An 86,544-nucleotide genomic window follows, 5' to 3' on the forward strand; every position below is an offset into this window, starting at 1 on the left:
TTACGACGGCCAGGGCTTCATGGTCCGCAAGAAGCTCGGCGTCACCTCGGCTCTTCAGCTCTCCGGCGCGTCGGTCTGCACCCAGCAGGGCACCACGACCGAACTCAACCTCGCGGACTTCTTCCGCGCCAACAACCTGAAGTATGAAGTCGTCGCCTTCGCCTCCTCGGACGAGACGGTCAAGGCCTATGACGCTGGCCGCTGCGATGCGTTCACCACGGATGCGTCGGGCCTCTATGCCGAGCGCCTGAAGCTGACTGCGCCCGATGATCACATGGTTCTGCCTGAGATCATCTCCAAGGAGCCGCTTGGACCGGCAACCCGCAACACCGACGCCCAATGGTTCAATCTGGTGAAGTGGGTGCATTTCGCCATGCTGAACGCGGAAGAGCTCGGCGTGACCAAGGCGAATGTCGACGAGATGCTGAAGTCCTCCAACCCGGAGATCAAGCGTCTGCTCGGAACCGAGGGCAAGTTCGGCGAAGGCATCGGCCTGACCCCCGACTGGGCCTACCGGATCGTCAAGCAGGTCGGCAATTACGGCGAATCCTTCGAGAAGAACGTCGGCCAGGGTTCGCTCCTCAAGATCGCCCGCGGCCAGAACGGTCTCTGGACCAAGGGCGGCCTGCAATACGCTCCGCCGGTTCGCTGAACGCAGCTAGACATGTGGGCCTCGGCATCAGCCGAGGCCCCCTCTAAACCGCCGTCCATGCCATGAAGCCTGCGACAAACGGCATAATATCTGGCTCCCAGCCGACAAGATGATCGAGAGCGGGACGAACCTGCTTCGGAACTTGGGAGTACACAGATGAAACGGACCGTAACTGCGGTTGTAGCCACAGGCCTCATGCTCTGCGCGGCGGGCGCCGCCCAGGCGCAAACCACCACCTTGGCGCAGGTCAAGGACCGCGGGCAGCTGAATTGCGGCGTCAGCCCGGGCTTGGCTGGTTTCGGTGTCCCGGACGCTCAGGGGAAATGGACAGGCCTGGACGTCGATCTGTGCCGGGCGATCGCCGCGGCGATCTTCAACGATCCGAGCAAAGTCAAATACGTGCCGCTCTCGTCAAAGGACCGGTTCACGGCCCTGCAGGCAGGCGAGGTTGACCTGCTTTCACGGACCAGCACCTGGACGATGTCTCGGGATACCGCGCTTGGCCTGAGCTTTTCGACGGTGAACTACTATGACGGACAGGCTTTCATGGTCCGCAAGAAGCTCGGCGTCGATTCGGCGCTGAAGCTGGGCGGCGCCTCGATCTGCACCCAGCAGGGCACCACGACCGAACTGAATCTGGCGGATTTCTTTCGCATCAACAACATGAAGTACGAGGTGGTGGCCTTCAACACAGGGGATGAGACGATCAAGGCCTACGAGGCCGGTCGCTGCGACGCTTTCAGCGACGATTCCTCGGCTCTCTATGCGCAACGGCTGAAATTCGAGGCGCCGGATGACCATATCGTGCTTCCGGAGATCATCTCGAAGGAGCCATTGGGCCCGGTCGTTCGGAGCAGCGACACGCAATGGTTCAACCTGGTGAAATGGAGTCATTTCGCCATGCTCAATGCGGAGGAACTCGGTATCACCAAAGCCAATGCCGATGAGCAGCTGAAATCGACCAATCCGGAGGTTCGGCGGTTGCTCGGTGTCGAGGGCAAGTTTGGAGAAGCGATCGGCCTCAGCCCGGATTGGGCCTATCGGATCGTCAAGCAGGTCGGCAACTATGGCGAGTCCTTTGAGGCGAATGTCGGATCAGGATCGATCCTGAAAATCGCCCGCGGAAAGAATGCGTTGTGGACCAAGGGCGGACTGCAATACGCTCCTCCGGTGCGTTGAACAAAAGACTAGGCGGGGGCATTCTTGCCTCCGCTTCATTGACCGATGCCGAAGACGGAGGCGCGCTGAAAGGACGTACGGTCGGGCCCAAAAATCTGGTCCGAGACTTGCAAGGTTCGAGAACGGGAAAAACCCGTTCCGGCAACAGGGGAAATAAGAATGAACAGGTTTGTCAGTGCAGCGCTCGCCGTTGCAGCAACCGGTGCTTTCGCGGGCGGAGCGCAGGCCCAAACGGGGCTGCTGGCTCAGGTGAAGAGCCGGGGGCAATTGATCTGCGGTGTCGGCCCGGGCCTTGCGGGTTTCGGTATCCCCGATGCTCAGGGCAATTGGAGCGGCCTCGACGTCGATCTCTGTCGCGCCATTTCGGCTGCGGTCTTCAATGATCCGGCCAAGGTCAAATTCATCCCGCTTTCGTCGAAGGACCGCTTCACTGCCCTGCAGTCCGGCGAGGTCGACCTGCTCTCGCGCAACACGACCTGGACCATGTCGCGCGACACGTCGCTCGGCCTGAACTTCGCTGGCGTGAACTACTATGACGGGCAGGGCTTCATGGTCCGCAAGAAGCTCGGGATCGATTCAGCCCTGAAGTTGGCGGGCGCCTCCGTCTGCACCCAGCAGGGCACGACGACGGAACTCAATCTCGCGGACTTCTTCCGCGCCAACAAACTGAAATACGAAGTCGTCGCCTTTGCGAGCGCCGACGAGACGATCAAGGCCTATGAATCGGGTCGCTGCGACGCCTTCACGACCGATGCGTCCGGGCTCTATGCCGAGCGCCTGAAGCTCGGCGTCCCGACCGACCATATCGTCCTGCCGGAGATCATCTCCAAGGAACCGCTCGGTCCCGTCGTGCGCCACGGCGACGACGCCTGGCTCGATATCGTCAAATGGACCCATTTCGCCATGCTGAACGCCGAGGAACTCGGTGTGACCAAGTCCAATCTCGATGAGATGCTGAAATCCGAGAACCCGGAGATCAAGCGCCTGCTCGGCACCGAGGGCAAATTCGGGGAGGCTGTCGGCCTGAGCAACGACTGGGTCGTCCGCATCGTCAAGCACGTCGGAAATTACGGTGAGTCCTTCGAACGGAACGTCGGCGCCAACTCGCTGTTGAAGATCGCTCGCGGCCAGAACGCGCTCTGGACCAAGGGCGGCCTGCAATACGCGCCGCCGATCCGCTGATATTCGCGCTGCGCGGCGACCGCCGCGCAGCGCTCGCTACCGCCGAACGGCACGGACAAAAAGACGGCTGGCGATGCTCGATGCGGGCATTGCCGGACCACCGGCCGCCACCCAAGAACAAGAAGGGCGTGACACGTGACGACCATACCGACGGAGCCGGTCCAACCGGGCAAGGCCTCACTGCTCTACGATCCGAAGATTCGAGGCTATGTCTATCAGCTTGCCCTCTTGGCCGTCGTCGGGTTCCTCATCTACTCGGCCGCCTCCAATGCCATCGAGAACCTCCGGGCGCAGAAGATCGCCTCGGGCTTCGGCTTCTGGCACAATGCCGCCGGCTTCGACGTCAACCAGAAGCTGATCCCGTTCAGCGCCTCGGGCTCGACCTATGGCCAGGCCTTCTGGGTCGGCCTGCTGAACACCTTGCTCGTCGCCTCGATCGGTATCGTGCTGGCGACCTTCCTCGGCTTCTTCGTCGGTGTGGCGCGCCTGTCCAGCAACTGGATCCTCGCCAAGATCGCCATGGTCTATGTCGAGGTCATCCGGAACCTGCCGCTGCTGCTGCAGCTGTTCTTCTGGTACAACGCAGTGCTCAAGCCGCTGCCGAACCCACGCCAGTCGATCGCGCTTCCGGCCGGCATCCTGCTGAATAACCGCGGCCTCTATCTGCCCGATCCGCAACTCGAGCCTGGCGGCAGCCTGATCGTCCTGACCTTCCTGCTCGGGATCGTGGCGGCGATCACCTTCCGTTACTGGGCCCGCAAGCAGCAGACGGCAACCGGCAAGCAGTATCCGATCGGCTGGGTCGCTCTCGGCCTCGTCGTTGTGCTGCCCTTCTTCGTCTATCTGCTGATGGGCCGGCCGATCACCTTCATCTATCCCGAGCTCGCCGGTTTCAACCTGCGCGGCGGCATCCAGATCTTCCCGGAATTCGTGGCCTTGCTGATCGGCCTCACCACTTATACCGCGGGCTTCATCGCCGAAGTCGTGCGCGCGGGTATTCTCGCCGTCTCCAAGGGACAGTCGGAAGCAGCCCATGCGCTCGGCCTGCGGCCTGGGCCGACGCTGAAGCTCGTCGTGATCCCGCAGGCGATGCGCGTGATCATTCCGCCGCTGACCTCGAACTACCTGAATCTGACGAAGAATTCTTCGCTGGCGGTCGCCATCGGCTATCCCGATCTCGTCCAGGTCTTCACCGGCACGGTGCTGAACCAGACGGGGCAGGCGGTCGAGGTCGTCGCCATCACCATGGCGGTTTATTTGACGATCTCTCTCGTCACCTCGCTGTTCATGAATATCTACAACAAGCGCATGGCGCTGGTGGAACGGTGAGGGCGCCCCGATGACCGATGCAACCACCGAGAACTCCGCCTTCTTCATCCGTCGCGAAACCTTGCCGCAGGAAGCAGCTCCGCTATCCGTGGCAGGCCCGCTTGCCTGGGTCCGGGCCAACCTCTTCTCCGGACCCGTCAACACGATTCTGACGCTGGTCTGTGCCTATATCGTCGTCACGAGCCTGCCGGAGATTATCCGTTTCTACTTCCTCGATGCGGTCTGGACGGGCTCAAACCGCGATGCCTGCCTTGCCGAGAAGGTCGGCCGGCCGGTCGGCGCCTGCTGGGCCTATGTGGCCGACCGCTTCCAGTATTTCGTCTACGGCTCCTATCCGGTCAGCCAGCGCTGGCGCGTCAACATCGTCTTTGCGATGTTCGCGCTCGGCGTCGTCTGGCTGCTCTGGAACAACGCCCCCCTGAAGAAGCTCGGCGCCTTCTTCTTCTTCGTGCTGTTGCCGATCAGTGCCTATGTCTTGCTGCTCGGCGGTCCCGGTGCGCTCAATTTATTGCGCTACCTGATCATCGCCACGGTCGCGCTGGCGGCGGTGTACATGGTGTTGTCCTTCGTGCCTTCGCTGGCGCGCTTCCACACCGGAGCCGGACAGCTCGCAGTCGAACATGAGCTGCCGCCCTGGAAGCGTTTCTATCGGCCCAAGCGCCTGATCCTGATGGCTCTTGTCGCCTTTGGCCTGATCGCCATTCTGGACCAGAGCGTCGGCCTGCCTCGGGTCGATACCGGCCTCTGGGGCGGGATGACGGTGACCTTCCTGATCGCGGCGGTCGGCATCGTCTTTTCGCTGCCGCTCGGTGTCGTGCTGGCGCTCGGACGGCGCTCCCGCCTGCCGATCATCCAGCTGCTCTCGGTGATCTTCATCGAGTTCGTGCGCGGCGTGCCGTTGATCACGGTGCTGTTCATGGCCAACACGATGCTGCCGCTCTTCGTGCCGCAGGAATGGTCGCCCGACCGCTTGCTGCGCCCGCTGGTCGGTGTTGCCCTCTTTGCGGCGGCCTATATGGCCGAAGTCATTCGCGGCGGCCTGCAGGCCATCCCGAAGGGCCAGTACGAAGGGGCGATGTCGCTCGGCCTCGGCTACTGGAACATGATGCGCCTGATCATCCTGCCGCAGGCGTTGCGCATCGTGATTCCAGGCATCGTCAACACCTTCATCGGGCTGTTCAAGGATACGACGCTGGTCACCATCGTCGGCATCTTCGACTTCCTGCGGACCATCGAGGCGACCCTGGTCGATCCGACCTGGGCGACGCCGACGACACGCGCGACGGGCTATGCTTTCGCCGCGATTTTCTATTTCCTGTGCTGCTGGGGCATGTCGCGCTATTCGATCTCGGTCGAACGCCGTCTTGCTGCCGGCCAAAGACGTTGAGGGAGACCAAGAACATGGCAATGGCAGAGAGCAACATCTCGATGCGTCCGGCGGCGCTGAAGCAGACCTCCCTGAACACGGATACGGCCGTGGAGATGATCGGGGTCAACAAGTGGTATGGCGAGTTCCATGTGCTGCGCGACATCAACCTGAAGGTGGCGCGCGGCGAGAAGCTGGTGATCTGCGGCCCCTCAGGCTCGGGCAAGTCGACGATGATCCGTTGCATCAACCGGCTCGAGGAACACCAGAAGGGCCAGATCATCGTCGATGGCACCGAGCTGACCAATGATCTGAAGAAGATCGACGAGATCCGCCGCGATGTCGGCATGGTCTTCCAGCACTTCAACCTGTTYCCRCATCTGACGATCCTGGAGAACCTGACGCTCGCSCCGATCTGGGTGCGCAAGATGCCGAAGAAGGATGCCGAGGAGATCGGCATGCACTATCTCAAGCGCGTGAAGATCCCGGAGCAGGCGCTGAAATATCCGGGCCAGCTCTCGGGCGGCCAGCAGCAGCGCGTCGCRATCGCGCGCTCGCTCTGCATGAGCCCGAAGATCATGCTGTTCGACGAGCCGACCTCGGCGCTCGACCCCGAGATGGTCAAGGAGGTGCTCGACACCATGGTGAGCCTGGCMGARGAGGGCATGACCATGCTCTGCGTCACCCACGAGATGGGCTTTGCCCGCCAGGTCGCCGACCGCGTCATCTTCATGGATGCCGGCCAGGTCGTCGAGATGAACGAGCCCAACGCGTTCTTCAAGAACCCGCAGCACGAACGCACCAGGCTCTTCCTGTCGCAGATTCTCCATTGAGGGCGCGCAGCCTTGCATCCACCGGAGGCCCGGCGCGTTCGAACGCGCCTCGCCATGGGGCGCGGCCGGTGTAATCTGCCGGCCCCCTGCCGAGGTGCCATGACTTGAATCACCGCCAGCTTGAGACGTTTGCCGCAGTGATGAAGTCCGGCACCGTCTCGCGCGCAGCCGAGTTGCTCGGCATCACGCAGCCGGCGGTCAGCCGCACCATCGCCGAACTGGAGCGCTCGGTCGGTTTCCTGCTGTTCGACCGGGTGCGCAACCGCATCATCCCGACGCCCGAGGCCAAGCTATTCTATGCGCAGGTCGAGGCCTCGTTTCGCGGCATGGACACGCTCCGGGCCACGGCTGCCCGCATCCGCGACCATGGCTCGGGACAATTGCGGATCGGCTCGCTCTCGGCGCTTGGCTCGTCGCTGGTGCCCCGCGCCGTCCGGCGCTTCCGCGAGGGCCATCCCGATACCGGCGTCACCCTGATGGTGCTGCCCTCGCGCGACGTGCGTGACGGCGTCGTCTCCGGCCAGTTCGATATCGGGCTCGCCGCCGACGAGATCGATGTCAGCGGCGTGCTGCACCAGCCCTTCGTCTCGCCGCGCGTGCTCTGCGCGATCCCGCGCGAGCATCCGCTGGCCGAGCGCGACCTGATCACGCCGCATGACCTGCACCGCCAGCCCTTCGTCGCCTATGTGCCGGAGGACCGGACCCGCCAGCGGCTCGACCTGGTCTTTCACCAGGCCGAAGTCAGCCCGCATGTCGTGGTCGAGACGATCTATGCCGCAACCGTCTGTGCGCTCGTCGCCGAAGGCGTCGGCATCGGCCTGGTCAGCCCCTATGCGGTCGCCGGCGCCGATATGAGCCGGATCGTGCTGAAGCCGTTCGAACCGGCAGTGCACAGCAAGAGCCTGCTGATCCTGCCGCTCGACCGGCCAAAATCGCAGCTGGTGCGCGATTTCATCGACTGCCTGCTCGCCTCGCGCTAGTTCGCCGTGCGTCCGTTCGGACGCAAGATGGGCGATCTAGCCCATTGTTTAAGCGTCGGATTTTCCGAAAACCGGATTCCACTTTTCGGTCCGATGCTCCAGGTCGCATCGAGCATGCTCTGAACGACGTGACCTGAGCCTGGGAGACATGAGGCCGGGATTGCGGCATCAAGCCGGTCAATCGCCTGCCTGAACCCGATAGGGATGAGAGATCACCGGATGCCTGCGATACCATTGCCCTTCGTGGTGGCACTGTTGCTGACGATCCTGCTCATCCCGGTCTTCCTTCAGGACAGGACCCTCCTCAAACCGGTCACTCTCTTCATCGGCACCTGCATTCTGCTGGTGGTCACGGTCGGCTTGCGCTGGACGATCGATGCCCCCTGGGTCCGGTTCCTGCAGCCCGTCATGGCGGCATTGCTGCCGCCCATCGCCTGGCTCTGCTTTGCAAGGCTGCGGCAGCCTCCCGCACTGCGATCCTGGCCGCATGTTCTGGCCCCGGTCGCGATCCTCATCCTGTCCTGCCTGTGGCAGCGCTGGCAGGCGCCGATCGACCTCATTCTCGCCCTGCTCTTTTTCGGCTATGGCGCGGCCCTGGTTCGCCACGGCCATGCCGGGCCCGATCAGTTCGAGAGCGTGCGTCTCTCCGATGCCCAGGGCGCGCGCAGGGCGGTTTCCGTCATAGGCCTGCTGCTGATCTGCTCAGGGATCATCGATCTTCTGATCGCCGCGGATTTCGGGTCCCATCAGGGCAGCCACGCGGCCGTGATCGTGGCAGTCGGCAACCTCCTCCTCCTTCCCGTCATCGCCTATGCAATCGCGGTGATCGGCCGCAGCGTCCCGGACGACGAGCCCCTCGATCGATCCGGCCCGGCCCGCACCGAGGAGCCCGAGCATCGGCCGAACGAGGCGGCGTCGGCCTCCGCGACGGAGGAGGACGTCGGGATCATGGCGATGGTCGAGACCGCGATGCGCCAGAAGACGATCTATCGCGATCCGGACCTGACCCTGAACCGCCTTGCGCGCCGCCTCGGGCTGCCTTCAAGATCCGTGTCGAACGCGATCAACCGCACGCTTGGCCGCAATTTGCCGCAACTCGTCAATGAATATCGGGTTCGCGAAGCCATGCGCTTGCTCGGAGAAACCGACCTGCCGGTCACGGAGGTGATGTTCGAATGCGGTTTCCAGACGAAATCGAATTTCAATCGGGAATTCGCGCGCGTGACCGGCACGACCCCGAGCGAGTATCGCCGCGCGGGCGGTGCGCCTGCCGGCGAGACCAGCGGTTCTACGGCCTGACCGGAATGGACCTGGCGAGAAAGCCGATCACGAGAAAGGCGATCTCGCGGTGGATCTCGTCGCGGCCGCGCGGTCCGTCATCCCTGCAGATGATGCCGCTGCCGGGCTCGACCTTTTCGATGAGGGCGACGGCATCCGGCTTGCAGAGCCCGACAAAGGCGAAATGCGTCGCGTCCGGAATGGTGACCGAGGTCGCGGACGGCTTCGGCAGATGCTCCGCGAGATAGCCGGATTCAAACTTCGCGGGTAACCCGTCGATATCGATCCCCGCGCCGATCACAAGCGCCGGCATGTCGAGGCTCGCCAGGCTTTCGGGCGTAAAGCCTCTTGCAAGGCCGAGGTCGAGGGACACGAACGCCTTGAGGCGCGGGTCGGCCAGGTTGCCTTCGAGTTCGCGCTTGTCCAGGCCGAGCTCACCCCTGAGGACACAGACACGCGGGCTGGTATTGGCCTTGCAATCGGTCTCGAAGCGTTTCGTGTCGAAGCGTGCGCCGGCCAGTTCCGCAACCGTCCAGCCTCCCAGGGAGTGGCCGATCGCAGCGACCCGGCTGATATCGACCTTGCCCGCGAGCGTCGGATCGCGCTCCACGGCGTCGATGACCCGGCTCAGATCACGCGGGCGCTCCCACAGCATCGCCGCCTGCGCGGGCGGCATGTCGAATGTCGTCGTGCCCGGATGGTCCGGAGCCGCGACGATGTTGCCGCGTGCGGCCAGTTCCACAGCGAGCCAGGAGAGATTGCGCCAGCTCCCGCCATAGCCATGCGACAGGACGACAAGCGGCAGATGACCCGAGAGCGGCGCGGCGCCGCGAATGACGGGAACCCCATGGAAGGCGGGATTGTCTCCGACGATCTCGGTCCTGCCCTCCTGTTTCGTCGGATACCAGAGGCTGACCTGAAGCGGCCGCTTGCCCGCCATGTCGAGCGTCGTCTGCTGAAACCCAATGGCGTCGGAGGAATGGGCCAAGACCGTGGTCAGCAGCCATAATCCGGCCGCCAAGGATGGTCGTTGGAACAGTGATCGTTGAAACATGGCAGTCTCCGATGGAATGAGCGGCCGACATGTTTCAAAATCCGCTGCCCCGAGACCTCGAACGCGATCGAGAACGCCGCTTTCCGCCAGGTTCCGCCTTCGCCCCGCCCCTCGCCCGTGCGGGCAGCCACGCGGAACCCGGGAGCGCTCGCGGATGCCTCCGGCATGGAAGGGTCCAACAGGTATAAGATTTAGGCATCAAGCTATTTCCCCAGCCTGATTGTCGCGAACCGACCCGCCGTTATCGTGCCTCGGAGCAGGCTCGGCCTGCAGGGATGACCGGGGCCGCGCTGCAGACGGCCGCAGAGCGTGGCGCAGCCTCAGCCAATGACAGGGGATTTACCGATGAGCTTTCCTTCCCGGCGCCTGGCGCTCGGTGTCGCCGCCCTCGGACTGGCTGCGTTGAGCGGCTGGACCGCGCAGGCCCAGCAGCCGGATCTCAAGACTCTCTCGGGCAAGACCATCACCATCGGCATCCATAACCGCTCACCCTGGGGCTATCGTGACAAGGACGGCAATGTCGTCGGCTATCACCCCGACCTCGTGCGCGCCGCGCTTGCCCCGCTCGGCGTCAAGGCGATCGAGTTCACCGTTGCCGATTTCGGCGCGCTGATCCCCGGCCTGCTAGCCAGCCGCTTCGACATCATCGCGTCGGGCGTCGCGATCACCCCGGCGCGCTGCCAGCAGGTGCTGTTCAGCGAGCCCGACCTCTCGGCCGGCGACGGCCTGCTCGTGCTCAAGGGCAACCCGCTCAAGCTGCACAGCTACGAGGACATCGTGAAGAACCCGAACGTCAAGCTCGGCGGCGGGCGCGGCACGGAGAATGCGAAGAACGCGTTGGCCGCCGGCGTCCCCGAAGACCGGCTGCTGCTCTTTCCGAACAACGAGGCCGTGGTCAGCGCCATGCTGGCCGGGCGCGTCGATGCCGCGACACTGTCGGCGCCGAGCGTCGCCGGGCTGATGGAAGCCGGCGGCATGAACGCGATCGAGCGCGCCCTGCCCTTCAAGGGTTATGTCAAGCCGGGCGGGCAGGAATACATGATGGCGACCGCCGTCGTCTTCGCGCCGAAGGACAAGGAACTGCAGGCGCTCTACAACGCCAGGCTCGCGACGCTGAAGACCGACGGCACCATGAAGACGATCATGGCGAAATACGGCTTCACCGATGCCGAGATGCCGCCGGAGGCCTCGACCGCCGATCTCTGCGCGGCAAAGCCGTGAGCACCGGCCCAAAAACGCCAGGCCGATCATGAGCTTCGCCGACGTCCTTGCCGGGATCTATCAGGGCTTTGGCGTCACCGCCTCGGTGACGCTGCTCGGCATGGCCTATGCCGTGCCCTTTGCCTTCATAGCCGGCGTGCTGCAGTTCAGCACGCGCGGCTGGCCCCATGCCGCGATCACCGCGGTGATCGAGTTCTGGCGCTCGTCGCCGGTGATCATTCTGCTCTACGCGTTCTACTACACGCTGCCGGGCTTCGGCATCCGGCTTTCCGGCCTCGCGGTCGGGGGGCTGGTGCTCGGCCTCAATATCGGCGGCTATGGCAGCCAGGCGGTGCGCGCCGCCCTGCAGTCGCTCGACCGCGGCCAGGCCGAGGCCGGACGCTCGCTCGGCTTCCGGCGCTGGCAGATCCTGCTCTTGATCGAGCTGCCGCAGGCGCTGCTGGCGATGATGCCGACCTTCGTCAACCAGTTCATCCAGCTGGTGAAGAGCACGGCGCTGGTCTCGCTGATCACGCTCAGCGACATGACCTTTCGGGCCAAGGAAATCTCGCAGCTCCATTACGACCCGGTGAAGGTCTATACCGGCCTTCTCGTCGCCTATTTCGTGCTCTGCTATCCCGCGACGATCGTCGGGCGCTGGCTCGAGCGCAAGGTCGGCGCCGGGCGGAAATTCGCCCATGACGTTTGATCCCGCCTTCGCCCTCTCGATCGTGCCGCCGATCGCGCGTGCGCTGACCACCACGCTCGCTGTCACGCTGCTGAGCTGCGTATTTGCGGCCCTGCTCGGCTTCGGGCTGGAAATCACCAGGCGCTCCAGCAAGCCCATGCGCTACGCGATGCGCTTCGTCATCGACTTCATCCGCTCCACGCCGGTGCTGGTGCAGCTCTACTTTCTCTACTATGTGCTGCCGGTCTACGGCATCAAGCTGCCCGCCCTCGTCGTCGGCGTCGCCGCGCTCAGCCTGTATTACTGTGGCTATCTCGCCGAGGTGTTCAAGGCCGGGATCGACGGGATTCCCAAGGGGCAGTTCGAGGCCGCCAAGGCGCTCGGGCTCAACCGGTTGAAGACCGTGCTGCTGGTGATCGCGCCCCAGATGCTGCGCAACATCGCCGCGCCGATGGGCAACTACTTCATCTCGATCTTCAAATCGACGCCCTATCTCGCGGTCATCGCCGTGCCGGAATCCTTCGGTTCGGCCCTCGACATCGCCTCCGACACCTTCCGCTACGGCGAACCGATGGCTGTCGTCGGCGCGCTCTTCCTCGCTATCGCCGTCACGCTCTCCTTCCTCATCCGCAAATTCGAGGCGCGTCTCGCGCTCTCGGCCCAGCGCTGAGTTCCGTCCAGGCCAAGAATCCTGCCCGAGCGTTGAAGCCTGCCCGGGTGTTGAATCCCGCCCGGGCGCCGCGTTCTGCCCGGGCATCGCCGCAACCCGCATCATCCGAGACCGATCATGGACCAGGCCTTTCTCGACCAGCTCACGCAATGGCGCCGCCAGCTGCATGCGCAGCCTGAGCTCTCCGAGCACGAGCATGCCACCTCCCGCTTCGTGCAGGAGAAACTCGCCGAACTGGGCATTCCCTTCGTCGCGGGCGTCGGCGGCACCGGTGTCGTCGCGACGTTGTCCCGGTCGGGCTCGAACCGGACCGTCGGCTTACGCGCCGATATGGATGCGCTGCCGATCCAGGAGCTGAGCACGGCGCCCTACGCCTCGCAGACGCAGGGAGCGATGCATGCCTGCGGCCATGACGGACATACGGTCGCCCTGCTCGGCACGGCCGCTATGCTCGCCGCCGACGAGAGCTGGAAGGGGCAGGTCCAGTTCATCTTCCAGCCGGCCGAGGAAAACGGCGTCGGCGCCAAGGCGATGATCCAGGACGGGCTGTTCGAGCGCTTTCCGATGGAGCGTGTCTTCTCCTTCCATAACTGGCCGGGGCTTGAGGCCGGCACCATCGCGGTGCATGACGGGCCGGTCATGGCGGCGGGCGGGCGCTGGAGCGTCACCCTGCACGGGCTTGCCGGTCATGCCGCGATCCCGCACCAGACCCGCGACCCGATCGTCGCCGCCGGGCACCTGATCGTCGCGCTCCAGACCATCGTCGCGCGCAATGTCGACCCGGTCGACGCGGTCGTGCTCTCGATCGGCCAGATCAGCGGCGGCGTCGTCAGCAACCAGATCCCGGAAAGCGTGACGCTGCTCGGCACCTTGCGGACCTACCGGCCCGAGGTGCGCGAGGCGGTGATCAAGCGGATGGAGAGCATCATCGCCGGCATCTGCGAGGCCTATGGCATGCAGGCCGATGTCGAGATCCTGTCGACCGGCAGGCCGATCATCAACACTCCGGCGGAAGCCGCGCTCTCGGTGCAGGCGGGACAGGCGATCGGGGCGCCGGTCCGGCGCGACGTGCGGCCGAGCACCACCGGCGACGATTTCTCCTTCCTGATCAAGGAGCGGCCGGGCGCCTATGTCTGGATCGGCAACGGCCCGGCCGCTCCGGAGGGCGAGCTCCACAATGCCCGCTACGATTTCAACGACGCCATCCTGCCGGTCTGCGTCGGCTGGATGAGCGAGGTCGCCAGGCGCGCGCTCGCGGATGCCGCGTAAGCCATAAGGGCCAGGCATCGTCTCATGCCCGCAGCCTGATTGTCTCGCTTTGCCAGCCGCTTACACCTTGTCCCTCGAAAGGGATCAGCCATGCACGACCTTACCCGCTGCGTTCACCACCCGGCCGTTAACGAGGAGGGCTATGCCAGCCTCGCCGTGCCGACGCATCGCGCCTCGACCATCGTCTACAAGGATGCCGCGAGCTTCGCGGCCCGCAAATATCGCGGCTTCGACGGCTATACCTACGGGCTGCACGGCACGCCGACGACGCGCACATTGGAGGCGCAGCTCACCGCCCTGCATGGCGGGGTCCGCACCGTGCTGGTGCCTTCGGGGCAGGCCGCGGTCACCATCGTCATGCTCTCGGTGCTGCTGCCCGGCGACAAGGTGCTGATCCCCGACCATGTCTACCCGCCGGTGCGCAGCTTCTGCGAGGAATACCTGAAGCCGCGCGGCATCGATTACGGCGTCTACGACCCGCTGATCGGCGCCGGCATCGCCGACCTGATCGACGACGCCACCAGGCTGGTCTGGGTCGAGTCGCCCGGCTCCGGCACGATGGAGGTCCAGGATGTTCCCGCCATCGTCAAGGCGGCCAAGGCCAAGGGCGTGCTCGTCGGCTGCGACAACACCTGGGCGACGCCCCTGCTCTTCAAGCCGCTGGCCCATGGCGCCGATTTCGCCTGCGAGGCGCTGACCAAATATGTCGGCGGCCATTCCGACCTGCTGCTCGGCTCCGTCACCGTCTCCGACATGGCGCTGCGCGAGAAGATGAAGGAGACGCTGCGCGCCTTCGGCGTCGGCGTCTCGCCGGATGAATGCCAGCTCGCGCTGCGCGGCATCGAGACCATGGGCCTGCGGCTCGCCCATATCGGCAAGATCTCGGAGGATTTCGCCCGGCGGCTGACGCATTCGCCGGCGGTCGAGACGGTGCTGCACCCGGCCCTGCCCTCTTGCCCCGGCCATGCCTTCTGGAAGCGCGACATGGGCCGTTCATCGGGCGTCTTCAGCGTCGTCCTCAAACCCGTTGCCGAGGCGGATCTCGAAGCGGCGCTGACCGCGCTCAAGATTTTCGCGATCGGCGCGTCCTGGGGCGGCACGCGCAGCCTGATCGCGCCGATGGCGGTCAAGGGTGACCGTACCGTCAGCCCCTGGACGGTGGAGGGCACGGTGCTGCGCATCAGCATCGGCATCGAGGATCCCGACGACCTCTGGAACGACCTCGACGCGCTGCTCGTCGCGCTCGAACGCGGGCCGGCCGCCAGGGTCGCCTGAGACAAAAGATCCGGACCGAAGACCGACGCGGCGGGAGCAGGCTTCCGCCGCCAGGGAGAACTTTGCCCAGAACCAGCCAGCACAAAGAACAGCAAGAACAAACAAACAGAGAGGGAAGCTTCAATGACACGCCCATTCATCCGGCTTGCGGCCGCCGCCCTGGTCGCGACCTGTACTGCGGCCTCCGCCCAGGCGGCGGACACGCTCAAGACCATTCGCGATCGCGGCAGGATCATCTGCGGCACGAGCAACGGCGTTCCCGGCTTCTCGACGCAGGATGCAGCCGGGCGCTGGCAGGGTTTCGATATCGACATCTGTCGCGCGCTCGCCGTGGCGGTCTTCGACGATTCCGAGAAGGCCGGCTTCGTGCCGTTGAGTTCGAAGGACCGCCTGATCGCGCTCCAGGCCGGCGAGATCGACGTCCTGCCGCGCACCACGACCTGGACGCTCGCGCGCAATTCCGGCCAGGGCGTCACCTTCACGGCTGTGAATTATTATGACGGCCAGGGCTTCCTGGTCCACAAGAGCCTGGGCGTGACCAGCGCGACCAAGCTTGACGGCGCCTCGATCCGCGTGGCGCAGGGCACGACCAGCGAGCTCAACCTCGCCGACTTCTTCCGGCGCACCGGGATGAAATACGAGGTCGCCGCCTTCGGCACCCCCGAAGAGGCGCTGAAGGCCTACGAATCCGGACGCTGCGACGCCTACACCACCGATGTCTCGGCGCTTTCGGCCAATCTCCTCAAGTTCCGCAATCCCGACGAGCATGCGGTGCTGCCGGAGATCATCTCGAAGGAGCCGCTCGGTCCCTGGGTGCGCAGCGGCGACGATGTCTGGTTCAACCTGGTGCGCTGGACGCTGTTTGCCCTGATCAACGCCGAAGAGCTCGGCGTCACCAAGGCCAATGCCAGGGAGCTTGCCGCGAACGCGACCAATCCCGAGATCCGGCGCTTCCTCGGCCGCGACGGCAAATATGGCGAGGCGCTCGGCGTCAGCAACGACTGGGTGGTGCGCGTCGTCTCGGCCGTCGGCAATTACGGCGAGAGTTTCGAGCGCCATCTCGGCCTGAACTCGCCGATGAAGCTGCAGCGCGGGCCCAATGCGCTCTGGACCAAGGGCGGCCTGCAATACAGCCCGCCCTTCCGCTGAGCGCAGGCGTCACGCCACCCTCGGCGGCGTGACGATGAGCCGATCACACGGCGCAAAGAGCGAGCCGCCTCGGGCCTGCGCCGGCAGACGAGGCGGTCCTGCCGCTTGCGCGCCTGCCCCTCTGCGACAGCGCGGAATCGGGTTCAGCGCGGCAACTGCTCGGCCAGCTCGTCGAGATTTGTGACGCGGCGGACAAACCAATGCCGGACGGTCTCCCTGCTGGTCGACAGTTCGATCCCGTCCGGATCGAGGCCGCTGACGCGCCACTGGCCGGGGCCGTTTCCCGCAAGCGCAACGAGAGCAGCGAGGTCGGCCGCCGAGCTGTTCAGGCGATCGATCTCGTCTGCGGCGCGCGACATCAATGCTTCCGCCCCGGAAAGCTCCGTCTTCAAGGCGGCTGCCGTCACTTCATTGGCGTTCTGGGCCGGGCCGCCATTGATCTGCAGGGCCTCGACCTCGACGCGATAGAGGCAGGCATCGGGCAAATCGAGATAGAGCTTCGATTTGGGGTAGCGACGAGCATATCGTTCCTTCGCGTCAGTCTCCTCGGCAGCCGGCATCAGATGCGCGCGGCCGACCAGCGTCAGGCGTGGGCGCGTGAGCGCATCCGGAGCGCCGGCTTCGGCGAGCCCGAGCGAGACACGGTTGTCGGCTTCGATATTCCGAGCGTGAACGGCGAGCCTCGCGACGAAGAAGAACGGAGTGCCGTCCGGCTCGACCGCCAGGTTGGTCGCCATCGTATAGGGATAGCCGCTTTGCGGATCGAGCGTTGCCAGGGCGACGAGCCGCGCCGTTCTCAGCAGGCTCCGGGCTTCCTGCATGGCCTCGAAGGGGCGGGCAGCAGCCAGGTTGAGTTCGATGCCACGGGGCGTGATCGGGGTCGTCGGCTGCAGCTGCATGGTGCGTCTCGCGTGGGTTGAGCGGGCCGAGACCTACATCCCTGCCGCGCTCGACCGATAGCTCCGATGGCGCGAGCCGGCCCTGCTTCAAGGCACCTTGCCTACGGGCCATGGCGCCGTAAGGTCGATTCAACCCCGGCAGATGTGATGCGCCGCTCCGTTGGAACAGGCCCTCATCGGGCGGCCATCGGCGCCCTTCCTCGACCCCGCCCCCGAATAGCTGGCGCATGGGCCTGGCCGCCCCCCCGATCGCGCCGCATGTGACGACCGGCCGACCGGGAGAGATCGACATTCAGCTGGCGGGCCATGAAGCTGCCATGCTGGCCGCCGGTGCCGGCAACCGGTATTCCCGGCGCTTCGGATATCCGCCGCCGCACAAGCCAAGGGAAACAGGCAATGGTCAGCATTCTCGGGGTTTCAGGGAGCCTGCGACGCGGCTCGTACAACAGCGCCTTGCTGCGGGCGGCCCGGGCGTCGATGCCTGACGGGGCGGAGCTGGTCGAGGGCACCATTGCCGGTATCCCGCTCTACAACGCCGATGACGAGGCCGAGACCGGCATTCCGCCCGCCGTTCAGGTCCTGAAGCGGCAACTCGCCCAGGCTGACGGGCTGATCCTGTTCACGCCGGAATACAACAACTCGATCCCCGGCGTGCTGAAGAACGCGATCGACTGGCTATCGCGCCCGGCGAGCGATATCGGCCCGCTCTTTGGTGGCCGCCCCGTCGCGTTTCTGGGAGCCTCGATGGGTGGTTTCGGCACCGTGCTCGCGCAGGAGGCCTGGCTGCCGGTGCTGCGGACGCTCGGCACCCGTCCCTGGTTCGAGGGGCGCATGCTGGTCTCGCGCGCGCAGAATCTGTTCGATGAAGCGGGTGAACTGAGCGACCCCGCCACCCGGGATCGCTTGCGCGGATTTCTGGCCGGCTTTTCTACCTTCGTGGCGTCACAGGCTGGCTGAACGCCCCCGGCGGCGGCGGCCCCCGCGCGGGACCGTCACGCATCCCGAGCCTACAGGCAATCCAGCCGGGTGATAATCACCCCTGTCCTGGCGATCTCGAAACTGCGCCCGTCGACATAGTTCACCAGGGCGCCGGTATCGAGCGTATAGGAGGTGCTGCTCAGGCCCGGGTAAAGACGCCAGACAATCACGGTGTAGCGGTTGCCGTCCCCGTCCTCGCAGGGCTCGCGATAGAGTTCGGTCGGCATGGCCGCGATCGAGCGCGGGCGTGCCGGCAGGATCGCCTTGCGACCGAAAGACCAGCTGGGCCGCCATCTCGGATGATACGCTTTCGGCAGAACACCCATCTTCGACACCGCAACGCAACGATCTGGATCAACGCAACGACCTGGATTCAACGCAACGACCTGGATTCAACGATTGAGCGGCCCGCATGTTCCCTGCCCTTTCGGCCCTCTCGCTGCCCCTGCACTTCCCGGGAGCCAATCCGGGTGGTTGCCTGTGAAGCGCCTGTGCAGCATCGCCGGCGAAGCGGGAATGGCGCCCCGCGCTCTCGGACGAGCCGCGCCCCGTGCTGTTCCGGCAGGCAATTTCGAAGGGTTGCCAGGAAGGGATCGATGGCTGCACACTGCCCTCGTTCTGGGGATGCAGCCACGCCGGAGGCCTCGCCTATGCACGAGATTCCTGTCCTGCTCGCCATCCGGACCGATCGCGAGTTCCGCTTGATCTGCGAGCGGATCGGCCAGCTTGAAAGCAAGCCACCAAGCCCGATCAGAACGATAGAATTGCGCAGGCTCAAGGCAGCCGTGCTGCGCTATGGGCCGCCTGCCTCGCAGCCGCACTGACGGGCGGGCGCGTCCGGCGCTTCAGACCCGCCTGGCTGCGGCCTTGGGCTTGATGAAGACCGAGGTCACGGCGGGTTCGGTCGCCCGGATTTGTCTTTCGATCCGTTCGACGCTCGCCTCGATCCCGCTCGTGGTCAGATCATCCTCGAACTCGAGGCTCAGCGCGACGACGATCTCGTTGGGACCGAGATGGACCGTCGTCATGCCATTGACCGTCCTGACCTCTTCGTCGGCACGGACGATCTCCAGGATGGCGCGCTGAACCTCCGGAATGGCGGCCTCGCCGAGCAGGAGTGCCTTGCTTTCACGGGCGAGAAAGATGGCGGTGGTTCCCAGAACGGCGGCGATGCCGAGCGAGGCGACCCCATCCAGGATCGGCTGATCGAACCATGCGGCCGCCGTGATGCCGACGAATGCGATGGCAAGGCCGATCAAGGCCGCGGAATCCTCGAAGAGAACGGAGAAGACGGTCGGATCCTTGCTCTGACGGACAGCGTCGAGGTAGCCGAGCCTGCCTTTGGTCTTGCGGAATTCCTTGAGTGCGACGCGCCAGGAATAGCCCTCGAAGACGAGCGACAGCCCGAGCACGACGTAGTTCACCAGGAGATTTGTCGCGTGGTGGGGCTCGAGGATGTGAAGAACACCCTCGTAGAAGGACACGCCGGCCCCGACGGCAAAGACCATCAGGGCGACGATGAAGCTCCAGAAATAGAGTTCGCGACCGTGGCCGAGCTGATGCAAGGCGTCAGGCGGGCGCGCCGCGCGCCTCAGGCCATAGAGCAGGAGCAGGCCATTGCCGGTGTCGACCAGGGAATGGATGCCCTCGGACAGCATCGCCGAGCTGCCGGTATAGGCGGCCGCCCCGAACTTCGTCACCGCGATCAGCAGATTTCCAGCGAGGGCGGCGTAGATCACCCTGTGCGAGCCGGTATGTGCTGCCATGCCGGTGATCCCCGCCTGGTCCGGCCAGAGCCGCGAAGGGCTCGCCCGGTGCCGCCCTAATGGGTCAACGTGCTCACTTCTTCCTGGGTCAGCGGCTCGCCATCGGCGGTGATCTGTTCCACCCGTCCTTCGAACAGGTCCTCTGCGACGGCCTCCAGGGCGTGTTCGATCGATGGATAATCCATCCAGTAGACAGTCTCGGCTTCGCCGGCATGTTTGTCACGCGCGCGGAGCAGCACGCCGATCTCGACGCCGGCGTATTTTGCGATCACGTCGACGGGTCTCATGGGGCTCGCTCCTCCGTTGCGTGTCGAAACGGAACTGCCGGGGTGAGGCGCTGGTTCCGTATCGCCCGGGAGCGGACGCCAGGCCGGTCCATGAGCCACGCCGCACTGGGACCTGCTCGCAGGGGCGCAGTGCCGATGCCGCCGCCCACCCTTCCCTTCCATACTCCCGCCATGTTTTGGGGGCGCAGTCCGTCCTGCGATGACGCCCGATCGGCGAATGTCATGCTCCGTCCCGTGCCTCTGATCAGCCAACGATTTGCCAACGCGCTGGAGAGATCGCCATGCGTGCTGATGGCTCCAGCGGTGGTTCCGGCCGCGGACTTCCGAGCCCCCGAAATGGGCATTCCCGGCGGCGTGGTGCCGGATAGACAGCTTCATCAGCACGACCAGGGCAGGCCGAGGAGGATGCGCGATGCATGATCTCACCATAAACGGCCACTCCCTCGCGGTTGATGCCCCCGACGACATGCCGCTGCTCTGGGTGATCCGGGATATTCTCGGCATGACCGGAACCAAATTCGGGTGCGGCATCGCCCAATGTGGCGCCTGTACCGTTCATATCGACGGCGAGCCGACCCGCTCCTGCATCACGGCGATCAGCGATGCCGCGGGCAAGTCCGTTACGACGATCGAGGCGATCAGTGAGACGCCAGCCGGCAAGGCGATCCAGGCGGCCTGGTTGAACCTGGAAGTCGTGCAATGCGGCTACTGCCAATCCGGGCAGATCATGTCGGCGAGCGCGCTGCTTGCCGGCAATCCAAAGCCCACGGACGCCGATATCGACGCCGCCATGTCCGGCAATATCTGTCGCTGCGGCACCTATTTGCGCATTCGCGAAGCCATCAAACAGGCCGCGGCCATCGCTGGCGCGCGGTGAGGGCCAGAGCCATGGCACATGCAGAGAATCTCGGGGATCACGTCGTTTCGCGTCGGGCATTCCTCCATGCCAGCGCTGCCGTCGGCGGCGGATTGATGATCGGTGGGCCCTTGCAGGTGGGTGCCCAGCCAGCCGATCCCGCGCAAGCGAAACCCTTTGCGCCCGGGGCCTTCATCCGCATCGACCGCATGGGAAAGGTGACCGTCATCTCCCCGATGATCGAGATGGGTCAGGGCACCTACACCTCGCTGCCGATGCTGGTCGCCGAGGAGCTCGACGTCGACATGAGCAATGTCGCGGTCGAGCCCGCCCCAGCGAATGCAAAGCTCTACGGCAATCCCCTGATCTCTGGCGTGCAGATGACGGGCGGCTCGACCTCGATCCGCGCATTCTATCTGCCGCTGCGCCAGGCCGGTGCGGCCGCGCGAAAGATGCTGATTGCCGCAGCCGCGACCAGGCTGAACGTGGATGCAGGCAGTCTGACGACGCAGCCGGGCTATGTCGTCCACGCCGCGAGCAGCCGCCGGATCGGCTATGGCGAGCTCGTGGACGCCGCGGCCAAGCTTACTGTCCCGAGCGATGTCACGCTCAAAGATCCCGGCAGCTTCCGGATCATCGGCACGCCGGCCAAGCGGCTCGATGCCTCGGCCAAGGTCAACGGCACGGCGATCTACGGCATCGACGTCAGGTTGCCCGGCATGAAGGTCGCCACCGTCTCCGCCTCTCCGGTGTTCGGCGGCACGGTCGCATCCTTCGATGAGGCGGCGGCGCTGAAGGTTCCGGGCGTCCATCAGGTCGCGAAACTCGGCAACGCCATCGCCGTCATCGCCGATCACTATTGGGCGGCGAAGCAGGGCCTGGAGGCCTGCGCCGTCAGGTTCGACGATGGACCGCATGCGGCCACCTCGATGGCCGACATCGTGACCGCCCTCGCAACGGCTTCGGAAAGCCCCGGCGCCGTTGCCACAAGCGAAGGTGACGTGACTGCCGCCCTCGCCAAGGCGGCGACCAGGGTTGCGGCGATCTACGAAGCACCGTTCCTGGCCCACGCCACGATGGAGCCGATCAACTGTACCGCCGAGGTCACGAGCGACGGCTGCGATATCTGGGTCGGCTCGCAGGTTCCCGATATCGCGCAGCTCGTCGTCTCGAAACATCTCGGACTGAAGCCGGAGCAGGTGCGAATTCACAACCACCTGCTCGGCGGCGGCTTCGGGCGCCGGCTCGAAGTCGATTTCATCGCCCAGGCGGCGCTCATCGCCAAGCAATCCAAGGGCCCGGTCAAGGTTGTCTGGAGCCGGGAAGAGGACATCCAGCACGACATGTACCGGCCCTATTACTACGACCGGATCAGTGCCGGGCTCGATGCCCAGGGCATGCCGGTCGCCTGGAGCCACCGCATCGCCGGCTCGTCGATCATGGCCCGCTACTTCCCGTCGGCCGTCAAGGACGGCGTCGATCCCGACGCGGTGGAAGGCGCAGCCGAAATCCCCTACGCAATCGCGAACATGCATGTCGATTATGTCCGGGTCGAACCCCCGGGAATTCCGACCGCATTCTGGCGCGGCGTCGGTCCGACCCATAATGTCTATGTGGTCGAGAGCTTCATCGACGAACTCGCCGCGGCCGCGAAGAAGGATCCGCTCGACTATCGACGCGCCCTTCTGGCTGGGAATCCGCGTGCACTCCACGTACTGGAACGCGCCGCGCAGAAGGCAGGATGGGCCACACCGCTGGGGCCACGCCAGGGGCGCGGCATCGCCTTGTCGCAATCCTTCGGCAGCTATCTCGCCGAGGTCGCCGAGGTGACGGTCTCGAAGAGCGGCGATGTCCATGTCGATCGCGTCGTCGCGGTCGTCGATTGCGGGGTCGCCGTCAATCCCAACACCATCGCGGCGCAGATCGAGAGCGGCGTCGTCTTCGGCATCACCGCGGCCTTGTACGGCGAGATCACCCTCAAGGATGGCAGGGTGGAGCAGACCAATTTCGACAGCTACCAGATGCTCCGCATCGATGCGGCCCCGACGATCGAGGTCGAGATCGTGGCGAGCAGCGAGGCGCCCGGCGGGCTTGGCGAGCCCGGCACGTCGGCGCTCGCGCCCGCCGTGCTGAATGCAGTCCATGCGGCAACCGGCATCCGGCTCCGCAAGCTGCCGATCAAGCCCGAGATGCTGACGGCTGGGTGATCGCCAGCAGGTCCCGGCCCGATGCCCCACTGGTCGGCCGGGCCGTCGCCACGACAGCAGGGGCTGGCTGCCAACAGTCTCTCGAAAGTCACATCCCGCACGGCCTGAGTGCGCGGCGCGCAAGATTAACGGTCGTGTAACGCCGGATTAACGCCGGTAAATACGCCGCCTCGACTAGAGTTTCTCCCAAAGCGCCTCGTTCCCAGCGATGGGCCAACGGGGAACCGCGGGGGGACATATGACTATCTCAAATCGACCCAGCGCAGCGCAGATCGTCCCGTCCCCATTCTCACAGGCTTCGGCACATGGCGGCGTGATCGGCCGCCCTGTCGCGGGACGCCCCTGGCCGGCGCCGCTGCCCAGGCCCGAGACCCATTCGCAGACATGCGCCTCGCGCAGCATTGCCTGGCCGTTCCCCCCGGGCATGGAGTGTTTCGCCGCCTGGAAGACGGCGCTGTCGCGCCTGGTCGACTGTGCCATACCGGCTGATGCAGACCCGGCCCAGTTCGATTTTCACGGCCGCTCCTGGCAGCTCCCCGAGGCCTTCGTGCAGATCAATGGCGGATCGGCGATGTCCATGTCCCGGAGCCAGCGCGTCATCGACGACCGGCCGATTTCCCAGATGTCGCTCTATGTGCTGACACGCGGAAGCGCAGTCGCCGATTATGACGGTCGCAAGCGCAGCCATGGTCCAGGCGATGTCGTCGCCGTCGACTATTCGCTGCCCTATGAATCCCGTACGCCCGGCTATGAGGGGATCACGCTCACCTTCGACAGAGCGAGCGCGCCGGCCGGGCTTCAGGGCGATGTGCATGGCATGGTGCTGACGGCCCAAAGCAGTGCAGGCAAGCTTCTCGGCACCCTGATCCGGGCCCTGGTGGAGCATATCGACGGGCTCAGCGTCGACCAGGCGCAGTCGGCCGTCGACGGCATCCTGCGCTTTGCCGCAACCGCCCTTCCCTCCGGCGGGCCGAGAAAGGAACGCGAGGATGTCCCGCTCTTCGATCGCGCTCATCGGCTGGCCCGAGGCAGGCTGTCCGACCCGGATTTCGGCCCAGACGACCTGATGGCCGCGCTGGGCGTCTCGCGCTCGAAACTGTTCCGGTCGTTCGAGGCCCATGGCGGCGTGCGGCGCTGGCTGGTCGGGATCCGGCTGAGCGCCAGCCTGCAGGTGATGATCAGGTCTGCGGGAAGGCTGAAGATATCGGCGATCGCGCATCAGCACGGATTTCGCAGCGAGGCCCATTTCAGCCGTGCGTTCCGGAAGCGCTATGGCATGAGCCCAAGCGCGGCTCAGGCCTCGAGCCTGCACGCCCATGGCAATCTGGCATATCTGACCTGGGCGGAGCAGGATATCGCAGCCGGGGGGTCGACGGCCGAGGCCTGGCTCGCCTCCGCTCGCACCCGAGCGTGGGCGGGAGCAGGACGAGAGCGCTCATCGCGCGTCTGAACCGGCGATTCTGGGTCTGAACTCCCATCAGCGGCGCCCCCCCTGGCCTCCCGGCGTCGAACTGCCCTCAAGCTCTACAGGAGCGGGCGACGCCGCACCTTGCCCGCCGATCTCATCTTGATGACTGGACGTCCCAATGCGCGGCTCCTCCCGGTTCGGGGCCGTGACAGCGTGATCGATACCGCGGATCGAGCGTTGCGGATGAGATCTGAAACCTTCCGGCTGGCCCTGGAAATCGCGACGATCCGCCCGAAGACAATCAAAGCCGGCCTTCGGCAAGAAGGCCCAGGCAACAAGCACCGGGTGGGGCGCGACGATTTCATGCAGAGACCGCAAGACGGCGGAGCGCCGGTGGCGCATCCCGCGCCGACGCAGCCTTCCGCTCTGGGCCGGGCCCTTCGCAAGGCATGGGCGCTCGTGACGCTGGCGAAACGCCGCGCGCAGGAGGACGAAGCGTGGGATGGGCTGGAGGTCTTCGACATGCTCGGCGGCTGGCAAGGCACAGGCGCGAGGCGCCGTAATAACGAGCGACGTGCGAACGGGAAACAGCCGCAGCGCCAGACGTCATGAGCCCAGGTCGGGCTCGGGATTCCAGGTTTCCATCGCGGTGGCGAACCGAATGCGGATGCGGCCGCTGAACCGGCGGTTGGACAGAAACATGTGAGGATGCCGCGACGATCGGCTCGTCACGACGCTACGGGAATGACTAAGGCTTACTCTGTCACTTCAGGAGATTCGCCTTGTCTGCCCCTGCCCCTTCCTTCGCCTGGTCCCATCTCGCCGGGCGCGAAGTCTCGACCTCGTCGGAAGAGTGGCGGCACGAATGCGAGATCGCCTATCTGCTGGCGATGCCGACTGCGAAGCGCAACACCTTCCTCGATGGCGTTCCCGGCTCGACCGATCGCGAAGAGCGCGGCATCAAGGGCGTCCGCGGCGAGGCAGCGGTGGCCAAGCTTCGCGCCGAAATCATCCGCCTGTACGGTCTCAAGAACAAGACCTGAAGCATCGGCCCGAAAAGTGGATTGCGGTTTTCGGGAAAGCCGATGCAATCACAGATGGTGAGATCACGCCGCATTTGGACGAAATCGTCAAAATGCAGAAAACGGGATCGACTCCAATAGTTTAGCTTAGCAGGCTGTTGAAGAAGTCGTCCATGGGCGGGCGATGAAGGTGGAATCGTCACCGTTGTGGACGCGGATTTCGCCCTTGAGGGAGCCGTCCGTTTGAAGTTTGGCCCATCCGTCGCCCGAGACCTCGTCCATCTCATCATTGCCTTGCCAGGTGAAGTCGATGCCGTTGTCGGTCTCGCGGCAGTGCAACTGGCCGGTGACGCAGCCGAAGGCGAACTCGCCGCCTGTCTTGCCCTCGAAAAGGATGTAGGCCGGCTCCATCATGTCGAGGAAGTCGGTATCCCACACAGCCATCTCGACGATCCGCCACTTGCCCTTGATCATGCCGGGGCCGCCAGAAGCTTGGGCAGACGGATCAGGTTGTAGGCGGCCAGCGCCAGAGTGAACGCGGCATCGACCTTGGGGCGGCCGCGCACCTTCACCTTGGCCAGTCCCGCCGAGCTTTTGATCCAGCCGAACACCTCCTCGATCCGCTTGCGGCAGCGCTGGCTGATCTCATAGCCGGGGTGGCGCTGGACGCGTCGGTCGAGGGCGCTCCGGCGCCGCTTGCCGGTCTTGGTGACATGTTCATTGCTGGCGATATGCGGGGTGATCGATCGGGCTCTGAGATCGGCCACGAACTGCTTCACGTCATAGGCCTTGTCGGCGCCGAGTGTGATCCGCCGTGCGCGACCTGGCCTCGCATCCAGCAGGGCGAGCGCCGCTTCGCGTTCCGCCGTGCCGGTAGCCAAGGTCACTCCGCCGCCGACCGCAAGGCCGTGGCGGTTCTCCATCAAGGCGTGGCCGAGGTAACAGAGCCTGGCCGGTTGGCCATCGCTCTTGCGATAGAGCCTGGCCTCGGGGTCGGTGGTGCTCTGGTGAGTCTCGTTGGATCGCTTCTTGCCATGAAAGTCGCGCTCGGCGTTGCGCCCCGTCCTGGAGCCATCATCGCCGTCGCTGCCGTCCTTGCGCCGGAAGCTCTTGGTCGAGGCCCAGGCCTCGATCAGCGTGCCATCCACCGAGAAATGGTCGCTCGACAACAGCCGCTTGACCTTCGGCTGAGCCAGTACCGCGGACAGGAACTTGGCTGCGATCTCTCCGGCCAGCAGCCGGTCCCGGTTCTTCGAGAAGCTCGAATGGTCCCAAGCCGGGTCATCCACTCCAAGACCGACGAACCAACGGAACAACAGGTCGAACTCCAGCCGGTCCATCAGCTGACGCTCCGAGCGCAGCCCGTAGAACGCCTGCAGCAGCATCGCCCGCAACAGCTTCTCCGGCGCGATCGACGGCCGCCCCAGCCGCTGCGCATAGAGCGCGCTAAAATCCCCCGTCAACTCCGCCAAGGCTGCATTGGCGATCTCCCGGATCGGCCGCAACGGATGGCCCATTCCGACCCGTGCCTCCAGATCCACATAGGAAAACAGCGATCCAGAGCGCTCATCCGACCCGCGCATCAAATGCCCCCAGCCAACTCCTCAAGCCGAGTGAATCACGCCAAACGCCGMCCCGCTACAGACTTTTTCAACAGCCTGTTAGAGCATGCTCAGTGCGAAAGGCCGTTTCCGCTATCTCGCAGCATGCTCTCGCGGCGCCGCCCGTCGCCGCTCGTCTCAGCCGTCATTCGACGAGTTGAGATCCTCGGTCTTCAGTGTGTCATCGCCGACGAGGCCCGCGGCCTGCCGCAGCGCGTCGTTGACGCGGTCCTGCCAGCCCGGCCCGCCGCTCTGGAAATGGTCGAGGACATCGCGGTCGATCCGCAGCGTCACCATCTCCTTGGCGCCGGGAAGCGCCGGCCGCTTCGCGATCACCGGCGCCGCCTTCGGTGCGGCCGGCTTGAACAGGGCTTCCGCCTGGTCGCGGGCGCTGGTCGGCCGGCGCGGTCTGTCGATGCTCATGATGCGTCCCTGCTCTTGCTGCGGGCTTTCCTGACGACGTCAGGCTCGTTGGTCAATCGCTCGCGGCGTTCCGTCTTCTCTGCCGTGCTTGCGTCCATCTCGCTCATGGCGTGGTCCACCGCGCGTGCGGCCCGGGCCCGCACCGTGCTGGCGCTGACCTTGAGCGAGGCATGTGACGCTGTCGGGACAGTTATGGGCACAAAGCCCTTCCGCAGCCGCACGCCGGCCCCCTCGCCATTCTCGGCGATGAAGATGATGCCGGCTTCGGACAAGGCGGCCTGCATCTTCTCGACGCTGCTCATCCTTGCATCCTGGCCCGCCTCGAAACGGTTGACGGTATTGACGCCGACACCGGCCTTCTGCGCCAGTTCGGGCATGCTCCAGTTCAAGGCCGCACGGGCCATTCGGCATTGATATGATTTCATGTGGTGATATTATCACCATATACGATTATTATCAAGTTTGTTCGATAAGTGCACTCGCAACCGGGTCTCTGGTTGGAGGGGACACCGTCGAAAACCAGGGAGCGCCCCACAGGGCGCTCCCTTCTGCGTCAGTCCGGCTGTGTCCGAACCTGCCAGGCCATCGGACGTCCCGTGCCGGCATCGGCTGTCCCGAAAACCGGAAACCACTTTTCGGGCCGATGAACCTTTGCTGCCGGCATCGGCTGGCCCGAAAACCGGAAACCACTTTTCGGGCCGATGAACCTTTGCTGCCGGCATCGGCTGGCCCGAAAACCGGAAACCACTTTTCGGGCCGATGCCTTAGATAAACAGCGGATCGGTCGAGAACGGCGCGGGCGCCGGGCCGAACAGAAAATCATCCTGGTCGAGAAAAACCTCCTGCCCAAAGCTCTCGAAGAGCGTGATCTGCCCGCGCTCCGAGGTGATCGTCGTCTGGAAATCCTCGTTGACGATCGAGAGGTCGGCGAATTGCAGGCCGCTGCCGCGCAGGTCGAACAGGTCCGAGCCGTCCTGGAAGCCGGAGACCGTGTCGCCGAAGAAACTGCCCTCCGTGCTCCAGCGCCCGGTTCCGCTGTAGACGAAGAGGTCCTGTGCATTGTCGAGATCGAAGCCGAATTCGTCGCGGCCGGCCTCCATCTGGTCGTCGGCTGCACCGCTGATCAGCCGGTCGGAGCCACCTCCCCCGTTCATGCCCGAGCCGACCGCGCCGGCATGCAGTTCGTCATTGCCGGCATCGCCCTGCAGGCTGTTGTCGAAATTGCTGAAGGAGCTGTCGCTGCCGAAGAGGACGTCGTCGCCCTCGCCGCCCGAGGCGACGCCGCCGCCGTCACTGGTCGCGAGCGTCAACCGGTCGCTGCCCGCCTCACCGAACAGATTGTCGAAGCCGCCCGGGCCGCCATCGAGGATATCGTCGCCTTCGCCGCCATGGATCTCGTCGCTGCCGCCAAGCCCGGTGACCTGGTCATTGCCGCCAACGGCGAAGATCCGGTCATCGTCCGGCGTGCCAGTGATGACATCGTCGCCATTCGTGCCGGCGATGACGAAATCGGTATTGGTGAAATCGCCGGTCGTGAAGCTCTGCAGGCCGGCAAACTCGACCGTGAAATCATCGGCATCGAGCAGCCCGTCATCATTGGTGTCGGCCACCAGGAACGTATTGCCGGCACGCTGGATATAACCCAGCTGCGTCAGCTCATCGCCGCCGCCCGGCAGGGCCGCGCCGATCCGTGGATTGGCGTCGATCTGGCCGACCCAGGCGAAATCGCCGCCGGAGAGCTGAAGCACATCGCCATCGGCCAGTCCGGCACGCTGGAAATCGGCAACGAAATCGCGCACCGAGAAGCTCGAATCCGGCTGGAAGGCGCCGGCGTTGAAGTTGAACTGGTCGTTGCCGCCGCCGCCCTCGGCGCCTTCTTCGCCTTCCAGCTCGTCGGCGCCCGCGCCACCGCTCAACTGATCACTGCCTCGGCCACCGAACAATTCGTCGTCGCCGGCGTCGCCGAACATCGCATCGGCGCCGTCGCCGCCGAACATGTCGTCATCGCCGATGCCGCCCGAAAGCGTGTCGGCCCCATCATCGCCGTCGACATTGTCGTCGCCGGCACCGCCGGACACCGTATCGTTGCCGTCGCCACCGGCCAGCCCGCCGTCATCGCCGCCGCCGCCGTCGATCGTGTCGGCGCCATTGCCGCCCTGGATGAAATCATTGCCGTCCCCGCCAGTCAGCGTGTCAGCGCCGTTGCCACCTTCGATGGTATCGTCGCCGCCGCGGCCATTGATCGTGTCGTTGCCGCCAAGCCCCAGGATCGTGTCGTTCCCCTGGGTGCCGTTCAGCGTATCCGCGCCATTGCCGCCGGCGATCACGAAACGCGTGCTGCCGAAATCCGACTGGACGAGATTGAGCTGGCCGTTGAGGCGGATCGTGAGATCGCCCGCGTCATAGCTGCCATTGTCGTTGCTGTCGGCGAGCACAAAGGTGTTGCCGCCGTTGAACGCATAGGAGATGGCCGCCAGCCCATCGCCGCTGGTCCCGATCGCGCTGCCGAGCGTGGGCATGGCGTTGAGCTGCCCGCCGAAACTGAAACGCGTCGCGGGGCTGAAGGCGTCGAACTCCAGCGTGTCGCCAATGGCGTTTCCGGCGCCCTGGAAATCGGTGACGATATCGCTCAGGGCCGCGGTCGAGGTTCCGCCGAACGGGTCCCATTCGAACCGGTCATTGCCGCCGCCTCCGGTCAGCATGTCCGAGCCCGCGATCTCGAAATTGGAGTCGCCCACCAGCGTGTCATTTCCGGCGCCGCCCTGCAGCACGTCGGCACCGCCTCCGCCCGCCAGTTGATCGTCACCGCCGCCGCCTTCGAGCGTATCATTGCCGCCCAAGCCAAGGATGAAATCATTTCCCGCCAAACCGCGGATGAGGTCGGCGTCTTCCGTGCCGAAGAGGGTGTCGTCTCCCGTTGTGCCGTCGATAGTGGCCATGATCCTGCTCCGAATTGGTGGAAATGCCCCCAGGAGCCCATGGATTTTTCTTGGCGGACGGACGCCGATGCTCGGATCTGGCCGAGGCTGTCCTTCCCCGTGTCGTTACGATCAAGGGGGCAAGGTCCGGCCCCGCTTAGGAGTGGCGCTGACTATCAGCAACCCTCGCGCGCGAAGCTGACAGGACCTGTCAGCGAAATGTCAGTTTGGCGGATGTAGGATCGACCATTGAACGGGACGAACGGTGGCGATGGCGCAGTCACGACCGGGGAACAGGTGACGCGATGATTGCGGATGACGAAACGGTCGTAATGCCCTGGCGACATCAGGTCCTGCTCGTTGCCGAGGGCGACGATTTCCTCTGCAGGCTCGAGGAGATGGACGCCTGGCTCGAGCGCTGGAAGATCATGTATCGCGTCGTCTCGGTGAAGCGGGACAAGGGCGCCATACGGGTCTGCTTTCGTGAGGCGAGCCTCGCCCACGCCTTCCATGAGACGCTTGGCGGCGAGCTCGTCCCGCCTGACGCGCTCGCCGTCGCCGTGGCGGCCGATCCCCTCGCCGAGACAGGAAGGCCGCGGCTGATGAGAGCGTCCGAAGCGTGATCAAGGTCGCTTCGGGCCCGGGCTCCTCTGCCCGGCTCCGCGCTGCAAATCCGCGCGCCGCATGACTGCGCGGCGCGGAGGGCCGATGTTGGTTTTCGCAATCCTGCCGCCCCTCAGCACTGCTCCGCTCAATAGCCAAGCGCGCGGAGCAGGACGATGCGGAACGGATGCGTGAACGCGTAGATCACGAGAATGATCGCGATCATGGCCCCGATCCAGATATGCCTGCCGGATCGGGGCATCTTATCCAGCACCGTGCCGGCGCTTTCCCGTCACCGGGTCAGCGGCGCCAACACGGCTGCTGCGAGGATCACGACGATCGCTGTCCGGAACAGAACCCAGTGACAACGGGTCATCGTCAGGTCAGATCTTGATTGCGCATTCATGGGCAAACTCCCTCACGCACACTCAAACGACGGGCGGAGGCTTGCGCCGTTGCCGGCAAAGGACAAGCAGAAACGCATGAATTCGACCCGATCAGACGCAAGTATTCGGTAGCAGTTGCTTAAGCGCCACACCTGGGACGCAGTACCCAAATGCAATCATAGATCGATTTCTTGACGCCCCCCCTGCCCCAAAAGGCCAAGGCACGCCGCGAATACTGGAATGACAGCCAGACGGCTGGCGGCGGGCTTCAGGGCAGCCGGATCAGAACCGGTGTCACGACCCGACGGCCCTTGGGCGGCCTCGGGACGACCTTCACGGGGACCTTTCCAGCGCAGGCTGGCGCCGCCCGCCAAGGGCGATCAGTCACGGCAACGATCAGGAGACGACCTTGTCCGCCAGATGCGACCCCACCCCCGCGCTCACACGACAGAGATGGCCTTGGCGGCATCCGCGGATCGGCTCCCCCCGCATGCCCCGAGCCTCCTGCCCGCATAATGCTTCGGCCTGAACGCTGAATCGCAAGCTGCAGCTCATTCCTGCAGAATGCGCCGATGGGTTGCAATATCGACCAAAGGCGAGCCGTGGGCCTTTCCGACGAGGAGGGCGTTGATGCGGCGGGGTTCGCAGCCACCTGTGCTAGGATCGGCATCGCCAGGGGCCGTGGTTTCCCCGGGGGCGATACCGACGAGCACGAGGGCCATCATGTCCGGGCTTGATCCGTCGCATATCATGCAGGTCGGGATGGGGTTCTTTGCCTCGAAGACGCTGCTTTCCGCCGTCGAGCTGGGGCTTTTCACGACGCTCGCCAAACAGCCGATGACGGGTGGCGAGATCGCCGCTTCCTTGCAGCTCAGTCCGCGCGCCATCCCGGATTTTCCCGATGCGCTGGTCGCGCTCCGATTTCTCGACCGTGACGGCGACGGCCCCGGGGCGCGCTATGCGAATACGCCCGACAGCGCCTTCTTCCTGGACCGGAACAGCCCGGCCTATATCGGCGGCATCCTGGAAATGGCGAATGCGCGCCTCTTCCGCTTCTGGGGAGACCTCACCGAGGCTCTGAAAACCGGCAAGCCGCAGAACGAGACCAGGCATTCCGGAGAATCCGTCTTCGCCACGCTCTATGCCGACCCGGCGCGGCTCGAGCAGTTCATGAACGCGATGTCCGGGATCTCGGCCGGCAATTTCAAACTGTTTGCGGAGGCTTTCGACTTCTCAAGATTCAGCAGCCTTTGCGATGTCGGCGGCGCGACCGGGCAGCTCTCCTGCATGGTCGCGGCCGCGCATCCGCATATGCGCTGCACCAGCTTCGATCTGCCGACGGTCGTGCCGATCGCCCTGCGCCGGATCGAGCAGGCGGGCCTGAGCGACCGGGTCGCGGCGGTCGGCGGCGACTTCTTCGCCGATGCTCTGCCCAGGGCCGATGTCATCACCATGGGGATGATCCTGCATGACTGGAACCTGGAGAAGAAGAAGGCGCTGATCCGCAAGGCCTATGACGCCCTGCCGCCGGGCGGCGCCTTCGTGGTGATCGAGTCGCTCATCGACGATGCCAGGCGCGAAAATGCCTTCGGCCTGATGATGTCTCTCAACATGCTGATCGAGTTCGGCGATGCCTTCGACTATTCCGCCGCCGACTTCGAGGGCTGGTGCCGCGAGGTCGGCTTCCGGAGGTTCGAGACCATGGCGCTGGCCGGCCCGTCGAGCGCCGCGATCGCCTATAAATAGCGGGATTGCCGATAGCGCTCGTCGCGAGGTGCCGTCTGCAGGGAGGACGCCCCAGCCCCGCCGGATCTGGTGACCCGGCGGGACCGGTCAGGGCGCGGGATCGGCTACGCCGCCTTGCGGTTGATCCCGGATTCGGCAAGCTTGCTGAGCTTCTTGTCGGCCGCGAATTCCTCATCGAGATTCTGCTGCAGCAGGGTGGCGCAGTCGTTGCGGCCAAGCTGCTTGGCCCAGGCCGTCAAGGTGCCGTAGCGCGTGATCTCGTAGTGTTCGACGGCTTGCGCGCAGGCGATGATCGCGGCATCGACCACCTGCTTGTCGGCGACCTCACCCAGAACCTCGTCGGCTTCCTCGAGGATGCCGTCGATCGCCGGGCAATCCACGCCCTTCGCCTCCGCGCCATGTTGCTTGAAGACCTGTTCCAGCCGCTTGATATGACCTTCGGTTTCGCCGCGATGCGCGGTCAGCCCCTGCTTCAGCTGCGGGTCTGTGGCCTTGTCGATCATCTTCGGCAGCGACTTGTGGATCTGCTTCTCCGCGTAATAGATATCTTGAAGCGTGTGGACAAAGAGATCGTCCATCGTCTTGATGTCCTTGGAAAAAAGTCCCATTCCGTCCTCCTGGTTCTGATCCCCGCCGACGCCGGTTGATCGGGCGCGCTTGCTGCCTGACCAACGTATTGGCCGCCGGCCTGTTCCACGCCGCCGGGGCTTTTAGCCATGGCGAAGGAACCCGGCTGTCAGGGTATTGGCTGAGCTGCTCGCCAGCCATGCCGCTTCGACAGGTTGTCAGCGATTGGGGGAAGCCGTCCTGCGACGGGACGTTGTGGCCGCTCCGCCGCTGAGGAGCACATCAGCGCCTCGCCGCGGCGCGAAATCCTCGTCCATTCAGGGAGAAGGCAACAAAAAAGGAGCGTCGCCGCTCCTAGCCATTCCAACGCTATAGCGTGCCTGGGGGCTTGCGGCAAGACGCCGGTCATCCCCTATGAACGCTGCCCTCGACCTGAACCATGGGGAAAGGGAATAGCGAAATGCGTATCTTATTATCGACTTACGGGTCGCGCGGAGACGTCGAACCGATCGTCGCCCTGGCGGTGGAGTTGCGGGCACTCGGCGTCGAGGTGCGGTTATGCGCGCCGCCGGACGCGGAGTTCGCAACGCTGCTGGCCCGTGCCGGCATCCCGTTGGTACCCTTCCGCAAATCGTGGCGCGCATGGGCGGAGCAACCCTCGACCGCGGAGGAGCGGGTCGTGAGCGTCGACGCCTTCGTGGCCGGGTTCATCGCAGCGACCTATGACACCCTCGCCGAGGCAGCCGAGGGCTGTGACATGCTCGTCGCGAGCGGCATGTTGCATTTCGTCGCGCGGTCGGTGTCCGAGACGGTCGCCATCCCTCACCGGTTCGCGATCTTCTGTCCGAGTTTGCTGGACGCCCAGGGCTGGCACGCGCAGGTCGGCGCGCCGATCAACGCCCATCGGGCGTCGATCGGCCTGCCGCCGGTGGAGGACCTCCCGGCCTTCCTGTTCACCGGTCGGCCCTTGGTGGCAGCGGACCCGACCCTGTGTCCCGAAGTGACGCCCGGAGCGCTTCCTGTCATCCGAACCGCGGCATGGATATTGCCGGACGAAAGACCACTCCCGGCGAATCTGGTGGCGTTCCTGGATGCCGGCGCAGTGCCCGTCTATGTCGGCTTTGGCAGCATGCGCGTCCCCAACGACAGCGCCCGTGTCGCCATAGAGGCGATCCGCGCGCAGGGCCGCCGTGCTCTCGTCGCCCGGGGCTGGGCCGACCTGGGCTTGATCGACGACGGCGCCGACTGCCTTGCCATCGGCGAGGTGAACCAGCAGGCCCTGTTCGGTCGCGTGGCCGCCATTGTCCATCATGGCGGGGCGGGTACGACGACGACGGCGTCCCGGGCCGGCACGCCTCAGGTCGTTGTCCCCCAAGCGGTGGACCAGTTTCACTGGGCTGCCAGGGTGACCGAACTCGGCATCGGAGCTGCGCATGATGGCCCGACTCCGACCTTCGCGTCGCTGTCGGCGGCGCTCGGTACAGCCCTGAGGCCTGAAACCGGTGCCAGAGCAGCCACCCTGGCGGGCGCGATCCGCACCGACGGGGCGGCGTCAGCCGCGAGGCTGCTGGTCGACGCGACATTCGACGGCTGGTGAAGCAGGCCGCCAGGGACAGGGCGCGCGTGCTTCTGGGAGGTGCCGGCCATTCGCTCATCTGAATGATGACCGGACCGCCGTTGTCGTGGAACCTCGCTTAGGGCCCGACGTTTCCTGCGCAGCCGGGCCCGACAACACGGAGGCCACCATGCGAGACGGTTACGGACGGAAGATCCCCACGACGGATGCGGCAGCCATCCTCCCCCACGGACGGGGCGAGCAGGGCAAGAACCAGGACAACCGGGGCGAGCGCATGCGCGATCGCGCCCCCTCCGGGCAGAGCCCCGAGAAGGCAGCCGAGCGCCCTCCTCCCGGCATTTGCGAAACCTGAGGTGATGACGATGACAGCCGAGAAGCATACCGACGCGCCGGTGCCCTATCGGACGGCGCAACGGCCGGGACAATCGGGCGCACCGGAACAGCGTCGCCCGGGCCCGAGCCCCTTGTCGAAGCATCAGACCGGGCCGCATGCCCCGTTCGAGGCCGATGAGCACGACAGCGCCGCCACGATCAGACATGGGGGCCAGCCTGAGCCGAAGAAGCCGGGCTGAGGCCTGGCCTGGGCCATGGCGGGGCTGGGCCCAGGGCTCAGTCCCGATAGATGCGTGGCGCGTCCTGGACGCTGGGCACGGTTCGGAACATCCTGACCCCGAAGCCGGCCACAAGCGCCAGTACGGTAAGCCAGATCAGGATGTCGAGAAAGCGCGAGCGCATGACAGGTTTCGCCCGGCATCGATGAGGACTGCAACTGCAACCCGGGCCGGCGCCATCCGGTTCCGCGCGACGTTGCAGAAAAGGTGATACGATCGTGTCCTCGACAGGCATACCCGGTGAGGTGTTGCTGAAGCTCGGATTTCCCGAAAACCGACTCCCTGAAGCATCGGCTTTTCGGGCCGATGCTAGTAGCCGCCGATGATCGGGAGGATCTCCCCGGTGATGTAGCTGGAGCAGTGCGGCGAGGCGAGGAAGACATAGGCCGGGGCGATTTCCTCCGGCTGGGCCGGGCGCTTCATCGGTGTCTGCGCCCCGAATGTCGCGACATCCTCGGCCGTCTTGTCGGATGGATTGAGCGGCGTCCAGACGGGACCGGGCGCGACCGCATTGACCCTGATCCCGCGCGGCACGAGATGGGCGGCGAGCGAGCGGGTAAAAGCATGGATGCCGCCCTTCGTCATGGAATAGTCGATCAGCGCCTCACTGCCCATCAGCCCGGTGACGGAGCCGGAATTCACGATGGCGCCGCCGACTTTCATATGGTCGAGGGCCGCCTGCGACATGTGGAAATAGCCGTAGAGATTGGTCTTCAGCGTCGTGTCGAAATGCTCTTCGCTCAGATCCTCGAAACGTGGGGAATGGACCTGGAAGGCGGCGTTGTTGACGAGCACATCGAGCTTGCCGAAGGTCTTGACGACCTTGGCCACCGCCTTCCGGCAGAAGCCTGAATCCCGGACATCGCCGGGGATGACGAGGCAGCGCCGCCCCTCGGCCTCGATCGCCTGCCCGGTCACCTTCGCGTCCCCGGCCTCGCCGAGATGCAGGATCGCGACATCGGCACCCTCGCGCGCGAAGAGCACGGCGACCGAGCGTCCGATACCGGAATCGCCGCCCGTGATGATGGCGACCTTGCCCTCGAGTTTGCCCGAGCCCTTGTAATAGGGCGCATCATACATCGGGGCCGGATCGAGCACGGCCTCCGAACCCGGCTTGGCCTGATGCTGCTTCCTGAAGGGCGGCTCGGGATAACGTCGCGCCCCAGCCTGCATCGCGCCGGATTTCGCCTTTGCCGGCTTCGCATCCGACCGCGCCACCTGCCTCTGGATCCGGCGCTGCTGCTGGATCGCGGAATTTGTCGCGCTGTTCGGCTTTGCCGGGCTCCTGGGTTCCGCTTGTGGCTTGGCCTTGGTCTGAACCTTGCTGGATTTCGCCATCACGGCCTCCGTGCAATCGCATTCCGGAGTTGAACGGGCGCCGCGGGCCCGGGTTCCATTGCCGGTGCGGATCGGCGCGCTCTGTTCGGGCGTCCGTCCTGATCGCCCTGCTCGCCACCGAGCTGCACGGTGACGCGTTCTCCCCCTGTCCTCCGAACACGCAGCCGCCTCAGCCTCTCCGTGAACTGCCCCTCATCCCTGTCAGCCCCTGTCTGTCGGTAGCGGCTCCTCTTCGTCCTGCCGTGCGACGAAACGGCCATTCGCGAGGCCAGGCGCGGAGCGCAGCAGTGCCAGCAAATGGAGCGTGGCGGGGCTGAGATAGCCGCCTCGGCGCAGGACCGCATAAATCGGATTGGCGACGTGCAGGTCCGCGACCGGAATCGTCGCGAGCGAGCCAAGCCGCCGCTCCTCGTCGATCGCGCTTTCTGGCAGCAACGCGATGCCGAGACCGGCCTCGACCAGCCGCTTCATCGCGTTCAGGCTGTCGATCGATGTCCAGCGGACCTCGCCGATGCCACGCGCCTGAAACTGCGCGAAGATGTTGTCCGCGAAGGTCTCGCGCTGATCATAGGCATTGCGGAACGCAAACCAGGGTTCATGGCACAGCGCCGCGAGCGATCCGAGCCGTTTGCCCGCGAAACGATGCTGGGCGGAACAGGCCACGACCATTGTCTCGGAGGCGATGTGCTCGCAGACGAGATCTGGTGCGATGTCGAGGAGATAGCGCAGCCCGATCATCGCTTCGCCGCGCCGGACCCGGTCGCTCACCTCAGCGCTGGTCGCGGTGCTGATCGAGAGATCGACCTTGGGATGATCGGCAGCGAAGCGCTTGAGAACCGCGGTGAGGTTCGTCCCGGCTAGCGTGCCCACTGCCACGATCGCGACACGGCCGGCGACCTCCGTGCGCAGCGCCTTGATCGCGCTTTCCGCGTCGCGCAGCGCCGCAAGCACGCGTTCGGCGTGCGGCAGCAGCGCGCGGCCGGCTTCGCTGAGCACCACGCCCCCGGACGCGCGCTCGAAGACCGGCACGCCGAGTTCGTCCTCGAGCAAGGCGATGCGCCGGCTGATCGCCGGCTGCGAACGGCCGAGTACCTCCGCGGCGCTGGAAAAACCATTGGCCTGATGGATGGTGACGAAAGTCAGAAGCGCTTCGTTGTCCAGGCCCATGAAAGACACGCCCATGCAAAAAACTGATCGGCCTTAGAGAAACTATGATTTCGACGGATGCCTGGGCAAGCGCTATCGAAGAGGAAGCAAAGATGGCGCCGCGGCGCGAACCGGACGGAGCAGCACCATGACGGCGAGGATTTCGGCGCCTGCAGCCCCTGCTCCCGCGTTATCTCAGTACCACTCCCCGGCCCATGTTCGCGCTGCGCCATCGCATCCCGATCCATACCCCTATTACGGCCGGCTCGCCCGCGAACGTCCCTTCTCCCGGGACGAGGCCAATGGCTGGTGGGTGGCGGCGAGCGCTGCCGCGGTCACCGAAGTCCTGACCAGCGCGATCTGTCTGACCCGCCCCTTGAGCGAGCCCATCCCTGCGGCGCTGCAGGGCGGCGCAGCAGCGGAGATCTTTGGCCGGCTCGTGCGCCTGCGGGATGACGAGGCGCGGGGCAGGCTGAAGGAGGCGGTCACGAACGCCGTGCGCGGCCTCGATCTCGGCGAGGTCGCGGCCCTGGCACACAGGCGTGCGGCCGAGCTCGACGACGAACTCGGGCCGAGGCTCGATGAAGCGACCACGACGCAGTTCATGTTCGCACTGCCCGTGCAGGTCATCGCGCTGCTGCTCGGCATTCCCCGCGAACGCTTCGGCGACGTCATGGGGTGGCTTGGCGCCTATGGGACCGCAGCCGCAGCTGCTGGAACCGGAATTCCCGCGCTGACGCCCGACTTGCTGACATCAGGACATCAAGGCGCGCAGGCGCTGTTTGACCTCGCCAGTGCCGTCGGGAAGGCCGACGCGCAGCGGGGCCCGTTATTCCAGGCGCTGCTGCGCGAAGCGACGCGTTTCGGCTGCGACGACGAAAGGGATGTGATCGCCAACGCCCTTGGCTACATGGTCCAGGGTTTCGCCGGAATGGCCTCGCTGATCGGGTTGACGCTGCTCGCACTGGCCCGGCGGCCGGAACTCCTCCGGCAGGTCGAGGCCGATCGGACATGCCTGCGGCCGCTCATCCAGGAGGTGGCGCGCTGCGATACCGTCACCAGCAGCACCTTCCGTTTCATGGCGCGCGACGGCAGGATTGCCGGACATGAGCTGCGTCAGGGCGATCTGATCATCGTGCTCCTGGCAGCCGCGAACCGCGATCCCGCGCTCAATCCCGAGCCGGATCGCTTCGATATCGCGCGCAGGGACCGCAGATCCCTGGAATTCGGCGCCGGTCGCCATGTCTGCCCCGCGGACAAGGTCGTAGCTCTGATCGTCGAGATCGCGGTCGGGCATCTGCTGACGCGCGGCGTGCCGCTGGAGCGCCTGGAGGCCTGCCTGTCCTATGCCGCCTCGGGGCATGTCCGCACGCCCTTGTTCAAGCGCTGAGTGGCTGTCCGCGAAACGGAACCCCTGAAAGCCGATAGTCCATGCTGCGCCCATGCCAGGCGTCCAGCGGCGGCAACGCGGCACGCACAACATCTCTCGCCGGATCACGCCCTGACGTAACGGCGCTCTTGCCGGCTCGCATGAAGCTGCTAGCATCCGCGTAAGCTCTTCCTGCGCCTACCTTCCCCCGACATTCCAGTGAATCCGACGTTTCTGCGTTCCCTGAGCGAGATGCGGCCCAATGGACAAGAAGCTTACGCCACCTTCGCTCAAGGAAATCTTATCGCAATTGCGATATGACTGGTTCGGCAAGGATGTGCAGCAGACTCCGACCGTCAGCTATGTTTGGACCGCCGATCAATTCGGTCATTTCGGCCTCGGCTTCCAGATAACCTTCCTGTTCAGCTGGATACTCGCCGCCCTCTTCACCGATCTTCCGGCCTGGAAGACTGCGATCATCGCTGCCCTGCTCAATATGCTGCTCTGGATCGTCAAGGAGGTGCTCGACATCGTCCGCGAGCGCCGGCGCCAGGGCCCGCTCTTTCCGTTCAACCGCCGCGAGCTCTGGTGGAATGTCGCGACCGCGCTGTTCTTCATCGGCGCGGGCGCGATCGTCGCCGGCGCCTCGGGGCTCGGCGGCGTCCAGGCCATCGTCGCGCTGCTGGTCATGCTCGTGCCCGCCACGCTGCTGGTGCTCTGGTGGGTGAAGCGCAAGATGACCTTCCAGCAGGTCGGCCTGCCCTTCCTGTTCCGCCTGACCAATCTCTGCTCGACCATAGAAAGGCCGGATCCCGGCTACCGCGACGCGCTGATCGCCCTGTCGGAGCCGCCGACGAAGGGCGCGAACGCGCCGCGTTTTCCGCATGTGCTGCTCACCGGCACGGTCGGCTCGGGCAAGACCTGCCTCGCCTGCGGCATCGGCACCGAATACGCCTTCCGGCTCGGGATTGCGCGCTACACCACCCTGGTGAAGCTGTTCGAGGCCGCGGTCGAGCGCAAGGAAGACGCCGATTCCGGCCACCCGCCGCTCGAGGAACAGGATGGCCGCATCCTCTGGCCCTGGCGCAATGTCGACCTGCTCATCGTCGACGATGTCGATGCGCTCCTGGTCGAGCCGCCGCTGCCGAAGCCGACCACGGCGACTGCGGCCGAAGCCACGGCAAAGCGCCCGGTCGACCAGAGCGCGCTGCGCAGGATCGTCTTCAACCAGCTCGCGATCGTCGGCATCCAACGCTTCCGGACGCGGCGCACGGTCTGGGTCGTCAGCGATCCCAGCGAGGCGGAGGAGTGGCGCAATACCATTGCCGAGGCGCTCGGCCTGCCCGTGGGCGACGACACCGCCCTGCCCGTCATCCGCCTGCTCAGGGACGAAAAGGCGCTCGCCGCGATGGCCAAGACGCGGGCTTAGGCAAGACGAGGGCCTGGGCAAGAGGCGGGGCTGGGCAAGACCGGGGTCGGAGGGAGGCCGGAGCGAGTGGATTGAATCGGACGTCTGGCTCCCGCACGGGCGTCCTACTGGCAGGGAAGACCGACGCGGTCCAACCGGTTAGCGGGCTGCCGGAATGCCGCAGGAGGGTGGCTTCCGGACGTCGAGCGCATCGACACGGCCGGGCCGGATCGCGCCAGAGGAGACGTTCGGTCTCCTTTGCATATTCCGAGCTTTCGAGCTTACGTTCAGTGGCTGTGTCAATGCAGGCTGGTTCAATGCACGAGAACGACCAGAATGCCGGTGGGCTCCGCTTTGACGTCGTCGCGGGGCTTACGGCGGCTGCCGTCGTGCTGCCCAAGGCCATGGCATACGCTACTGTGGCGGGCCTGCCGGTGCAGGTTGGCCTCTACACATCCCTTGTGCCAATGGCCGTCTACGGATGGCTCGGCTCCTCCCGCGTGCTCAGCGTCAGTTCCACCACCACGCTCGCGATCCTGACTGGCGCCCAGCTCGGTGCAGTCGTCCCGGACGGCGACCCGGCCAAGCTGCTCACCGCGACGGCGACGCTGACCGCCCTGGTTGGCGCCTTGTTGCTGCTCGCCAGGCTCCTGCGCCTGGGCTTCCTCGCCAATTTCATCTCGGCACCGGTCCTCACCGGCTTCAAGGCCGGCATCGGCCTCGTCATCCTGCTGGACCAGGCCCCCAAGCTCTTCGGAGTGCACATCACCAAGCAGTCCTTCTTTGCCGACATTCTAAGCGTCGTGCGCGCGCTTCCGGAGACGTCGCTGCTCACTGCCGCAGTGGCGGCGGCGACCGCGATCGTTCTGATCGGGATGGAGCGTCTGAAGCCGCATTCACCCGCCCCACTCATCGCAGTGGCCACCGCCATCGCAGCGTCATGGATCTTTCACCTGGGCGCTCAGGGTGTCTCGACCGTAGGGCATATCCCGCAGGGCCTTCCCTCAGTGACGCTCCCCGATCTTGCGTTGGTGCAGCAACTGCTGCCGGGAGCGCTCGGGATTGCCCTGATGAGTTTCACCGAAACCATTGCTGCAGGCCGGGCTTTCGTTCGACCTCGCGATCCTCCGATCAATGCCAATCGCGAGCTGGTGGCGACAGGCGCAGCCAACATTGCCGGCTCCTTGCTCGGCGCGATGCCGGGCGGCGGCGGCACGTCGCAAACGGGCGTTGTTCGCGCGGCGGGCGGGCGAACCCAGGCTGCCTCGCTGGTGACAGCGGCGGCGGCCCTTGCAACCATGCTCCTGTTCGCACCTTTGCTCGGGCTCCTTCCGAATGCCACGCTGGCAGCCATCGTCATCGTCTACTCCATTCCGCTTATCCAGCCGGCGGAGTTCAACGCCATTCGCAAGGTGCGCAGGATGGAGTTCGGCTGGGCGATCGTCGCAACCATTGGCGTCCTGATCTTTGGAACCCTTCAGGGTATCGTCATCGCGGTCATCCTTTCGCTGATCGGCCTGGCCAGCCAGACATTCCATCCCCGGATTACGGTCATCGGCCGCAAGCGCGGAGCCGACGTGCTCCGCCCTCTCGATCCTGAAAACCCTGATGACGAAACCTTCGAGGGGTTGTTGATCCTGCGGCCGGAAGGGCGGCTCTTCTTCATCAATGCCCAGGATGTGGCTGACCAGATCACCGCTCTTGTTGGTCAGCATAAGCCGCGGGTCCTCGCGCTCGACTTCAGCCGCGTTCCAGACATCGAGTACTCGGCCCTCCAGATGCTGCAGGAAGGCGAGAAGGGCATGACGGAACGGGGTGTCATCGTCTGGTTCGTGGGCCTCAATCCTGGCGCGCTTGAGGTCATTCGCCGTGCAGGTTTGGACACGCTGCTCGGCCCGGACCGGTTGCTCTTCAACGCACGCGCCGCCATCGAACGCTACACGGCGTTGAACGCGCTATCGGCAAACGCTGCCGGATTGGTTCCTGACCCAAAGGCGTGAGAGGCCGATGTCCAATCGGCTTTGTCGACATACGATCCCGAGCCTGCATCTGCTCCAGCGATGCAATCCATCGGGCCAAGAGCATACTGAGGAAGGCGCATTCAACGGCCGGCAATCGGAGAATTTCGAATGACCAGTTCCAACGATGTGCAGAGGACAATCATCCGCAACAAGCTCCTCGGCAGGTGGGCCGCCGAGAAATTGGCACTCACGGGCCGGGACGCCGATGCCTATTCGGATGACCTCGCCAGAAGCACGGTCGATCCCGAGCGCAGTGACGTGTTCAGCAAGATCCGCAAGGACTTTGACGCCGCAGGCGTGGCCCAATCGGACGAGCAGATTCTACGCGTCATGACCGAATTCATGCTCAAAGCAGGGAGCCTCATGCCGACAACGCGGGGTGGTTCCCGCGATGCTGCAGCGGTGATGCTCGCACGCAATCTCCAGTCGGGCTGAGGCCGGCTGTAGATTGGCTGGCGACGGCGGTTCCGGCCTGGGCGCGGGTGCGCGGATCAGGCCTCCCGGACCAGGAGCACGTCCGCATCGACGCCCCGGAGCACGCCTTCGGCATGGCTGCCGATCGCATCCTGCACCAGCCCCCGACTGCGATGCGCGCCGACGACGACGAGACTGACGCCGGTCTCCTGCACCTGCCGCTTGATCACATTGACCACAGCCCCATCGTCCAGGACCAGCTCGATGCGATCCCGCACGGCCTGCGGAAGCTCTGCGGCCGCCAGGAACTCCGCCATGTCCTCGGCAGCCTCGGAGTGCAGATGTTCCGCCGCACCTTCGACCTTGTAGCGACCGGTCGTCGCCTGCGGGTTGACGTGGAGCAGCACGAGACGTGCCGTCGGAAAGAGCGCGGCGGCGGTCAGCAAGGCCGCGCGCGAGCACTCGGAGAAATCGGTGGCGACGAGGATGCGGTCATAGGGGCGCTCCGCCCGCTTGCGGACGACCAGCACCGGCACGGAGGCATGGCGCACGATATGGTCGACCGCCGTCCCGGTGACATAGTCGCCGAGGCTGTTGAAGCGCGCGACACCGGTGATGATGACGCCGCTGCCGCGCTCCACCGCCAGATTTGCCAGCACGCTCGGAGCCGAGCCGACCCGGACGACGAACTCAGCCTGCGCCGCCGTCGGCGGCAGCTCGGCGCGCAGCCGCGCCGTCGTTTCCGCCAGGTTCGGAACCGCGTCCTCGAGGACATGGGCGATTGCGAGCCTCGCCCGCCATGCCTCGGCAAGGCGCAAGGCGCGTTCGAGCGGGCGATCGGCCCTGGCCGAAAAATCGCTGGCGAACAGGACTTCAACGGGAGGCGCTTTGCTCGTCTCGGCCATGTGAACACCTCACTCCGGAATCGCGATGATCTCTTTGGCGCCTTGGATAGCATGCCGGTCTGCCGCGATCATCCGGCCGCCCCAGCCGGCGCAGGTTTGTCTCCTTCGATGCGCCGGGCGACGTGACAGCCGAGAGGGACTGCCAGGCGCCCGACCGGAGCCCGCTATCCCCTCGCCGCGGCCTTTCAGTTGCCCCAGTCGACAATGGTGAGATCAAGCGGCAGCGCGCGCCGGATCGCCAGAGGGGGCACGAGCGGCGTCAGGCTGACAGGCGAGCCGGTTTCCGCCGCCCGATCGAAATCCGCAGTGCCCGCCAGATCGACCGCCTTCACCGTGGCGGCCTCGAAGACATAGGGCAGGCCATTGGCGAGAAGTGGCGAGGGCCCGTCCATGACATGCAGGTGCAGATGCGGCTCCGAACTGTTGCCGGTATTGCCGACCGCGCCGATGACATCGCCGCGGCGCACCCTGTCGCCGGTCCTGACGCGGACGCTGCCGGGTTGCATATGGGCGTAGAGCACGAAGGCGCCACCGCCGATATCCAGCACCGCGAAATTGCCGTCGGCCTCGCCGATCGGCAGCCCGTCGGGAAGCGCTCCGGGGACCTGATCGGCAAGATCGGCACGCATATCGACGATGGTGCCGTCGCTCACCGCCAGGATAGGCTGGCCATAGATGTGATAGCTCGCGACCTGCTTCCTATCGCCCGCGAAGAGTCGGCCATCCCCGCCAAGCTTCTCCCAATCGATGGCAAAGCGCTGGGCGAGACGAAAGGCGCCGTTCAGCGGCAAAAGGGCCCGGACATGCCGGGTGGAATCGCAGCAGCCGTCGCCCGCGATATAGTTTTCGCCCCAAAGCGGCGGCCCCAGAACCGGGGGCGCCGCTGTCGTGACTGCGGTCGCGCCAAGCTGGATCGCGGCATCCGCCTTGAACTGATCGAACCAGGCATCGACCTTATGCGTCAGCCGCTGCGGTGCCGCGCGCCCCTGCGGCAGCGCGATGTGGAGAAAGGCGACCCCGTATTGATAGCCGCCCAGCTCCGCCGACTCATTGCCGCGCCGGCCACCGGGGGAGAAACGCCGCGCGATCTCGGCCTCGTCTAGCGTCGAGAGTGGCTCCTTGTCGTCGTCGCCATAGAGCGTGAACCGCTTCATCACGACGCGCTCGCCGGTCACATTCGAGAGCTGCAACTCGTAGACGATATGCTGACGACCATCGGAGCCGAGCACGGGCTGCGGCGCGAACAGGACCTTGCCGATGAGCCCCGTCAACGTCACGCCATGCTGCGGGGTGGCAGCGGATTGCGCCCGGGCCGTGCCCGACAAGGACAGCGGGACCACGACGGCGATTGCCGCAAGACGCATCATTCCGGTCAATGGGTACATCGCAGCGTCCTGTTGCGGATTTCGGGGGATCAGGCGGGCGCCAACCGGTCGAGCGTCAGCTCGATATCGGTGAAATCCCTGGGGGCGGCTTCGCAAAGCGCGGAGGTCGAATGCATGCCGAGCGCGGTGAGGATGCTCGCCGCGAGGTCCCGCCTGGCGGCATCGGCGCGGTAACCCAGGCCGGCCAGCTCATGCTCGATTCCGTCCGCGTCCGCATCGAGATAGCCCATGCGCGCGGCCAGATCTTCGATGCTGCGGCCATGCGCCCGCACGAACAGGATGCGGCAGGCGACAGCGCGGGCATTGGGATCATGGACTGCCGCGCCGCTGAGAATACCGCCGATCAGATTGGCGGGCGGAGTGGGCACGTTCAGCGCCAGGAAAAACAGGCGGTGCGTATAGGAACATGTCAGGGCGCTTTGCGCGGTTCGCCCGTCGCTGAGCAGCTGCCCCTCCATCGCGACCGGGCGGTTGAACAGGCTTTCGCAGTAGCTGATCTGCAATTGCTGCATCGCATCGGCGTAGACCCGCATCGCGCCGATGATCAGCCGGCCCGCCTCGACACGCGACCAGGCCGGCGAAATCGCGAGATAGGTTCCGGCCAGCCAATGCTCGCCGGGCTGTCGTGCGGTGACCGGGCCCGGCGCCGGCACCGGCCGCAGACCGGCCTCGCCCCGGAGCGTCGCAAGCACGGTTTCCGGCACGCCGAAGCGGGCGCAGATCGCGTGCTGGAACTCCTCGAACGAGGACGAGGCCAGGAAGGGCGCCGTCAGCGCACCGCCGAGCACCCTCGCCCAATCCTCATAGACGCTGGAGGTGCGCGGCATCGCCTTGCCCGAGAGCCATTTGTAGGCGTTCTGGGTGACGAACAGGGTGGCCGGATTGACCGCCGCAAAGCGCGCGCAGAGTTCCTTGTTGGTTGGGCAACCCAGGGCGAGCGCGGTGAGTTTCAGCTTCAACGCGAGGTTGAACCAGGATTTTTCGAGGGGCTGCTGGCCGATCTCCACGCCAAAATGGTTCACGGCCGCCCCCAGGGATTGCCCCGCCCTCGCGGAGTGATCCCGGCCGATGCTAGTGGACCGCCGGGCGCGACACCAGCACGGCAGGCGGAGTTGGTTTAAATTGCGCTGCGGTCCCCGACCTGTCTCCGGCTTCCCGGATCGTTCAAGGCCGGGACGTCGCTGTTCAGTGCTGTGCAGCGCCCTGGAGAGCCTGCCGGCGCGCCGCGATCATCCACTGCCCCGAGCTTGCCGGGGACGAGCCTGTCATTCCAGCGGCTGCCCCCGTTCAAGAGACGGCTCCCCGGCCGCGCAGATGTTCCGTCCGGCTTTCTGAAGAGGCCGAACGGAACGCCTGAGGCTGCTTACTCCGCGTAGGATTGCGTCGCCCAGGCGGCCTTGAGCTTCGGTGAGACCTGGGCGCCGAAGGGGCCGAACCACTTGTTGAACAGGGTTTCGGCCTCGCCCGACTTGAACATCTTCGCCATGGCGTGATTGACGATCCAGAGAACCGTCGGGTTGAGCTTGGGCACCATGAAGCCCTGCGGCGCATAGCCGTATTCGGTACCGACGATGGTCAGGGCGTCCGGGTTCTTCGACTGCCGGATCAAGCTGTAGAAGGCGCCGTTGTCACTGAAATAGGCGTCGGCACGCCGCGTCTCGACAGAGATCAGCGCGGCAGCGTGGTCGTCGACATTCTGGATGCGGATGTTGAGGCCCTTCTCGGCGATGAGCTTCTTCAGGTCAGGCTCGCTGCTGCCGCCGGTGGCGACTGCGACGATCTTGCCGTTCAGATCCTCGTATTTGGTGATGCCGGAATTCTTCAGGACGAGCAGCTGGCTCGACGAGACATAGGAGACCGAGGAGAAATCAACCTGCTTGTTGCGGCCGAAGGTGTTGACCGTACCGCCGCATTCGAGATCGACCGTGCCGTTGGCGACGAGCGCCTGGCGGTTCTGGATGCTGACCGGCACGTATTTGACCTTGAGGTCGGGCAGCTTCAGCTCCGCCTTGATGTCCTCGATGATGCGCTGGCAGAACTCGACGGAGTAGCCGGACGGCTTCTTGTCATTGTCGAGGAAGCCATAGGGGTAGAGCGTTTCGCGAATCCCCATGGTGATGGTGTTGGTGTCGCGCAATTTCTTGACGATCGCGTCCACCTCCTGGGCCTGGGCCGTGGCGGCCAGGCCGAAGGCCAAGAGGCCGCCGATCGCAGCGACAAGGTTCCGTCTCATGTTCTTCTCCCCTTTGTAGCGATTGCCCGAGCACCGGCCGGTGTGCGGGAGTTCTAGAATCCAGTGCGGGCCCGTTCCCGCAGCTGTGCGCTGCTCATCTGCTCGAAGCCGAGCGCGGGCAGCAGGTCGTTATCCCCGACGAAGTCGCGACCATAGGCGGCAGACAGCATGGTCAGTCCAGCCTCGTGCAGCGTCGCGGGCTGCCCGGCGAGCCGCCCGAGCAGGACCGTCGGCAGCAGGCCGAAGGGCGCATCCTCGAGCACATAGCGGCTGGTCAAGGTCGTCGGGCCGAAGCCGCCATTGCCGCGCTGATGCAGCTCCGCATTCATCTCGGCGATGCTCGCGACCGGCAGCTGGTAGGAAAAGGCGTAATGCTCCTTGATCGTCCGCACCGAGACGTCAAAAGCCTGCGCGATCGCCAGGCGCTCCGCGTCGAGCAGCTCCATGACACGCCCGACCGCCGGCGTGACGTTCTCGGCCTGGCCCCAGCGTTCGCCGCGCTCCATCCGGGTGAGGTTGAACAGCGCGATCGCAAGATGGTTCTGCGGGTTGAGATTGCTGAGCGCGATCGCGAGCAGCCCGTCGCGCTTGACGAAGCGATCGCCGAACAGGGCGGTGCAGAGCGCGTGGCCCTCGTCGAGCCCGGTTTCCGGCACGGTCGCGATGTCGATCTTCGAGCGCAGCGAATTGACCGCGGCCTCGGTCGGCGAGGCCTTGCGCCCCGTCGTCAGCGTCGTGCCCCAGGCGATGATCGGCGCGCGGATGCCGCGCGCGGCCAGGAGCCGCGAGAGATAGAGCGCCCCGAAGGAGGCGTGCGAGCTGATGATGACCGGCTGCCCCTCGCGCAGATGCTCGGCGGTCGCCTCCAGCGCCATCTTGTGCGCGTTGCCCGGCATGGCCAACATCACCACGTCGGAACCGGTCACGGCCTCCTTCGCGCTATGGGCGATGCGGGGATGGAAACTCGCCTCGATCGCGCCGCTGGCCCGCAAGGGGGCCCCCGCCGCCAGCTCGGTCGTGCCCTGGCCGGAGGGCGACCAGAGCATGGGATCATGCCCACTGACCGAAAGCTGGGCGGCAGCGCCATAGGCGGCGGCGCCTGCTCCAAGGATACTCACGCGCATGGGATTTGGGCCTTTGGATCGGGGGAGGATAAGGGGCGGCGGCGAGCCGGCGCGGGAGCCGGGACCTGCGGGGGTCCAGGCCTCACGGCGGCCCGGTTGAATCCACTATAACGGAACACGCTCAAGTAGAACCTCGCTCCTGCCGGACCTTCTGGTAGAGCAGAACCATCAGGCCGCGGGCCGGCTGATCAAGCTCGTTGCAGATCGAGTGGGGCACATCCACGGGATAGCGCGCCGTCTCGCCGGCCTTGACCGGATAGCGCGAGGACCCGCTCGCAATGACGAACTGGCCCGACAGGACCGTGAAATGCTCGACCGCGCCCGGCGCATGCGCGGCGCTGTCGAGCCGGCCATGGCCGGCGATCTCGACATCGTACCATTCGACCGTGCCGGCCAGGCTCGGCGGGCTGAGGATGCGCAGCTGGCAGGAACCGTCGGCACTGCGGATCTCCGGCGTATGCTCCGGCGGGACGATCTCGATCGCGCTGCCGCCGGGCGAGGATTCGCTGCCTTGGAGGAGTGCGGAAATCTCGATCTGCAGCCCACGCGTCAGGCTCCAGAGCACCGCGAAGGTTGGATTGGCCTCGCCCCGCTCGATCTGCGACAGCATCGATTTCGACACGCCGGAGACGGCTGCGAGCTGCTGCAACGTCAACCCCCGCGCCTTGCGCTGGCGCTGGAGGATCGGTCCGATCTGGGGGGCGCTCAGCTCTGTCATGCCGCCGGCCTAGTGAGTCAGGACCTTGGTCAGGAACTGCTTGGCGCGCTCTGTCGCAGGGGCGGTGAAGAACTGCGCCTTGGGCGTGTCTTCGAGAATCTCGCCGCCATCCATGAACAGCACCCTGTCGGCCACGCGCTGGGCGAAGCCCATCTCATGCGTCACGACCATCATGGTCATGCCTTCGAGCGCCAGCTCCTGCATCACCTCCAGCACCTCGTTGATCATTTCGGGATCGAGCGCCGAGGTCGGCTCGTCGAACAGCATGGCGGCCGGGTCCATGGCGAGCGCGCGTGCGATGCCGACGCGCTGCTGCTGGCCTCCGGAGAGCTGGCTCGGCCGGCTCGTCATCTTGTTGCCGAGCCCGACCCGCATCAGGATCTTCTCCGAGCGCTCATCGGCTTCGGCCCGGGAGCGCTTCAGGACATGGATCTGCGCCAGGCTGACATTCTCCAGCGCGGTCATGTGCGGATAGAGCTCGAAGCTCTGGAAGACCATGCCGATGCGCGAGCGCAGGGCCGGTAGGTCGGTCTTGGGATCGGACACCGAGACGCCGTTGACGGTGATCGTGCCGCGCTCGAACGGCACGAGGCCGTTGACGCATTTGATCAGCGTGCTCTTGCCCGAGCCCGACGGGCCGCAGATCACCACGACCTCGCCCTGGCGCACGGTTGCCGAGCAGCCACGCAGGATCTGCAGCTTGCCATAGGATTTGTGCACGTCCTCGACGGCGATCATGTCGTGCGGCCCTTCCTGTAGAACTCGACCGCCTTCGTCGCCGACAGGCAGATGATGAGATAGACGACGGCGACCAGCGTATACATTTCGGTCGGCCGCCCATCGCGCGAGGCGACGATGCTGGCTGTCGTCAGGAAATCGTGCAGTGCCACGACATAGACCAGGGACGTGTCCTGGAAGACGATGACGATCTGGTTCAGGACCAGCGGCATCATCGCCCGCAGCGCCTGCGGCATGACGATATGCCGCATCACCTGGCTGCGACGCAGGCCGGTGGCGAGGCCGGCTTCAGCCTGCCCCTTGCGGACATTGGCGATGCCCGCGCGGATGATCTCGCAGTAGAAGGCGGCCTCGAACATCACGAAGGCGATCAGCGCCGACATCAGCGAGCCGATCGGCCGTCCGATCGCCAGCGGGATCAGGAAATAGAACCAGAACAGCACCAGCACGAGCGGCAGGGAGCGCATGACGGTGACATAGGCCGCAGCCGGCACCGCGATGAAGCGATGGGTCGACAGCCGCATCAGGGCGAGGCCGAAGCCGAGCACCAGCCCGCCCACGGTCGCGACCAGCACGAGCAGCGCGCTCAGCGCCATGCCCTCGGCGAGAAAGCTCCAGGAGCGGGCGATGACGCCCCAGTCGAAATCGTTCATGTCGCGGCCTTCCGCAGGGCCGAGCCGCCGATGCGGTCGTCGATGAGGCGCATCAGCGCCGTCACGCACAAGCCGATGACGAGATAGCCGACAGTGGCGAAGGTGAAGGCCTCGAGCCCCTGGAAGGTATAGTTCTCGACATGGCGGCTCTGCGCCGTCAATTCGAGGACACCGATCGTCAGGCTCAGCGATGACAGCTTGATCGTGATCAGGAATTCGGAGGTCAGCGGCCCGACGATGGCGCGAAGACCGAGCGGCAGCACGACCAGCCGGAAGGCCTGGACAGGACGAAGCCCCGTTGCCAGCGCGGCCGGCAGCAGCGGATTTCCGACCGCCTCGATCCCGGCCCGGACCTGCTCGGCGACGCGCGATCCGGCGAACAGGCCGATCGCGACGACCGCCGTGACGAACTCAGGGTAAGGCAGATCGCGCTTCAGCCAGAGCCCGATGGTTTCGGGCACGATCTCGGGCAGAACGAAGAACCAGAGGAAGAGCTGGACCAGCGGCGGGATATTGCGGAAGACATCGATATAGATGCCCGCGACCAGGCGAGCGCCACGAGCCGGCAGGCTGCGCGCAATGCCAACGCCAAGACCGATCGTCAGCGCCAGGACCCAGCTGACCAAGCTGAGGGCCAGCGTCCATTGCACGCCGCTCCACAGCCACTCCCAATAGGGCTCCTGCAGGAGGATGGACCAGTTCCAGCGGTAATTCATGCCGCGGATGCACGGCTAAGCCGTGATCCAGGGACCGCTGCCATCCACCGAGTCCCCATCGAATCCCTCCCAAGATTCCACTATACCGGAATGATGAGATCGGCCGTCGGGGATTGTCAACAGGCCGTCATGATATTGAGCCATGCGAAGCGCAACTGGCCATGGCAATGACCGGCCGGCTGCCATGCAAAATCCGTGGGGCGCGGACATAGCGTCCTTCCAGTGGCCGGAGTGCCCTCCTGGACCGGCAGTTCACTGACCTCTCCCCTCATTGCACGGCGGAGGAGCCCTGTGCTGAAACCGACCGGTTCGCGATCATCGGCCTCGGACGCTTCGGGATGCGGCGCATGGCCCAGGCCGTCGGCGATCACAGCGAGGCGCGGGACTGGCGCGACACCATCCTACCCCGGATCGACCGTCTTCACGCCGCGCGGACGGAAACCACAGCCTCCGCGTCCGAACCGGGTCACGCTGAAAACTGGCGCGCGAGGCCGCTGGTGGCAGCCGCGCGCGCCTTCTGGATGGCCCCGGAACGATCGGGGCATGATCAAATCGAAATTGGAAATGAATGATCGATATCGGGCGACGAAATACACTCTACTGAACCACGTTGAATATCAACAATATGATAATATAATCACAATAGTTTATGTTTCTATCAATATAGACGGTAAGTAACATGTACTATATGAAGATCTATTCTTTCTGCCCCCGTTTTGCCCCCCCCATTTGAAATTGCCGCCCAGCACCATTGTCGAACTGTCCGAGCTCGTATGTGATGAAGATCACATACGAGCTCGGGTTTTTCAGGTGACACGGACGGGTGAGACTGAGCGGCTGAGCCTGCCTGGAATCCTGGCTACATCCTCGAGCGGGAGAGATTGCAATGTCAGGCCGGTCGCTCCAAAGGCCTCTGCTCTTGCCCTTGTTCTCGTTTGCATGCGTCGCCTTGGTGGCGGCGACCTCTGCGATCGCGGCGGACGCCCCGCAGCACAGGACATTTCAATCGCGGACCTGCCCGGTCTGGGACAAGGACCTGCATCATCTGCTCGACTGGAGCGAGGCGTTCAGCATCCACACGCCTGAACTGCGCCTGAGCATTCGCGCAGAAGCCCTCAAGCTTCGCGAGAGATGCCTGCGCGATCTCAGCATGGCCTCGCTCAATCGCTACGTCATGCTGATGAAGCTGCTTTACGATGACGAAGCGGACGAGGTGGAATCCTACAATTGAGACGCTAAGGACGCTGGAGGCGAAATACCTCCCTGGGCGCGCGCGGCATGTCCCTGGCGCGAATCGCTCGAGACGTCGCCGCCGGGGCTCCGACCGAAGGCGAGAAGGACCGCGCGGCGGGAGATTGACCTACATCACACTGTCATATGTGGGGAGCGTCGATCCCTGGCCAACAGGGACCACAACCATGCGCCATATAGCATTCGCTCTTCTGACAGCCGCCACGCTGGCTTTCTCTCCCGCCCATGCCGAGGATGCGAAACCCTTCGCGACCGGCAAGACGATCGACCTCACAGCCGTCCTGAAGCCGCCCCCGGCGCCGGACTCCGTCCAGACGAAGTCGGAGATCGGCGAGGTCCTCACCATTCAGGTTACGCGCACGCCCGAGATGGAAGCGCTGGCCCAGGCCGATGCCGTCGAGGATGTCTGGCGCTTCGCCGACGTGATTGGGCCCGGCCTTCAAGACTGAGGCGCTGCCTGTCTTTTCGGCCTTCTTCGATCGGATCGTCGCGACCGAGGGCGCGGTGGTCGATCCGGCCAAGGACAGCTGGAAGCGGCCGCGGCCGCATCAGGCGAGCCCGCTGGTCAAGCCTGTGGTGAAGGTCTCGAATTCCGGCGCCTATCCCTCCGGGCACACCACCGTCGGGACCTTGATGGGCATCGTGCTGTCGAACATGGTTCCGGAAAAGCGCACCGAGATCATGGACAGGGCCTGGGTCTATGGCTGGAACCGCGTGATCGGCGGCATTCATTATCGCTCCGATATCGACGCCGGCCGCATCGCAGGCTCGGTTATCGCTGCGCGCATCGTGGAGCAGCAGGACTTCCAGACCGAGTTCGCCGCCGCCAAGGCGGAGCTGCGCAAGGTGCTCGGCCTCTGAGTGATCAGCGAGAAGCGGGTTCGGTGGCGGGTCTCTCCCCTTCCGAACCCGCGCCAGCCGATCGGCCAGCAGACGAAGCCGTCACAGCGCCATCCAAGAAGAGCGCCAGCAGCGCGGCATCAAGCTGCCTTACGATGACGAAGCGGACGATGTGGGATTCAACGATTGAGACGGCGCCGATCTGGCTCCGTCCTGGCGACCGGCATCGCTGCGTGCAGCGTCCCGCTCGGCCGGCACGACGACCCACTCCAGTGGATCATGCTCCATCGCGCGCACGACGATCGACCAGGCAGCGCTGTTCCATCTGGCCCCCCTCCTTGTCGTCCTGGCCAACTCGGCGCCCACGAGCATCGGGTTGACGACCGGTCCTTCAAGCAGTCGCCAGACCTCGTACATCTCGCGCCACAGCGTTTGAGAACTGCTCTCGGGACCTGGTACGCTGCGACGGATCAGCTTGACCACCAGCGACCATAGTTCGTTGATCACGACGAGGGTGTAGATGCCCAACAGCCATATGCCGGTTATTGTCCAATCAAAGTGGAAGGCCGCCCCTATCCCCAGCAGAGGCACAACGATAAAAAAAGCGGCACACGCCAGCTGCAGCTGGAATTCGGCCTTCCATTTGAGATTCCGGAGTTCCTCGAGGTTGCCGCGGGCCCTCAAATAGCGACCCCGGCGCCATGGGTCCCCCGGTTCTTCTGCTTTCTTCACCGCTTCCCCGAACCTAGACAGTTCGTGCGTCACGATCGCATCGACGAGCATCCAATCGAGGACAGGGTGCCGCATCCATGGTTGCGCCAGATAGTCTGCGACGCAGCGGTTGAACTGGTCCTCGCGGAGCGAGGTCTGATAGCGGCTTTCGTAGCCCTCCACGTAGCCGCGGCCCGGATCGCGCCGCTGCCACATCACACGCTCGGCAGCCTTCCGGGCCTGGTCTTCAGCCGGGCTGCCCCACCACTGATGTTTGCCGCCGCTCAGCGCCGCCTGCGCCCTCCTGAGGACTGTGTACGACTGATGAAGACGCTCCGAATATGCCGAGCCGTCGCCGCCTGTCTTGATCGTTTCGGCAAGCGCCCGGATGGCGAGCTGTGTCATGAGCCAGCGCATCTGATGCCCGTCGAAGTCCTCCCCGGGCGAAAGGCGGATGTCGATCCATCGAGTTGTGTAGGCGATTGCCTCGGGCACCGACAGCGCTTCGCCCCGGCCGGAGGGGATCGGCACGGGCCTCCATTGCGGCAGCATGTCAGCGCCCAAGCCGTTGCACCGAATCCGGGGCGACGCCGACCGTGGTCGGCGGCAGCATGTTGACGCCGCGCTCGCGGGCGACTGATCTCAACTCGCGCGGCGCCATGCCGAAACGCTCCTTGAAGGCGCGGCTGAACTGCGCCTCGCTGGCGCGATCGTCGCCGTTGATCGCCTCATGGTAGCGCTGCATCCGGCGTAACGCTTCCGCCCCCGCAAACATCTCCTGGCTCTGCGCGACGGACACGGCCGCCTCCTCGACAGTCATCAGGCGCCCCTTGCCCGCTTTTCGCGTCGCCGGATCTGCTTCGCCGCACGCAGTATCAAAGGATAGCAGACGCAGCGTCAAGTACACCGCAATGTCCCACATTAGACTTCGTCAGTTTTGCTGCGACGGTCTTCGGCGCGGCGAAACTGCCGGGGTTTCATGCGCGACAATCTGCACCGTGCCTTGCGCCGGATGACGGCCCGGATCGAGCACGCACTTGAACGGCGCCGGGCTTGAGGCCGGCTCGGCGTGGTGATGGCGATTGCGATTGTCCCTCCCGGGCGCAGCGGGAGGGACGATCGCGGATCTGGGTCAACACCGCCGCGGCGGCTCAAGCCCCCGCACGAAGCCCCCGTCAGGACGGCTGGCCAGCAGGCGTTCCCTGGTGAAAGACCATCTGCCAGCGCCCCTCGATGAACCGCCAGATCGAGCTTCGCAGCGTATGCCGCTCCTCGCAGCCATTCGCGACGCGAAAGCTCAGATAGGTCAGCAGGACCACATCATCGGCCAGGGATCGGAGAACGAAATCCCTGGCTGCCGGCACGTCGACCGTCTCGGCATTGCCCTCGGCAAGGCTTCGGATCACCTCGGTCTTGTCAGGGACGCCGCCGGAGCGGCCGAACTCGACGAAACTGTCAGCCAAAAGCCGATCGAGAGCTTCGGGAGAGGCTCGAACCGCTGGCTTGAACAGCGCTTCCTCCAGTCCCCTGATCAGGTCGAGATCCTGTTTCACCCTGCCCTCCTGCCCGCCCTACCCGGCCGCCGCCGCATTCACGAACGCCGAGATCTGGCCGGCGTCGCGGAGATAGACCACCGGGACATGAGCGGCGGTCGCGACCCGCTCGCGCTCGATCTGCGGTCGCTTGTCCCTATCGAAGGCCCAGACATATCGGAGGAAGCCGAGGAACTTTGCGTTCAGCTTTTCGGTGCAGCCATCGGGGAGATCCGGCCGCGGCCGGTTCAGCACGCTGCGCCACAGGACGCGGGCCAGGCAGGTCGTCCGCGGGGTGTCGAGCCAGATGACGATATCGGCGCGCGGCAGCCTCAATTCGAAGGTCTGGCGGGAGTAGTTGCCTTCGCAGATCCAGGCATCGCCGGACACGGCGTCCCGCACGCGATTCCGAAAGAGCCGGGGCTCGGCCTTCGCCCAGCCTGCTTCCCAGAACAAACGGTCGAGATGCACGACCGGCAGCGCGAGCCGCTCGCCCAGTGCTCGCGCGAGCGTCGACTTGCCGCTGCCGGCATTCCCCAGGATCACGATCCGTCGCATCGGCGCAGGCCATTCCTCTCGTTTCGACCTGCTCATACACCAAGGCGTGGACTCATCAGCGCGCAGGCGCGAAGGCGGCGTACGGTCGTGGCCGTATCCACGGCTCGCATCACCTCCCCCATCACTGCGACGCCCACAGCACCAGCCTCGATACAGAGTGGCGCGCGCTCGCAGGTGATGCCGCCAAGGGCCACGATCGGCAGGCCGATCGCCGCCCAGCGCCGCAGCACGGTCAGGCCCAGGGCCGGACCGTAGCCGGGCTTGCTCGCCGTCGCGAAGATCGGGCTCGCCGTGACATAATCGGCGCCTGCCGCCGCAGCCGCCCGGACATCGGCCTCGTCATGCGCGGAGACGCCGATCAGCGCGGAGACGCCGAGCACGGCGCGGGCCGCGGAGATCGCCCCAGCCGATTGCAGATGGACGCCCCGCGCCCCGACCCGAGCAGCGAGATCCACATCACCGCCGATCGTCAGAACCGCATCCGCCAGGCTCACCAGCTCATGGAGCTGCAGCGCCAGGCTGCGGCGTTCCGCCGGATCGAGGTCGCGATCGCGCAGCCAGATCCAGCGTGCCCCGCCCGCGAGCGCCGCAGAGACAACCTGCGGCAAGGGCTTCACCGCCTGATGCCGGTCGGTGACGACGAGCAGCCGGTCGGGCAGCCTGTTCACGAACCCACAAGCCCGAGCTGCGGGCTCGACGGCTGAGCGCGCCCACGCCGCGGAATGCGCCCCGCCAGGCGGGCGTTCCAGCCGGCCTCGACGGCGTGACGCATGGCGAGTGCCATTCGCACGGGATCATCGGCCTTGGCGACGGCCGTGTTGAGCAGTACCCCGCTCGCGCCGCATTCCATGGCGATCACGGCGTCGGAGGCCGTGCCGATGCCGGCATCGACGATCACGGGCACGGGCGAGCGGGTGCAGATCAGCTCGAGATTGGCCGGATTGGCGACGCCCATGCCCGAGCCGATCAGCGACCCCATCGGCATCACGGCAGCGGCGCCGAGATCGGCCAGGCGTGCGCAGATGACCGGATCGTCGTTGCAATAGGGCAGGACGACGAACCCCTTGTCGACGAGCTGGCGCGTCGCCTCGAGCAACTCGCCGACATCGGGATAAAGCGTCTCGCGATCGCCGATCACCTCGAGCTTGATCCAGTTGGTGCCGAGCGCCTCGCGTGCAAGCTCGGCCGTGAGGATCGCGTCGCGCGCGGTTTCGCAGCCCGCCGTGTTGGGCAGGAAGCGGCGGCCGGCGAGCAGGCGCACCGTGTCGGAGCCATGACCCTGCAGCGAAATGCGACGCATGGAGAGCGTGACAAGGTCCGAACCACTGGCCTCGATGGCATCGACCATGATGCGCTGGCTCGGATAGCCGGCCGTGCCTATGAGGAGCCGGGACGACAATGCCGTGCCGGCGATGGTGAGGGCCTCGATTGGGGTGCTCATGTCAGCCTCCCGCGAAGGCACGGATGATTTCGACGCGGTCGTTGCCCGACAGAGGTGTCTGCGCCCAGTCGACCTGCCGCACCACGGTGCCGTTCAGCGCGATGGCGAAGCCCTGCGGCCCCGGCAAGTCCAGCTCGGCCGTCTCCTCCTGCCAAAGCGCCGCCAGATTCTGCGCCGCGCTATCGCGGTCCTTGCCGTTGATGACGAGTTTCATGAGGTTGCCTCCAGAGATGGGGTGAAGCGCGCCTGACCGAATGACGCGGCCGGCCCCGTGATGCGGTCTTCGACGAGGAACTGCTCGATTGCGGCAGCCGTGACGGGGGCGAGCAGATAGCCGTTGCGGTGATGGCCGGTCGCAACGAGCAGGCCCGATATCCCCGTCTCGCCGACGATCGGCGCATCATCGATCGAGGTCGGGCGGAAGCCGGACCAGATCGCCTCGACCGGCATCTCCTCGGTCGAGGGCAATGCGCGCCGGGCGCCGTCGAGCAGGGCATAGACACCGCCAGCGGTCACGCTGTCGTCGAAGCCGCGTTCTTCCATGGTGGCGCCGACGAGGAGAGTGCCGTCGCTTTTGGGGGCGAGATGCACCTGCTCGGTCCAGACGACGCGCGCAAGCGTACCGGTCTCGGGCGTGCTGCGGAGCGCGAGTGACTGGCCCTTGAGCGGGCGCACGGGGATGTCGAGCCCGTGAATTCGGGTCCAGGCGCCGGCGGCCGCAATCACGATCGGAGCCTTGCAGAGCCCGCGTGGCGTCGAGACGCCGAGAGCGCGCCCCCCGGCCAGCTCCGGCTCGGCCTCGCAGGCTTCGACCAGATGCGCTCCGGCCGCGAGACAGGCGCGTCGCAGCGCCGCCATGACGCGCGGCGGATCGACCTGATGGTCGGCCGGGCAGAAAATACCGGCAACGACCGAAGGCCTCAGGCCGGGTTCGCGTTCGCGGCATTGCGCCCCGCCGAGCCATGCCGCCTCAAGCTCGGCGCGGCGCTGCAGGTCATGGCGAAAACGCAGGCGCTCGACCTCTTCGCGCCCCAGCGCGACCAGCAGGACACCGTCCCGGCGATAGTCGATGCCGAGCCCGCTCTCGGCTTCGAGCTCGCGCGCAAAACCCGGCCAGAGCCGCTGGCTTTCCAGCGCCAGCGGCAGATGCTCCTCGCCGCCCGGCTCCAGCTCGGCGGCCGCGGCCAGCATGCCGGTCGCGGCAAGGCTTGCCCCCTGCCCGATCGTGCCACGCTCGAAAACGGTCACGTCAAAGCCGCGCCGGGCCAGCCGCCAGCCGATGGACAGACCGATCAGGCCGCCGCCAATGATGGCGATATCGGTGACGGCCGGCACCTCGCAGGCGACAGGCCCGGAAGCGCCGCCAGAGCGGCGAAGGGTGGTATGTGGCGGGCCGCGCATGGCAAACTCCTCGCCCGCTCGGGGAAGGAGATCTGGCAACCCTTCGGCTGCCGGCAAGTGCCGCGACGCTCCATCCCTCCGCCGGTATGAGCCGGATCAGGTTCGAAGGATTTCCGCGCGCCTCTCCGGGGGACACCCGGTCTGCCAGCGGTTTCTCAGCCCCTTGCCGGGGATCTCCTTGGATCCGCGCAGTCTGGAGCCGGGGCGGCAGCGAGGTCAAGGCCAATCCGACACGAACGCCGGGAGGACCCCGGCTGGCGGGCCAGGGGCCGGGAATCTTCGCGGGTCCAAGGCGCTGCTGAGGCACCTCGCCTGCCGCCATTCACCCGCGCTCCGCTTCCGCTGCCGGCACGCGCGGCCAGGCGGGCGGCTTCACGAGGGAGCGCTCCGCCGGCCATGCCAACAGCATGCATTGTCCGTAGCGCCCAAAGCAGGCGCGACGGCGGAACGTTCCGGTCCATGAGCCGTTGGACCTCTACCGCCGCGACAAGAAGGCGGTTCAGGAGAAGCCCAGTGCCTACAGACGCGGAAAAGCCGGTTGTTCTCGTTGTCGACGACGAGCCGATCATCAGGATGTATGCGGCCTTGCTCGTCGAGGAGGCCGGTTACCTCGCCGTAGAGGCAGCGACCGCCGACGAGGCCCTGGCCATTCTCGAGCAACGCGACGATGTCCGCATCCTCTTCACCGATGTCGAGATGCCGGGCTCGCTGAACGGCCTGCAGCTGGTCGAGGTCGTGCGCGAGAAATGGCCGCCGATCGGGCTGATGGTGACCTCGGGCCATGTCCGGGTCGACCCTCAGAAATTGCCGGAGCGGGCCCGGTTCTTTCGAAAACCCTATACCGAGAGCGAGATCATCAGGACGCTGAAATCCTTGCCGGCCAGCGCCTAGGCGCGCCTGACAGAATGGACGCGAAGGAAACGGCCGATCCCCGCGCCGGGGCGGGATCGGGGCAGAGCCCAGGAAACGGGCTTGAAACGGGCTTTCCGTGCCCGACGGAGGGCTTGCATCCTTCGTGATGGCGCCGACCGAATATCCCGAGATCTGCAACTCGCCCGCGCGCAAACCGGTGAGGCACTGCGCGCAACTCGTAAGCCAGCAGGAGAACTGGTAGGATCGGAGCTGGGCGACGCTTTCCGATTGCTGGGCGGACACAGCCATGCGGAAGTTCGATTACTACGACACCGTGCTGGTACCGTGGTATTCAGAAGATGACTTTCCTGCCTTGCTGGACATGGTCGGCAAGGACCCCAGGATCCCCCGCTCCTATCCCGAATGGAAGCGCCAGTTCGCTGCCGCGACGGAGCTGCTTCTGGCCAAGGGCAAGACCGTCCAGATCATCACCGTTCGCCTCGCCGAGTATCTTGAGTGGCTGCAAATCACCCATCGCAGCAACACGGTGGCGGCACGCCTGCGCTATCTGAAATGGCTGGCCACGCAAAACGGCCAGAGGGCGACCGTCCTCCCCGTGCCGGCAAGGGTGCTGTCCGACGCAGGTGGCGAGGGCTAGCCGCACAGGGTTCGCCCCTGCCAGGTCCAAGGGGCCTGTCTCCGTCATGCGGTCGCGCCTGGCAGCGAGCGCCTTTGGCGCCCCCATAGGAAACAGGCCATGGCGGCTGCTTGCACCACGGCAGCGACCGCAAACAGCGCTGCCCCATCGAAGCTCGACAGTCCGGTTGGCGACAGCGTCCGCAGAGCGCCGAACACGGCCGGCGCAAAGGAATAACCTGCCTGTCCGATGGCAACGATCAGTGGAACGACGCGGGCAACGTCTGCCTTGCCGAATTCGACCTGTGCGATGAGCGGTGGCAGGGATGTGGCATTGCCAATCCCCGCACCGAACAGAATGACGCCCATGATCATCAGCGTTGCGTTGGCATCGCCCGCGATCAGGAAGGTCAATGACCCGCCAATCTGGACCGCATAGCTCGCGCAGGCGACGAGACGACGGTCCGCTGAGGCAGGCATGACAAGGCCGACCACCGTCCTGCCTGCGATCGCGGCGATCGTTGCGCCCCCCATGGCCAGCCCGGCATTTTGAGGCCCGATGGCCGGCACGAGCAGCGAGAACAGATGGGCGAGAAGGCCGATCTGGGCGAACAGACCCAACGCCATCCCTGCCGCCAGCGTCAGGAAACGACGGTCCCGCCACAGCGATCCCTTTGGCATGGCCGCCACAGCCGAAGCGTTGACCGCAGCCGGACCTGCGGCTGGCCGAATGCCGTCAGGGAACTGGTTCAGTCGCCCGGGAGTCTTTGAAAACGCGAAAATCGACAGGGCAAGAATAGCGGCGACCATGATCACGCCAACCACGATCGCCGCCTTGAGAAAACCGATGGCGAGGATAAGAGCGACCCAGAGAGGTGAGAAAATCACGCCGCCGATACTGGCTCCGTTATAGGCCATCGAGAGAGCCGCAGGGCGAGACCTCACGAACCAGGGAGAGATGATCGCGTTGACGGCTGCGGCGCCCATCGCAACCCAGCCCACGCCACTCAACAAAGCCGCGCAGAAGAGATGCCACGGCTCGCTGGCCATCGCCCAGCCGACGACCCCGGTCGCAAGCAAGGCCGCCCCGAGCGCCGTCACCATGGGAACCCCCAGGCTTCGATAGAGGCGCGGCAGATTGGCGATGATCACCGCCCCGACTAGGAAGTGCAGGGTGACAGCCGCGGAGACCAAGGCCACGGACCAGCCGGTCCGTTCGACGACGGTTTGCAGGTAGATCGGCGGCCCGTAGAAACCGACGCCCCATCCGAATACCGCCAGAACAAAGGTCGCAGCGACGATATGCCAGCCGAAGAACGGCGGCTTCGCTGAAAGAGAGGACATGATGAAGCTCCTGACGCGGCTCAGGCGCTTATGGCAGCATCGGGCGGATAAATGCTTCGGTCCCGACCGTAGCATTCCCAAAAAACGCTTCCGCAATGATCCCGCCTGCAACACTGGGGCCGGACCATTCGACAGCCCTGGCGCTGATCCGGGATGACGGGTGAAGCCGTGGCGGCGCCCCTGCCCCGGGCGGAATACCCGGCCTCGATCCGGCTCAGGTCTTGCCTTCGACCCAGCGTCCGATCATCTGGTACTGGACTTTCGCCTGCTGATACTCGCGGTAGAAGTTGAGCAGGTCGCGCAAGGGACTGGAAAGGCGCTCCAGGCCCGAGATGAAGGCGACGACGGTGCCGATCGTCGTCTGCCCCTGGATCACCATCCAGCCACCGACGAGGAGAACCATCAGCGGACCGATGGCATTCGCGACGTTCAGCAAGGTCTTGAGCCCGTATTTGAGGAAATAGAACCGGATCCGGTTGCGAAAGATCGCATGGATCGTGGCCGATTCCGTCGGGGTCGGCTTGGATTCTGGGCCGCTCCGGGACCCGCTCCCAGCCTCGGCGACGGTTTCGTCGCCGAGCTTGCGCACCAGCCCAACCTGCCGCTCGACGAGCGTGTTGAGGTCGGCCTGCATATAGAGCGCGAGGAAGACCTGCGGCAGCAGGAAGACCATACTGATCAGCGCGATCAGCGGCTGGATGTACAGCATGTAGCCGAGGATCACGCAAAGAAAGGTCAGGTTGACGACGAATTCCGAGATGCCGACCCCCACAAAACCGCCGACCCCGTCGATTTCCCGGCCAATGACATTGACCGTCTGTCCGCTCGTGTTCGCGTCGGACGATGCCCTCTCGGTGGCAACGGCCGTCAAGTGGTCGCGCGATCTTTTCACGACGCTTTCGCTGACCCAGCCCTGATAGACCAGAAGCGCATATTTCAGCGCCGCCTGGAGCAGGACGATCGCGAGATAGAGCACCCCCAGGAAAACCAGCGTCCGGACGTCCTTGTTGGCGATCGCGACATCGACGATCCTCCTCTGCAGATCGATCGGCGCGAAATTGAGCAAGGCCACCGCCATCGCAATCAGGCCGACATAGAACTGATGGGCGCCGCTGGCGCGCCAGACGAAGCTGCTCAGCGTCTGGTCGGACGCGATCGCCGGGGCCGATGTCTCGCTAGGCCTGATCCGCCTGAGAAGCGGGAGGAAGATGCTGCTCACGGAAGGGACCTTGTCGACGCCTGGACGGGAGGCAACGAACGGCCCGGCAGACAAGTTCCCCGCTTCAGGGATTTGTCAGATCATGCGCTTGCCTGAACGAGGACTCTCCAGGCCAGGCAAACGCTTTCCATCAACCGCAAGCTTCCGTTTTGAAAACTGACATGGCGATCGAGAGCGACTTCACCCCTTACATTCGTCGTTGGGCGCTGGCTGAAGACGGCGAGCCGATCCTGACACGGACCAGCCGCCTCCTCCCGGTTCGCCGGAACGGCGAGTCGGCCATGCTGAAGATCGCGACCGTGCCGGAGGAAAAGCGGGGCGCGGGTCTCCTGATCTGGTGGAATGGGATCGGGGCTGCTCGCGTCATTGAACACGACGATGATGCGATCCTGCTCGAACGCGCGACCGGCAACCGCTCGCTCGCTGCGATGGCGGAGCATGGAAGGGATGATGAAGCGAGCGTCGTGCTCTGCAGGGCCGTTGCCGAGCTTCACAAGCCGCGTGCAGCCCCTCCATCGAATCTTGTCCCGCTCTCCGACTGGTTTCGGGCGCTCCATGCTGAACCTCAGGGCGGGATCTTCGTCCGATGCGCCGAGGCCGCACGCAAGCTTCTGGCCGATCCGCGCGATGTCGTCCCTCTGCATGGCGACATTCATCACGCGAACGTCCTTGATTTCGCCGAACGAGGCTGGCTCGCAATCGATCCCAAGGGCCTGAAAGGCGAACGCGGCTTCGATTACGCCAATCTCTTCTGCAATCCAGATCATCCGGTCGCCACTGCGCCTGGTCGGCTCGCCCGACAGGTGGACGTCGTCGCTCGTGCCGCACAGTTGGAACGCGGCCGCTTGCTTCGCTGGATTCTCGCCTGGGCGGGGCTTTCGGCAACCTGGCTCATCGAGGATGGGGAAACCGACCATATCGCGCCCACCCTTCGCGTCGCGGAGATCGCCGCGGCGGAAATCGACAAGGGTTGATGTTCAGCGCGGTAGCGCGCAGGCGGGTTGGCAAGCGGGGTTGGCGGAAAACCGCCTTTCGTGCGGCCATCGGCACGGGCCACTGGCCGCTGATGATCAATGCCATTCAGCAATCAAACTGACACGCGAGCCGATCGGCAACGTTCGGGCAATCCCAGTGTTCTGATCAATGGGACTGGCCCGCCTCAGGGGGCGATGGACGGACCAGTCCCTCATCGCGCGTCAAAACGGGCCGCGCGATACCTCATTTCCGCCCCTCGCCTCCTCGGCGGCACAGGGTTGTTTTTCCGTACGAACGTTCGTATATAAATTCCGCAATGCGGGCGACCCGGTTTTTCGCCTTCGCCAGGGAACGATATGGGCAGGCACAGAAAGCACGATCCCGAAGAGGTCCTGAACGCGGCGGAGCGGGTCGTGCTCAGCCGCGGCGCGGCTGGCCTCTCGATCGATGCCGTCGCCAAGGAGGCTGGGATCGCAAAATCCAGCGTCCTCTATGATTACAAGTCAAAGGGCGCCGTGCTCGAGGCCCTCATCGGGCGGATCATCAAGGCCGACGACAAGAAGGTGGCCGCCGCGGTGGCGGCAGCCGTCGCGACCCCTAATCCCGAACTTTTCGGCAGGATCGAGGCCACCGCCGCGGGGCAGCCCTCCGAGGACGAACGCGCCATTGCGATGGCGGTCAGCGCGGCGGCGTCCCACGAGGACGCCTTTCAGCGCAGCATGCGCGATTGGCTCTCCCGCGACCTCGATGCGATCCAGGCGGGGACCGACAAGCCCTTCGCGTCCCTGATGGCCTATCTCGCCCTCTTTGGGCTTTCGTCCATCGAATATCAGGGGTTCCGCGAGTTCGATCCGTCCGAACGCGCCGCCATCCTGAACGGCATCAAAAGCATTTTTGAACTCATCCCAGAGACTCCGGCTTCCCCATGAATTCCCAATCTGCTTCTGCCCCTTCCCGCCTGTCGAAGGTCGGGGAGCAATCCCTATTGCGCCGGTTTGGCGCCGTCGCGGTCATCCTGTCCATGACGGTGGCGGCGGCGAGCGCCCAGGACCCGTCCCAGATGCCGCCGCCTGCCGTTGGCGTCCTTCAGGTCGAGCCGCGCGCCGTTCCAGTCGTCCGCGACCTGCCCGGCCGCATCGCCGCGACGCGTGTCGCCGAGGTCCGCGCCCGGGTCTCGGGCATTCTGCTGGAGCGCGTCTTCCAGCAGGGCACCCTCGTCAGGCAGGGGGACGTGCTCTACCGGATCGATCCCAAGCTCTTCGAGGTCAGGGTCGCGAGCGCGCAGGCCGCGCTGCAGAAGGCCAGGGCCCTCAAGGCCAATTCCGAGCAGCAGCTTGCGCGCCAGAAGACGCTGCGCGAGCGCGAGGTGGCGAGCGGGATCAATTTCGAGAACGCGGAACTGGCGCTCGCCCAGGCCAACGCGGATGTCGGGCTGGCCGAGGCCGCGCTGGCGGAGGCGAAGATCAATCTGGATTACACCCAGGTCCGGGCCCCCATCACCGGCATCATCGGGGCAGCCCTGGTCACCGAGGGCGCGCTCGTCACCGCCGACGCCACCCAGAACCTGGCCCTGATCCAGCAGATCGACCCGGTCTACGCGGATTTCACGCAGTCGGCCCAGGAACTTCTGGCATTGAAGCGATCGGTCGACGCGGGCAAGCTCGCCAGCCCGGAGCCGGGCAAAGCCCGCGTCGATCTGGTGTTCGACGATGGCGCGACCTATGCGCAGGCCGGTTCCCTGCTGTTCGCCAGTGCCAGCGTCGACGCGACGACCGGCCAGGTGACGCTGCGTGCCGAGTTCCCGAACGCGAAGGGCGATCTGCTGCCCGGCATGTATGTCCGCGTCCGTCTCGAGCAGGCGGTCCGGGAGGGCGCGATCACCGTGCCGCAGCGCGCCGTCGTCCGCACGCAGGAGGGGCGAGCCCAGGTCTACGTGATCTCCCCCGAGAATACCGCCGAGGCGCGCGACGTCGAGCTCGGTGAGGCGATCGACTCCGACTGGCTCGTCCTGTCCGGCCTCAAGGCCGGCGAAAAGGTCGCCGTCGACGGCGTCCAGAAACTCCAGTCCGGCGCGAAACTGGCGCCCGAGCCCTGGTCGCCCGCGACCGATATTGCCGGCTCCAAGAGCCGATAGGTCCTGACATGGCACAGTTCTTCATTCGGCGGCCGATCCTCGCCTGGGTCTTCGCGCTGTTCATCTGCATCGCCGGCGCGCTGGCCCTGCCCTTCCTGCCGATAGCGCAGTACCCCAAGGTCGCGCCGCCGCAGCTGACGATCTCGACCGCCTACCCCGGCGCCTCGCCCCAGGAGATCTACCAGGGCGTGACCCGCCTGATCGAGGAGGAGCTGAACGGCGTCGCCGGTCTGATCTATTTCGAGTCGACCTCGGATACCTCCGGTTCGGTCTCGATCAACGCGACCTTCCAGCCCGGCACCGATATCGATCAGGCTTCGGTCAAGGTCCAGAACGCGATCAAGCGGGTCGAGTCCCGGCTTCCGCGGGCGGTCACCACGCAGGGCGTCTCCGTCGAGGAGGCATCCGCGGGCTTCCTGATGATCGTCTCGCTGACCTCGCTGGACGGACAAATGGACGAGGTCGCGCTCGGCGACTACCTCAACCGCAATGTGCTCGGCGAGCTTCGGCGCATCGAGGGTGTCGGCCGGGCGCAGCTCTTCGCAGCCCAGCGCGCCATGCGCGTCTGGATCGACCCGGTGAAGATGGTCGGCCTGAAGCTGACCGCCGACGACATCACGGCCGCGATCAGCGCGCAGAACGCCCAGGTGGCGGCCGGCCAGATCGGCGCCGCGCCGAACCCGGTCGGTCAGGACCTGACCGCGACGGTGCTCGTCAAGGGTCAGCTCGCAAACACGGCCGAGTTCGGCGAGATCGTACTGCGCGCCAATGCCGACGGCAGCACCGTTCGGCTGCGCGACGTCGCGCGCATCGAGCTCGGCGCGGAGAACTACAATTTCAGCAGCCGTCTCAACGGCAAGCCGAGCGCGGCGGTCGGCATCCAGCTCTCGTCCACCGGCAACGCGGTCGCGACCTCGCAGGCGATCCGCGACAAGCTCGCCGAGCTTTCGCGGTTCTTCCCCAAGGGCGTCGAGCAGTCGATTCCCTACGATACCAGTCCCTTCGTCTCGGCCTCGATCAAGAAGGTGCTCTTCACGCTGCTGGAAGCAGTCGGGCTCGTCTTCATCGTGATGCTGATCTTCCTTCAGAACATCCGCTACACCGTGATCCCGACACTGGTCGTGCCGGTCGCGCTGCTGGGCACCTGCGCGGTCATGTTCGCGACCGGGTTCTCGATCAACGTGCTGACGATGTTTGCGATGGTGCTCGCCATCGGCATCCTCGTCGACGACGCCATCGTCGTCGTCGAGAATGTCGAGCGCATCATGGCCGAGGAAGGCCTGTCCCCGCGCGCGGCGACGCAGAAGGCCATGGGCCAGATCACCGGCGCGATCCTCGGCATCACGCTCGTGCTCGCCAGCGTCTTCATCCCGATGGCCTTCTTCCCCGGATCGACCGGCATCATCTACCGCCAGTTCAGCCTGACCATGGTCGTCTCGATCCTGTTCTCGGCCTTCCTCGCCTTGTCGCTGACGCCGGCTTTGTGCGCGACGTTCCTGAAGCCGATCGCCAAGGGACATCACGAGAAGAAGGGGCTCGGCGGCTGGTTCAACCGCAGCTTCGACCGGGTGACCGCGGGATATTCCCGCAGCGTCGTTAGCCTGGCGAAGCGGGCCGGTCGGGTCATGGTGGTCTATCTCGCGCTGGTCGTCGGGCTCGGCTACCTGTTCGTCAAGCTGCCGAGCGCCTTCGTGCCGAACGAGGACCAGGGCTATGTCATCGTCGATATCCAGGGCCCGCCGGAAGCCAGCGCCAACCGCACGCTCGCCTCGATCAAGCAGATCGAAGGCATCTTCCAGGCCGACCCCGCCGTCGCAAATGTCGTGGCGATCCAGGGCTTCAGCTTCTCCGGCAACGGGGCGAACGCCGCGCTTGCCTTCGTGACGCTGAAGGACTGGAGCGAGCGTGGCGCCGACAGCACGGCCCAGGCCGTGGCGGACCGCGCCAATGCCCAGCTGTTTGGCCTGAAGGACGCGACGACCTTTGCCCTGTCGCCGCCGCCGATCGAGGGTTTTGGCACGACGAACGGCTTGGCCTTCCGCCTCCAGGACCGCGCCGGCGCCGGCCAGAGGGCGCTCGCCACGGCGGCCGCGGATCTGCTGGCCCGCGCCGCCAAAAGCAACGTGGTCACGGGCCTGCGGATCGAGGGCATGCCGGATGCCGCGCAGCTTCTGCTCGTCATCGACCGCGAGAAGGCCAACACGTTCGGCGTCACCTTCACCGACATCAACACCACGATCACCGCCAATCTCGGCTCGTCCTATGTCAATGACCACCCCAACGCCGGACGCATGCAGCGGGTGATCGTCCAGGGGCGCGACCGCGACCGTCTCCAGGCTGAGGACCTGCTCAAGCTCAACGTTCGCAACGCGCAAGGCGGGATGGTTCCGCTGTCGTCCTTCGCGATCGCGCAGTGGCAGAAGGGCGCTCCGCAGATCGTGGGCTATAATGGCTATCCCACCGTCCGGATCACCGGCGAGCCGGCTCCCGGCCAGTCCTCGGGCGCGGCCATCGCCGAGATGGAGCGGCTCGTTGCCGAAGTGCCGGGCGGGTTCGGGTTCGAATGGACCGGGCAATCGCTGGAGGAGATCAAGTCCGGCTCGCAAGCGCCCATGCTGTTTGCGCTCAGCATCCTCTTCGTGTTCCTGCTGCTCGCCGGTCTCTACGAAAGCTGGTCGATCCCGCTCTCGGTGATGCTGGTCGTGCCGCTGGGCATCATTGGTTGCGTGCTCGCCGTCATGCTGAGGGGGATGCCCAACGACATCTACTTCAAGGTCGGGCTGATCGCGATCATCGGCCTCTCCGCCAAGAACGCGATCCTGATCGTCGAGTTCGCCAAGGACTACTATGCCGAGGGCCGGTCGCTGCTGGATTCGGCGGCGGATGCGGCGAAAGTGCGCTTCAGGCCGATCATCATGACCTCGCTTGCCTTCGCCCTCGGTGTCGTGCCGCTGGCGATCGCGACCGGCCCGAGCGCCGCCAGCCAGAACGCGCTCGGCACCGGCGTGCTGGGCGGCATGATCTCGGCGACCGTGCTCGCGATATTCTTCGTACCGGTCTTCTTCGTGTTCGTGCTCAGGCTGCTCAGGACCAGGCGGCCGGGCGACCAGCAGGAGGACGGCGACGCAGAGGCTCCCGCAACAGAGACGCCGGCCCGGTCCCAGGAGCCAGCCGGCGGGGCCGCGGTCACACCGGCACGTTCCTCTGCCTGACCTCCGAGCGAGGTCGCGCCCGGCTTCGGAGAGCCACGCCTGACGCCCGGGGACTGCAATGAGGACGAGGCGGTTTCGTTCGCCGCCTCGTCCTCGATCGTCAACCTCGGATGAATGCGAGGATGTCCTTGTTGACAATATCGGCGTGGGTGGTCGCCATGCCGTGCGGCAACTTGTTGTAGATATTCAACGTCGCCCGCTTCAGCAGCTTGGCCGAAAGCGGTGCGCTGGCGCCGATCGGGACGACCTGATCGTCATCGCCATGCATGACAAGAGCCGGCGCCTCGATCACCTTGAGGTCCTCGGTGAAATCGGTTTCGGAAAAGGCCTTGATGCCGTCATGCTGCGCCTTGGCAGCGCCCATCATGCCCTGGCGCCACCAGTTCTGGACGAGGCTGGGATCCGCCTCGACCCCGGCCCGATTGAAGCCGTAGAACGGACCCGCCGCGAGATCGGTGTAGAACGCGCTGCGATTGGCGGCGAGGCTCCGCCGAAAGCCGTCGAAGACCTCGAGCGGCAGGCCGCCGGGATTGCGGTCCGTCTTGACCATGATCGGCGGGACCGCGCCGATGAGGACGAGCTTTGCGGTGCGGCTCCGGCCATGGCGCGCGACATAGCGCGTCGCCTCGCCCCCACCCGTGGAGTGGCCGATATGAACGGCGTTGCGCAGGTCGAGATGCTCGATGACGGCCGCGGCGTCGGCGGCGTAATGGTCCATGTCATGGCCCTCGCTGACCTGGCTGGAGCGGCCATGTCCACGCCGGTCGTGAGCGACGACCCGGAAGCCCTGCGCCAGGAAGAAGAGCATCTGGGCGTCCCAGTCGTCCGAACTGAGCGGCCAGCCATGGTGAAAGACAAGCGGCTGGGCCGATTTCGGGCCCCAGTCCTTGTAGAAGATCTCGACGCCATCCTTGGTCGTCACGTAGTTCATGCGTTGGCTCCTTCTGCTGTTGTGAGGGCGCGCGATGGCGGGTTGTGCGAAAGCAGGGAACGGAAGCGCTCCGGCCGCCGCCATGCCGGCCGTGCCGCGCAGGAGATCCCGCCGAGTGAGGTCGGGCGGGCAGGAAAAGGCTTTGTTCGGCATCGACGCCTCCAAGGCTAAAATATTCAGCGACGGCCTGAAGACTTCAGGAAGACGAATTCATCGCAGATGCCCCGAACCGTCGACCTCGAAACCGCAGAATCACTCACGCAACAAGCGGTTTTCGAGGCAATTCGATCCTGAAATTATTGTCGTTCTCGATCAATACGCCCCAGGTCGATCCACTCTATACAGAGGTATAGGATATAATACCTTTCGCGTGATTTGATTTCAGCGCAGACCGGCCCAACTTCGGATCATCCAAACGGAGGTCCACATGGGAAAACTGTCGAGCAAGATCGCCGTGATCACCGGCGGCAATAGCGGCATCGGCTTCGCGACGGCGCGCCTCTTCGCAGCCGAAGGCGCGAAGGTCGTGATCGTCGGACGGCGCGAAACCGCAGTCAACGAAGCGGTCACGGCACTGGGGCGTCAGGTCATCGGCCTTGCCGGTGACATTGCCGATGTCGTCACGCATGAGCGTGTCGTCGCGCTGGTCGCGGAGCGGTTCGGAAAGGCCGATATCTATGTGGCGAATGCGGGCGGCATCCGCATTCAGCCCAGCTCCGCCGTGACGATGGCTGACTATGACGCGCAATTCCTCACCAACGCGCGCGGCACCTTCTTCGGTGTGCAGACGATGGCCCCCTTGCTGCGTGATGGCGGCGCGATCCTGCTGACGAGCTCGGTCGCGAGCCGCAAGGTGCTGGAGGGCCACGCGGTTTACGCTGGCAGCAAGGCCGCGATCGAGGCGTTCGCCCGCAACTGGGCGCTGGAGTTCAAGGATCGGCGCATCCGCGTGAATGTGCTCAGCCCCGGCCCGACCGACACACCGATCCTCGCAAAGCTCGGCGTCGCTCCCCAAGCGCAGCCGCAGGTCGAAGCGCAGGCCGCACGGATGATCCCATTCGGCCGGATGGGCAAGGCCGAAGAACTCGCGCAGGCAGCCCTCTTTCTCTGCTCCGCCGAGGGCGCATTCGTCACGGGCGTCAACCTCGCCGTCGATGGCGGCATCTCGCTGACCTGATCGCCGCAGAGGCCCTACGCCCTCCCCCGCGCCGAAAATCCCGATGATCGCGGCGCGGCGGCGGGATTGCCGCGCCCTCGCCTTCGTCAAGGCTGGAGCATCCCCGCCATTCCCCCCGGGAGCGGCGCTCCAACTCCGCGTCACCTAGGCCGCCTGCGCCTCGCGCAGTCCGACGGGCAAGGCCTCCCAGGCCCGGATCAGTTCGCCGATGGAGGCGACCTCCATCTTCCGCATCAGGTTGCCCCTGTGCAGCTTGACCGTTACCTCGCTGATGCCGAGGTCGAAGGCGATCTGCTTGTTGAGACGGCCGCGCGCGACCTCCTGAATGATCTCGCGCTCCCGCGGCGTCAGGGTCCGCAGGCGCTCGGCATGGCCCTTGACCCTCGCCGCTTCCGCCCGTCGCGCCGCATCCAGCGCAATCGCGGCGCTGACGGCGTCCAGTAGCGTCTGGTCGCGGACCGGCTTCGTCAGGAAGTCGACCGCGCCGGCCTTCATGGCCTGAACGGTCATGGGGATGTCGCCATGCGCGGTCAGGAAGATGATCGGCTTGGGATGTCCATTCGCTGTCAGCTGGCGCTGGAGGTCGAGCCCGCTGGAGCCGGGCATGCGCACGTCGAGGATCAGGCACCCCGGCTTGTCGAGTGCGCCGGTCTCCAGCAAGGCCTGTGTCGATCCAAACGACACCGCCTGGAAGCCGGCCGACAGCATCAGCTCGGACAACGCTTCTCGCACCGAAGCGTCGTCATCGACGATGATGACGAGGGGCTGCTCCGCCTCGGCCTGGCGCTGGGCCGAGCGCGGCACGGAATTTCGGGCAAGCGAGCGGTCAACGATCATGTCCACCTTCCACCTCTCTATTGACGCAAGGCTCTGGCGATCGCCGTGAGCAGGGCCTGGCCGTCGAAGGGCTTGCAGAAGAAGCTCTCCACGGCGCGCGCCCTGATCTGCCCGGCAATCTCGTGGCGCCCGGTGATGAGAAAGACCGGCAGGTTCGGGCGTTCCCGGTTTACGAGGTCACGCAGCTCGAAGCCGTCCATCCCCGGCATTCCGATATCCGTGATGAGGAGATCCAACCCGGAGAGGCCCGCCCCGATCAGCCCTGCCGCGGAGGGGAAGCTGCGAACCGCATAGCCGGCCGACTCGAGCAGGTCTTCGAGCGACTCGAGCAATCTCGGATCGTCATCGACCACGGCCACGACATGTCTCTGCTTGCTCACGCTCAGGCTCCTCCCATCCGGCGCGAATGCTGGATCGGGATTTCCAACCGCTCCGCAATTCGCACCAGGTCGGCGAGCGATGACACCGACATTTTCTGCATGACGTTCCTTCTGTGGATTTGAAGGGTGACTTCGCTGATGCCGAGCGCGGCCGCCGCCTGCTTGTTGAGGAGCCCGCTCACCACGAGCGGAAGGACTTCGCGCTCCCGAGGGGAGAGCTCGCGATAGCGCTGCCTCAGGAGTGCGAGTTCGCCGCGCTTCGCCCTGGTTTCCAGATCCTGCGCGATCGCCGCGCGGATCGCGCTCATGAGCGCCACATCGCTGAAGGGCTTGGTCAGGAAATCGACGGCGCCATGCTTGATGGCGGCGACCGAGGACGGAATGTCGCCATGCCCCGTGATGAACACGATCGGCGGATGATTACCCTGTGCGATCTGCCTTTGCAGCGCGAGCCCGTTGATATCGGGAAGCTCGACGTCGAGGATCAGGCAGGCCGGGAGATCAGGCTTGTCCGCGCCGATATAGTCGCCAGCCGTCTCGAACGGGATGGACCGGACGCCGTTTGCCGCCAGCAGCTCGCCCAGCGCCTCCCGGAGAGCGGCGTCGTCGTCGACAATGAACACGATCATATCGTCAGCGGTCATGATCCGCCTTCGTTTCAACGGGCAGGGTGAAGATGAACGTCGCCCCGCCGGGCTGATTGTTCTCGGCCCAGAGACGTCCGCCATGGGTTTCGATGATTGTTCTAGAGATGGCCAAGCCCATGCCCATTCCATTGGGTTTCGTTGAGAAGAACGGCTCGAACACCTTTTCGGGCGCACCGATACCCTCGCCCGTGTCCCGGACTTCGGTACGGATGAGATCGTCGGCGCGCAGGCAGCGGATGCGAAGCACCCCGCGCTGCGCAGGCTCCATCGCCTCCAGGCCGTTGCGGATCAGGTTGACGAGAACCTGCTGGATCTGGACCCGGTCCAGGTCCAGCGGCGGAAGCCCGGCCTCGACGTCGATCTCGATGCGGATGCGGCGCCGGGCCGCCTCTTCCGTCATCAAGCCCCGGGCCTCTTCGAGAATGGTGCCGAGCTGGCAGGGGTTTCGCGCCTCGCCCGTCTGCCTGAACAGGGCGCGGACCCGACCGACGACGTCGGACGCGGAATTCGCATCGCGGATGATGCGCTCGACGGTCTTCTGCGCCCGCTCCAGATTGGGCGGGTCCGAGGTGAGCCAGCGCTGGCAGGCATGGGAATTGGCGACCACGGCGGCGAGCGGCTGGTTGACCTCATGGGCAATCGAGGCGGAGAGCTCCGCAAGGCTTGCGGCCTGGGCTGCGCGCGCCAGGCGTTCCTGCGTCAATGTCAGCGCTTCCTGTGCGCGCACCTGATCTTCGATCTCGAAGCAGATGCCGTTCCACTGGACGATCTCCCCCTCGACATTTCGCATCGCCGCGGTTCGCGTCTCGACCCAGCGATACGCGCCATCCGCCCGGCGGAGGCGGTGTTTCATCGCATAGGAGGAGCCCGTCGCCAGCGAGAACCCATATTTCTCTTTGACGTCGGGGAGGTCGTCGGGATGGATGATCGTCTCCAGGGTACCGGCCAGTCGTGTCTTGCCCTCCTCATCCTTGTCCCCGAGCCCGAAGCCGAGAAATTCGCGCAGCTTCTCGCTTCGATAGATCGGCTCGCCGTTCGGTGCGGCGCAGTAGATGAGGGCCGGCAGCGTCTCGACCAGCTGACGCAGCGAACGTTCGCTCTCCCTGAGCGCCTCCTCCACCCGAAGCTGATCGTCGATGTCGTGGGACAGGCCGTGCCACTGGATGATGCTGCCGCCTTCATCGCGCAGCGGCTCCGCGCGTCCGTCCATCCAGCGATAGACACCATCATGGCGGCGCAGGCGGTAGCGCATCGAGAAAGGTCGGCCGCAGAGCAGGCATTGCTTCAGTTCGGCCCATAGACGCTCGGCGTCGTCGGGATGGATGGCGGCCTTCAGGGCTGCCGCGTAAGGCTCCGTCTGGGGCTGTTCAAGACCGCCTTCGTCAAGACCCAGGAAATCGAGGAAGCGGCGGTTGAAGAAATTCGGCTCCCCGGCGGGCGTCAACCGCCAGAGGAAGCTCGGCACCAGATCGACCAGCCGCGTCAGTTCCTGCTTCCGGAGGTGCAGCTCCGTCTGCGTGGTGATCAGGTCATGGATATCGACGGATACGCCGTACCAGCGGACGATCTTGCCTGCGTCGTCACGCAGGGCTTCCGCACGCGTTTCAGTCCATCGATAGCTGCCGTCGGCTCGATGCTGAAGGTATTTGATATTGTAGGGCGTCCCCGTCGTGACGGATTTGATGAAGGTCTGTTCTGCCAGTTCCAGAAAATTGGGGTGGATCATCTTCCTCAACGAGAGAGCCCCATCCGGCGCCGTGACCGTCTCGAGCGTGGCGCCAGTCACCTCCATCATCCGCTTGTTGAGATAGGCGGGCCGGCCTTCCGCCGTCATGCTCCAGATCATGGCCGGGACCGTGTCGATCAACTGCGCGAGATGCTGCTCCCTCTCGCGCAGGGCGGCCTCGGTCTTCTTGTAGACGTCGATGTCGATCGAGGTGCCGAACCAGCCCGTGATGCGCCCCTCGCCATCCCGCGTCGGCCGCGCCGAGATGCGGTGCCAGACATAATGTCCGGTCGCGCGCAGCATCCGGTACTCGATGTTCCACGGCTCTCCCGTCTTCAGACAATGGCGCAGGGTCGAGGCGGCCCTGTCGACATCCTCGGGATGGACACCGCGCATCCAGCCGGCCTCGCCGCCATCGATGAATTCGCGCTCGCCGAGGCGGCGGTTGAGATCCTCCAGGGCCATGTCGATGGCGATCTGGGCGGCGGGAGTCACATAGGTGAACTTGCCCATCGCGTCGAAAGCCCAGGCCTTGCCGTGCAGGCTCTCGATCACCTTGGCTGCGCTGACCGCGTCCACAGTCTCGCCGAGGGATTGCGCGATGGTCCAGCGGTCGCCCGGCCTGGAGACCATGGCGTCGACATTCACGCTGACGCCATAGCCCGGCTCGGCACGGAGTTCAGTCCAGCGATAGCTGCCGTCCAACTGGCGCAGCCGATAGCTCGTCACCTGGGGCACGCCGGTCCAGAATGCGTAGGCCGCCGCCTGTGCGATCGCAGCCCTGTCTTCCGGGTGGACGGCGCTCTCGATCGATACGCCCGGAGCGGCTCCGATCCCGTCCGGACGGCCAGGCGCCTGCCGCAGTGCTGTCCCGATCCGAGCGCTGCGGCTGGTGGGCTCGGGGAAGACGAGCGCGCCGATGCAAGCGGCAACCAGGAGGAATGCCCCGAGCGACAGCGCGGCCTCCCGTATGGCGCCCGGGTATAGCAGGGCGGCGACGGTCGCACCGGCAAAGGCGGTGAGCAGCGCGGCCCAGAGCGCCACAAGCAGATAGCCGCGCGCATAGAGAAAGACTGCACCGAGCGGAGCCAGGAGGCCGAAAGGAGTTCCGGTCAGCCAGCATGCTAACAGACCCAGAGCCAGCGTCCCGACGATCAGGGCCGACGGCGTTCGATGAAGCGCTGCGATCATGGTCGGCTGCTCCCTCCGGAGACGGAATGCCTGGAAACCGTCACAGCTTCACTAGCACCAGTCCTCGAAGACACGGCTGGCAAACTCAGCGAAACCTAACGCTGGGACGGCTGCGCCGCACTTATGGAAATCCATGACTTGCACGTCGCCGTGCAAGCGGCCGGTCGCAGCGGGTAGCCGCCTCTCCTGCCGTTGCAACGCCACCGGGGCGTGCCGGTCCAGGCAGGGGTCCGGGACCGGGCGGGGATGAGCGCGCGCCAGCACCCGGCGCAGGATACCCGCCGCCGCTTTCCGCCTGGGCCCGTTGTGGCCTACGCGGGCATGGCCAGCGAAAGACCGCTTGCACCGCATTGGTCATAGATCAGGTCGATGATCTCGTTCCTGGCGGATATCCCCATGGCGAGGCTCGCGACACGGAACTGCAACTCCACCTCGATTGCAGCCGCATCGATGGCCTTCAGGACAACGGCCGGCGCCGGGTCCTTGACGATCCGGGTGCTGGTTTCGAGCACGGAGCGCATGACGTCCTCGACGACGCGTGGCCTTTGCCCCGCGGCAAAGCGCAGGCTCAAGGTGATGAGATGCGACTCGTCAGGGCGGCTCAAGCTGGTCAGGCTCTGTTTGGCGAGCACGCTGTTCGGCAGCACGACGACATTGTTCACCCCGGTCAGCAGGTTGGTAGAGCGCCAGTTGGTTTCGGTGACACGGCCCGCAGTGCCGTCGCTCAACTGGACCCAGTCGCCGATCGCATAGGCCTTGCCGAGCGTCAGGGCGATGCCGGAAAAGACATCCCCGAGCGTGTTCTGCAACGCCAGGCCCAGGATGACGGCGACGACACCCGAGGTTGTCGCCAGGGTGGCGATCGGCATGCCGAAGACGAAACCCATGACCGACAGCGCCACGCCGAGATAGATGACGGCAATGGCCATGTCCAAGATGAGGTGGGCTTCCCGCGGCTTGCGATTGAGCCTGACATAGATGTGGATGAAGCCGATGATCGTCCAAGCGAGATGGGTCCACCAGAGGATCAGCGCCGATTTGGCGAGCAACGCGGCAAAACCCTCGGTGTAGATGCGATCGGGCTGATGTGGAGCGATGCCTCCAATGCCGAGCATCAGGCTCATGCCGGTGAAGAACAGGATCTGGACGATCAGGCGACCGGTCGGTCGGTTGCAGCCCTGAACGTGCCACACGACGATGCCGGCAGCACCGAGCACGTTGATCAGGACAAGCGACAGGAAGTGGTCATCACCGAACATGGGGGATTCACCGATAGCGGTTGGTCATGTCGAAGGACGGCCAGGCACCGGATCGGGCGCCCGGATCGTGCAACCGGATCGGGAAACCGGATCGTCCACCTGGCCTGTCCCTCTATTTCTTGAGCGGGAATGTCAGCTCCTGCTGGGCGGTATCGACCACGAAGACCGCGAGGAGCTTTGCGGGTTGCGTCTTGCTGGCATTCTCGCTGACGCCGTGGCGGTCTCCCGGCAGCTCCGAAAAGCTTTCGCCGGCCCGATAGTCTTTGACGGGGCCATCATTGACCTGACTGCGGATCACCCCTTCGAGGACGGTCGCGTAGATGAAGGCGGAGGTCGGATGGGTGTGGCCCTCCGAAAAGCCGCCCGGAGCGTATTCCACGAGAACGCCCCTCATGCTCTTGCCGGGCACGTTCGGCAGGACGTGGTCATAGACCAACGTGACCTTTGCGCCCTTTCCGCCACCGGGCGTGTCATGCGCAAGGGCCGGCCCCGACAGGAGGGCCGTCAACACGACCGCAGACCCTAACAACTTGATCATATCCAGAGTCCTTTCATGGTTCAGGCACCGGGCCGTCTCAGATGAGGCCCATGCGCAGGTGGTTACTTTCGCGGCGCTGTCGCGAACCAGCGATCGAAGTCGATGCGGCCGAGGCGGGGCTCATCGTCGGAGACGAGTGAACCATCCTCCAATCTGGTCCCGAAATACTGGGCTTCCGGATCTGCAACGACGGCGCGGCTGTCTCCGATCGCCTTGAGGTAACGCGCGACGAAATCGCAAAGCCGCGCGCGCTCCGGGCCGGCGATTTCGATGATGCCATTGGCTGGGGCGGCCAGAGCGGCCTCCGCCACGAAATCGGCGACATCGTCGGACGCGATCGGCTGCAGATTGCCCGTCGACAGACGGGTCGTGTCGCCGACCGTGCCGGCCTGGGCGATGCCGCCGAGGAATTCCAGGAACTGCGTGGACCGCAGGATCGTGTAGGGAATGCCGGATTCCCTGACGATCTTTTCCTGCGCGACCTTGGCGCGGAGATAGCCGCTATCGGGCAGCCGGTCGGCGCCGACGATGGAAAGCGCGACATGGTGCTTCACGCCGGCTTGCCTTGCCGCAGCCATCAGGTTCCTGCCCGAAACCTGGAAGAATTCGAGCACGGCCTTGTCCTCGAAGGACGGTGAGTTCGCGAGGTCGATCACGACCTCGGTCGCCTTGAGGGCCTCCGCCAGACCTTCCCCGGTGATCGTATTGACGCCGGTATTGGGGGCGGCCGCAATGACCTCGTGCCCCTTCTTGCGCAGTCGCTCCGCGGTCTTCGATCCGATCAGTCCGGTGCCACCGATAATGACGATTTTCATGAGATGTCTCCTTTCGCGGCCGTCCATGCGGCACGCCGTTCGATAGGCCCTAAGTGCGAACGGCCTCATCGAGGCCGGGCTCGTCGGCCAAACCGGGCATGGGCTTGAAGGCTGCACACCCTGGTTCGGCCCCACCCCAAAAGGTGGTCAGTAGTCCCAGAAGACCGGGACGAAGCGGAAGGCATCCCCCTCGACCGCCACGCGGCCGACAGAGGGGAACGGCAGGTGAGTGGCCACCAGCTGCTCGCCGGTCGCGGCGAGCTCCGTCAAAAGGCGGACACGAACGCGGGCCGCCTCCTCGGGGTCGTGTTCGAAACCGTTGTGCCAGTCGGGGTGGTCGAACCCGACCGCGAAAACGGCATCTCCGGCGAATGTCAGGCGATCTGCGCCGGATGCCAGGCGGACGACGCTGTGCCCGGGCGTGTGGCCGCCGGTGCGATGGACGACTACGCCTGGCGCCACCTCGTGCTTCTCATCGAACGGCCGCAACTGCTCACGGTAATCTTCCGCGAACCGCTTGGCGGCCGACCGAAGCGCATCCGGGAAACCCGCCGGCATGTTGACGTGTGTGAAGTCGGGCGCCTCCCAAAACTTCACCTCGGCGGCCGCCACATGGATCCGCAGGTCCGGACGCAGCCGGTCCTTCACCCCGTCGACGAGGAGCCCGCCGATATGGTCCATGTGCATATGGGTCAGCACCACGTCGGTGACCGACGCGAGATCGATGCCGGCCGCCTCCAGTCGCCTGACCAGCTGCCCGGCCCGCGGCAGGTTCAGGTTCGGGTCCAGGCCCAGCCCGGCGTCGATGAGGATAGTCTGGCTGCCACTGCGGACCACGACCACGTTCAGCGACCAGTCGAAAGCGTCGGGCGGCAGGAACATGTCGTTCAGCCAGGCTGCCCGCGCGGCCGGCTCGGCGTTGTGTCCCAGCATCTTGGTGGGAAGCGGCAGCACCCCGTCGCTGACCACCAGCACGTCAATCTCGCCGATCCGTACGGCGTAGCGCGACGGCACCAACTCTTCGGGCCCCGGCTTGGCGGGGCGTGAGGCGATGTCCAGGCTCATGTCTGTCTCCTACTGACCACCGTTCCATTCACGGTATCGACGACGCTAGGTTGAGCTGTCCAAGCGGTCGATTGGGTCTGAGGATAGGGTGAACCATACCATGTTATAGGTCCGCACCAGCTGACGGGGTGTCGAATACTGGGCGAATTCTGCGACACGGCGGCGGACCATCGGTCGCGAATGGCGATCGCCGGAACGCAAGCCGGAGCGTTAGACGCGGCGTCGACCCCTGGCTTCCGGGAGCGCGCCGCCAACCTTGGCTCGGCCCGGGTGATGGAGAAGGCAGGGCTCAAGCGCGAAGCCCTTCTCCGACTTTGGACCGTTCATCCGAACATCAGCGACGAGCCACGGGACTGTTTCAGTTACGCCAGGATCAGATGAGCAGCGTCCTCAGGCAAAGCTTCGCGGCAGAATTCCGATCTGAAACCGTCGCTCACCCCTGCATCATGCGCTGCCGCCTCGGATCGGCAACACGGCGTCGGGCTTCACATCGGCCACCAACGCGTCAGTATCTCCCTGACGCCCGGCAAAAGGCAGGATCACCCACTCCAGACAACCCTGAAATAGCGCTAGGCTTCAGCCTCATGGACCTGCCCGATCTTCCGCCTGACTACGCCTTTCCGCGCCTGCCCCGGACCCAGGAGGCCAGCGACTTCGCCTTCGAGGCCAAGCGCGAAGCGATGGGGCCTCATATCCGTCGCCGCTGGCCCTGGGACGAGGCATTCCAACGGGGCCTTCACCAGCGCCGCGTCGAGGACAAGCCGTTCTTCCTGATCAGGCGCGCCGGCCAGTCGATCGGGACGCTATCCCTGATGGTGATGCCGGATCATGTCCGGTTCGGCGAATTCTATCTCCTGCCGGCCTTTCACGGACAGGGCTCGGGCACGGCCATTCTGCGTCATTGCCTTGCGCTCGCGGACGCGCTTGCCCTGCCCGTGCGGCTGGAACACCTCCACTGGAACCCGGTTCGCTCGCTCTATCTCAGGCATGGCTTTGCGGAGACAGGGCGTTCCGAGACCCATGGCTTCCTGGAGCGATCGGCTCCGCGCAGCCCTGCGTGAACCCGGGTTCGGCCGCACCAGTGGTGGATACTTTTGCGGCAGGCCGGACCGCGTCAGGCCACCGGATGATCAGCTCGAATGATCAGAAACGTTGGGCGCCGGACATGGTCAGCCAGCTTCGGCCATTGCTGCAATGAAGCAGGATCGGGCCCAGGTTCGAGGAGCCGATGGATGATCAAGCCAGCGTCGATCAGGGCATTTACGTAGCTGGCGACGGTACGATGTTCCCTTGGCGTGTCGGCACCGAGCCAGCGTACAAGCCGCGGTCCCTCATCAAGATAGCGATCCACCGGCCAATGCTGCCGGGTGCCGTCAGCCGCCTCGGCCCATTGCCGGGAGGCGCACGTCATAATCGGGTGCTCAACAGAGAAAATGAAGCTTCCTCCTTCTCTCAACCACCCTCTGACACGTATCGACAGTGTCACGAAGTCATGGATGTAGTGCAGAGCAAGTCCGCTAACGACGACATCAGCGCTGCGATCGGGAAGCTCGACATCCTCAATCCGGCTTATCACGTAATGCGCACGAGCGTCGCCACCGAGCTTGATCGCCTCTTGGATCATCTGCTCCGAAGCGTCGAAGGCCTTCACCGAACGCACGTCTTGTCCGAGAGCCAATCGTGCCAAGCCGCCGGTACCGCAACCCAGGTCAACGACATCCTTTCCTTGAAGCGGAGGCATCAGCGATAGGAGCGCGGGCTGCTCGATAACCTCATTGGGACGCCCTGGTCGGGATCGCAGTTTGCCATAGGCAACGCTGACCAGAGGATCATCGTAGAGCGCTCGATCGACCATGTTCAGTGCTGCTCCCGTTGTCGGAGCGCATGATGAAGGCGACGAGCCAGGCCCGCAACGGGCGATCCTGCCTCTTCGATTCCGGTTCGCAAGCTGACGTCTCATCAGGCGCCAGCCTGTGATTGCCCGCCCCTGGCAGATCGGGGATCAGGTCGAACCGCGTCGCCAGAATTCCGATCCGAAATCGTCGCTCCGCCCTGCGCCATGCGCTGCCGCCTCGGATCGGCAGCAGGGCATCAGGCTTCACATCGGCCACCGATGGGTAGGTATGGGTTTCCGCGACGCCCCAACCCGGTCAGCCTTGGTAAAGCCGGTCGGACCCGACGTCCTTCACAGGCGGAATCGGCTGGCCGGGATGCTCGACGCAGCAACCAGTTTCTGCGCGGCGATGAGCGCCTCCAGGCGATTATGGGCGTTCAGCTTGGCCATCAGCGTGGTCATGTGGCTCTTTACGGTCTTGTTGCTGAGCGAAAGCTCGCGCGCGATCTCGCTGTTCATCATCCCGCAAAGCAGGAGCCTGACGATCTGCTCCTCGCGGACGCTGAGCCTGTTGCAGGCCGGCTTCTGTCGTTCGAGCGCCTTGTCCTTCAAGGCGCAGATCAGCTTGGTCGCGAACGAGGGACTGACATAGACATCGTTCCGCTGCGCGCATTGAAGGGCCTGAATGAGGTCGTCTCCCGGGCCGCCTTTCAGGACATAGCCCTTCGCCCCGGCATCAAGGGCCCCGATCGCATCATCCGTGCTGGCCGACGCCGTGAACACGATGATCTTCGTCTTGGGGGAGATCCTGGATGCCTCCGCAATCGCCTTGAAAACATCCCCTGCCATGCCCAGATCGACGATCATATCATCGGGCTGATGGGTGCAGGTGATAGAGACGATATCGTCCGCAGCATTCCCGGTCGCGGCGAGCGCGAAACCGCCCCGTTGCTTCAGAAACGCAGCGATCCCCTCCATCAACATCGGGTGATCATCGACTATAGCGATCGATCGGTCCGCCATGACCATGCCCCCATAGATTTATTACCCCGAAGCAATATTGTCTATTACTGATGTGCAATTTCATTTTAATATCATAATATAGCGAATTTTACTTATAAATTCATCTCGCAAGATTACCATATATACCAAGATTCCAAGGAATACCTCCTCAAGCGTGAAAATGCTTTTGGTCAGAGTGTGGCTGAAGTTCTGATTGCCGGCGAACGCCGCTAGAATACAAACTGCGGCTTGATCAGAATGACTTCAGTACGCACGCGACACAGGCACCTGGCTATGAATTGCAGGCTAGCGAACGCGAAATGACGCATCGATGACGCCCAGTTAACAGAACTGTCATTTTCGCGAGGACCGAAGAGGAGGCTTTATTCTGCCCCAGAACTGCGCTTTCAAGCCGCGCAGTGCGGCCCTGAGGCAAGCGCATGGTTTTCGCAGGCGAACGACGAGACTAACCACTCCCAAAGTTCGTAAAGCGCGCGGTTCATTTTGTGCTACAGTGGCGTAGCATTTCGCAATGGGCCGCGGCAGCGTCTTCGCCAGCCTTCAGGAGTGCACAGGAGGGCTGCGCACAGTTGAAACTCCTGATCGTCGAAGATGACGTCCGCACCGCGGCGATCCTGCGCAAGGCCTTCATCGAGGAAGGCTTTGTCGCCGACATGGTCCATGACGGCCTGGACGCCGTCACGGAAGCCCCGGGTGGACGCTACGATATCGTCATCCTCGACGTGAACCTGCCCGGCATGGATGGCTGGCAGGTGCTGCAGGTATTGAAGCAGGCCGACCAGCGCATGCCGATCCTGATGCTGACGGCGCAGGATGCGATCGAAAAGCGCGTCAAGGGCCTGACTCTGGGCGCTGACGATTACCTGACAAAGCCATTCGCCTTCGCGGAACTCCTTGCACGCGTCCGGACAGTCTTGCGCCGGGCCAGTTCCCTTCCTGCCGAAATCCTGCAATTCGATGATCTGAAGGTCGATCCCCAGCGCCACAAGGTCACTCGCGGCGGCACGCCGATCCCGGTTTCGCCCAAGGAAATCCTGCTGCTCGAACTGCTCCTGCGCCATCGCGGCGATGTGCTGTCTCGAACCTTCATTGCCGACAAGGTCTGGGACATGATGTTCGACTGCGACAGCAATGTCGTGGACGTCAACATCCGCCGCCTGCGACAGAAGATCGACGACCCCTTTCCCCGCAAGCTGATCCACACCATCCGCGGGCGCGGCTATGTCATCCAGTAGCCTGCTGAGCCGCTGCGTGCCGGCATCGATCGCAGGCCGCCTGACGGCCTGGTTCTGCGCCTCGGCCTTCACTTTGGTCCTGGTGGCCGCCTTCGTCCTGTACGATGCCGTCCGCGCGACCGTGCAGTGGACGGAGGATCAGGTTCTCGAGCAGCACCTCATCGAAATACGGTCTCTCCTGCAGACGTCCAAGCCCGACACCGCCATGATCGCGCACGAGCTGAGCGAGGCAGCCGATGGGCCCCGCCAGGTTCTGATCCGTGTGTTGACGAATCTTCCGGACCTGGTGCTGACGACACCGGACATGGACAAGCGGCTACCGGCCACGCGCTTCCAGACGCCAGCCCCCGGTGCAACGCCCCATTATGAAACCATTACTGAAAACGGCTTCAGGTTTCGGGCGCACAGCGCGCTTGTGCCGCTGCAGGCGGAAGGCTGGCCAAAGGACACCGTCGTCCAGGTCGCCATGGATACGACACTCGATGACATGGCGATCGACCGCTTCAGGGACGTGCTCGTTACGGTGATCCTGCTGTCCGGCGCATTATGCGCCCTGGTGGGCTGGTTCATCATCCGGCGACAGCTCTCGCCGCTGCGGCGCGTGATCCACGCAACCGCGAGCATCGAGCGCGCGACGGCGAATGAGCGCCTCGTCACGGCCGGCCTGCCGACGGAGTTGGCCCATCTCGGCCTGGAATTCAACCATATGCTCGACCGGCTCGAGGGCGCCTATTCGCGTCTCCGGCAATATGCCGACAACGTCGCCCATGAACTGCGCAGCCCCATCAATCGCATGCTGCTGAATGTCGAGGTGGCGCTCTCGAAATCGCGCGACGAGGCCTCCTATCGCGACGTTCTGGAGAACACGCGAGACGACATGCAGACGATGGCGCAGATCGTCGACAATCTTCTCTTTCTGGCCAGGGCGGACAGCGACGAGGTCCAACTTCAGATGGAGCCCGTGCGCCTCGCCGAAGAAATCGCAAACGTGCACGAGTTCTATTCGGCGCTGGCCCAGGAGAAGGGCATCGAGCTCCAGATCAGAACCGATCCCGAGCTCGTGATCGTGGGCCACGCCATGCTGCTCAGGCGAGCCTTGAGCAATCTCTTGAGCAACGCCCTGTCGCATACGCCACCTGGCCAGTTCATCGACATCACAGCCCATCGCGACGGCGACAGCGTGGTCGTCGCTGTCGCCGATGGCGGCGACGGCATCGAGGCTGAGGACCTGCCCTACGTCTTCGATCGCTTCTTCCGCGGCGACCGCTCCCGATCGAGCTCCGAGCGACGGCTCGGCCTTGGACTGTCGATCACGAAAAGCATCGTGGCCATGCATCACGGCCTGATTGCGGTCGTCAGTACCAAAGGCGCCGGCACGCGTTTCAGCATGACGTTTCCGGCCTCGATGCGCGCGCATGGCTAGTGATCGCGGCGCTTGAGCGGAGACGTGTCCCGGTCGCCTCACCTCTCCTTGAAGATCCTGTTGGCGTGGTCTGCGAAGGGTTTCGTCAGGAACGAGAGCGCGGTGCGTTCCTCGGTGGTGATGAAGACCTCGACCGGCATTCCGGGCTGGAGCTTGCGGTCGCCGAGGGCGGCGACGAGATCGCCGTCGATCTGGATCTCGCCGGTGTAGAAATTGGCGCCGGTGGTGGGG

The 86,544-nt window shown here is 65.1% G+C and carries 89 protein-coding genes, 1 pseudogene and 1 riboswitch (1 of these 91 cut by a window edge); of the genes and pseudogenes, 44 read left to right on the forward strand and 46 right to left on the reverse strand.

Annotated features, from left to right (window positions below; genetic code table 11):
- The 8 genes from AC1DW9_RS18155 to AC1DW9_RS18190 form a co-directional block, all read left to right on the forward strand.
- On the forward strand, positions 1 to 652 hold the 3' portion of the coding sequence (locus tag AC1DW9_RS18155) for an amino acid ABC transporter substrate-binding protein (RefSeq protein ID WP_441505479.1). The gene continues 362 nt to the left of window position 1, outside the view; only the last 652 of its 1,014 coding nucleotides appear in the window; its start codon lies beyond the left edge, outside the window; its stop codon occupies positions 650 to 652.
- A 156-nt stretch (positions 653 to 808) separates the two neighbouring features.
- A complete protein-coding gene (locus tag AC1DW9_RS18160; protein ID WP_476775427.1) occupies positions 809 to 1,831 on the forward strand; it encodes an amino acid ABC transporter substrate-binding protein in 1,023 nt (340 codons plus the stop codon).
- Positions 1,832 to 1,990: 159 nt separating this feature from the next.
- On the forward strand, positions 1,991 to 3,013 hold the full coding sequence (locus AC1DW9_RS18165; RefSeq protein ID WP_441505481.1) for an amino acid ABC transporter substrate-binding protein: 1,023 nt from the start codon (positions 1,991 to 1,993) through the stop codon (positions 3,011 to 3,013).
- 135 nt (positions 3,014 to 3,148) lie between these two features.
- Positions 3,149 to 4,342: an amino acid ABC transporter permease gene (locus AC1DW9_RS18170; protein ID WP_441490026.1), complete on the forward strand. Its 1,194-nt coding sequence runs from the start codon at positions 3,149 to 3,151 to the stop codon at positions 4,340 to 4,342.
- A 10-nt stretch (positions 4,343 to 4,352) separates the two neighbouring features.
- Complete coding sequence (locus tag AC1DW9_RS18175; protein WP_441490027.1) at positions 4,353 to 5,729, forward strand: amino acid ABC transporter permease; 1,377 nt, start codon at positions 4,353 to 4,355, stop codon at positions 5,727 to 5,729.
- Between the two features lie 41 nt (positions 5,730 to 5,770).
- The gene (locus AC1DW9_RS18180) at positions 5,771 to 6,541 is read left to right on the forward strand and encodes an amino acid ABC transporter ATP-binding protein (RefSeq protein ID WP_476855150.1); all 771 of its coding nucleotides are present in this window, start codon (positions 5,771 to 5,773) and stop codon (positions 6,539 to 6,541) included.
- 104 nt (positions 6,542 to 6,645) lie between these two features.
- Complete coding sequence (locus AC1DW9_RS18185) at positions 6,646 to 7,521, forward strand: LysR substrate-binding domain-containing protein (RefSeq protein ID WP_476776909.1); 876 nt, start codon at positions 6,646 to 6,648, stop codon at positions 7,519 to 7,521.
- Positions 7,522 to 7,740: 219 nt separating this feature from the next.
- On the forward strand, positions 7,741 to 8,820 hold the full coding sequence (locus AC1DW9_RS18190) for a helix-turn-helix domain-containing protein (RefSeq protein WP_476776908.1): 1,080 nt from the start codon (positions 7,741 to 7,743) through the stop codon (positions 8,818 to 8,820).
- Here AC1DW9_RS18190 and AC1DW9_RS18195 read toward each other — a convergent pair.
- Positions 8,810 to 9,853 (reverse strand): alpha/beta hydrolase family protein, encoded by a 1,044-nt coding sequence (locus AC1DW9_RS18195; protein WP_476776907.1) that lies wholly within the window; start codon positions 9,851 to 9,853, stop codon positions 8,810 to 8,812. The genes AC1DW9_RS18190 and AC1DW9_RS18195 overlap by 11 nt on opposite strands.
- A 345-nt stretch (positions 9,854 to 10,198) precedes the next feature.
- Here AC1DW9_RS18195 and ehuB point away from each other — a divergent pair, with 345 nt between their 5' ends.
- The 6 genes from ehuB (at position 10,199) to AC1DW9_RS18225 (ending at position 16,104) form a co-directional block, all read left to right on the forward strand.
- Positions 10,199 to 11,074 (forward strand): ectoine/hydroxyectoine ABC transporter substrate-binding protein EhuB, encoded by an 876-nt coding sequence (gene ehuB, locus AC1DW9_RS18200; RefSeq protein WP_476769932.1) that lies wholly within the window; start codon positions 10,199 to 10,201, stop codon positions 11,072 to 11,074.
- Positions 11,075 to 11,102: 28 nt separating this feature from the next.
- Positions 11,103 to 11,762, forward strand: a complete 660-nt coding sequence (locus AC1DW9_RS18205; protein WP_069881362.1) for an amino acid ABC transporter permease — start codon at positions 11,103 to 11,105, stop codon at positions 11,760 to 11,762.
- A complete protein-coding gene (ehuD, locus tag AC1DW9_RS18210; protein ID WP_476769931.1) occupies positions 11,752 to 12,411 on the forward strand; it encodes an ectoine/hydroxyectoine ABC transporter permease subunit EhuD in 660 nt (219 codons plus the stop codon). The genes AC1DW9_RS18205 and ehuD overlap by 11 nt, the downstream gene beginning before the upstream one ends.
- Before the next feature lie 117 nt (positions 12,412 to 12,528).
- Positions 12,529 to 13,680 carry an amidohydrolase gene (locus AC1DW9_RS18215; RefSeq protein WP_476776906.1) on the forward strand — a complete coding sequence of 384 codons (1,152 nt, stop codon included), beginning with the start codon at positions 12,529 to 12,531 and terminating at the stop codon, positions 13,678 to 13,680.
- 90 nt (positions 13,681 to 13,770) lie between these two features.
- Positions 13,771 to 14,955, forward strand: coding sequence for a cystathionine beta-lyase (gene metC / locus AC1DW9_RS18220; protein ID WP_476776905.1), 1,185 nt, complete (start codon positions 13,771 to 13,773; stop codon positions 14,953 to 14,955).
- Between the two features lie 123 nt (positions 14,956 to 15,078).
- Positions 15,079 to 16,104, forward strand: coding sequence for an amino acid ABC transporter substrate-binding protein (locus AC1DW9_RS18225; protein WP_476776904.1), 1,026 nt, complete (start codon positions 15,079 to 15,081; stop codon positions 16,102 to 16,104).
- A 143-nt stretch (positions 16,105 to 16,247) separates the two neighbouring features.
- Here the strand turns inward: AC1DW9_RS18225 and AC1DW9_RS18230 are convergent, their stop codons facing one another.
- On the reverse strand, positions 16,248 to 17,003 hold the full coding sequence (locus tag AC1DW9_RS18230) for a HugZ family pyridoxamine 5'-phosphate oxidase (RefSeq protein ID WP_476776903.1): 756 nt from the start codon (positions 17,001 to 17,003) through the stop codon (positions 16,248 to 16,250).
- Positions 17,004 to 17,399: 396 nt separating this feature from the next.
- On the opposite strand from AC1DW9_RS18230, the gene AC1DW9_RS18235 reads away from it, so the two are divergent.
- Positions 17,400 to 17,960: an NADPH-dependent FMN reductase gene (locus tag AC1DW9_RS18235; RefSeq protein WP_441492950.1), complete on the forward strand. Its 561-nt coding sequence runs from the start codon at positions 17,400 to 17,402 to the stop codon at positions 17,958 to 17,960.
- A gap of 50 nt (positions 17,961 to 18,010) precedes the next feature.
- On the opposite strand, the gene AC1DW9_RS18240 is transcribed toward AC1DW9_RS18235, so the two are convergent.
- A complete protein-coding gene (locus AC1DW9_RS18240) occupies positions 18,011 to 18,208 on the reverse strand; it encodes a hypothetical protein (protein WP_441492949.1) in 198 nt (65 codons plus the stop codon).
- Positions 18,209 to 18,631: 423 nt separating this feature from the next.
- Between AC1DW9_RS18240 and AC1DW9_RS18245 the strand changes: the two genes are divergently transcribed.
- Positions 18,632 to 18,805, forward strand: a complete 174-nt coding sequence (locus AC1DW9_RS18245; RefSeq protein ID WP_476776902.1) for a hypothetical protein — start codon at positions 18,632 to 18,634, stop codon at positions 18,803 to 18,805.
- Positions 18,806 to 18,826: 21 nt separating this feature from the next.
- Here the strand turns inward: AC1DW9_RS18245 and AC1DW9_RS18250 are convergent, their stop codons facing one another.
- On the reverse strand, positions 18,827 to 19,747 hold the full coding sequence (locus tag AC1DW9_RS18250; protein ID WP_476776901.1) for a cation diffusion facilitator family transporter: 921 nt from the start codon (positions 19,745 to 19,747) through the stop codon (positions 18,827 to 18,829).
- Between the two features lie 56 nt (positions 19,748 to 19,803).
- Positions 19,804 to 20,034: a hypothetical protein gene (locus AC1DW9_RS18255; protein WP_476776900.1), complete on the reverse strand. Its 231-nt coding sequence runs from the start codon at positions 20,032 to 20,034 to the stop codon at positions 19,804 to 19,806.
- Positions 20,035 to 20,446: 412 nt separating this feature from the next.
- On the opposite strand from AC1DW9_RS18255, the gene AC1DW9_RS18260 reads away from it, so the two are divergent.
- The 5 genes from AC1DW9_RS18260 (at position 20,447) to AC1DW9_RS18280 (ending at position 25,548) form a co-directional block, all read left to right on the forward strand.
- Positions 20,447 to 20,911, forward strand: a complete 465-nt coding sequence (locus tag AC1DW9_RS18260; RefSeq protein ID WP_441506884.1) for a (2Fe-2S)-binding protein — start codon at positions 20,447 to 20,449, stop codon at positions 20,909 to 20,911.
- An 11-nt stretch (positions 20,912 to 20,922) separates the two neighbouring features.
- The gene (locus tag AC1DW9_RS18265; RefSeq protein ID WP_476776899.1) at positions 20,923 to 23,097 is read left to right on the forward strand and encodes a xanthine dehydrogenase family protein molybdopterin-binding subunit; all 2,175 of its coding nucleotides are present in this window, start codon (positions 20,923 to 20,925) and stop codon (positions 23,095 to 23,097) included.
- Between the two features lie 238 nt (positions 23,098 to 23,335).
- Positions 23,336 to 24,547 carry a helix-turn-helix domain-containing protein gene (locus AC1DW9_RS18270; protein ID WP_476776898.1) on the forward strand — a complete coding sequence of 404 codons (1,212 nt, stop codon included), beginning with the start codon at positions 23,336 to 23,338 and terminating at the stop codon, positions 24,545 to 24,547.
- A 171-nt stretch (positions 24,548 to 24,718) separates the two neighbouring features.
- A complete protein-coding gene (locus AC1DW9_RS18275) occupies positions 24,719 to 25,117 on the forward strand; it encodes a hypothetical protein (RefSeq protein WP_476776897.1) in 399 nt (132 codons plus the stop codon).
- A gap of 170 nt (positions 25,118 to 25,287) precedes the next feature.
- Complete coding sequence (locus AC1DW9_RS18280; protein WP_476776896.1) at positions 25,288 to 25,548, forward strand: DUF7696 family protein; 261 nt, start codon at positions 25,288 to 25,290, stop codon at positions 25,546 to 25,548.
- A 126-nt stretch (positions 25,549 to 25,674) separates the two neighbouring features.
- Here the strand turns inward: AC1DW9_RS18280 and AC1DW9_RS18285 are convergent, their stop codons facing one another.
- From AC1DW9_RS18285 to AC1DW9_RS18305, 5 genes are all read right to left on the reverse strand, one after another.
- On the reverse strand, positions 25,675 to 26,001 hold the full coding sequence (locus tag AC1DW9_RS18285; protein WP_476855146.1) for a hypothetical protein: 327 nt from the start codon (positions 25,999 to 26,001) through the stop codon (positions 25,675 to 25,677).
- Entirely contained in the window at positions 25,998 to 27,110 is a 1,113-nt protein-coding gene (locus AC1DW9_RS18290) for an IS5 family transposase (protein WP_476855147.1), read from the reverse strand. Before AC1DW9_RS18290 ends, AC1DW9_RS18285 begins: the two co-directional genes overlap by 4 nt.
- 156 nt (positions 27,111 to 27,266) lie before the next feature.
- On the reverse strand, positions 27,267 to 27,551 hold the full coding sequence (locus AC1DW9_RS18295) for a BrnA antitoxin family protein (protein ID WP_476777302.1): 285 nt from the start codon (positions 27,549 to 27,551) through the stop codon (positions 27,267 to 27,269).
- Entirely contained in the window at positions 27,548 to 27,976 is a 429-nt protein-coding gene (locus tag AC1DW9_RS18300) for a helix-turn-helix domain-containing protein (protein WP_476777301.1), read from the reverse strand. The genes AC1DW9_RS18295 and AC1DW9_RS18300 overlap by 4 nt, the downstream gene beginning before the upstream one ends.
- A gap of 339 nt (positions 27,977 to 28,315) precedes the next feature.
- Positions 28,316 to 30,490: a calcium-binding protein gene (locus AC1DW9_RS18305; RefSeq protein ID WP_476777300.1), complete on the reverse strand. Its 2,175-nt coding sequence runs from the start codon at positions 30,488 to 30,490 to the stop codon at positions 28,316 to 28,318.
- Between the two features lie 284 nt (positions 30,491 to 30,774).
- On the opposite strand from AC1DW9_RS18305, the gene AC1DW9_RS18310 reads away from it, so the two are divergent.
- Both AC1DW9_RS18310 and AC1DW9_RS18315 read left to right on the forward strand, forming a co-directional pair.
- A complete protein-coding gene (locus AC1DW9_RS18310; RefSeq protein ID WP_476777299.1) occupies positions 30,775 to 31,092 on the forward strand; it encodes a hypothetical protein in 318 nt (105 codons plus the stop codon).
- 1,089 nt (positions 31,093 to 32,181) lie between these two features.
- The gene (locus AC1DW9_RS18315; RefSeq protein ID WP_476777298.1) at positions 32,182 to 33,204 is read left to right on the forward strand and encodes a methyltransferase; all 1,023 of its coding nucleotides are present in this window, start codon (positions 32,182 to 32,184) and stop codon (positions 33,202 to 33,204) included.
- Between the two features lie 104 nt (positions 33,205 to 33,308).
- Here AC1DW9_RS18315 and AC1DW9_RS18320 read toward each other — a convergent pair whose 3' ends face one another.
- Entirely contained in the window at positions 33,309 to 33,812 is a 504-nt protein-coding gene (locus tag AC1DW9_RS18320) for a YciE/YciF ferroxidase family protein (RefSeq protein WP_441492931.1), read from the reverse strand.
- Positions 33,813 to 34,210: 398 nt separating this feature from the next.
- Between AC1DW9_RS18320 and AC1DW9_RS18325 the strand changes: the two genes are divergently transcribed.
- From AC1DW9_RS18325 to AC1DW9_RS18335, 3 genes are all read left to right on the forward strand, one after another.
- Positions 34,211 to 35,368 (forward strand): glycosyltransferase, encoded by a 1,158-nt coding sequence (locus AC1DW9_RS18325; protein WP_476777297.1) that lies wholly within the window; start codon positions 34,211 to 34,213, stop codon positions 35,366 to 35,368.
- A 148-nt stretch (positions 35,369 to 35,516) separates the two neighbouring features.
- Complete coding sequence (locus AC1DW9_RS18330; protein ID WP_441506896.1) at positions 35,517 to 35,699, forward strand: hypothetical protein; 183 nt, start codon at positions 35,517 to 35,519, stop codon at positions 35,697 to 35,699.
- 10 nt (positions 35,700 to 35,709) lie between these two features.
- Positions 35,710 to 35,919, forward strand: coding sequence for a hypothetical protein (locus tag AC1DW9_RS18335; RefSeq protein ID WP_441492929.1), 210 nt, complete (start codon positions 35,710 to 35,712; stop codon positions 35,917 to 35,919).
- Between the two features lie 37 nt (positions 35,920 to 35,956).
- On the opposite strand, the gene AC1DW9_RS18340 is transcribed toward AC1DW9_RS18335, so the two are convergent.
- The 3 genes from AC1DW9_RS18340 to AC1DW9_RS18350 form a co-directional block, all read right to left on the reverse strand.
- Positions 35,957 to 36,082: a hypothetical protein gene (locus AC1DW9_RS18340; protein ID WP_441492928.1), complete on the reverse strand. Its 126-nt coding sequence runs from the start codon at positions 36,080 to 36,082 to the stop codon at positions 35,957 to 35,959.
- A gap of 185 nt (positions 36,083 to 36,267) precedes the next feature.
- A complete protein-coding gene (locus tag AC1DW9_RS18345; protein WP_476777296.1) occupies positions 36,268 to 37,296 on the reverse strand; it encodes an SDR family oxidoreductase in 1,029 nt (342 codons plus the stop codon).
- A 201-nt stretch (positions 37,297 to 37,497) separates the two neighbouring features.
- Entirely contained in the window at positions 37,498 to 38,463 is a 966-nt protein-coding gene (locus tag AC1DW9_RS18350; RefSeq protein ID WP_476777295.1) for a LysR family transcriptional regulator, read from the reverse strand.
- Positions 38,464 to 38,590: 127 nt separating this feature from the next.
- Here AC1DW9_RS18350 and AC1DW9_RS18355 point away from each other — a divergent pair, with 127 nt between their 5' ends.
- From AC1DW9_RS18355 to AC1DW9_RS18370, 4 genes are all read left to right on the forward strand, one after another.
- The gene (locus AC1DW9_RS18355) at positions 38,591 to 39,832 is read left to right on the forward strand and encodes a cytochrome P450 (protein ID WP_476777294.1); all 1,242 of its coding nucleotides are present in this window, start codon (positions 38,591 to 38,593) and stop codon (positions 39,830 to 39,832) included.
- 241 nt (positions 39,833 to 40,073) lie between these two features.
- Positions 40,074 to 41,240: a hypothetical protein gene (locus AC1DW9_RS18360; protein WP_476777293.1), complete on the forward strand. Its 1,167-nt coding sequence runs from the start codon at positions 40,074 to 40,076 to the stop codon at positions 41,238 to 41,240.
- 296 nt (positions 41,241 to 41,536) lie between these two features.
- Positions 41,537 to 43,219 (forward strand): SulP family inorganic anion transporter, encoded by a 1,683-nt coding sequence (locus AC1DW9_RS18365; protein WP_476777292.1) that lies wholly within the window; start codon positions 41,537 to 41,539, stop codon positions 43,217 to 43,219.
- A 129-nt stretch (positions 43,220 to 43,348) separates the two neighbouring features.
- On the forward strand, positions 43,349 to 43,675 hold the full coding sequence (locus AC1DW9_RS18370; protein WP_441506902.1) for an ATPase inhibitor subunit zeta: 327 nt from the start codon (positions 43,349 to 43,351) through the stop codon (positions 43,673 to 43,675).
- A 56-nt stretch (positions 43,676 to 43,731) separates the two neighbouring features.
- Here the strand turns inward: AC1DW9_RS18370 and AC1DW9_RS18375 are convergent, their stop codons facing one another.
- From AC1DW9_RS18375 to AC1DW9_RS18415, 9 genes are all read right to left on the reverse strand, one after another.
- The gene (locus AC1DW9_RS18375; RefSeq protein WP_441506903.1) at positions 43,732 to 44,559 is read right to left on the reverse strand and encodes a universal stress protein; all 828 of its coding nucleotides are present in this window, start codon (positions 44,557 to 44,559) and stop codon (positions 43,732 to 43,734) included.
- Positions 44,560 to 44,744: 185 nt separating this feature from the next.
- Entirely contained in the window at positions 44,745 to 45,944 is a 1,200-nt protein-coding gene (locus tag AC1DW9_RS18380) for a M23 family metallopeptidase (RefSeq protein ID WP_476777291.1), read from the reverse strand.
- Between the two features lie 29 nt (positions 45,945 to 45,973).
- On the reverse strand, positions 45,974 to 46,966 hold the full coding sequence (locus AC1DW9_RS18385; protein ID WP_476777290.1) for a hypothetical protein: 993 nt from the start codon (positions 46,964 to 46,966) through the stop codon (positions 45,974 to 45,976).
- Between the two features lie 341 nt (positions 46,967 to 47,307).
- On the reverse strand, positions 47,308 to 48,177 hold the full coding sequence (locus AC1DW9_RS18390; protein WP_441492918.1) for an amino acid ABC transporter substrate-binding protein: 870 nt from the start codon (positions 48,175 to 48,177) through the stop codon (positions 47,308 to 47,310).
- Positions 48,178 to 48,230: 53 nt separating this feature from the next.
- Positions 48,231 to 49,301: an NAD/NADP octopine/nopaline dehydrogenase family protein gene (locus tag AC1DW9_RS18395; protein WP_476777289.1), complete on the reverse strand. Its 1,071-nt coding sequence runs from the start codon at positions 49,299 to 49,301 to the stop codon at positions 48,231 to 48,233.
- Positions 49,302 to 49,422: 121 nt separating this feature from the next.
- A complete protein-coding gene (locus tag AC1DW9_RS18400) occupies positions 49,423 to 50,019 on the reverse strand; it encodes a helix-turn-helix domain-containing protein (protein WP_441492916.1) in 597 nt (198 codons plus the stop codon).
- Between the two features lie 9 nt (positions 50,020 to 50,028).
- Positions 50,029 to 50,757, reverse strand: a complete 729-nt coding sequence (locus tag AC1DW9_RS18405; RefSeq protein ID WP_476777288.1) for an amino acid ABC transporter ATP-binding protein — start codon at positions 50,755 to 50,757, stop codon at positions 50,029 to 50,031.
- Positions 50,754 to 51,410, reverse strand: a complete 657-nt coding sequence (locus AC1DW9_RS18410) for an amino acid ABC transporter permease (protein ID WP_441492914.1) — start codon at positions 51,408 to 51,410, stop codon at positions 50,754 to 50,756. Before AC1DW9_RS18410 ends, AC1DW9_RS18405 begins: the two co-directional genes overlap by 4 nt.
- Positions 51,407 to 52,126, reverse strand: coding sequence for an amino acid ABC transporter permease (locus AC1DW9_RS18415; protein WP_476777287.1), 720 nt, complete (start codon positions 52,124 to 52,126; stop codon positions 51,407 to 51,409). Before AC1DW9_RS18415 ends, AC1DW9_RS18410 begins: the two co-directional genes overlap by 4 nt.
- A 347-nt stretch (positions 52,127 to 52,473) precedes the next feature.
- On the opposite strand from AC1DW9_RS18415, the gene AC1DW9_RS18420 reads away from it, so the two are divergent.
- The 4 genes from AC1DW9_RS18420 to AC1DW9_RS18435 all read left to right on the forward strand — a co-directional run bounded on the left by AC1DW9_RS18420 (position 52,474) and on the right by AC1DW9_RS18435 (position 54,238).
- The gene (locus AC1DW9_RS18420) at positions 52,474 to 52,698 is read left to right on the forward strand and encodes a hypothetical protein (protein ID WP_476777286.1); all 225 of its coding nucleotides are present in this window, start codon (positions 52,474 to 52,476) and stop codon (positions 52,696 to 52,698) included.
- A 380-nt stretch (positions 52,699 to 53,078) separates the two neighbouring features.
- The gene (locus tag AC1DW9_RS18425) at positions 53,079 to 53,357 is read left to right on the forward strand and encodes a hypothetical protein (protein ID WP_441492911.1); all 279 of its coding nucleotides are present in this window, start codon (positions 53,079 to 53,081) and stop codon (positions 53,355 to 53,357) included.
- 187 nt (positions 53,358 to 53,544) lie between these two features.
- On the forward strand, positions 53,545 to 53,826 hold the full coding sequence (locus AC1DW9_RS18430; RefSeq protein ID WP_476777169.1) for a phosphatase PAP2 family protein: 282 nt from the start codon (positions 53,545 to 53,547) through the stop codon (positions 53,824 to 53,826).
- Positions 53,804 to 54,238 carry an acid phosphatase gene (locus tag AC1DW9_RS18435; RefSeq protein WP_476777170.1) on the forward strand — a complete coding sequence of 145 codons (435 nt, stop codon included), beginning with the start codon at positions 53,804 to 53,806 and terminating at the stop codon, positions 54,236 to 54,238. The genes AC1DW9_RS18430 and AC1DW9_RS18435 overlap by 23 nt, the downstream gene beginning before the upstream one ends.
- 129 nt (positions 54,239 to 54,367) lie before the next feature.
- Here the strand turns inward: AC1DW9_RS18435 and AC1DW9_RS18440 are convergent, their stop codons facing one another.
- From AC1DW9_RS18440 to thiO, 8 genes are all read right to left on the reverse strand, one after another.
- Positions 54,368 to 55,480 carry a hypothetical protein gene (locus tag AC1DW9_RS18440; RefSeq protein WP_476855148.1) on the reverse strand — a complete coding sequence of 371 codons (1,113 nt, stop codon included), beginning with the start codon at positions 55,478 to 55,480 and terminating at the stop codon, positions 54,368 to 54,370.
- 1 nt (position 55,481) lies between these two features.
- Complete coding sequence (locus tag AC1DW9_RS18445) at positions 55,482 to 55,748, reverse strand: hypothetical protein (protein WP_476777172.1); 267 nt, start codon at positions 55,746 to 55,748, stop codon at positions 55,482 to 55,484.
- A gap of 355 nt (positions 55,749 to 56,103) precedes the next feature.
- A complete protein-coding gene (locus tag AC1DW9_RS18450) occupies positions 56,104 to 56,481 on the reverse strand; it encodes a nuclear transport factor 2 family protein (RefSeq protein WP_476777173.1) in 378 nt (125 codons plus the stop codon).
- Between the two features lie 18 nt (positions 56,482 to 56,499).
- On the reverse strand, positions 56,500 to 57,018 hold the full coding sequence (locus tag AC1DW9_RS18455; RefSeq protein ID WP_476777174.1) for a P-loop NTPase family protein: 519 nt from the start codon (positions 57,016 to 57,018) through the stop codon (positions 56,500 to 56,502).
- Between the two features lie 32 nt (positions 57,019 to 57,050).
- A complete protein-coding gene (locus tag AC1DW9_RS18460; protein WP_476777175.1) occupies positions 57,051 to 57,686 on the reverse strand; it encodes a thiamine phosphate synthase in 636 nt (211 codons plus the stop codon).
- The gene (gene thiG / locus AC1DW9_RS18465; RefSeq protein WP_476777176.1) at positions 57,683 to 58,459 is read right to left on the reverse strand and encodes a thiazole synthase; all 777 of its coding nucleotides are present in this window, start codon (positions 58,457 to 58,459) and stop codon (positions 57,683 to 57,685) included. The genes AC1DW9_RS18460 and thiG overlap by 4 nt, the downstream gene beginning before the upstream one ends.
- A 1-nt stretch (position 58,460) precedes the next feature.
- A complete protein-coding gene (gene thiS, locus AC1DW9_RS18470) occupies positions 58,461 to 58,673 on the reverse strand; it encodes a sulfur carrier protein ThiS (RefSeq protein WP_476777177.1) in 213 nt (70 codons plus the stop codon).
- Positions 58,670 to 59,860 (reverse strand): glycine oxidase ThiO, encoded by a 1,191-nt coding sequence (gene thiO, locus AC1DW9_RS18475; protein ID WP_476777178.1) that lies wholly within the window; start codon positions 59,858 to 59,860, stop codon positions 58,670 to 58,672. The genes thiS and thiO overlap by 4 nt, the downstream gene beginning before the upstream one ends.
- Before the next feature lie 56 nt (positions 59,861 to 59,916).
- A riboswitch (TPP riboswitch) is annotated at positions 59,917 to 60,049 on the reverse strand.
- Positions 60,050 to 60,373: 324 nt separating this feature from the next.
- On the opposite strand from thiO, the gene AC1DW9_RS18480 reads away from it, so the two are divergent.
- Positions 60,374 to 60,751 (forward strand): response regulator, encoded by a 378-nt coding sequence (locus AC1DW9_RS18480; RefSeq protein ID WP_476769705.1) that lies wholly within the window; start codon positions 60,374 to 60,376, stop codon positions 60,749 to 60,751.
- A 268-nt stretch (positions 60,752 to 61,019) separates the two neighbouring features.
- Positions 61,020 to 61,370, forward strand: coding sequence for a hypothetical protein (locus AC1DW9_RS18485; protein ID WP_476777179.1), 351 nt, complete (start codon positions 61,020 to 61,022; stop codon positions 61,368 to 61,370).
- Positions 61,371 to 61,414: 44 nt separating this feature from the next.
- Here AC1DW9_RS18485 and AC1DW9_RS18490 read toward each other — a convergent pair whose 3' ends face one another.
- Positions 61,415 to 62,692: an MFS transporter gene (locus AC1DW9_RS18490; RefSeq protein WP_476777180.1), complete on the reverse strand. Its 1,278-nt coding sequence runs from the start codon at positions 62,690 to 62,692 to the stop codon at positions 61,415 to 61,417.
- 214 nt (positions 62,693 to 62,906) lie between these two features.
- The gene (locus AC1DW9_RS18495) at positions 62,907 to 63,911 is read right to left on the reverse strand and encodes an ABC transporter transmembrane domain-containing protein (RefSeq protein WP_476777181.1); all 1,005 of its coding nucleotides are present in this window, start codon (positions 63,909 to 63,911) and stop codon (positions 62,907 to 62,909) included.
- A 161-nt stretch (positions 63,912 to 64,072) separates the two neighbouring features.
- Between AC1DW9_RS18495 and AC1DW9_RS18500 the strand changes: the two genes are divergently transcribed.
- The 4 genes from AC1DW9_RS18500 to AC1DW9_RS18515 all read left to right on the forward strand — a co-directional run bounded on the left by AC1DW9_RS18500 (position 64,073) and on the right by AC1DW9_RS18515 (position 70,232).
- A complete protein-coding gene (locus AC1DW9_RS18500) occupies positions 64,073 to 64,885 on the forward strand; it encodes an aminoglycoside phosphotransferase family protein (RefSeq protein ID WP_476777182.1) in 813 nt (270 codons plus the stop codon).
- Between the two features lie 357 nt (positions 64,886 to 65,242).
- Positions 65,243 to 65,815 carry a TetR/AcrR family transcriptional regulator gene (locus tag AC1DW9_RS18505; protein ID WP_476777183.1) on the forward strand — a complete coding sequence of 191 codons (573 nt, stop codon included), beginning with the start codon at positions 65,243 to 65,245 and terminating at the stop codon, positions 65,813 to 65,815.
- Between the two features lie 92 nt (positions 65,816 to 65,907).
- Positions 65,908 to 67,020 carry an efflux RND transporter periplasmic adaptor subunit gene (locus tag AC1DW9_RS18510; RefSeq protein WP_476777197.1) on the forward strand — a complete coding sequence of 371 codons (1,113 nt, stop codon included), beginning with the start codon at positions 65,908 to 65,910 and terminating at the stop codon, positions 67,018 to 67,020.
- 8 nt (positions 67,021 to 67,028) lie between these two features.
- Entirely contained in the window at positions 67,029 to 70,232 is a 3,204-nt protein-coding gene (locus AC1DW9_RS18515) for a multidrug efflux RND transporter permease subunit (RefSeq protein WP_476777184.1), read from the forward strand.
- Positions 70,233 to 70,332: 100 nt separating this feature from the next.
- On the opposite strand, the gene AC1DW9_RS18520 is transcribed toward AC1DW9_RS18515, so the two are convergent.
- On the reverse strand, positions 70,333 to 71,163 hold the full coding sequence (locus tag AC1DW9_RS18520) for an alpha/beta fold hydrolase (RefSeq protein WP_476777185.1): 831 nt from the start codon (positions 71,161 to 71,163) through the stop codon (positions 70,333 to 70,335).
- A gap of 427 nt (positions 71,164 to 71,590) precedes the next feature.
- Here AC1DW9_RS18520 and AC1DW9_RS18525 point away from each other — a divergent pair, with 427 nt between their 5' ends.
- Complete coding sequence (locus AC1DW9_RS18525; protein ID WP_476777186.1) at positions 71,591 to 72,340, forward strand: SDR family NAD(P)-dependent oxidoreductase; 750 nt, start codon at positions 71,591 to 71,593, stop codon at positions 72,338 to 72,340.
- Positions 72,341 to 72,484: 144 nt separating this feature from the next.
- On the opposite strand, the gene AC1DW9_RS18530 is transcribed toward AC1DW9_RS18525, so the two are convergent.
- The 9 genes and pseudogenes from AC1DW9_RS18530 to AC1DW9_RS18570 form a co-directional block, all read right to left on the reverse strand.
- On the reverse strand, positions 72,485 to 73,177 hold the full coding sequence (locus tag AC1DW9_RS18530; protein WP_441506926.1) for a response regulator transcription factor: 693 nt from the start codon (positions 73,175 to 73,177) through the stop codon (positions 72,485 to 72,487).
- A gap of 17 nt (positions 73,178 to 73,194) precedes the next feature.
- Positions 73,195 to 73,557: a response regulator gene (locus AC1DW9_RS18535; protein ID WP_069881415.1), complete on the reverse strand. Its 363-nt coding sequence runs from the start codon at positions 73,555 to 73,557 to the stop codon at positions 73,195 to 73,197.
- 2 nt (positions 73,558 to 73,559) lie between these two features.
- Entirely contained in the window at positions 73,560 to 74,201 is a 642-nt protein-coding gene (locus tag AC1DW9_RS18540; RefSeq protein WP_476777188.1) for a response regulator transcription factor, read from the reverse strand.
- Positions 74,191 to 76,137 (reverse strand): PAS domain-containing protein, encoded by a 1,947-nt coding sequence (locus AC1DW9_RS18545; protein WP_476855151.1) that lies wholly within the window; start codon positions 76,135 to 76,137, stop codon positions 74,191 to 74,193. The genes AC1DW9_RS18540 and AC1DW9_RS18545 overlap by 11 nt, the downstream gene beginning before the upstream one ends.
- A pseudogene (locus AC1DW9_RS18550) lies at positions 76,111 to 77,121 on the reverse strand (PAS domain-containing protein); the annotation flags it as partial. The pseudogene AC1DW9_RS18550 and the gene AC1DW9_RS18545, both read right to left, overlap by 27 nt.
- Positions 77,122 to 77,432: 311 nt before the next feature.
- Complete coding sequence (locus AC1DW9_RS18555) at positions 77,433 to 78,380, reverse strand: mechanosensitive ion channel family protein (RefSeq protein ID WP_476777190.1); 948 nt, start codon at positions 78,378 to 78,380, stop codon at positions 77,433 to 77,435.
- Between the two features lie 112 nt (positions 78,381 to 78,492).
- Positions 78,493 to 78,918, reverse strand: a complete 426-nt coding sequence (locus AC1DW9_RS18560; protein WP_441506929.1) for a cupin domain-containing protein — start codon at positions 78,916 to 78,918, stop codon at positions 78,493 to 78,495.
- A 62-nt stretch (positions 78,919 to 78,980) separates the two neighbouring features.
- Complete coding sequence (locus AC1DW9_RS18565; protein WP_476777191.1) at positions 78,981 to 79,733, reverse strand: SDR family oxidoreductase; 753 nt, start codon at positions 79,731 to 79,733, stop codon at positions 78,981 to 78,983.
- 147 nt (positions 79,734 to 79,880) lie between these two features.
- Positions 79,881 to 80,798, reverse strand: a complete 918-nt coding sequence (locus AC1DW9_RS18570; RefSeq protein WP_441506931.1) for an MBL fold metallo-hydrolase — start codon at positions 80,796 to 80,798, stop codon at positions 79,881 to 79,883.
- A gap of 584 nt (positions 80,799 to 81,382) precedes the next feature.
- On the opposite strand from AC1DW9_RS18570, the gene AC1DW9_RS18575 reads away from it, so the two are divergent.
- Positions 81,383 to 81,859: a GNAT family N-acetyltransferase gene (locus AC1DW9_RS18575; protein ID WP_476777192.1), complete on the forward strand. Its 477-nt coding sequence runs from the start codon at positions 81,383 to 81,385 to the stop codon at positions 81,857 to 81,859.
- A 53-nt stretch (positions 81,860 to 81,912) separates the two neighbouring features.
- Here the strand turns inward: AC1DW9_RS18575 and AC1DW9_RS18580 are convergent, their stop codons facing one another.
- Positions 81,913 to 82,653 (reverse strand): class I SAM-dependent methyltransferase, encoded by a 741-nt coding sequence (locus tag AC1DW9_RS18580; protein ID WP_476777193.1) that lies wholly within the window; start codon positions 82,651 to 82,653, stop codon positions 81,913 to 81,915.
- A 330-nt stretch (positions 82,654 to 82,983) separates the two neighbouring features.
- The gene (locus AC1DW9_RS18585; protein WP_441506934.1) at positions 82,984 to 83,661 is read right to left on the reverse strand and encodes a LuxR C-terminal-related transcriptional regulator; all 678 of its coding nucleotides are present in this window, start codon (positions 83,659 to 83,661) and stop codon (positions 82,984 to 82,986) included.
- A gap of 563 nt (positions 83,662 to 84,224) precedes the next feature.
- Between AC1DW9_RS18585 and AC1DW9_RS18590 the strand changes: the two genes are divergently transcribed.
- Both AC1DW9_RS18590 and AC1DW9_RS18595 read left to right on the forward strand, forming a co-directional pair.
- Positions 84,225 to 84,890 (forward strand): heavy metal response regulator transcription factor, encoded by a 666-nt coding sequence (locus tag AC1DW9_RS18590; RefSeq protein WP_476777194.1) that lies wholly within the window; start codon positions 84,225 to 84,227, stop codon positions 84,888 to 84,890.
- 16 nt (positions 84,891 to 84,906) lie between these two features.
- The gene (locus AC1DW9_RS18595) at positions 84,907 to 86,313 is read left to right on the forward strand and encodes a heavy metal sensor histidine kinase (protein ID WP_476777195.1); all 1,407 of its coding nucleotides are present in this window, start codon (positions 84,907 to 84,909) and stop codon (positions 86,311 to 86,313) included.
- 38 nt (positions 86,314 to 86,351) lie between these two features.
- Here AC1DW9_RS18595 and AC1DW9_RS18600 read toward each other — a convergent pair.
- Positions 86,352 to 86,544: beta-barrel domain-containing protein (locus AC1DW9_RS18600; RefSeq protein WP_476855149.1), on the reverse strand; the 193-nt coding region annotated here is incomplete at its 5' end.

It is taken from the genome of Allobosea sp. P4_E12 (assembly GCF_056401655.1).

What these genes read in the sequence shown, in the direction of transcription:
- AC1DW9_RS18160 (WP_476775427.1), top strand. Translation starts at nt 809, where the DNA reads ATGAAACGGACCGTAACTGCGGTTGTAGCCACAGGCCTCATGCTCTGC.
- AC1DW9_RS18165 (WP_441505481.1), top strand. Translation starts at nt 1,991, where the DNA reads ATGAACAGGTTTGTCAGTGCAGCGCTCGCCGTTGCAGCAACCGGTGCT.
- AC1DW9_RS18175 (WP_441490027.1), top strand. Translation starts at nt 4,353, where the DNA reads ATGACCGATGCAACCACCGAGAACTCCGCCTTCTTCATCCGTCGCGAA.
- AC1DW9_RS18190 (WP_476776908.1), top strand. Translation starts at nt 7,741, where the DNA reads ATGCCTGCGATACCATTGCCCTTCGTGGTGGCACTGTTGCTGACGATC.
- AC1DW9_RS18195 (WP_476776907.1), bottom strand. Translation starts at nt 9,853, where the DNA reads ATGTTTCAACGATCACTGTTCCAACGACCATCCTTGGCGGCCGGATTA.
- ehuB (WP_476769932.1), top strand. Translation starts at nt 10,199, where the DNA reads ATGAGCTTTCCTTCCCGGCGCCTGGCGCTCGGTGTCGCCGCCCTCGGA.
- AC1DW9_RS18205 (WP_069881362.1), top strand. Translation starts at nt 11,103, where the DNA reads ATGAGCTTCGCCGACGTCCTTGCCGGGATCTATCAGGGCTTTGGCGTC.
- ehuD (WP_476769931.1), top strand. Translation starts at nt 11,752, where the DNA reads ATGACGTTTGATCCCGCCTTCGCCCTCTCGATCGTGCCGCCGATCGCG.
- AC1DW9_RS18215 (WP_476776906.1), top strand. Translation starts at nt 12,529, where the DNA reads ATGGACCAGGCCTTTCTCGACCAGCTCACGCAATGGCGCCGCCAGCTG.
- metC (WP_476776905.1), top strand. Translation starts at nt 13,771, where the DNA reads ATGCACGACCTTACCCGCTGCGTTCACCACCCGGCCGTTAACGAGGAG.
- AC1DW9_RS18225 (WP_476776904.1), top strand. Translation starts at nt 15,079, where the DNA reads ATGACACGCCCATTCATCCGGCTTGCGGCCGCCGCCCTGGTCGCGACC.
- AC1DW9_RS18230 (WP_476776903.1), bottom strand. Translation starts at nt 17,003, where the DNA reads ATGCAGCTGCAGCCGACGACCCCGATCACGCCCCGTGGCATCGAACTC.
- AC1DW9_RS18235 (WP_441492950.1), top strand. Translation starts at nt 17,400, where the DNA reads ATGGTCAGCATTCTCGGGGTTTCAGGGAGCCTGCGACGCGGCTCGTAC.
- AC1DW9_RS18240 (WP_441492949.1), bottom strand. Translation starts at nt 18,208, where the DNA reads ATGCCGACCGAACTCTATCGCGAGCCCTGCGAGGACGGGGACGGCAAC.
- AC1DW9_RS18245 (WP_476776902.1), top strand. Translation starts at nt 18,632, where the DNA reads ATGCACGAGATTCCTGTCCTGCTCGCCATCCGGACCGATCGCGAGTTC.
- AC1DW9_RS18250 (WP_476776901.1), bottom strand. Translation starts at nt 19,747, where the DNA reads ATGGCAGCACATACCGGCTCGCACAGGGTGATCTACGCCGCCCTCGCT.
- AC1DW9_RS18255 (WP_476776900.1), bottom strand. Translation starts at nt 20,034, where the DNA reads ATGAGACCCGTCGACGTGATCGCAAAATACGCCGGCGTCGAGATCGGC.
- AC1DW9_RS18260 (WP_441506884.1), top strand. Translation starts at nt 20,447, where the DNA reads ATGCATGATCTCACCATAAACGGCCACTCCCTCGCGGTTGATGCCCCC.
- AC1DW9_RS18265 (WP_476776899.1), top strand. Translation starts at nt 20,923, where the DNA reads ATGGCACATGCAGAGAATCTCGGGGATCACGTCGTTTCGCGTCGGGCA.
- AC1DW9_RS18270 (WP_476776898.1), top strand. Translation starts at nt 23,336, where the DNA reads ATGACTATCTCAAATCGACCCAGCGCAGCGCAGATCGTCCCGTCCCCA.
- AC1DW9_RS18285 (WP_476855146.1), bottom strand. Translation starts at nt 26,001, where the DNA reads ATGATCAAGGGCAAGTGGCGGATCGTCGAGATGGCTGTGTGGGATACC.
- AC1DW9_RS18290 (WP_476855147.1), bottom strand. Translation starts at nt 27,110, where the DNA reads ATGCGCGGGTCGGATGAGCGCTCTGGATCGCTGTTTTCCTATGTGGAT.
- AC1DW9_RS18295 (WP_476777302.1), bottom strand. Translation starts at nt 27,551, where the DNA reads ATGAGCATCGACAGACCGCGCCGGCCGACCAGCGCCCGCGACCAGGCG.
- AC1DW9_RS18300 (WP_476777301.1), bottom strand. Translation starts at nt 27,976, where the DNA reads ATGAAATCATATCAATGCCGAATGGCCCGTGCGGCCTTGAACTGGAGC.
- AC1DW9_RS18305 (WP_476777300.1), bottom strand. Translation starts at nt 30,490, where the DNA reads ATGGCCACTATCGACGGCACAACGGGAGACGACACCCTCTTCGGCACG.
- AC1DW9_RS18310 (WP_476777299.1), top strand. Translation starts at nt 30,775, where the DNA reads ATGATTGCGGATGACGAAACGGTCGTAATGCCCTGGCGACATCAGGTC.
- AC1DW9_RS18315 (WP_476777298.1), top strand. Translation starts at nt 32,182, where the DNA reads ATGTCCGGGCTTGATCCGTCGCATATCATGCAGGTCGGGATGGGGTTC.
- AC1DW9_RS18320 (WP_441492931.1), bottom strand. Translation starts at nt 33,812, where the DNA reads ATGGGACTTTTTTCCAAGGACATCAAGACGATGGACGATCTCTTTGTC.
- AC1DW9_RS18325 (WP_476777297.1), top strand. Translation starts at nt 34,211, where the DNA reads ATGGGGAAAGGGAATAGCGAAATGCGTATCTTATTATCGACTTACGGG.
- AC1DW9_RS18330 (WP_441506896.1), top strand. Translation starts at nt 35,517, where the DNA reads ATGCGAGACGGTTACGGACGGAAGATCCCCACGACGGATGCGGCAGCC.
- AC1DW9_RS18335 (WP_441492929.1), top strand. Translation starts at nt 35,710, where the DNA reads ATGACAGCCGAGAAGCATACCGACGCGCCGGTGCCCTATCGGACGGCG.
- AC1DW9_RS18340 (WP_441492928.1), bottom strand. Translation starts at nt 36,082, where the DNA reads ATGCGCTCGCGCTTTCTCGACATCCTGATCTGGCTTACCGTACTGGCG.
- AC1DW9_RS18345 (WP_476777296.1), bottom strand. Translation starts at nt 37,296, where the DNA reads ATGGCGAAATCCAGCAAGGTTCAGACCAAGGCCAAGCCACAAGCGGAA.
- AC1DW9_RS18350 (WP_476777295.1), bottom strand. Translation starts at nt 38,463, where the DNA reads ATGGGCCTGGACAACGAAGCGCTTCTGACTTTCGTCACCATCCATCAG.
- AC1DW9_RS18355 (WP_476777294.1), top strand. Translation starts at nt 38,591, where the DNA reads ATGACGGCGAGGATTTCGGCGCCTGCAGCCCCTGCTCCCGCGTTATCT.
- AC1DW9_RS18360 (WP_476777293.1), top strand. Translation starts at nt 40,074, where the DNA reads ATGGACAAGAAGCTTACGCCACCTTCGCTCAAGGAAATCTTATCGCAA.
- AC1DW9_RS18365 (WP_476777292.1), top strand. Translation starts at nt 41,537, where the DNA reads ATGCACGAGAACGACCAGAATGCCGGTGGGCTCCGCTTTGACGTCGTC.
- AC1DW9_RS18370 (WP_441506902.1), top strand. Translation starts at nt 43,349, where the DNA reads ATGACCAGTTCCAACGATGTGCAGAGGACAATCATCCGCAACAAGCTC.
- AC1DW9_RS18375 (WP_441506903.1), bottom strand. Translation starts at nt 44,559, where the DNA reads ATGGCCGAGACGAGCAAAGCGCCTCCCGTTGAAGTCCTGTTCGCCAGC.
- AC1DW9_RS18380 (WP_476777291.1), bottom strand. Translation starts at nt 45,944, where the DNA reads ATGTACCCATTGACCGGAATGATGCGTCTTGCGGCAATCGCCGTCGTG.
- AC1DW9_RS18390 (WP_441492918.1), bottom strand. Translation starts at nt 48,177, where the DNA reads ATGAGACGGAACCTTGTCGCTGCGATCGGCGGCCTCTTGGCCTTCGGC.
- AC1DW9_RS18395 (WP_476777289.1), bottom strand. Translation starts at nt 49,301, where the DNA reads ATGCGCGTGAGTATCCTTGGAGCAGGCGCCGCCGCCTATGGCGCTGCC.
- AC1DW9_RS18400 (WP_441492916.1), bottom strand. Translation starts at nt 50,019, where the DNA reads ATGACAGAGCTGAGCGCCCCCCAGATCGGACCGATCCTCCAGCGCCAG.
- AC1DW9_RS18405 (WP_476777288.1), bottom strand. Translation starts at nt 50,757, where the DNA reads ATGATCGCCGTCGAGGACGTGCACAAATCCTATGGCAAGCTGCAGATC.
- AC1DW9_RS18410 (WP_441492914.1), bottom strand. Translation starts at nt 51,410, where the DNA reads ATGAACGATTTCGACTGGGGCGTCATCGCCCGCTCCTGGAGCTTTCTC.
- AC1DW9_RS18415 (WP_476777287.1), bottom strand. Translation starts at nt 52,126, where the DNA reads ATGAATTACCGCTGGAACTGGTCCATCCTCCTGCAGGAGCCCTATTGG.
- AC1DW9_RS18420 (WP_476777286.1), top strand. Translation starts at nt 52,474, where the DNA reads ATGGCCCAGGCCGTCGGCGATCACAGCGAGGCGCGGGACTGGCGCGAC.
- AC1DW9_RS18430 (WP_476777169.1), top strand. Translation starts at nt 53,545, where the DNA reads ATGCGCCATATAGCATTCGCTCTTCTGACAGCCGCCACGCTGGCTTTC.
- AC1DW9_RS18440 (WP_476855148.1), bottom strand. Translation starts at nt 55,480, where the DNA reads ATGCTGCCGCAATGGAGGCCCGTGCCGATCCCCTCCGGCCGGGGCGAA.
- AC1DW9_RS18445 (WP_476777172.1), bottom strand. Translation starts at nt 55,748, where the DNA reads ATGACTGTCGAGGAGGCGGCCGTGTCCGTCGCGCAGAGCCAGGAGATG.
- AC1DW9_RS18455 (WP_476777174.1), bottom strand. Translation starts at nt 57,018, where the DNA reads ATGCGACGGATCGTGATCCTGGGGAATGCCGGCAGCGGCAAGTCGACG.
- thiG (WP_476777176.1), bottom strand. Translation starts at nt 58,459, where the DNA reads ATGAGCACCCCAATCGAGGCCCTCACCATCGCCGGCACGGCATTGTCG.
- thiS (WP_476777177.1), bottom strand. Translation starts at nt 58,673, where the DNA reads ATGAAACTCGTCATCAACGGCAAGGACCGCGATAGCGCGGCGCAGAAT.
- thiO (WP_476777178.1), bottom strand. Translation starts at nt 59,860, where the DNA reads ATGCGCGGCCCGCCACATACCACCCTTCGCCGCTCTGGCGGCGCTTCC.
- AC1DW9_RS18485 (WP_476777179.1), top strand. Translation starts at nt 61,020, where the DNA reads ATGCGGAAGTTCGATTACTACGACACCGTGCTGGTACCGTGGTATTCA.
- AC1DW9_RS18490 (WP_476777180.1), bottom strand. Translation starts at nt 62,692, where the DNA reads ATGTCCTCTCTTTCAGCGAAGCCGCCGTTCTTCGGCTGGCATATCGTC.
- AC1DW9_RS18500 (WP_476777182.1), top strand. Translation starts at nt 64,073, where the DNA reads ATGGCGATCGAGAGCGACTTCACCCCTTACATTCGTCGTTGGGCGCTG.
- AC1DW9_RS18505 (WP_476777183.1), top strand. Translation starts at nt 65,243, where the DNA reads ATGGGCAGGCACAGAAAGCACGATCCCGAAGAGGTCCTGAACGCGGCG.
- AC1DW9_RS18510 (WP_476777197.1), top strand. Translation starts at nt 65,908, where the DNA reads ATGACGGTGGCGGCGGCGAGCGCCCAGGACCCGTCCCAGATGCCGCCG.
- AC1DW9_RS18515 (WP_476777184.1), top strand. Translation starts at nt 67,029, where the DNA reads ATGGCACAGTTCTTCATTCGGCGGCCGATCCTCGCCTGGGTCTTCGCG.
- AC1DW9_RS18520 (WP_476777185.1), bottom strand. Translation starts at nt 71,163, where the DNA reads ATGAACTACGTGACGACCAAGGATGGCGTCGAGATCTTCTACAAGGAC.
- AC1DW9_RS18525 (WP_476777186.1), top strand. Translation starts at nt 71,591, where the DNA reads ATGGGAAAACTGTCGAGCAAGATCGCCGTGATCACCGGCGGCAATAGC.
- AC1DW9_RS18530 (WP_441506926.1), bottom strand. Translation starts at nt 73,177, where the DNA reads ATGATCGTTGACCGCTCGCTTGCCCGAAATTCCGTGCCGCGCTCGGCC.
- AC1DW9_RS18540 (WP_476777188.1), bottom strand. Translation starts at nt 74,201, where the DNA reads ATGACCGCTGACGATATGATCGTGTTCATTGTCGACGACGACGCCGCT.
- AC1DW9_RS18555 (WP_476777190.1), bottom strand. Translation starts at nt 78,380, where the DNA reads ATGTTCGGTGATGACCACTTCCTGTCGCTTGTCCTGATCAACGTGCTC.
- AC1DW9_RS18560 (WP_441506929.1), bottom strand. Translation starts at nt 78,918, where the DNA reads ATGATCAAGTTGTTAGGGTCTGCGGTCGTGTTGACGGCCCTCCTGTCG.
- AC1DW9_RS18565 (WP_476777191.1), bottom strand. Translation starts at nt 79,733, where the DNA reads ATGAAAATCGTCATTATCGGTGGCACCGGACTGATCGGATCGAAGACC.
- AC1DW9_RS18570 (WP_441506931.1), bottom strand. Translation starts at nt 80,798, where the DNA reads ATGAGCCTGGACATCGCCTCACGCCCCGCCAAGCCGGGGCCCGAAGAG.
- AC1DW9_RS18575 (WP_476777192.1), top strand. Translation starts at nt 81,383, where the DNA reads ATGGACCTGCCCGATCTTCCGCCTGACTACGCCTTTCCGCGCCTGCCC.
- AC1DW9_RS18580 (WP_476777193.1), bottom strand. Translation starts at nt 82,653, where the DNA reads ATGGTCGATCGAGCGCTCTACGATGATCCTCTGGTCAGCGTTGCCTAT.
- AC1DW9_RS18585 (WP_441506934.1), bottom strand. Translation starts at nt 83,661, where the DNA reads ATGGTCATGGCGGACCGATCGATCGCTATAGTCGATGATCACCCGATG.